Source organism: Lactobacillus isalae, assembly GCF_947539375.1.
GTDB classification, from domain to species: Bacteria; Bacillota; Bacilli; order Lactobacillales; family Lactobacillaceae; genus Lactobacillus; species Lactobacillus isalae.
In genome coordinates this window covers 1,326,054-1,441,396 of the sequence record NZ_OX443569.1, presented here as the reverse complement: position 1 = coordinate 1,441,396, position 115,343 = coordinate 1,326,054, and the positions used below count along the sequence as shown (strand labels likewise).

The 115,343-nt window shown below is 36.9% G+C and carries 85 protein-coding genes, 49 tRNA genes, 9 rRNA genes and 2 pseudogenes (2 of these 145 cut by a window edge); 123 read left to right on the top strand and 22 right to left on the bottom strand.

Annotation, left to right across the window (positions count from 1 at the left end; translation table 11 throughout):
- The 5 genes in view from QM512_RS07150 to QM512_RS07130 are tightly spaced (at most 43 nt apart) and all read left to right on the top strand, a layout consistent with a single transcriptional unit that may run on beyond the window.
- On the top strand, positions 1-10 hold the final stretch of the coding sequence (locus tag QM512_RS07150; RefSeq protein WP_282805038.1) for an ABC transporter ATP-binding protein. Its footprint begins 1,076 nt before the window's first position; the window shows 10 of its 1,086 coding nt (coding positions 1,077-1,086); the start codon falls outside the window, past its left edge; the stop codon is at positions 8-10.
- Positions 10-873 (top strand): carbohydrate ABC transporter permease, encoded by an 864-nt coding sequence (locus QM512_RS07145; RefSeq protein WP_282805037.1) that lies wholly within the window; start codon positions 10-12, stop codon positions 871-873. Before QM512_RS07150 ends, QM512_RS07145 begins: the two co-directional genes overlap by 1 nt.
- Position 874: 1 nt before the next feature.
- Positions 875-1,705 (top strand): carbohydrate ABC transporter permease, encoded by an 831-nt coding sequence (locus QM512_RS07140; protein ID WP_282805036.1) that lies wholly within the window; start codon positions 875-877, stop codon positions 1,703-1,705.
- Positions 1,689-2,990: an MBL fold metallo-hydrolase gene (locus QM512_RS07135; protein ID WP_282805035.1), complete on the top strand. Its 1,302-nt coding sequence runs from the start codon at positions 1,689-1,691 to the stop codon at positions 2,988-2,990. The genes QM512_RS07140 and QM512_RS07135 overlap by 17 nt, the downstream gene beginning before the upstream one ends.
- A gap of 43 nt (positions 2,991-3,033) precedes the next feature.
- Positions 3,034-4,338 carry an extracellular solute-binding protein gene (locus QM512_RS07130; protein ID WP_282805034.1) on the top strand — a complete coding sequence of 435 codons (1,305 nt, stop codon included), beginning with the start codon at positions 3,034-3,036 and terminating at the stop codon, positions 4,336-4,338.
- Between the two features lie 65 nt (positions 4,339-4,403).
- On the opposite strand, the gene QM512_RS07125 is transcribed toward QM512_RS07130, so the two are convergent.
- Positions 4,404-4,772, bottom strand: a complete 369-nt coding sequence (locus QM512_RS07125) for a DUF1304 domain-containing protein (RefSeq protein ID WP_282805033.1) — start codon at positions 4,770-4,772, stop codon at positions 4,404-4,406.
- Between the two features lie 156 nt (positions 4,773-4,928).
- Between QM512_RS07125 and QM512_RS07120 the strand changes: the two genes are divergently transcribed.
- The 3 genes from QM512_RS07120 to QM512_RS07110 are packed head-to-tail and all read left to right on the top strand — an operon-like array spanning position 4,929 to position 6,362.
- Positions 4,929-5,396 (top strand): MarR family winged helix-turn-helix transcriptional regulator, encoded by a 468-nt coding sequence (locus QM512_RS07120; RefSeq protein WP_282806457.1) that lies wholly within the window; start codon positions 4,929-4,931, stop codon positions 5,394-5,396.
- 1 nt (position 5,397) lies between these two features.
- A complete protein-coding gene (locus QM512_RS07115) occupies positions 5,398-5,922 on the top strand; it encodes a GNAT family N-acetyltransferase (protein ID WP_394358293.1) in 525 nt (174 codons plus the stop codon).
- Positions 5,922-6,362, top strand: coding sequence for a GNAT family N-acetyltransferase (locus tag QM512_RS07110; protein WP_282805031.1), 441 nt, complete (start codon positions 5,922-5,924; stop codon positions 6,360-6,362). The genes QM512_RS07115 and QM512_RS07110 overlap by 1 nt, the downstream gene beginning before the upstream one ends.
- A gap of 50 nt (positions 6,363-6,412) precedes the next feature.
- Here the strand turns inward: QM512_RS07110 and QM512_RS07105 are convergent, their stop codons facing one another.
- Entirely contained in the window at positions 6,413-7,336 is a 924-nt protein-coding gene (locus QM512_RS07105; protein WP_282805030.1) for a BadF/BadG/BcrA/BcrD ATPase family protein, read from the bottom strand.
- A gap of 188 nt (positions 7,337-7,524) precedes the next feature.
- On the opposite strand from QM512_RS07105, the gene QM512_RS07100 reads away from it, so the two are divergent.
- The 3 genes from QM512_RS07100 (at position 7,525) to QM512_RS07090 (ending at position 12,811) form a co-directional block, all read left to right on the top strand.
- Positions 7,525-8,472: a serine hydrolase gene (locus QM512_RS07100; protein ID WP_282805029.1), complete on the top strand. Its 948-nt coding sequence runs from the start codon at positions 7,525-7,527 to the stop codon at positions 8,470-8,472.
- A 132-nt stretch (positions 8,473-8,604) separates the two neighbouring features.
- A complete protein-coding gene (locus QM512_RS07095; RefSeq protein WP_282805028.1) occupies positions 8,605-9,168 on the top strand; it encodes a TetR/AcrR family transcriptional regulator in 564 nt (187 codons plus the stop codon).
- A 19-nt stretch (positions 9,169-9,187) separates the two neighbouring features.
- Positions 9,188-12,811 (top strand): MMPL family transporter, encoded by a 3,624-nt coding sequence (locus QM512_RS07090; RefSeq protein WP_282805027.1) that lies wholly within the window; start codon positions 9,188-9,190, stop codon positions 12,809-12,811.
- 84 nt (positions 12,812-12,895) lie between these two features.
- On the opposite strand, the gene QM512_RS07085 is transcribed toward QM512_RS07090, so the two are convergent.
- Positions 12,896-13,699, bottom strand: a complete 804-nt coding sequence (locus QM512_RS07085) for a Cof-type HAD-IIB family hydrolase (RefSeq protein WP_282805026.1) — start codon at positions 13,697-13,699, stop codon at positions 12,896-12,898.
- A gap of 150 nt (positions 13,700-13,849) precedes the next feature.
- Between QM512_RS07085 and QM512_RS07080 the strand changes: the two genes are divergently transcribed.
- Both QM512_RS07080 and QM512_RS07075 read left to right on the top strand, forming a co-directional pair.
- Positions 13,850-14,533 (top strand): TVP38/TMEM64 family protein, encoded by a 684-nt coding sequence (locus tag QM512_RS07080; protein WP_282805025.1) that lies wholly within the window; start codon positions 13,850-13,852, stop codon positions 14,531-14,533.
- A gap of 71 nt (positions 14,534-14,604) precedes the next feature.
- Positions 14,605-15,624: a zinc ribbon domain-containing protein gene (locus tag QM512_RS07075; protein ID WP_282805024.1), complete on the top strand. Its 1,020-nt coding sequence runs from the start codon at positions 14,605-14,607 to the stop codon at positions 15,622-15,624.
- A gap of 54 nt (positions 15,625-15,678) precedes the next feature.
- On the opposite strand, the gene QM512_RS07070 is transcribed toward QM512_RS07075, so the two are convergent.
- From QM512_RS07070 to QM512_RS07060, 3 genes are all read right to left on the bottom strand, one after another.
- The gene (locus QM512_RS07070) at positions 15,679-17,052 is read right to left on the bottom strand and encodes an NAD-dependent succinate-semialdehyde dehydrogenase (RefSeq protein ID WP_282805023.1); all 1,374 of its coding nucleotides are present in this window, start codon (positions 17,050-17,052) and stop codon (positions 15,679-15,681) included.
- Positions 17,053-17,155: 103 nt separating this feature from the next.
- Positions 17,156-17,998 carry a helix-turn-helix domain-containing protein gene (locus QM512_RS07065; RefSeq protein WP_282805022.1) on the bottom strand — a complete coding sequence of 281 codons (843 nt, stop codon included), beginning with the start codon at positions 17,996-17,998 and terminating at the stop codon, positions 17,156-17,158.
- Positions 17,991-18,827 (bottom strand): alpha/beta hydrolase, encoded by an 837-nt coding sequence (locus QM512_RS07060; protein WP_282805021.1) that lies wholly within the window; start codon positions 18,825-18,827, stop codon positions 17,991-17,993. The genes QM512_RS07065 and QM512_RS07060 overlap by 8 nt, the downstream gene beginning before the upstream one ends.
- A 129-nt stretch (positions 18,828-18,956) precedes the next feature.
- Between QM512_RS07060 and QM512_RS07055 the strand changes: the two genes are divergently transcribed.
- From QM512_RS07055 to QM512_RS06950, 22 genes are all read left to right on the top strand, one after another.
- Positions 18,957-19,556 (top strand): TVP38/TMEM64 family protein, encoded by a 600-nt coding sequence (locus tag QM512_RS07055; RefSeq protein WP_282805020.1) that lies wholly within the window; start codon positions 18,957-18,959, stop codon positions 19,554-19,556.
- Positions 19,556-20,116: a GNAT family N-acetyltransferase gene (locus QM512_RS07050; RefSeq protein WP_282805019.1), complete on the top strand. Its 561-nt coding sequence runs from the start codon at positions 19,556-19,558 to the stop codon at positions 20,114-20,116. Before QM512_RS07055 ends, QM512_RS07050 begins: the two co-directional genes overlap by 1 nt.
- 207 nt (positions 20,117-20,323) lie before the next feature.
- Positions 20,324-21,634, top strand: a complete 1,311-nt coding sequence (serS, locus tag QM512_RS07045; protein WP_282805018.1) for a serine--tRNA ligase — start codon at positions 20,324-20,326, stop codon at positions 21,632-21,634.
- Positions 21,635-22,135: 501 nt separating this feature from the next.
- A 16S ribosomal RNA gene (locus QM512_RS07040) occupies positions 22,136-23,708 on the top strand.
- 222 nt (positions 23,709-23,930) lie between these two features.
- Positions 23,931-26,833: ribosomal RNA gene (locus QM512_RS07035) — 23S ribosomal RNA — on the top strand.
- Between the two features lie 62 nt (positions 26,834-26,895).
- A 5S ribosomal RNA gene (gene rrf, locus QM512_RS07030) occupies positions 26,896-27,012 on the top strand.
- The 16S, 23S and 5S rRNA genes sit together here with 16 tRNA genes alongside, the layout of an rRNA operon.
- Before the next feature lie 4 nt (positions 27,013-27,016).
- A tRNA-Val gene (locus tag QM512_RS07025) sits at positions 27,017-27,089 on the top strand.
- Between the two features lie 2 nt (positions 27,090-27,091).
- Positions 27,092-27,164: transfer RNA gene (locus QM512_RS07020), tRNA-Lys, on the top strand.
- 19 nt (positions 27,165-27,183) lie between these two features.
- Positions 27,184-27,268, top strand: a tRNA-Leu gene (locus QM512_RS07015).
- A gap of 1 nt (position 27,269) precedes the next feature.
- A tRNA-Thr gene (locus QM512_RS07010) sits at positions 27,270-27,342 on the top strand.
- Positions 27,343-27,361: 19 nt separating this feature from the next.
- A tRNA-Gly gene (locus QM512_RS07005) sits at positions 27,362-27,433 on the top strand.
- 12 nt (positions 27,434-27,445) lie between these two features.
- Positions 27,446-27,531, top strand: a tRNA-Leu gene (locus QM512_RS07000).
- Positions 27,532-27,540: 9 nt separating this feature from the next.
- Positions 27,541-27,614: transfer RNA gene (locus tag QM512_RS06995), tRNA-Arg, on the top strand.
- 5 nt (positions 27,615-27,619) lie between these two features.
- Positions 27,620-27,693, top strand: a tRNA-Pro gene (locus QM512_RS06990).
- A gap of 31 nt (positions 27,694-27,724) precedes the next feature.
- Positions 27,725-27,798, top strand: a tRNA-Met gene (locus tag QM512_RS06985).
- A 13-nt stretch (positions 27,799-27,811) separates the two neighbouring features.
- Positions 27,812-27,885, top strand: a tRNA-Ile gene (locus QM512_RS06980).
- A gap of 31 nt (positions 27,886-27,916) precedes the next feature.
- Positions 27,917-27,990, top strand: a tRNA-Met gene (locus QM512_RS06975).
- A gap of 3 nt (positions 27,991-27,993) precedes the next feature.
- Positions 27,994-28,066, top strand: a tRNA-Asp gene (locus tag QM512_RS06970).
- 4 nt (positions 28,067-28,070) lie between these two features.
- Positions 28,071-28,143 (top strand) — tRNA-Phe (locus tag QM512_RS06965).
- A 19-nt stretch (positions 28,144-28,162) separates the two neighbouring features.
- A tRNA-Gly gene (locus QM512_RS06960) sits at positions 28,163-28,233 on the top strand.
- Between the two features lie 12 nt (positions 28,234-28,245).
- Positions 28,246-28,319 (top strand) — tRNA-Ile (locus QM512_RS06955).
- A gap of 2 nt (positions 28,320-28,321) precedes the next feature.
- Positions 28,322-28,411 (top strand) — tRNA-Ser (locus tag QM512_RS06950).
- Between the two features lie 797 nt (positions 28,412-29,208).
- Here QM512_RS06950 and QM512_RS06940 read toward each other — a convergent pair.
- Positions 29,209-29,568, bottom strand: a complete 360-nt coding sequence (locus QM512_RS06940; protein WP_282805017.1) for a hypothetical protein — start codon at positions 29,566-29,568, stop codon at positions 29,209-29,211.
- Positions 29,569-29,801: 233 nt separating this feature from the next.
- Here QM512_RS06940 and QM512_RS06935 point away from each other — a divergent pair.
- The 38 genes from QM512_RS06935 (at position 29,802) to QM512_RS06750 (ending at position 48,413) form a co-directional block, all read left to right on the top strand.
- Positions 29,802-29,873: transfer RNA gene (locus QM512_RS06935), tRNA-Glu, on the top strand.
- Between the two features lie 25 nt (positions 29,874-29,898).
- Positions 29,899-29,989 (top strand) — tRNA-Ser (locus QM512_RS06930).
- Positions 29,990-29,996: 7 nt separating this feature from the next.
- Positions 29,997-30,070: transfer RNA gene (locus tag QM512_RS06925), tRNA-Met, on the top strand.
- A gap of 3 nt (positions 30,071-30,073) precedes the next feature.
- Positions 30,074-30,146, top strand: a tRNA-Asp gene (locus QM512_RS06920).
- A 5-nt stretch (positions 30,147-30,151) separates the two neighbouring features.
- Positions 30,152-30,224, top strand: a tRNA-Phe gene (locus QM512_RS06915).
- Positions 30,225-30,228: 4 nt separating this feature from the next.
- Positions 30,229-30,310, top strand: a tRNA-Tyr gene (locus tag QM512_RS06910).
- Positions 30,311-30,317: 7 nt separating this feature from the next.
- Positions 30,318-30,388: transfer RNA gene (locus QM512_RS06905), tRNA-Trp, on the top strand.
- A 14-nt stretch (positions 30,389-30,402) separates the two neighbouring features.
- A tRNA-His gene (locus tag QM512_RS06900) sits at positions 30,403-30,475 on the top strand.
- A 7-nt stretch (positions 30,476-30,482) separates the two neighbouring features.
- A tRNA-Gln gene (locus QM512_RS06895) sits at positions 30,483-30,554 on the top strand.
- Between the two features lie 20 nt (positions 30,555-30,574).
- Positions 30,575-30,645 (top strand) — tRNA-Cys (locus QM512_RS06890).
- 31 nt (positions 30,646-30,676) lie between these two features.
- Positions 30,677-30,760 (top strand) — tRNA-Leu (locus QM512_RS06885).
- Between the two features lie 114 nt (positions 30,761-30,874).
- Positions 30,875-32,041, top strand: coding sequence for a glycosyltransferase family 4 protein (locus QM512_RS06880; RefSeq protein ID WP_282805016.1), 1,167 nt, complete (start codon positions 30,875-30,877; stop codon positions 32,039-32,041).
- Positions 32,034-33,077, top strand: coding sequence for a glycosyltransferase family 4 protein (locus tag QM512_RS06875; protein ID WP_282805015.1), 1,044 nt, complete (start codon positions 32,034-32,036; stop codon positions 33,075-33,077). The genes QM512_RS06880 and QM512_RS06875 overlap by 8 nt, the downstream gene beginning before the upstream one ends.
- The gene (locus tag QM512_RS06870) at positions 33,077-34,093 is read left to right on the top strand and encodes a lysylphosphatidylglycerol synthase transmembrane domain-containing protein (RefSeq protein WP_282805014.1); all 1,017 of its coding nucleotides are present in this window, start codon (positions 33,077-33,079) and stop codon (positions 34,091-34,093) included. Before QM512_RS06875 ends, QM512_RS06870 begins: the two co-directional genes overlap by 1 nt.
- Before the next feature lie 84 nt (positions 34,094-34,177).
- Positions 34,178-36,247, top strand: a complete 2,070-nt coding sequence (locus QM512_RS06865; protein WP_282805013.1) for an LTA synthase family protein — start codon at positions 34,178-34,180, stop codon at positions 36,245-36,247.
- Between the two features lie 525 nt (positions 36,248-36,772).
- Positions 36,773-38,345, top strand: a 16S ribosomal RNA gene (locus tag QM512_RS06860).
- 222 nt (positions 38,346-38,567) lie between these two features.
- Positions 38,568-41,470, top strand: a 23S ribosomal RNA gene (locus QM512_RS06855).
- Between the two features lie 62 nt (positions 41,471-41,532).
- Positions 41,533-41,649 (top strand): 5S ribosomal RNA (gene rrf / locus QM512_RS06850).
- 4 nt (positions 41,650-41,653) lie between these two features.
- A tRNA-Val gene (locus QM512_RS06845) sits at positions 41,654-41,726 on the top strand.
- Between the two features lie 2 nt (positions 41,727-41,728).
- Positions 41,729-41,801 (top strand) — tRNA-Lys (locus QM512_RS06840).
- Positions 41,802-41,820: 19 nt separating this feature from the next.
- Positions 41,821-41,905: transfer RNA gene (locus QM512_RS06835), tRNA-Leu, on the top strand.
- A gap of 1 nt (position 41,906) precedes the next feature.
- Positions 41,907-41,979, top strand: a tRNA-Thr gene (locus QM512_RS06830).
- A 19-nt stretch (positions 41,980-41,998) separates the two neighbouring features.
- Positions 41,999-42,070, top strand: a tRNA-Gly gene (locus QM512_RS06825).
- A gap of 12 nt (positions 42,071-42,082) precedes the next feature.
- Positions 42,083-42,168: transfer RNA gene (locus QM512_RS06820), tRNA-Leu, on the top strand.
- Between the two features lie 9 nt (positions 42,169-42,177).
- Positions 42,178-42,251: transfer RNA gene (locus QM512_RS06815), tRNA-Arg, on the top strand.
- A 5-nt stretch (positions 42,252-42,256) separates the two neighbouring features.
- Positions 42,257-42,330: transfer RNA gene (locus QM512_RS06810), tRNA-Pro, on the top strand.
- 31 nt (positions 42,331-42,361) lie between these two features.
- A tRNA-Met gene (locus QM512_RS06805) sits at positions 42,362-42,435 on the top strand.
- Between the two features lie 13 nt (positions 42,436-42,448).
- Positions 42,449-42,522: transfer RNA gene (locus tag QM512_RS06800), tRNA-Ile, on the top strand.
- Between the two features lie 31 nt (positions 42,523-42,553).
- Positions 42,554-42,627, top strand: a tRNA-Met gene (locus tag QM512_RS06795).
- Positions 42,628-42,630: 3 nt separating this feature from the next.
- Positions 42,631-42,703 (top strand) — tRNA-Asp (locus QM512_RS06790).
- 4 nt (positions 42,704-42,707) lie between these two features.
- A tRNA-Phe gene (locus QM512_RS06785) sits at positions 42,708-42,780 on the top strand.
- Between the two features lie 19 nt (positions 42,781-42,799).
- Positions 42,800-42,870 (top strand) — tRNA-Gly (locus QM512_RS06780).
- A 12-nt stretch (positions 42,871-42,882) separates the two neighbouring features.
- Positions 42,883-42,956: transfer RNA gene (locus tag QM512_RS06775), tRNA-Ile, on the top strand.
- Between the two features lie 2 nt (positions 42,957-42,958).
- Positions 42,959-43,048, top strand: a tRNA-Ser gene (locus QM512_RS06770).
- Between the two features lie 402 nt (positions 43,049-43,450).
- Positions 43,451-45,023, top strand: a 16S ribosomal RNA gene (locus QM512_RS06765).
- A gap of 222 nt (positions 45,024-45,245) precedes the next feature.
- Positions 45,246-48,148, top strand: a 23S ribosomal RNA gene (locus QM512_RS06760).
- 62 nt (positions 48,149-48,210) lie between these two features.
- Positions 48,211-48,327, top strand: a 5S ribosomal RNA gene (gene rrf, locus QM512_RS06755).
- Positions 48,328-48,340: 13 nt separating this feature from the next.
- Positions 48,341-48,413: transfer RNA gene (locus QM512_RS06750), tRNA-Asn, on the top strand.
- Positions 48,414-48,543: 130 nt separating this feature from the next.
- On the opposite strand, the gene QM512_RS06745 is transcribed toward QM512_RS06750, so the two are convergent.
- Positions 48,544-49,914 carry an amino acid permease gene (locus QM512_RS06745; protein ID WP_282805012.1) on the bottom strand — a complete coding sequence of 457 codons (1,371 nt, stop codon included), beginning with the start codon at positions 49,912-49,914 and terminating at the stop codon, positions 48,544-48,546.
- A gap of 357 nt (positions 49,915-50,271) precedes the next feature.
- Here QM512_RS06745 and adhE point away from each other — a divergent pair, with 357 nt between their 5' ends.
- Complete coding sequence (adhE, locus tag QM512_RS06740; RefSeq protein ID WP_282805011.1) at positions 50,272-52,827, top strand: bifunctional acetaldehyde-CoA/alcohol dehydrogenase; 2,556 nt, start codon at positions 50,272-50,274, stop codon at positions 52,825-52,827.
- A 121-nt stretch (positions 52,828-52,948) separates the two neighbouring features.
- On the opposite strand, the gene QM512_RS06735 is transcribed toward adhE, so the two are convergent.
- Positions 52,949-53,374 carry a hypothetical protein gene (locus QM512_RS06735; protein WP_282805010.1) on the bottom strand — a complete coding sequence of 142 codons (426 nt, stop codon included), beginning with the start codon at positions 53,372-53,374 and terminating at the stop codon, positions 52,949-52,951.
- Between the two features lie 292 nt (positions 53,375-53,666).
- On the opposite strand from QM512_RS06735, the gene QM512_RS06730 reads away from it, so the two are divergent.
- The 4 genes from QM512_RS06730 (at position 53,667) to QM512_RS06715 (ending at position 59,961) form a co-directional block, all read left to right on the top strand.
- Positions 53,667-54,374, top strand: coding sequence for a carboxymuconolactone decarboxylase family protein (locus QM512_RS06730; protein ID WP_282805009.1), 708 nt, complete (start codon positions 53,667-53,669; stop codon positions 54,372-54,374).
- 118 nt (positions 54,375-54,492) lie between these two features.
- Positions 54,493-56,394: a TerB N- and C- terminal domain-containing protein gene (locus QM512_RS06725; protein WP_282805008.1), complete on the top strand. Its 1,902-nt coding sequence runs from the start codon at positions 54,493-54,495 to the stop codon at positions 56,392-56,394.
- A gap of 2 nt (positions 56,395-56,396) precedes the next feature.
- Positions 56,397-57,731: an ATP-binding protein gene (locus QM512_RS06720; protein ID WP_282805007.1), complete on the top strand. Its 1,335-nt coding sequence runs from the start codon at positions 56,397-56,399 to the stop codon at positions 57,729-57,731.
- A gap of 7 nt (positions 57,732-57,738) precedes the next feature.
- On the top strand, positions 57,739-59,961 hold the full coding sequence (locus QM512_RS06715) for a DEAD/DEAH box helicase (protein ID WP_282805006.1): 2,223 nt from the start codon (positions 57,739-57,741) through the stop codon (positions 59,959-59,961).
- Positions 59,962-60,014: 53 nt separating this feature from the next.
- Here QM512_RS06715 and galE read toward each other — a convergent pair whose 3' ends face one another.
- Positions 60,015-61,007: a UDP-glucose 4-epimerase GalE gene (galE, locus tag QM512_RS06710; RefSeq protein WP_282805005.1), complete on the bottom strand. Its 993-nt coding sequence runs from the start codon at positions 61,005-61,007 to the stop codon at positions 60,015-60,017.
- A gap of 203 nt (positions 61,008-61,210) precedes the next feature.
- Here galE and QM512_RS06705 point away from each other — a divergent pair, with 203 nt between their 5' ends.
- From QM512_RS06705 to QM512_RS06690, 4 genes are all read left to right on the top strand, one after another.
- Positions 61,211-62,542 (top strand): FAD-dependent oxidoreductase, encoded by a 1,332-nt coding sequence (locus tag QM512_RS06705; protein WP_282805004.1) that lies wholly within the window; start codon positions 61,211-61,213, stop codon positions 62,540-62,542.
- A gap of 78 nt (positions 62,543-62,620) precedes the next feature.
- Positions 62,621-63,478: an aldo/keto reductase gene (locus tag QM512_RS06700; protein ID WP_282805003.1), complete on the top strand. Its 858-nt coding sequence runs from the start codon at positions 62,621-62,623 to the stop codon at positions 63,476-63,478.
- A 99-nt stretch (positions 63,479-63,577) separates the two neighbouring features.
- Positions 63,578-63,650: transfer RNA gene (locus QM512_RS06695), tRNA-Thr, on the top strand.
- 274 nt (positions 63,651-63,924) lie between these two features.
- Complete coding sequence (locus QM512_RS06690) at positions 63,925-64,446, top strand: GNAT family N-acetyltransferase (protein WP_282805002.1); 522 nt, start codon at positions 63,925-63,927, stop codon at positions 64,444-64,446.
- Here QM512_RS06690 and psiE read toward each other — a convergent pair.
- On the bottom strand, positions 64,441-64,845 hold the full coding sequence (psiE, locus tag QM512_RS06685) for a phosphate-starvation-inducible protein PsiE (protein WP_282805001.1): 405 nt from the start codon (positions 64,843-64,845) through the stop codon (positions 64,441-64,443). The two genes, QM512_RS06690 and psiE, sit on opposite strands and share 6 nt — an antisense overlap.
- A gap of 147 nt (positions 64,846-64,992) precedes the next feature.
- On the opposite strand from psiE, the gene QM512_RS06680 reads away from it, so the two are divergent.
- The 4 genes from QM512_RS06680 (at position 64,993) to QM512_RS06665 (ending at position 68,158) form a co-directional block, all read left to right on the top strand.
- Complete coding sequence (locus QM512_RS06680) at positions 64,993-65,715, top strand: putative ABC transporter permease (RefSeq protein WP_282805000.1); 723 nt, start codon at positions 64,993-64,995, stop codon at positions 65,713-65,715.
- Positions 65,716-65,943: 228 nt separating this feature from the next.
- On the top strand, positions 65,944-66,723 hold the full coding sequence (gene apf, locus QM512_RS06675; protein WP_282806456.1) for an aggregation-promoting factor: 780 nt from the start codon (positions 65,944-65,946) through the stop codon (positions 66,721-66,723).
- Positions 66,724-66,948: 225 nt separating this feature from the next.
- Positions 66,949-67,899, top strand: a complete 951-nt coding sequence (gene apf / locus QM512_RS06670; protein ID WP_282804999.1) for an aggregation-promoting factor — start codon at positions 66,949-66,951, stop codon at positions 67,897-67,899.
- A 187-nt stretch (positions 67,900-68,086) separates the two neighbouring features.
- Positions 68,087-68,158 (top strand) — tRNA-Gln (locus QM512_RS06665).
- 1,768 nt (positions 68,159-69,926) lie between these two features.
- On the opposite strand, the gene QM512_RS06660 is transcribed toward QM512_RS06665, so the two are convergent.
- The 8 genes from QM512_RS06660 to QM512_RS06625 all read right to left on the bottom strand — a co-directional run bounded on the left by QM512_RS06660 (position 69,927) and on the right by QM512_RS06625 (position 73,423).
- Complete coding sequence (locus QM512_RS06660; protein WP_282804998.1) at positions 69,927-70,253, bottom strand: hypothetical protein; 327 nt, start codon at positions 70,251-70,253, stop codon at positions 69,927-69,929.
- A 12-nt stretch (positions 70,254-70,265) separates the two neighbouring features.
- Entirely contained in the window at positions 70,266-71,246 is a 981-nt protein-coding gene (locus tag QM512_RS06655; RefSeq protein ID WP_282804997.1) for a hypothetical protein, read from the bottom strand.
- A gap of 249 nt (positions 71,247-71,495) precedes the next feature.
- Entirely contained in the window at positions 71,496-71,729 is a 234-nt protein-coding gene (locus QM512_RS06650; protein WP_282804996.1) for a DNA-packaging protein, read from the bottom strand.
- Positions 71,726-72,004, bottom strand: coding sequence for a hypothetical protein (locus tag QM512_RS06645; protein ID WP_257585317.1), 279 nt, complete (start codon positions 72,002-72,004; stop codon positions 71,726-71,728). The genes QM512_RS06650 and QM512_RS06645 overlap by 4 nt, the downstream gene beginning before the upstream one ends.
- Positions 71,997-72,440, bottom strand: coding sequence for a hypothetical protein (locus tag QM512_RS06640; protein ID WP_282804995.1), 444 nt, complete (start codon positions 72,438-72,440; stop codon positions 71,997-71,999). The genes QM512_RS06645 and QM512_RS06640 overlap by 8 nt, the downstream gene beginning before the upstream one ends.
- 174 nt (positions 72,441-72,614) lie before the next feature.
- The gene (locus QM512_RS06635) at positions 72,615-72,872 is read right to left on the bottom strand and encodes a hypothetical protein (RefSeq protein WP_282804994.1); all 258 of its coding nucleotides are present in this window, start codon (positions 72,870-72,872) and stop codon (positions 72,615-72,617) included.
- Positions 72,869-73,198, bottom strand: coding sequence for a hypothetical protein (locus QM512_RS06630; protein ID WP_270253264.1), 330 nt, complete (start codon positions 73,196-73,198; stop codon positions 72,869-72,871). Before QM512_RS06630 ends, QM512_RS06635 begins: the two co-directional genes overlap by 4 nt.
- 87 nt (positions 73,199-73,285) lie before the next feature.
- On the bottom strand, positions 73,286-73,423 hold the full coding sequence (locus tag QM512_RS06625) for a hypothetical protein (RefSeq protein ID WP_317133737.1): 138 nt from the start codon (positions 73,421-73,423) through the stop codon (positions 73,286-73,288).
- A gap of 193 nt (positions 73,424-73,616) precedes the next feature.
- Between QM512_RS06625 and QM512_RS06620 the strand changes: the two genes are divergently transcribed.
- From QM512_RS06620 to QM512_RS06610, 3 genes are all read left to right on the top strand, one after another.
- A complete protein-coding gene (locus QM512_RS06620) occupies positions 73,617-74,237 on the top strand; it encodes a helix-turn-helix domain-containing protein (RefSeq protein WP_192006267.1) in 621 nt (206 codons plus the stop codon).
- Between the two features lie 506 nt (positions 74,238-74,743).
- Positions 74,744-75,919 carry a site-specific integrase gene (locus QM512_RS06615; protein WP_282804992.1) on the top strand — a complete coding sequence of 392 codons (1,176 nt, stop codon included), beginning with the start codon at positions 74,744-74,746 and terminating at the stop codon, positions 75,917-75,919.
- Positions 75,920-76,148: 229 nt separating this feature from the next.
- On the top strand, positions 76,149-76,469 hold the full coding sequence (locus QM512_RS06610) for a DUF898 family protein (protein WP_282804991.1): 321 nt from the start codon (positions 76,149-76,151) through the stop codon (positions 76,467-76,469).
- A 51-nt stretch (positions 76,470-76,520) separates the two neighbouring features.
- On the opposite strand, the pseudogene QM512_RS06605 reads toward QM512_RS06610, so the two are convergent.
- Positions 76,521-77,306 (bottom strand): annotated as a pseudogene (locus tag QM512_RS06605) (Gfo/Idh/MocA family protein); the annotation flags it as partial.
- Between the two features lie 16 nt (positions 77,307-77,322).
- Between QM512_RS06605 and QM512_RS06600 the strand changes: the two are divergent.
- From QM512_RS06600 to QM512_RS06585, 4 genes and pseudogenes are all read left to right on the top strand, one after another.
- Positions 77,323-77,964 (top strand): annotated as a pseudogene (locus tag QM512_RS06600) (MurR/RpiR family transcriptional regulator); the annotation flags it as partial.
- 72 nt (positions 77,965-78,036) lie between these two features.
- On the top strand, positions 78,037-78,945 hold the full coding sequence (locus QM512_RS06595) for an L-lactate dehydrogenase (protein ID WP_282804990.1): 909 nt from the start codon (positions 78,037-78,039) through the stop codon (positions 78,943-78,945).
- A gap of 100 nt (positions 78,946-79,045) precedes the next feature.
- Positions 79,046-79,127 (top strand) — tRNA-Tyr (locus QM512_RS06590).
- 55 nt (positions 79,128-79,182) lie between these two features.
- Positions 79,183-79,254, top strand: a tRNA-Gln gene (locus QM512_RS06585).
- A 68-nt stretch (positions 79,255-79,322) separates the two neighbouring features.
- On the opposite strand, the gene QM512_RS06580 is transcribed toward QM512_RS06585, so the two are convergent.
- Positions 79,323-79,625 carry a rhodanese-like domain-containing protein gene (locus QM512_RS06580; protein ID WP_282804989.1) on the bottom strand — a complete coding sequence of 101 codons (303 nt, stop codon included), beginning with the start codon at positions 79,623-79,625 and terminating at the stop codon, positions 79,323-79,325.
- A gap of 94 nt (positions 79,626-79,719) precedes the next feature.
- On the opposite strand from QM512_RS06580, the gene QM512_RS06575 reads away from it, so the two are divergent.
- Both QM512_RS06575 and QM512_RS06570 read left to right on the top strand, forming a co-directional pair.
- Positions 79,720-80,841: a hypothetical protein gene (locus QM512_RS06575; protein ID WP_282804988.1), complete on the top strand. Its 1,122-nt coding sequence runs from the start codon at positions 79,720-79,722 to the stop codon at positions 80,839-80,841.
- A gap of 54 nt (positions 80,842-80,895) precedes the next feature.
- Positions 80,896-81,597 (top strand): GntR family transcriptional regulator, encoded by a 702-nt coding sequence (locus tag QM512_RS06570; RefSeq protein ID WP_282804987.1) that lies wholly within the window; start codon positions 80,896-80,898, stop codon positions 81,595-81,597.
- A gap of 48 nt (positions 81,598-81,645) precedes the next feature.
- Here the strand turns inward: QM512_RS06570 and tagD are convergent, their stop codons facing one another.
- Positions 81,646-82,032, bottom strand: coding sequence for a glycerol-3-phosphate cytidylyltransferase (gene tagD / locus QM512_RS06565; RefSeq protein WP_282804986.1), 387 nt, complete (start codon positions 82,030-82,032; stop codon positions 81,646-81,648).
- Positions 82,033-82,175: 143 nt separating this feature from the next.
- On the opposite strand from tagD, the gene QM512_RS06560 reads away from it, so the two are divergent.
- The 28 genes from QM512_RS06560 to gtfA form a co-directional block, all read left to right on the top strand.
- Positions 82,176-82,907: a WecB/TagA/CpsF family glycosyltransferase gene (locus tag QM512_RS06560; RefSeq protein ID WP_282804985.1), complete on the top strand. Its 732-nt coding sequence runs from the start codon at positions 82,176-82,178 to the stop codon at positions 82,905-82,907.
- A gap of 14 nt (positions 82,908-82,921) precedes the next feature.
- Complete coding sequence (locus QM512_RS06555; RefSeq protein WP_282804984.1) at positions 82,922-84,022, top strand: glycosyltransferase; 1,101 nt, start codon at positions 82,922-82,924, stop codon at positions 84,020-84,022.
- Positions 84,022-86,004, top strand: coding sequence for a glycosyltransferase family 2 protein (locus QM512_RS06550; protein ID WP_282804983.1), 1,983 nt, complete (start codon positions 84,022-84,024; stop codon positions 86,002-86,004). The genes QM512_RS06555 and QM512_RS06550 overlap by 1 nt, the downstream gene beginning before the upstream one ends.
- Positions 86,005-86,117: 113 nt before the next feature.
- A complete protein-coding gene (locus QM512_RS06545; protein WP_282804982.1) occupies positions 86,118-87,590 on the top strand; it encodes a nicotinate phosphoribosyltransferase in 1,473 nt (490 codons plus the stop codon).
- Position 87,591: 1 nt separating this feature from the next.
- Complete coding sequence (gene nadE / locus QM512_RS06540; RefSeq protein ID WP_282804981.1) at positions 87,592-88,425, top strand: ammonia-dependent NAD(+) synthetase; 834 nt, start codon at positions 87,592-87,594, stop codon at positions 88,423-88,425.
- Positions 88,426-88,596: 171 nt separating this feature from the next.
- A complete protein-coding gene (locus QM512_RS06535) occupies positions 88,597-91,272 on the top strand; it encodes a calcium-translocating P-type ATPase, PMCA-type (RefSeq protein ID WP_282804980.1) in 2,676 nt (891 codons plus the stop codon).
- Between the two features lie 137 nt (positions 91,273-91,409).
- Positions 91,410-92,558 carry a CDP-glycerol glycerophosphotransferase family protein gene (locus QM512_RS06530; RefSeq protein ID WP_282804979.1) on the top strand — a complete coding sequence of 383 codons (1,149 nt, stop codon included), beginning with the start codon at positions 91,410-91,412 and terminating at the stop codon, positions 92,556-92,558.
- Positions 92,559-92,569: 11 nt separating this feature from the next.
- Complete coding sequence (locus QM512_RS06525; RefSeq protein WP_282804978.1) at positions 92,570-94,006, top strand: oligosaccharide flippase family protein; 1,437 nt, start codon at positions 92,570-92,572, stop codon at positions 94,004-94,006.
- Positions 94,003-94,704 (top strand): glycosyltransferase family 32 protein, encoded by a 702-nt coding sequence (locus QM512_RS06520; protein WP_282804977.1) that lies wholly within the window; start codon positions 94,003-94,005, stop codon positions 94,702-94,704. Before QM512_RS06525 ends, QM512_RS06520 begins: the two co-directional genes overlap by 4 nt.
- The gene (locus tag QM512_RS06515) at positions 94,701-95,159 is read left to right on the top strand and encodes a SprT family protein (protein WP_282804976.1); all 459 of its coding nucleotides are present in this window, start codon (positions 94,701-94,703) and stop codon (positions 95,157-95,159) included. The genes QM512_RS06520 and QM512_RS06515 overlap by 4 nt, the downstream gene beginning before the upstream one ends.
- 57 nt (positions 95,160-95,216) lie before the next feature.
- Positions 95,217-95,305 (top strand) — tRNA-Leu (locus tag QM512_RS06510).
- 70 nt (positions 95,306-95,375) lie between these two features.
- Positions 95,376-95,993 (top strand): ECF transporter S component, encoded by a 618-nt coding sequence (locus tag QM512_RS06505; protein WP_282804975.1) that lies wholly within the window; start codon positions 95,376-95,378, stop codon positions 95,991-95,993.
- Between the two features lies 1 nt (position 95,994).
- On the top strand, positions 95,995-96,621 hold the full coding sequence (locus QM512_RS06500) for a glycoside hydrolase family 73 protein (protein ID WP_282804974.1): 627 nt from the start codon (positions 95,995-95,997) through the stop codon (positions 96,619-96,621).
- A 98-nt stretch (positions 96,622-96,719) separates the two neighbouring features.
- Positions 96,720-98,963, top strand: coding sequence for a DNA helicase PcrA (pcrA, locus tag QM512_RS06495; protein ID WP_282804973.1), 2,244 nt, complete (start codon positions 96,720-96,722; stop codon positions 98,961-98,963).
- A 33-nt stretch (positions 98,964-98,996) separates the two neighbouring features.
- Positions 98,997-101,003 carry an NAD-dependent DNA ligase LigA gene (gene ligA / locus QM512_RS06490; RefSeq protein ID WP_282804972.1) on the top strand — a complete coding sequence of 669 codons (2,007 nt, stop codon included), beginning with the start codon at positions 98,997-98,999 and terminating at the stop codon, positions 101,001-101,003.
- Between the two features lie 22 nt (positions 101,004-101,025).
- A complete protein-coding gene (locus QM512_RS06485; RefSeq protein ID WP_282804971.1) occupies positions 101,026-102,165 on the top strand; it encodes a CamS family sex pheromone protein in 1,140 nt (379 codons plus the stop codon).
- 10 nt (positions 102,166-102,175) lie between these two features.
- A complete protein-coding gene (gene gatC / locus QM512_RS06480) occupies positions 102,176-102,478 on the top strand; it encodes an Asp-tRNA(Asn)/Glu-tRNA(Gln) amidotransferase subunit GatC (protein ID WP_003646851.1) in 303 nt (100 codons plus the stop codon).
- Positions 102,478-103,917: an Asp-tRNA(Asn)/Glu-tRNA(Gln) amidotransferase subunit GatA gene (gene gatA / locus QM512_RS06475; RefSeq protein WP_282804970.1), complete on the top strand. Its 1,440-nt coding sequence runs from the start codon at positions 102,478-102,480 to the stop codon at positions 103,915-103,917. Before gatC ends, gatA begins: the two co-directional genes overlap by 1 nt.
- A 3-nt stretch (positions 103,918-103,920) precedes the next feature.
- Positions 103,921-105,351, top strand: coding sequence for an Asp-tRNA(Asn)/Glu-tRNA(Gln) amidotransferase subunit GatB (gatB, locus tag QM512_RS06470; protein ID WP_282804969.1), 1,431 nt, complete (start codon positions 103,921-103,923; stop codon positions 105,349-105,351).
- Between the two features lie 23 nt (positions 105,352-105,374).
- A complete protein-coding gene (locus tag QM512_RS06465) occupies positions 105,375-106,283 on the top strand; it encodes a diacylglycerol kinase family lipid kinase (protein ID WP_282804968.1) in 909 nt (302 codons plus the stop codon).
- 53 nt (positions 106,284-106,336) lie between these two features.
- The gene (locus QM512_RS06460; protein ID WP_282804967.1) at positions 106,337-106,546 is read left to right on the top strand and encodes a hypothetical protein; all 210 of its coding nucleotides are present in this window, start codon (positions 106,337-106,339) and stop codon (positions 106,544-106,546) included.
- Between the two features lie 8 nt (positions 106,547-106,554).
- A complete protein-coding gene (locus QM512_RS06455; RefSeq protein WP_282804966.1) occupies positions 106,555-107,370 on the top strand; it encodes a Cof-type HAD-IIB family hydrolase in 816 nt (271 codons plus the stop codon).
- Between the two features lie 158 nt (positions 107,371-107,528).
- Complete coding sequence (gene secY2 / locus QM512_RS06450) at positions 107,529-108,719, top strand: accessory Sec system protein translocase subunit SecY2 (RefSeq protein ID WP_282804965.1); 1,191 nt, start codon at positions 107,529-107,531, stop codon at positions 108,717-108,719.
- A gap of 1 nt (position 108,720) precedes the next feature.
- Positions 108,721-110,232 (top strand): accessory Sec system protein Asp1, encoded by a 1,512-nt coding sequence (gene asp1 / locus QM512_RS06445; protein ID WP_282804964.1) that lies wholly within the window; start codon positions 108,721-108,723, stop codon positions 110,230-110,232.
- A complete protein-coding gene (asp2, locus tag QM512_RS06440) occupies positions 110,229-111,776 on the top strand; it encodes an accessory Sec system protein Asp2 (RefSeq protein WP_282804963.1) in 1,548 nt (515 codons plus the stop codon). Before asp1 ends, asp2 begins: the two co-directional genes overlap by 4 nt.
- On the top strand, positions 111,776-112,630 hold the full coding sequence (gene asp3, locus QM512_RS06435; protein WP_282804962.1) for an accessory Sec system protein Asp3: 855 nt from the start codon (positions 111,776-111,778) through the stop codon (positions 112,628-112,630). Before asp2 ends, asp3 begins: the two co-directional genes overlap by 1 nt.
- Positions 112,631-112,636: 6 nt before the next feature.
- The gene (secA2, locus tag QM512_RS06430; protein WP_282804961.1) at positions 112,637-115,003 is read left to right on the top strand and encodes an accessory Sec system translocase SecA2; all 2,367 of its coding nucleotides are present in this window, start codon (positions 112,637-112,639) and stop codon (positions 115,001-115,003) included.
- A 12-nt stretch (positions 115,004-115,015) separates the two neighbouring features.
- A protein-coding gene (gene gtfA, locus QM512_RS06425) for an accessory Sec system glycosyltransferase GtfA (protein WP_282804960.1) crosses the window boundary here: on the top strand, positions 115,016-115,343 show its 5' end (the start). It continues 1,202 nt past the right edge of the window; 328 of the gene's 1,530 nt are visible here — the first part of the coding sequence; it begins with the start codon at positions 115,016-115,018; its stop codon lies off the right edge, out of view.

Below are 115,343 nucleotides of genomic sequence, written 5' to 3'. Positions count from 1 at the left end.
AATCTATTAATGAAAGATAATCAGAAAAAAGCTTGGTTATTCTTAGCACCAGCGATTGTCTGCGTTACAGTATTTAGTATTTGGCCAATTGTACGTGCTTTTACGATGAGTTTTCAGGGTGGCCCATTAATTGATTTACATTTTAATGGCTTCTCAAACTATCAATATATTTTTAGCGATCCAGAATTTTGGCGTGCAATTATGAATACTGCTATATATTCTTTCTTAGCTGTACCAATTGCATTAATAATTTCTGTAGCACTTGCATGGTTCATTTTTTCAAAGATTAAGCATACTGCCTTCTTTGAAACAATGTTCTTTATGCCATATGTAACTAGTACCATCGCAATCGGAATTGTTTTCCGCTATATCTTTAATGGTGAGTACGGTTTATTGAATTTCTTGTTAAAGCTTGTTCACTTACCACAACCTGATTGGATAGATAATCCTAGTTTAAGTTTGGTTTCGCTAATTATTTTTGGTGTTTGGTCATCTTTAGCCTTTAATATCGTTATTTTGATGGGGGCTTTAAGAAATATTGAACCAAATTACTACGTTTTAGCTGATATGTATGGTGCAACCAGCAGAGAAAAATTCTGGCGTATTACGGTACCACAGTTAGTGCCGACTTTAGCCTTTCTTTTAACAGTTAACTTAATCGGTGCATTTAAGATTTATACTCAAGTTTATGCATTATTCAATGGACAAGCCGGAGTAGGAAATTCAGCAATGACAGCAGTTTACTACATTTATAATAAATTCCAAATTGTCGGAACACCTGGTGTGGCTATGGCTGCTACTGTAGTCTTATTCCTATTTATTTTGTTCGTAACTTTCTTACAAAGAAAATTGATGAAAAAGGTGAACAGTTAAAATGAAGAAGAAAAAATTACGCTGGGGAATGATTTTTGTCTATCTATTCATTGGAATTTTTGGCATTATAACTGTTTTCCCTTTTATATATATGATTTTAGGTGGTTTAATGTCTTATCAAGAGACTACAACTATTCCGCCAACTTTAATTCCGAAAGCCTTTCGGTGGAGTAACTATCAAAAAGTATTTGAGCAAGCACCATTTGCTAGATATTTCTTGAACACCTTTATTACTGCTGCCACTACAACAGTTGTCACTTTGTTTACTTCAATTCTTGGCGCTTTTGCAATGACAAATCTTAAATTTAAGGGAAAAGGATTAATTCAATTAATCTTTCTGTCATTATTAATGGTTCCGGGAGAAGCAATTATTTTTACGAACTATAACACAATTGCTCACTTAGGCTTATTAAACACATATCTAGGATTGGTTTTACCTTTCTTAACTTCTATCTTCTATATGTACTACTTACAAAGCTACTTCACAGCAATTTCGCCAACAATTTATAAGGCAGCAATGATTGATGGAGCTTCTGATTGGGAATATATTTGGAAGATTCTAGTTCCAATGTCTAAAGGTGGGTTAATTACCGTAGCTTTACTTAGCTTTATTTCTGGCTGGAACTCATTCTTATGGCCATTATTAGTTACAAATGAAGATAATATGCGTTTACTAAACAATGGTTTAGCTGCCTTTGCGTCCGATGCAGGAGCTCAAACTCAATTGCAATTAGCAGCAGCAACCTTGACAGTTGTACCTGTTTTAATTGTTTACTTCATTTTTAGAAAACAAATTATTCGAGGAGTAGTACGTAATGACCTCAAAGCCTAAAACAACGGTAACTTTTTATAATGGGCTAACTACCATTGGTGGACCAATGATTGAAGTGGCCTATGATAAGTCGCATGTATTATTTGATCTAGGAGAAGTGTATCGTCCAGAATTAGGGCTAAAGATGGAAGATGAAGATTTTGATACACTTCTTAAGTATCAATTAATTGGCGATGTACCTAATTTCTATGATCCTAAAGTTACAGGAAAAGAAATTGATCATGAACGTTGGGAACATAGTGCAGCATATATTTCTCACCTTCACTTAGATCACAGCAAGGCGATGAATTTGTTAGCTCCAGAAATCCCCTTATATGCGGGACCACTAACAGCAGCTTTATTGCCTGTGTTAAATCGTGATGGAGAATTTTTGCTTCCAGCAGCTGATAAGCCTAAGAACTATACTCGTCCAATAATTGCTGCTAAGTTAAATGAACCAATTCAAGTTGGTGATATAACTTTAACAGTTGTACCAAGTGACCACGATGCTTATGGGGCAACAGGGTTAATTGTAAAGACGCCAGATAAGACAATCGTTCATACCGGTGATATACGGCTACATGGCTATCATCCTGACTGGGTGCGTAAATTTATGGCAGCTGGTAAGGGATGTGATATGCTAATCATCGAGGGTACTGGTGTTTCATGGCCAGAGCGTAGTGAGGATGATAGTGAAGAGTTTAAAGGTGTTAAGAATGAAGTTGAATTAACACAAAGAATAGTTCAATATCAAAAAGATAATCCGAAACGTCAACTGACTTTTAATACCTATCCTACAAATGTAGAGAGAATTTTGAGAATTATTTCGGATTCGCCTCGAAAAGTAGTCCTTCATGCTAAACGTGCTGAACTATTAAAGTTAGCATTAAAGCAAGATGTTCCTTATTATTACTTGCCAGAAGATGAAAAAATTGATGCGCTCGATCCTGATCTTGAAATTAGTTATCAAGATCTTTTAAAGGATGATCATCAATATTTCTGGCAGGTAGTTGGTCATTATGATCAACTACAAGAAGGAGGTTTATACATTCATAGTAATGCTGAGCCTCTGGGGGATTTTGATCCAGCTTATGCTCCGTTTATTGAAAATATTGAAAAGCGTGGAATTGAACTGATAACTTTACGTTGCTCAGGACATGCGGATGTAGCTGAATTAAAAGAAATAATTGCGGGTTTTGAGCCAAAGATCCTGGCTCCGGTGCACACATTGCATCCTGAATTAGAAGAAAACCCATTTGGAGAACGGATTTTACCTAAGCGCGGAGAAGTTTTTACGCTTAGTTAAAATTAAATTTTATTTTGTTGTTTGTTTTTATTGGGAGGAACATATGAAGTTCACTAAAAAATTTGCAGCAGTTGCAGTTGCTGCTTTAGCCCTTGTAGGCACTACTGCTTGCTCAAATTCTAAGAGTAATGATAGTTCAAGCAGTAAGTCTGCTGATATTCCAACTAAGATTACTAAGAAGACCACTGTTGTTTTCTGGCACGGTATGACTGGAACTCAGGAAAAGACTTTACAAAGCTTAACTAAGGATTTTGAAAAGAAGAATCCTAACATTACTATTAAGCTTGAAAACCAAGGTAAGTACAATGATTTGCAAGCAAAGATTAACTCAACTTTGCAATCACCAAACAACTTACCAACAATTACACAAGCTTATCCTGGTTGGCTTTTGAACGCAGCTAACAGCAAACGCTTAGTTGATATGACACCTTACATTAACAATACTAAGATTGGTTGGGGTTCAGCTAAGAAGAGTGATATCCGTGAAGAATTATTAAAGGGTGCTCAAATTAAGGGTACTCAATACGGTATTCCATTTAATAAATCTGTTGAAATGCTAACTTACAACAAAGATTTATTAGATAAATACGGTGTTAAAGTACCAAAGACTATGTCTGAATTAAAGGCAGCTTCTAAGAAAATTTACGAAAAGAGTAACCACAAAGTTGTTGGTGCTGGATTTGATTCACTTTCAAACTACTACGTTTTAGGTATGAAAGATGAAGGCGTAAACTTCTCTAAGAACATTAACTTTACTGGTTCTAAGTCTAAGAAAGTAATTAATTACTATGCTGATGGTATTAAGGATGGTTACTTCAAGACTGCTGGTTCAGCTGGCTACCTTTCAGGTGACTTTTCTAACCAAAAGATTGCTATGTTTGTAGGTACTAGTGCTGGTGAAGGATTTGTTAAGATGGGTGTTGGCAACAAGTTCCAATACGGGGTTGCACCTCGTCCTTCTAAGTACAACATGCAACAAGGTACTGATATTTACATGTTTAACAAGGGTACTGCTCAACAAAAGGCAGCTGCCTTCATGTACATTAAGTACTTGTTAGGTAAGGACCAACAATTAACTTGGGCTGATAAGACTGGATACATTCCTGTAACTAACAATGTAATTAATTCTAGTGCTTACAAGGATTCAACTAAGACTAAAGTTCCTGCTCAATTAGATAAGGCAATGAAGCACTTATACAGCGTTCCTGTAGTGAAGAACAGTAATGCAGCATATACTGACTTGAATTCAATTATGCAAAATATCTTTGCTAAAGCAAAGAAGGGTCAAAATTGGAATTCACAGGTTGATGCTGGTAAAACTAAGTTCCAAAGTGCTTGGAATCAATAAAAACAGAATATTAAATAAAAAATAAGGATTGTCATAACGACAATCCTTATTTTTATGGATAATTTTTAAAAGAAAAGTAGAATAAATGCAATTAATGCTGGTAACATTTGAACAACAAAAATCTTTTTACTTGCTGTAAAGCCGCCGAAAATGGCGACTACGATGACAAATGCAAGTAAAAGTTGCCATACTGTAATTAAAGTTGGTATTTTAAAGAAGAAAAATACGATTAGAATTAATAGTCCCAGCATCCCATTATAGATACCTTGGTTAGCTAATGCTGTCTTGGCAGCAGGTTGTTTAACAAAATTTATATCCATGTCAAACGACTTAGCTTGTAGTTCAGGCTTGCCAAAGATTTCTAACCACATAATTCCGATATGTTCTATTCCAACAAGGATAGTTAGAATAACTCCAATATTTCTTAAAATCATTTTATTCTCTCCCTTACTTATACTATTTATATAGATTTTACTTATTGTTAGTATGTAAAGCAACAGGATTAAAGTAGTATTAGATAAGTTTATTAAATATTGTTGCATTTGCAACAAAGGTAAAATATAATAGATAAAAATAAAAAGGAGAGATTAATAACGACAACGGTAAAAGAAGACATTTTGAGACAAATTGGTTCAATCTCACGAGCCTTAGATTCAATTGCTAATATTGAATTTAAGGATTTGAAATTAAATCGTGGTCAGTACTTGTACCTAACTCGTATTTTTGAACATCCAGGAATTATTTCTGATCGTTTAGCTACATTATTAAATGTAGATCGTACAACTACGGCCCGTGGAGTTAGAAAACTAGAACAGGTAGGTCTTATTTTAAAAAAAGACGATAAATCAAATAAGAAAATTAAACATTTGTATGTTACAGATTCAGGCGAAAAATTAGCTAAAGAAATAGAAAAAGAAAATGTCTACTCAAATGAATTGGTAACAAAAGGATTAAGTAAATCAGAACAAGCCGAATTGCAAAAATATTTAAGTATTATCGAAAAAAACGCTAGTGAAAATTGGAGTTTTGTAAAAAATGGTGGAAAGAGGGAATATTAAAATGGCTCAATCATATAACATAAAAGAAGTGACGGTCGCTGATGTCAAAGAGCTCCAAGCTGTTTCAAGACAGACTTTCTTAGAAACATTTGGCTCTCAGAATAGTGCGGAAAATATGAAAGAGTTTTTAAATGAAGCTTATGCAGCAGAAAAGTTAAAAGATGAAATTGAAAATCCTAATAGTAGTTTTTATTTTTTAACTGTTGCTGATCAAGTAGCGGGCTATTTAAAAGTGAATGAAAAAGATGCACAAACTGAGCAGGTAGTGTCTAATGCATTAGAAGTAGAGAGGATATATTTAAAACAATCTTTTCAGCATCAGGGATTAGGGTTAGTTTTAATTAAACTAGCTGAAAAAATAGCCGAAGAAAAGAATAAGAGCAATATATGGCTCGGTGTTTGGGAGAAAAATTACCAGGCGCAAGCTTTTTATAAAAAAGATGGCTTTGAAAGAATAAGTCAGCACACCTTTGTAGTTGGAGAAGATCCACAGACAGATTTTATTTTAGTTAAAAGGATAAAGTAATGAAATTCTCTTTTAAGAAAATTGACGAAATGACAGGGCGTGAGGCTTTTTGTATTGAAAGACTAAGAAGTGAAGTTTTTGTTAGTGAACAAAAAATCACATTACCTGAAATAGATAATGAAGATTTCAGTGCTATTCATGTTTTTATGTTGAATGAAAATAAGGATAACGCTTTAGCTACTTGTCGAATTTTTAAAGAACAAAATGGAGATTGGTATTTAGGTCGTGTAGTAGTTTCAAAAGAAGCGCGTAGAATGCATTTAGGAAGCAAGATGCTGGAAGAAGTTCATCATTATTTAAAAGAAAATGGTGTTGATAGATTATATTGTCATGCGCAAATGACAGCGAAACCTTTTTATGATTACCTTGCCTATCAGGTAAAGGGCGATACCTTTGATGAAGGTGGTATTGAGCACGTTTTAATGTATAAAGATTTATAGATAGAAAAAGACCTCGGAAAATTGACTTCCGAGGCCTTTTTAATTTTCAATTATTCATCATCGTTATGGTTAGTGAAGTAACGGTAATCCTTACTCTTGTCAAAGATTACACCACGTGCGTTTTCACCATTTGAAACGCTGAATACTGCATCTGGGTATTTTTCTTTAACTTCAGCTTCCATGTAAGAACGCATCATAGCGTTATTTGAAAGAACTGAACCGGTTAAAGCAACGCGCATTGGCTTAGGATCTTCATAACGATCTAAACACATAATAATGTCACGTGCTAGAAGATGTGCTTGATCAGCGATGATCTTACGAGCATATTCATCACCGCTGTCTGCTAACTTAGCAACCTTAACAGCCTTTGAAGCAACTTCTGGACTAGTTAAGTTGTAGAATTTAGCGGGAACTTCGCCCATGTTGTCAACATCAAATTCTTTAACGAATAAATCAATTAATGAGTTCTTTTCGCGCTTGTCCCAGCTGAGAAGAGCTGATTGAAGGGCAGCCTTAGTAATAGCGTAGCCACTACCTTCGTCACCAAGTAAGGAACCGTAGCCACCAACAGCGATTAAAGAGCCATTTTGGCGACCATTAACAACTGATCCAGTACCAGCAATAACTAAAGCACCATCTGCTCCTTCAAGACCATTGTAAAGAGCAAGAAGTGAGTCAGTAATAGCACGAGTTGGAATATTACCAACCATTGAAGAAATAGTTGCTGCAACTTCAGGTGCATTACCAACAACTGATAAACCAGCGATTCCGGCTAAAACTTTAATACAGTCGCCGTCAATCTTATCGCGTAATTCATTAACTGCTTGCGCAATATTCTTAATACCTAATTCGTAGTCATTGTTAATTTGACCTGGGCCAGATTCTGCACGACCTAATTCTTTACCATTTTCGTCATAAGCGATTGCCGTAGAGTGTGTACCACCTGCGTCAATACCAATCATATATTTCAACATAAGTAATAATCCCTCACTGTAAATATTAATACTGGAATTATTGTACTAAAAAAAATAGCATTTGTGAACGCATTCAACTAATAGCACTTAAATAAAAAGATCTTTAAAAGTTACAATAATCCTTATCTTTAAAGCATTTTTACCAAATGACATGATAAAATAAAAATATGTAATTAAGGAGAATTTTAATGAAAAATAAAATCTTTTTAGGAGCAATTCTGTCATCCTTTTGTGCTTTAGCTTTTTATATGACAAGTATTAATCATATGAAAGTACAGACGTTAGAGATTTATGGAAACTCGACGGCAAAAGTAGCTCAAAAAAGTAAGATGAAAGAGGGCAGTAAACAAACTCGTTTAAATACGAATGGAGAAAGCGAGATTGGTGAAGCTGCTGTTTCAAAAAATAGTAATAAAAGTCTAGCTAAGGAAATAGTTAAGTCTAGTTCAAGCGTTCAAGGTAACTATCAAGTAAGCGTGAAAGACCTAAACAATACTAAGGTATTTGTTGACTTAACTAATACTAGTCAAGATAGTTTAAATGCAGGAAATGTTTTGAAGCTATACGTTTTACTCGCTTACTACAAGGCAGTACAAGATAAAAGCTTGAATTCCGCTACTCCATACAAGGTAAAAGCAAGTGATTTGAATGGTGGCGATAAGGTATTAAAGGCTGATATGTCGTATTCTTATACTTATTTACTTGATCTAATGATGAGACAGCAAAATAATAATGCGGCTAATATTATCTTAAATAAAATTGGAAAAAATAAGGTAAATCAGACTGCAAAATCCTTTGGTGCAAATAAGACTGAGATTACGGACAATTTTGGTAAAGATTTTGCTGGTAAAACTAGTAGCGGTGACTTAGTTACTATTATGCAGAAGCTTTATCAAGGAAAAGTTTTAGGAACAGATATTGATAACCAAATTTTGGGTCAATTAGCTAATTTCCCTGAAAAAGGATTAGCGAAAAATATTAATGGCGTAGTTTATCGAATAGCTGATAAAAAACAAGGTGCAGCCCTAATTCAAGAAAATGGAAAAACTTATGCTATGGCGATGGTTAGTGAAGAAGATGCTGATTTAGCCAAGATTGGGGATGCAATTAATAATTGGATGATTAAGCAAAAATAATTATAAAAAGGAGAGTTTATTGACTCTCTTTTTTATTTTTTCAAAAAGTAGATAATTTTCTACACATTGTAGATTGTTTTCTACAGGTTGTCGTGTTAAAGTATATGAGTACATAAAAAGAAGGTGATTATCTTGGCTAAAAAAAGAGCTTTAGATCGCTCAAAAGTAATTGAGCAAGCAATAGCAATTATTAGTGAAAAAGGATTAAGCGAATTAACAATGCCAGCTTTGGCAAAAGATTTGGGAATCAGATCTCAATCTTTGTACCACTACGTTGCTAATCGGAATGATTTATTAATTTTAGTCTGTGTGAATAGGCTGCAAGTTTTGCGGCAGCATTTAACAAAGAAAATAATAGGTCATTCTGGCTTAGATGCTTTGTTTAGATTTGCAGATGAAATTCGTGATTTTTTATTACACGATAAGGCTATTTCTAGTATTTATTATGGTTTGAATGAATATGTTCAAAATGAGCAAATTCGTGAAGAAGTTCTAAAAATAGTAGATTTAGGGGAAAAGTTAGATGTAGATAATAAGAATGTCGTTTCATTGCATAGCTTACTTGGAGCTGTCTTAGGGTATGTTTTCTTAGATCGGTATGTTATCGATGAAACAGAAAAAGAAGCTGATGATAATTACCATGAGATGCTTTTACGACTTGTGGCACCAAAACTTCAAGTTGAAAGCAAAAAATGAGGGGAAAGGAAAGTAGTACATGAAATTACTGAAAAACCATCTTGGTGCTTTGGTAGCATGGATTGCAATTTTGTTGATTGCAGTCTTTTCATTGCCAGATGTAGATGCTTTAACGCGTCAACATTCGGAAATTTCACTTCCTGAAGATGTTCAAAGTTCTATTGCCACGAACATTGAAAGTAAGTGGGGGCATGGGCAAGATAATACCTATGTTGTAGGGGTTGTTTTTAATAAAAAACATGGAAAGCTAACCTCAAGTGATAAGGAGAAAATAGACGATACCATTCGCTTTTTAAAGGATAACAAGAAAAAGCTTGGTATTAAGTCCATGATGACTCCGAATGATAACTATGCTACAAAAGCACAATTGATTTCAAAAGATAAGACGACTGAAATTGTGCAATTAAATATTGCAAATGATCATTCAACTGTGTCTAACGTTAACAAGGCCTTAACTAAAGCAGTTAAAACGCCTGGGGTTAGAACTTATGTAACTGGGGTTAGAATTCTTGAAGATGATTTCTCTGCTTCAGTTCAGGAAGGTATTAAAAAGACTGAATTAATTACTATCTTCTTTATTTTCATCGTTTTAGTAATTGTATTTAAGTCGCCAATTGTGCCAATAATTTCATTATTGACAGTTGGAGTTTCATTTATTACTTCATTCTCAATTGTTACTAATTTAGTAGAGAAATTTAACTTTCCATTTTCAAACTTTACTCAAGTCTTCATGGTTATTGTTTTGTTTGGTATTGGTACTGACTACAATATCCTGCTGTATGACAAGTTTAAAGAAAACTTGAGTAAGGGGATGTCGAATCAGGATGCGACAAATGATGCATTGCGTAAAGCTGGTAAGACAATTCTTTATTCTGGATCTTCAATTTTAATTGGATTTAGTGCTTTAGGATTAGCTAAGTTCTCAATTTACCAATCAGCTGTTGGTGTTGCTGTTGGTGTTGCTGTGTTATTAGTTGTACTTTTGACTTTGAACCCATTCTTTATGGCCGTTTTAGGTAAGAAACTATTCTGGCCAGTTAAGAACTTTGAAGGCGAAAGTAATTCTAAGTTATGGCACGCTCTTTCTAAGGGAAGTTTAGCTCATCCAATTGTTTACTTAGTTGTGATGGCGGTTGTAGTTTTACCATTCTGCTTGTTCTACTCAAATAACTTGAACTATAACGATGCAGATGAAATTTCTGACTCTACTCCTTCCAAGGCTGGTCTACTTTTATTGCAAGATCATTTCTCTGAAGGTACGCCAGAATATTCAACCTTATATATTCAAAGTGGTCATAAGCTCGATAACGAAAAGAGCTTGAAAGAAATTGATCAGATTGTTAAGAAAATTCAAGCTGATCCAGATGTAAAATTTGCTTCATCAGTAACTGAACCAAATGGTAAATCTATTAAACGTCTTTACGTTGATAATCAGTTAGGAACTGTTAATTCAGGTGTTAATACAGCCAGAAATGGTTTAGGCACTTTGAGTAACGGTAGCAAGCAAATAACCAATGGTGCTGTTCAATTACAGAACGGTGCAAATCAACTTTCTAATGGTACTGGTCGTCTGCAAACTGGTGCAAATCAATTGTTAAGTGGTACTACACGTCTACAAAATGGTGCTGAAACACTTAGAGCTGGTACTATACAATTAGCAACTGGTGCTGGTCGTTTAGAGAGTGGTACTTTGAACTTACAACAAGGTGCGGTACAACTTGAAAATGGTACGATTAAGTTAGCTAATGGTGCTGCAAGTTTACAAACTGGCACTGCAAACTTGAAAGACGGTACTGGCCAACTTGCAAATGGCTTGAATCAATTAAATTCACAATTGAATCAAAAGATTCCTGATTCTAGCAAAAAAATAGAGAGGATGAAGGGATCTTTAGAACTACTTCAGAGTAAATTATCTGACCTAAATAACGTTGTCCAAGGAATTACTTTACCAAGTTCAAATACTATTGCTGAAAGTAAGCAGGCTGCCAATGATTTAGATAGTAGTTTAAACCATGCAGTATCAACCATGTCTCAATTATCTGGGCAATCGGCACAAGCTGGTAATTTAAATGTTGATACAAGCACATACTTAGCTGCTTTGAAAGCACAAGGACTTAGTGATGAGGATGCTCAAAAAGCATTAAAGACAATATTGCCTCTTGTTGAAAAACAAGCTCAAGAGCAAGTGCAAACACAAGTTAAGCAACAAAAAGATGCAATTACAAGCATTGCTGGCGATTTGCACAATGCGGCAGTAGCTGGTGGTAAAATTAAGGCAGCAAGTAAAGCTTTAGACGATATTGAACAAATGCAAGGCTTACTCGTAGAGTTGAAGTCAGCCACTTCTGGACTGAGTGGTGCTTCAGCACAGATGTCACAAAGTACAAATAGTCAAATTGATGAACTAACTTCCCAATTGAATCAAATTCAAACTGCTGTTTCAGCAAGTGCAAATGGTGCAAGCCAAATCAATTCAGGCGCAGCTCGCTTAAACAGTGGAGCAGGCCAACTTGCAAGTGGTCTGCAAGCAGGTGTAGCTGGTTCTAGTCAACTTGCAAATGGTGCAGGTCAATTAGCAAGCGGTGCAGGTCAATTAAACACTGGCTTACAAGCTGGATTAAGCGGAACTAATCAATTAGCAAATGGTATTGGTCAACTTAACGGCGGTGCAGGTCAATTAGCAAATGGTATTGGTCAACTTAATGGCGGTGCAAGCCAATTAGCAAATGGTGCAGGTCAAATTGCATCGAATAATCCGAAGATTACTGCTGGAATTGATAAAGTAAATAGCGGATTAGGTGCTGGTCAAGAATACTTAACTGGCTTAGCAGATTCAGCTGCAGGTAAGACTTTCTACATCCCGGCTAAGATGATTCATTCATCAACTTTCAAACCAGCTCTTGATAACTACATGAGTTCTGACTTGAAGTCTACTAAGATTATCATTATTTTGAAATTAAACCCTGCTTCAACTGAAGGGGCAAAGAAGGCTCATGAGCTCAGCAACATGGTTAAGAAGTCAGTTAAAGGAACTAGTCTAGCTGGTTCAACTATTGCTATGGGTGGACAATCTGAAAAGATTTACGATACTCAAGAAACTGCAAGTAGTGACTTCTTAAGAACTGCAATCATCATGTTAGTAGGTATTGGAATTGCTTTGATCTTTGTTACTAGATCAGTATTGCAACCACTATTTATCTTAGGTACTTTAGTAATTGCCTACTTAACTTCTCTATCTATTAACCAATGGTTAGTTCACGCTTTATTAGGTAGATCATTATTGGCTTGGAATACTCCATTCTTCAGCTTCATCATGATTGTTGCCTTAGGTGTTGACTACTCAATCTTCTTGATGATGCGTTATCGTGAATTGGGAGAAGTAAATCCAAGTTGGACTACAAGTGAGAAGATGCTTCAAGCTTGTGACATAATCGGAACTGTCGTAATTTCAGCTGCTATTATCCTTGGTGGTACTTTCGCAGCCTTAATCCCATCTGGTGTACCAACTTTAATTGAAGTTGCATTATGTGTGGATATTGGATTATTACTCTTGGTATTCTTACTTCCAATCAATATGTCTGCGGCAATGAAGATTACATACGAAGGCTTAGGTAGAAAAAAGAATAAAAAAGATGCTGAATAAAATTTAGCATTCAAAAAATAAAAGATTGAAGTTACTCCTTTATGATTAAGGATTAAACTTCAATCTTTTTTCTTTATAATTAAGTTAATTAGATATTTTATTTAAAACAGCTGCAATTCCATCATGGTCATTATCTAAGGTAATGGGGAAATTAACTTTATTTTTAAAATCCTCAGGTGCATTCTCCATTAAAAAAGGATGACCTACTGCTCTTAGCATTGCCTCGTCATTATAATTATCACCAAAAGCCCAGGCATTACTTTTATCGACAGCAAAACTATCAAGAACAATTTCAACTGCCTTTCCTTTATTGACTCCTTTAGGAATAATTTCTAAAAGATGAGGAGCAGATTTGACAAAAGATAAATCTGAAAACTTTTGTTGGAGAGTAGGTAGAAGTTCATTGAGAGTGTCGGGATCTCCAATAATTAACATTTTGTGAACTCCTTTTAAATCTTTTATTTGATCTATCGAAACAGGAAGAGATTTAACGCCAACTATTTTTTCTTCTTTTTCTACCAAAGGGCTTTTCTCAAGTGATGAAAACCAATTATAGCCACTATAGACATTCCAAGCGAGATCTGAATTTTTAATAGATTTTACTTCATTGATTAACTTAACTGCTTTTGCAGCATCAAAATATTGTGAATTAAGAGGGCGCCCCATTTCATCTAAGACTAAGGCCCCATTATAAGCGATGATTGGACAAAAATTAGTGATTTTATCTACAACATTCATAATTCCTTTTGGCATGCGAGCAGAGACAGGAATGAAGAGGTTGCCAGCTATAATTTGTTTTCGAATTGCGTTGATAGTAGCAGGTGAAACATCGTCGTCAGACGTAATTAGTGTTCCATCGATATCGCTAAAAATAAGTTTGGCTGTCATAAAAATTTTCTCCTTTAAATAGCTTTATTTATCTTATTATAATACGATAAAGATAGGATTTGATGAGTACTAATCGCTTTTGCTTATTGAATTAAATAGTGAAAAAATATAAATGACGACTACTAATAATTGAAATAGATGAGTGAAATTATGACAAAAAAATTGAGAAAAGTAATATTGATTTTTTGCGGAATTTTAGTAGCAGGGATTTTACTCTACTTACTTTACCGTGACTATCGCCCCGAGATTGATGTTCTTATGCATCCAGACAGTCATACAAAGACAAAACTACTTTATCTAATTCGGCAACATGAGGTGAGGGATAGTTTATTTTTATTAGGACTAATAACTGTTCTAAACGCCATTCCTGGCATGTCAAATTCTGTTTTCTGTATTTTAGCGGGACTTTGTTACGGACCTTGGATTGGCTTAGCTATTAATTGGTGTGGTAATATTATTGGAAATTGTATTGTGGCAAGTTTAATTAAGAGAGTCAGTTTTTCGCATAATTTTAAGAAAAATAAACTTCTTAATTGGTTGATGAATCAGAAGCATCCAAGTTTAGGGATGACTTTAGGATTTATGGTTCCTGTTATTCCAAGTGTGTTAGTAGATTATACCGCGGTCAGATTAGGTACACCTGTTAATAGATTTTTGTTAATGGTAATTGTAGGGATGTTTCCTACTTCATTTATTTATGCATTTGGTGGGGATGCAATTTTTAATGGCGATTTTAAAAAATTAGCAGGTGCCTTAATTGGAGTAGCGATTTTATTTATTATGGCTTGGTGGTTAGTCAGTATGGCATCTAAAAAGAGAGAAAGGGCGGAATAGCTCTTTCTCTCTTTTTTGTTTAATTAATTTAAATGATATAATAGGCTAAAAAAGTTGATGAGGGAATAATTATGAAGTGTCCAAATTGTGGAGAAGATGTAAAATCTACAGATAAAAAGTGCCCTAATTGTAACTTTGATTTAGAAAAATTTAGAAAAGAATTTTTTACGGGACAAGAACAGAAAGCAACACGTAATGAAGAAAATGATGGTAATCAATTAAATAGGGGAAGTAGATCAACTAAAAAAATTGAGCCAAAAAAACAAAATTCTACCATTGCGACAATGATTAATTGGATTCAAGTAAATTCAATGATTGTTTTTATTGTTGGAATTATTCTTTTGATTTTGACAAGTTTTTCTCCATCTTTAGGATGGTCCTGCTTCTTTGTTTTATTGATCTGGCTTTTCATTGTCTGCGATAAAAATAAGGGAAAGACTACAGAACAATATACAGTTGACCAGCGACTAACTGAACATGTTAATAAGGTTGGTTCAGATGTAGTTAATTCTTTTGAAGAAGGGGAAAGTAAAGTAAAAGCACGTCGCCAAAAGATAGACAGTAAATTGGGTCGTGATCCTGATGCTATAAAAAAGGTTGTTAAACAAAAGAGAACTGCAACTCAATTAGGAGTAGTTTTAATTGCTGTTTTAAATCTATTGCTAGTTTTTAGTGGTCCATTTTCATCTGGAATGATGCAGGGCTATCAAGCCTTATCTATTTCTAAGGCGTTGCTTTCAATTGGCAGATTTAACGGTAAATATATCTTTATTGGATATGGGATGTGGCTTCTTTTAGTTGGAGTGCCTATTGCAATTATCATTTTAACGATAAAGAACGGCAGAAATAATAAGAGGATTGTCTTTTTCCTATCTTTAATTGAATCGATTGTTTTAGTAGTTTGTGCTGTGGAACTAATCTTTATGAATGCTGGATCTTCCTTAGGTATTACAAATAATGCAGCCGCAAATAGTGTTGAAATTCAGAGAATTGTTGCAAATGCAATTTCCTTTGGTGTTTCTACATACTTATTGTTTGTGTCAAGCATTCTTTTAACTGTAGTTGCTTTCCGCAGTATGAGACAAAATTAAAAAAGAATTGGGTCATATAGCCCAATTCTTTTTTTGTATATTTAGAGTCTAAGTTTATTTTGAAACGTCAATAACTAAATGTTCATTTACAAATGACATCAAGCCAAGTTCGCTTAATTCACGGCCATAGCCGGATTTCTTAACACCACCAAATGGTAATTCTGGAGCTGTGATCCAGCGACCGTTAATAACTGTCATACCAGTTTCAATTTCACTAGCAACTTCTTGTGCATGTACCTTATTTTCAGAAATAACGCTTGAGCCTAGGCCAAAACTTGAATTGTTTGCTAAGGCAATGGCTTCTTCTTCATCTTTTACTTTAAAGACTTCAGCCACTGGTCCAAATAGTTCTTCATCAAATAATGGATTGTGTTGATCAATATTGGTTAAGATCATTGGGCGGAAGAAGGCACCAGTACTGTGAATTTCTGGATATTGGTAAGCAACTTCTGCTCCGTGCTCAATTCCTTTTTTGACTTGTGCGGCTAATTTATCAGCAGCCTTTTGGGAATTCATTGGTGCAAGACTTGTGTTTTCATCCAATGGATTACCTGGTTTAAGGTTAGAAAAAGTATGGTGTAGAAACTTCATTACTTCATCATAGCGTGATTCGACAACAATAATTCGTTTAGAAGAAGTGCAGACTTGACCACAGTTGTAAGTTCTAGCGTCACTTAATACATTCTTTAATACCATAGAATCAGCATCTGCTAAAACAATAAAGGGATCATTTCCGCCTAATTCCATTGTTGATTTTTTAATATTTTTACCGGCTGCTTCGGCAACGCTGCTTCCACCACGTTCTGAACCAGTAACGGCAACCCCTTGAACACGTTTATCAGCAATTACATCCCCAATTTGGTCATAAGATAAAAATAAGTTTTGCAAACTTGCTTTTGGAGCTCCAGCTTCTGTGATAATTTTTTCAGTTAATTGTGCTGAAGCAGGTACATTATGGGCATGTTTAAGAATAATTGGATTTCCAACCATGAAGTTAGGTGCGAAGACTCTGATTACTTGATAGAGTGGAAAGTTCCAAGGCTCGCAAGCCATAATAATTCCTGTGGATTGCTTTAAATAATAAGCCGTGCCTAAATTGGTTTCTAAAGGTGTAGGTTCGAGCAGTTTAGGAGCTTTTTCGGCATAGTAGTTACAAATATTTATGCATAAATCTACTTCTTCGAGCGATTCTCGATATAATTTTCCCATTTCTAAAGTCATCGTTTTTGCCATTTCTTCACGATGCTTTTTAAAATTGTCAGCTATCTTATGGAGCAGTTCACTTCTCGTTGCAGGTAATTGTGAATGCCATGTTAGGTATAGTTTTTCACCAGCAGTCAAAGCCTGCTCAATTTCTTCGTGAGTAGCATTAGGGTAACTTTTAATTAATTGGTTTGTATATGGATTAATTGATTCGTATTTAGACATAAAATTCCCTCTTTTCAATATATTTATATTATAAAGCGCTTTCCTTTTTACTGCATATAAAAACCACTTCTTTTTTGTAAGATATAGGAAGAAGTGGTTTAATTTATGCTAGTTTGCTAATTTTTTCAAGTAGGACATGGTCATTATTAAGTCGAGCAAAAGCAGCAGAATCGTTTAAATACTGAGTAGTTTCTTGGTCTGTCCCATTTTCTGCAATATTATTTTGAGCTAATTGATAAAGGATGCGACCGGCAAAATAAATAACATGACGCTTTTTACATAGATCATATCCCATTTTTAATAGTTTATCAGATTGTTTATAGTCCTTGCTGCGACCATAAAATTCACCACTATTACAAAGAATAGAGAGAAATTGTAATAAAGAGTCCTCATTTTCTAGTTGAATAGGGGCGATTGAAGATATAATGAGGTCATAATAGTGGCGAGCCTTATGTAAGTCATGTTGTAAATCATAAACTTGACTGCATCCTTTAAGTGCAAGCAGATGATAAATTTTATGTTGTTTTGATAACTTTGTATCTAGAATAGAATTGAAGTAGTACAAAGCATCAGTTTCAGCATGATCTAGATTTAAGGCTAATAATCCTCGCAAGTAATAATAGTGAAGAATATCTTCCTGCCGCATTAATTCATCTTTATTAACGCTACTTAAAATCTGAGCAACTTTCGGAAAGTCGAGTTGAATAACTGCAAAATCTGCCTCAAATAATTTGTGGAATGTTTTTTTATTGGAATCCACATCCATAATATCTGCTACGTTAATATTCATTCGGTCGCAAAGATTATTCAAAATTTTTAGAGAAGGAATACGACCATTATTTTCAAATTTACTTAATGTAGATTGTGTACAAATACCATTACATAATTCAGTCTGAGATAAACCTAATTTTTTGCGAACAGAAATAAATTTGTTAATATTAATCATTCTTTCTCTCCTTAATAGTCTGAAATAGAAAATCTAAAGATTCGTCAATATAATCTTTGGCATAATCCATTGCATGACGATGTCCTTTAATGACTAATAATTCAACCTCATGATCGTTGTTAGCTAAAAAGTCGACAAATTTTAAGACGCCAGATAATGGGACTAATTCGTGAGCAGAGTTAATCATTTTTAATCTGCCTAAATGATTAAGGTCATAACTTTCAGCATCCATTTGTCTTAAGATAGATTGGTTGTCTTTTCCAGCGTAAGTTAACACAAAAAACTTATAAAATGATTCAAAAATATCATGTAAATTAGTTAATTTTAACTCATTTGCACCATATCTGGATGGAACTACATTTTGATGAGTTTGCATCCAGCTTGAGAAATCTACAGAAGCTGACCAAGTTACAGTTGGAAATCCATATAACCCAGCAGTATATAAGGCTAAAGTTCCTCCAACACTAGCACCAATTTGGACAATGTTTTGCTGATCATCATCATCGGTATAATTAGAATCTAAGAGCCATTCTACAAACTTTTTGCTATCTTGATGAGCAGCGGGATAGGTAAAGGCAGGTGCCAAACGATAATCAGGAATTAGGGTCATAAAGCCGGCATTTGCTAATTTTACGCCTAGATCTTTTACATCATTTTTTGAGCCAGCGAACCAACCGCCACCATGCCAAAAAATCAAAATTTTCGTCTGCGAATTTGTGTCATTTGGAAAATAAATATCTGTTTTTAAATTGTTATTTTCATCGTAAATTATATCTTTTTTATAACAACCATAATTAAGCCTCTTAGTTATTTTATAACATACTAACATTATAGAATAAATTCAAATGATAAGTCATATCTTAATTTGTTCTATATTTAAGTTTATTTCATAGGTTAAGGCGCCTATTTTGCCTTGTTTTTGTTATCATTAATTTAACATACCAAGGAGGGCAGAAAAATGTCTACTAAAACGAGTCGTAAACTAATCAATATTTTGACCATTGTCACTACAATTATCTTGATTTTGCTGAGCATTTATTGGTATAGGCTAGGTATTTTTACAAGTCAGGAAAAGATGAAGGCTTACTTAGCAAACAAGCAAATTATCGGTCCCCTAATTTTTACATTGATTCAGATAATTCAGGTTGTAATTCCGATCATTCCGGGTGGAGTTTCACTGCTAGGTGGCGTAATCTTTTTTGGACCAATTTGGGGCTTTATTTATAACTATGTTGGGATTTGTCTGGGATCAATTATTTTGTTCTTTTTGGCAAGACATTATGGAAGACCATTCATCTTGCATTTAGTTTCTGAAAAAACGTATGAAAAATATATGAAGTGGACGGCAAATCAGAAGAAATTCAATTGGTTCTTTGCCCTGTGTATTATTGCCCCGATGGCTCCTGACGATATTTTATGTATGATTGCCGGATTAACTGAGATGAAATTTTCAACCTATGTATGGATAATTTTGTTAGGTAAACCTTGGACAATTGCAGCTTATAGTTTAGGCTTAGTCTATGGTGCAAAATGGTTAGTAAAGTTAGTGGGCAAGTAATGCTAGAAACTAAAAGGATTATTTTAAGAAAAATTGAATCAAAAGACGCACCTATTCTGCTTAGGTGGGGCCAAGATAGTGTGTATCATAAGAGCGCAGGCTATCAATATTTAGAAGATTTGGCTGCTGCTCAAAGAAGCGTTCTTCAGTATCAAAGAAGACCATATAGTTATGGGATAGAATTAAAAGAGAATAATCGTTTAGTGGGCTTAGTAGAATTATATGAACGCGGTTTAGATCAATATAATGGACTTTTGATGACAAAAGATTTAGGTTTTTTATTAGATAAAGATTATTGGCATCAAGGATTAATGACAGAAGCTTTGACTCTAGTAATTAATTTTGCTTTTGAAAAATTACATCAAAATCAAATTTGGGCGGGGACTTTTGTTTCTAATAAAAATTCGCAGAAATTATTGAAAAAGCTAGGATTTAGGTATGTCTATACAACCGATTACTCAATGGTTTCTTCACTTTTTAATTATCAAGAAAAATATTATTTGTTAACACCGCAGGATTGGCATGATATAATGCAAATAAACATGAAATCCCAAGACTAATTTCAGAGAGCTCATGGTTGGTGTGAATGAGTAAAAAAGTCGTTTCCAGATTTCGAATGTGGGTAGGTAATTCTACACGGCTAGCACCGTTATCGCTTTTTTGAGTGTGGTATTTTTAACCAAATGTGGGTGGTACCGCGAACCGTGTAAGTCGATTCGTCCCAGTAATAGGGATGAATCGACTTTTTTTATTTTTAAGGAGGAAATATGTTAGACATAAAGGTAATTCGAGAGAATTTAGATTGGTCAAAGAAAAAGTTAGCTACACGTGGTATTAAGCCAGAAGAATTAGATGAATTAGTAGCTATTGATAAGCAAAGACGTGAAGCTTTAACTAAGAGTGAACAATTAAAGCAAAAGCGTAATGAAGTGTCTGATCAAATTGCACAAGCTAAGCGCAATAAAGAAGATGCAAGTGATGCAATTAAAGCAATGCGTGAAGTAGGTAAAGAAATTAAGGAATTAGATAAAGAAGTAGAAGAACTCACTCAAAAACAAAATTATATTTTGCTTCGTTTACCTAACTTCCCAGCTGATTCAGATCCAATTGGACCAGATGAAAGCTACAATGAAGAAGTTCGCAAGTGGAACGAACCAACAAAATTTGATTTTGAGCCAAAACCTCACTGGGAAATTGGTACTGAATTAAATATTTTAGACTGGGATACTGCTGCTAAAGTTTCTGGCGCTCGTTTTGTTTACTATAAAGGTGCTGGTGCACTGCTTGAACGTGCAGTTTCAAACTTCTTCTTAGATGAAAATACTAAGGATGGCTACACTGAAGTGATTCCACCATACTTAGTAAATGACGCTTCTATGCAAGGAACTGGTCAATTCCCTAAATTTACTGAAGATGTTTATACAATTGTTGATAACGACGATCCTGATAAGCCACGTGATTTAACTTTAATTCCAACTGCAGAAGTTCCATTAGTTAACTACTTCCGTGGTAAGATCTTAGATGCAAAGCAATTACCAATTAACGTTACTGCATTTTCTCCAGCATTTAGAAGTGAAGCTGGTTCTGCTGGACGTGATACTCGTGGATTAATCAGAATGCACGAATTTAGAAAAGTTGAAATGGTAAAAGTTGTTGATGAGGATAGTTCATGGGATGAATTAGAAAAATTAACTCATAATGCTGAACATTTACTTCAAAAACTTGGCTTGCCATATCATGTTGTTGCACTTTCAACTGGGGATGCAAGTTTTACTAGTGCCAAGACTTACGATCTCGAAGTATGGATGCCAGCACAAGATAAGTATCGTGAAATTTCAAGTTGTTCAAACTGTACTGACTTCCAAGCTCGTCGTAGCTTAATCCGCTACCGTGATGAAAACGGTAAACTTCACCTAGCACATACTTTGAATGGTTCAGGTTTGGCTGTTGGTAGAACTGTTGCTGCTATTTTAGAAAATTATCAAAACGAAGATGGAACTGTGAATGTTCCAGAAGCATTACAACCATATATGCATGGGATGAAGGTAATTACTAAAGAGCCAAAATTTGGTGAATAGAATTTAATCAATAAAAATACCGGTGTTCTAATCTCTGAGAGACGAGAGAATACCGGTATTTTTATTGTCTACTATATAAGTATAAAGTTGATTTATTAGCACTCTAAAAAAATAATGCTAAATTTTAACAGAAAAGGGTTGACGAAAAGGAAAAAAGTCTGTAAAGTAATACATGCTGTTTGAGGCAAGAGCAAAAAGAGCCAATAAAAAGGTTAAAAAAGATCTTGTCAAAGCAGGGAAAAGATGATAATATTATAAAGCTGTCATTTGAGAGAGATGAGAAAGATTAAAAAGTTCTTGTCAAAGATCAAAAGACATGATATAATATAAAAGTTGTCACATGACAACGGTAGTACCTTGAAAACTGAACAAAGTTTCGCTGAAAGTGTGCGGGATAAATAAAAATCCCAAACAAAAGCGAAGTCAATTCGCAAGCAATAAATTTGAGATAACTCAAAGAAAGTTTTAGAGCTAAACGATAAAAAGCTCATTTTCAAAAAGGAAAATGAGAGTTTGATCCTGGCTCAGGACGAACGCTGGCGGCGTGCCTAATACATGCAAGTCGAGCGAGCTTGCCTAGATGATTTTAGTGCTTGCACTAAATGAAACTAGATACAAGCGAGCGGCGGACGGGTGAGTAACACGTGGGTAACCTGCCCAAGAGACTGGGATAACACCTGGAAACAGATGCTAATACCGGATAACAACACTAGACGCATGTCTAGAGTTTGAAAGATGGTTCTGCTATCACTCTTGGATGGACCTGCGGTGCATTAGCTAGTTGGTAAGGTAACGGCTTACCAAGGCAATGATGCATAGCCGAGTTGAGAGACTGATCGGCCACATTGGGACTGAGACACGGCCCAAACTCCTACGGGAGGCAGCAGTAGGGAATCTTCCACAATGGACGCAAGTCTGATGGAGCAACGCCGCGTGAGTGAAGAAGGGTTTCGGCTCGTAAAGCTCTGTTGGTAGTGAAGAAAGATAGAGGTAGTAACTGGCCTTTATTTGACGGTAATTACTTAGAAAGTCACGGCTAACTACGTGCCAGCAGCCGCGGTAATACGTAGGTGGCAAGCGTTGTCCGGATTTATTGGGCGTAAAGCGAGTGCAGGCGGTTCAATAAGTCTGATGTGAAAGCCTTCGGCTCAACCGGAGAATTGCATCAGAAACTGTTGAACTTGAGTGCAGAAGAGGAGAGTGGAACTCCATGTGTAGCGGTGGAATGCGTAGATATATGGAAGAACACCAGTGGCGAAGGCGGCTCTCTGGTCTGCAACTGACGCTGAGGCTCGAAAGCATGGGTAGCGAACAGGATTAGATACCCTGGTAGTCCATGCCGTAAACGATGAGTGCTAAGTGTTGGGAGGTTTCCGCCTCTCAGTGCTGCAGCTAACGCATTAAGCACTCCGCCTGGGGAGTACGACCGCAAGGTTGAAACTCAAAGGAATTGACGGGGGCCCGCACAAGCGGTGGAGCATGTGGTTTAATTCGAAGCAACGCGAAGAACCTTACCAGGTCTTGACATCCAGTGCAAACCTAAGAGATTAGGTGTTCCCTTCGGGGACGCTGAGACAGGTGGTGCATGGCTGTCGTCAGCTCGTGTCGTGAGATGTTGGGTTAAGTCCCGCAACGAGCGCAACCCTTGTCATTAGTTGCCATCATTAAGTTGGGCACTCTAATGAGACTGCCGGTGACAAACCGGAGGAAGGTGGGGATGACGTCAAGTCATCATGCCCCTTATGACCTGGGCTACACACGTGCTACAATGGACGGTACAACGAGAAGCGAACCTGCGAAGGCAAGCGGATCTCTTAAAGCCGTTCTCAGTTCGGACTGTAGGCTGCAACTCGCCTACACGAAGCTGGAATCGCTAGTAATCGCGGATCAGCACGCCGCGGTGAATACGTTCCCGGGCCTTGTACACACCGCCCGTCACACCATGAGAGTCTGTAACACCCAAAGCCGGTGGGATAACCTTTATAGGAGTCAGCCGTCTAAGGTAGGACAGATGATTAGGGTGAAGTCGTAACAAGGTAGCCGTAGGAGAACCTGCGGCTGGATCACCTCCTTTCTAAGGAAGGCGAAAGATGATGGAGAGTGCGAGAGCACTAAAGAGAAGTCATCGAGAAAGCCAAGCGGAAGCACACTGAGAAACTTTGTTTAGTTTTGAGGGTAATACCTCAAGAGTTAGTACATTGAAAACTGAATATAATCGAAAGCAAAAAAACCGAGACAATCGAAAAGAACAGATTGAAGAGCGACCGAGAAGAGAGAGAAACTCAACTTGAAAATAGGTCAAGTAGAAAAGGGCGCATGGTGAATGCCTAGGCACTAGAAGCCGATGAAGGACGTGACGAACCACGAAAGGCTTCGGGGAGCAGTAAGTAAGCAATGATCCGGAGATATCCGAATGGGGGAACCCAATACCGCGAGGTATTATCATTAGCTGTTAAGGTTAATGAAGGAAGACGCAGTGAACTGAAACATCTAAGTAGCTGCAGGAAGAGAAAGAAAAATCGATTTCCCAAGTAGCGGCGAGCGAACAGGAAAGAGCCCAAACCAGCTGGCTTGCCAGTTGGGGTTGTAGGACTGCGATGTAGTACTTGAAGCGATAGCAGAATTATCTGGAAAGATAAGCCAGAGAGGGTGAGAGCCCCGTAAGCGAAATTGCGGAGAGACTTAGCAGGATCCTGAGTAGGTCGGGACACGAGGAATCCCGATTGAAACCGCGAGGACCATCTCGCAAGGCTAAATACTAACTAGTGACCGATAGTGAACCAGTACCGTGAGGGAAAGGTGAAAAGAACCCCGGAAGGGGAGTGAAAGAGAACCTGAAACCGTGTGCCTACAAGTAGTCAAAGCACATTAAAGTGTAATGGCGTGCCTTTTGTAGAATGAACCGGCGAGTTACGTTATGGTGCAAGGTTAAGTCAGAAAAGACGGAGCCGGAGCGAAAGCGAGTCTGAATAGGGCGAAAGAGTATCATGACGTAGACCCGAAACCAAGTGACCTACCCATGACCAGGTTGAAGGCGTGGTAAAACACGCTGGAGGACCGAACCCACGTGAGTTAAAAATCGCGGGGATGAGTTGTGGGTAGCGGTGAAATTCCAAACGAACTTGGAGATAGCTGGTTCTCTCCGAAATAGCTTTAGGGCTAGCCTCGTGTGAATGATAATGGAGGTAGAGCGCTGTTTGGACTAGGGGCCCGTCAGGGGTTACTGAATCCAGATAAACTCCGAATGCCAGATATCAATGCACGGGAGTCAGACTGCGAGTGATAAGATCCGTAGTCGAAAGGGAAACAGCCCAGATCACCAGTTAAGGTCCCCAAATCTATGCTAAGTGGAAAAGGATGTGGAGTTGCGTAGACAACTAGGATGTTGGCTTAGAAGCAGCCACCATTTAAAGAGTGCGTAATAGCTCACTAGTCGAGTGACGCTGCGCCGAAAATGTACCGGGGCTAAGCATAGTACCGAAACTGTGGATGCATATATTATATGCGTGGTAGGAGAGCGTTCTAAGTGCGGCGAAGTTAGATCGAGAGGACTAATGGAGCGCTTAGAAGTGAGAATGCCGGTATGAGTAGCGAAAGATAGGTGAGAATCCTATCCGCCGAAAGACTAAGGTTTCCTGGGGCAGGCTCGTCCGCCCAGGGTAAGTCGGGACCTAAGGTAAGGCCGAGAGGCGTAGCCGATGGACAACAGGTAGAGATTCCTGTACTGAAATTGTTCGATATGAGCAAAGGAGGGACGCAGGAGGCTAATGACGCATGTTGCTGGAAATACATGTGCAAGCAGTAAGAAAAAAGATGAGTCAAATGCTTGTCTTTAGATTTCAAGCTGTGACGCGGAGCGAAATAAAAGTAGCGAAGGTCATGATGTCACACTGCCAAGAAAAGCTTCTAGCCAGAGCAATTTTACCCGTACCGCAAACCGACACAGGTAGTCGAGTGGAGAACACTCAGGTGAGCGAGAGAACTCTCGTTAAGGAACTCGGCAAAATGACCCCGTAACTTCGGGAGAAGGGGTGCTGATAGTAAAATATCAGCCGCAGTGAATAGGCCCAAACAACTGTTTATCAAAAACACAGGTATCTGCAAAATCGTAAGATGACGTATAGGTGCTGACACCTGCCCGGTGCTGGAAGGTTAAGAGGAGAGCTTAGCGTAAGCGAAGGTTTGAATTGAAGCCCCAGTAAACGGCGGCCGTAACTATAACGGTCCTAAGGTAGCGAAATTCCTTGTCGGGTAAGTTCCGACCTGCACGAAAGGTGTAATGATTTGGGCACTGTCTCAACGAGAGACTCGGTGAAATTATAATACCCGTGAAGATGCGGGTTACCCGCGACAGGACGGAAAGACCCCATGGAGCTTTACTGTAGCTTGATATTGAGTATTTGTTAAACATGTACAGGATAGGTAGGAGCCAGAGAAAGTAGGACGCTAGTCTTACCGGAGGCAATGTTGGGATACTACCCTTGTTTGATGGATCCTCTAACTCGCAGAGCTGAGCGTTCTGGAGGACAGTGTCAGGTGGGCAGTTTGACTGGGGCGGTCGCCTCCTAAAATGTAACGGAGGCGCCCAAAGGTTCCCTCAGAATGGTTGGAAATCATTCGCAGAGTGTAAAGGTATAAGGGAGCTTGACTGCGAGAGGTACACCTCGAGCAGGGACGAAAGTCGGGCTTAGTGATCTGGTGGTACTGCATGGAAAGGCCATCACTCAACGGATAAAAGCTACCCTGGGGATAACAGGCTTATCTCCCCCAAGAGTTCACATCGACGGGGAGGTTTGGCACCTCGATGTCGGCTCGTCGCATCCTGGGGCTGAAGTCGGTCCCAAGGGTTGGGCTGTTCGCCCATTAAAGCGGCACGCGAGCTGGGTTCAGAACGTCGTGAGACAGTTCGGTCCCTATCCGTCGTGGGCGTAGGAAATTTGAGAGGAGCTGTCCTTAGTACGAGAGGACCGGGATGGACATACCGCTGGTGTACCAGTTGTCTTGCCAAAGGCATCGCTGGGTAGCTATGTATGGAAGGGATAAGCGCTGAAAGCATCTAAGTGCGAAGCCCCCCTCAAGATGAGATTTCCGATGCGCAAGCAGTAAGACACCTTAAAGACGATGAGGTAGATAGGCTAGGAGTGGAAGCATAGTGATATGTAGAGCGGACTAGTACTAATCAGTCGAGCACTTGACCAAAGCTCAAAGGTTTTTAAAGCAAGAGATTATATTCAGTTTTGAGTGTAAAAGCTCAGAAAGAGTACGGTGGCGATGGCAAGAAGGATACACCTGTTCCCATGCCGAACACAGAAGTTAAGCTTCTTAACGCCGAGAGTAGTTGGTGGGAAACTGCCTGCGAGGGTAGGCAGTCGCCGTGCTAATGGAGGATTAGCTCAGCTGGGAGAGCATCTGCCTTACAAGCAGGAGGTCACAGGTTCGAGCCCTGTATCCTCCATTGAGTCGTTAGCTCAGTTGGTAGAGCATCTGACTTTTAATCAGAGGGTCGGCAGTTCGAGCCTGCCACGACTCATTGGCCCAGAAAAACTCAAGCGGGTGTGGCGGAATTGGCAGACGCGCTAGATTTAGGTTCTAGTGTTTTCGGACGTGTGGGTTCAAGTCCCACCACCCGTACCATGCCGATTTAGCTCAGTTGGTAGAGCATCTGTCTTGTAAACAGGGGGTCGAAGGTTCGAGTCCTTTAATCGGCATTAAAATTGAATAAAAAATGCGGAAGTAGTTCAGTGGTAGAACATCACCTTGCCATGGTGGGGGTCGCGGGTTCGAATCCCGTCTTCCGCTTATCATTATCATGCCGGGGTGGCGGAACTGGCAGACGCACGGGACTTAAAATCCCGCGGTTGGTGACAACCGTACCGGTTCGATTCCGGTCCTCGGCATATAATGATGCACCCTTAGCGCAACTGGATAGAGTGTCTGACTACGAATCAGAAGGTTGAAGGTTCAAATCCTTCAGGGTGCACACTTCGGGAAGTGGCTCAGTTTGGTAGAGCACCTGGTTTGGGACCAGGGGGTCGCAGGTTCGAATCCTGTCTTCCCGATTGTAGCTTAATAAAAAGGAAGTTACAGGATGGCGGTGTAGCTCAGCTGGCTAGAGCGTCCGGTTCATACCCGGGAGGTCGAGGGTTCGATCCCCCCCGCCGCTATAGAGGTAAGCTTGGACCTTTAGCTCAGTTGGTTAGAGCAGACGGCTCATAACCGTCGGGTCGTAGGTTCGAGTCCTACAAGGTCCATAGGATCTTGGCTTTTTTTATATAAAAACATCGCGGGATGGAGCAGTCTGGTAGCTCGTCGGGCTCATAACCCGAAGGTCATAGGTTCAAATCCTGTTCCCGCAATATGGTCCCTTGGTGTAGGGGTTATCACGCCTCCCTGTCACGGAGGAGATCACCGGTCCGAATCCGGTAGGGACCGTAATGGCTCGATAGCTCAGTTGGTAGAGCAAAGGATTGAAGCTCCTTGTGTCGGCGGTTCGATTCCGTCTCGCGCCATTAAGGAAGCAAAAAAGTTGCGGGTATAGTTTAGTGGTAAAACGAAAGCCTTCCAAGCTTTAGTCGCGAGTCCGATTCTCGTTACCCGCTTCAAAGGAAAAGGGGCCTATAGCTCAGCTGGTTAGAGCGCACGCCTGATAAGCGTGAGGTCGATGGTTCAAGTCCATTTAGGCCCATTGGAGATTTACTCAAGTGGCTGAAGAGGCGCCCCTGCTAAGGGTGTAGGTCGGTTTATACCGGCGCGAGGGTTCGAATCTCTCAATCTCCGCTTTGAATGAAAGCACATTGGTGATATGCCAATGTGCTTTTTTTGTTCCATAGTTTGAATTCTTAATCTATTGCAAATGCTGATAAGCATTTGAGTAAGATGAAAAGGATCAATAAAAATCTGAACATTTGGAAAAACGATAGGATAGCAGATAAGTAGAATTCCTGGTGCATGCCCTTAAATTCATCGGAAACAAGTCTTTAGGAAGATAGTCATTTATCCTAGAACGATCTTCTATAGGACTTGACAATGCTTTGCGCTAAATACATTAGATATGTTGACTCTATTTATTAATATGGAATGAATGAGTCATAGATCTTTTAAGGCAGTTATTGCAAAGAATAAGCTTGATGGTAATAAGCTTATTAGCATCAGCAGTGATAAATTGCATGTTAGAAGTATAATGATAAGCAAGCTGAATAAGTTTAGCTAAGTAGGTCTTATAAAAATTGCCATTGATAAACTTTTTTGTTAAAAGAGGGCAATCCCCCCCCAATCCCAGTAAACTTGAAAGAATCTATTGAAGAAGGACTTTAAGGCTTGGCATCTTTATTTTCAAAATTAAAATGGCCTTTTATTGATCGTGAGTACCATATGCCAATACACTATTTTAGTTGTTGTAAAATCTACTAAATACGCGTCTAAATAGCTTTTTATGGCTCTACTGGGTATATCCCTTAACTAAAAATCAAAATAGGCTTATAGAGCATGAAAGAGATTATTTATAAAATAGCTATTTAACAAAAAAACATTCGCTTGAGTCAAAGCGAATGTTATAGATATAGAACGATAAACTACTAATTTTTAGCGTTAATTTTTTTAAGTAGATTAATAATTTCGTTATTTTGTTTGATTAAGATCCAATTTTGAATTTTTATTGTTTCATTTGGAGAAATATTTTCCATCAAATCACTTTCTGCTGCAGTATGAAGAAGTGGTTTATAAGATTTTTCTGTGTCTTTTAATCCATATTTTGACAAATGCTCATTGGTTACTTTTGCGATATAAGCATTAACCTGATTCGCATCCTTTTCAATCAGTTCCTCTTTTTGCCATGGGGTTAATTTAGCATGATTTTCACAAATTGATTTTCCATCGGCTAATTTTATAAGTTTTTGACTGTTTTTATTATCGATAATACATTTTTCTTTGGACATAAAAATACCTCCATATAGCATAGTTTAGCACCTTATAAGGGTAGAAAGATAAGAAAATGCAATAAAAGAAAAAAAGTTTAAATTAGGGGTTGCATCATCGGAATGTTTTTAGTAATATAGTTATTGCTGATGCGGAGAGTAACACAAAGCAAAGCGTCAAAAAAGTTTTTGAAAAAACTTCTTGACATCACTTTCCAAGTCAGGTATGATTAATAAGTACGTTAAAAACGTATGACCCGTTGGTCAAGTGGTTAAGACACCGCCCTTTCACGGCGGTAACATGAGTTCAAATCTCGTACGGGTCATTACCATATTTAAAGATGGTATATCGGAGGATTACCCAAGTCCGGCTGAAGGGAACGGTCTTGAAAACCGTCAGGCGGGTTCTGCCCGCGCGTGGGTCCGAATCCCACATCCTCCTTAATCATCGCGGGATGGAGCAGTCTGGTAGCTCGTCGGGCTCATAACCCGAAGGTCACAGGTTCAAATCCTGTTCCCGCAATATGGTCCCTTAGTGTAGTGGTTATCACGCCTCCCTGTCACGGAGGAGATCACCGGTCCGAATCCGGTAGGGACCGTAAATGGCTCGATAGCTCAGTTGGTAGAGCAAAGGATTGAAGCTCCTTGTGTCGGCGGTTCGATTCCGTCTCGCGCCATTCTGGAGGCCTAGCGAAGTGGCTAAACGCGGCGGTCTGTAAAACCGCTCTCTCTGAGTTCGGTGGTTCGAATCCACTGGCCTCCATTTAAATAGGGATATCGTATAAAGGTAGTACATCGGTCTCCAAAACCGCTAGTGTGGGTTCAATTCCTACTATCCCTGTTTTTAATATTATGGCGGAATTGGTGAAGTGGTTAACACACCGGTTTGTGGATCCGGCATGCGTGGGTTCGATCCCCACATTCCGCCCTAACATTGGGATATAGCCAAGCGGTAAGGCAATGGACTTTGACTTCATCATGCGTTGGTTCGAATCCAACTATCCCAATTTGTTAATGATCAGAGGTTGGCGGTGTAGCCAAGTGGTAAGGCACGGGTCTGCAAAACCCTAATCATCGGTTCAAATCCGATCACCGCCTTCGCCTGAATTTCCTGATTAATTTCATTTATGGCGGTGTGGCGGAATTGGCAGACGCGTCAGACTCAAAATCTGGTGTCCCCTGGGACGTATCGGTTCGACCCCGATCACCGCTATTTATTCAGACATTCTGGCAAAAAGACGTGAGTTAATTCTCACGTCTTTTTTTTATCCAAAATTGCAACTCCTTTCTACTAACTTTATAATGTTCTTTAATGGAGGTATTTTACATGAATATTGGGTTATTTACCGATACATATTTCCCTCAGCTTTCTGGGGTGGCCACTTCAATTCAAACTTTGAAGAATGCTCTTGAGAAAGACGGACATTCAGTTTTTATTTTTACTACGACTGATCCTCACTTAGGCAAGGGAACTATTGAGCCAAATATTTTTCGAGTTAGCAGCGTGCCTTTTGTTTCCTTTACTGATAGAAGAATTCCAGTTCGTGGGCTTTTTCAAGCAACCAAGATTGCTAAAGAAGTGAAACTAGATATTGTACATACTCAAACTGAATTTGGGATGGGCATGATAGGAAAATATGTTGCGCATTCGTTAGATATTCCCGCTATTCATACTTACCATACTATGTATGAAGACTATCTACATTATGTATTGAATGGCCATTTGTTAAAGCCGTATCATGTTAAACAAATTACTAAGGCTTATCTTCACAAAATGGATGGTGTCGTTGCCCCAAGTGAACGTGTTAAAGAAACATTAACACGTTATGGGGTTACAATTCCAATGAGAGTAATTCCGACTGGTGTTGATTTAACTGCTATTAATGAAAATCCGCGTCGTGATGTTCGGAAAGAATTAGGGCTTAGCTCAGAGGATAAAGTTATCCTTACCTTGAGTCGAGTTGCGGCCGAAAAAAAGATAGATCAGATTTTAGATGTATTACCTGAAATTTTAGAAAAAGAACCTAATGTGAAATTTGTTATTGCAGGTGACGGTCCAGATATGCAGCCATTAAAAGATCAGGTTGCAAGACTATCATTAGAAGACTGTGTAACTTTTGCAGGTAGTGTGGAGCATAGTGATGTAGGAAACTACTATCGAATGGCTGATTTATTTGTATCTGCAAGTGATACTGAAACACAAGGATTGACTTATATAGAAGCATTAGCTGCGGGAACAAAGAGTGTTGTATACAGTACCGACTATACGGAGCATGTTTTTGATAATAAAGAATTGGGGAGTACTTTCACTACTAAAAGTGAAATGAAAAATGAAATTATTGATTATTTAAATGAAAATCAATTTACTATCCCTGATGATATAAAGGAAAAGAAGCTAATTGATGTATCGGCTGCTACTTTTGCACATAAAATAGAAGATTTTTATCAAGATGCTATTAAAAATAAACAAAAAACTGAGGTAAATTATGATTAGAATTAATATGTTTTCCCAGGCTGATTCGGTTCAGGGACAAGGAGTGGGATCAGCGTATAAAGAGTTAGTTCGTTTACTTAGAACACGATTAGTAGATGATTTCTATGTAACTATTAATAAATATGGAACAAGTGATTTAACTCATTACCATACAATAAATCCCACTTACTTTGCTAATAGTTTTTTACCTAGTCGCGGTAGAAAAATTGGCTACGTTCATTTTTTACCAGAAACTTTAGAAGGTTCAGTTAAGTTACCTGAACCAGCAAAAAGTATCTTTTATAAATATGTGATTGATTTTTATAAGAGAATGGATCAGATAGTAGTAGTTAATCCTATTTTTATTGATAAATTGGTAAAGTATGGAATTAATAAGGATAAGGTAAAATATATTCCTAATTTTGTGGCTAAAAGCGAATTTTATGAGCAAAGTCAGGTGCAGAAAAACGCCTTTAGAAATAAGCTAAATATTCCTTTAGATAAATTTGTAATTGTCGGGGATGGACAAGTTCAAGAAAGAAAAGGTGTGGATGATTTTGCTAAATTAGCAAAAGCCAATCCAGATATTCAGTTTATTTGGGCCGGTGGTTTTTCATTTGGCAAAATGACTGATGGATATGCTCATTTTAAGAAACTGATTGATAATCCACCAAAAAATTTGAAATTTACTGGGATTGTTCCTCGTGAAGAGCTAGTTAGTTACTTAAATATTGCCGATTTGTTTTTACTACCATCTTTTGATGAGTTGTTCCCAATGTCTGTTTTAGAAGCTTTTTCATGCAATACACCTGTTTTATTGCGTGATTTAGAACTGTACCAGGCCATTATTGATGGATACTACATGAAAGGTAAAAATTTTGACGAGCTGAATTCTCAAATTAAATCTTTAGTATCAAATCCGGAAAAATTAAAAAAATACCGCAGTTTATCTGCTAAAGCTAGTCAAGAATATTCAGAAGATCATTTAGCTCAGATCTGGCATGATTTTTATATGGAACAGTACGAAATTGGTAGAAAGTTAGGACAAATTAAATAATGAACAAAAAACATTTTATAGGAATGCTGATTGTTCTTTTAATTAGTGGTTTTGTTATTTGGCAAGAACTAAAAAAGACACCGATTAAAGCCTTATGGGGGGCAAGTAAAAAGTTAAATATAAGCTTTTTGCTATTAGTTTTATTAGTGATGATTTTGTCTTATGTGTGTGAGGCCGCTATTATATGGATTTTAGAGCACAGAAAAGGGAAACCCCACCGCTCTGCATGGTCTTTTTTTAGAATTCCAATTATTCAAGCACTTTTTAATGCTATAACTCCCTTGTCTACTGGAGGACAACCCTCACAATTAGTAGCCATGATTCAAATGGGAATAGAAGGTGGCCGTGCTACGTCTATTTTGCTAATGAAATTTATAATTTATCAAATCTGTGTGTTGTTTGCCTATGTTTCAACAATTATTTTTGGCTTTCATATGGTAGTAACCAAATTTTCTGGCTTAGCGCTATTTATTCTAATTGGTTTTATACTTCATGTAAGTTCTATCATATTCCTCCTAGCAATTATGTTTGCCTATAATTGGACAAAAAATGCTACTAATTGGATCATGGATTTATTAGAAAAAATTATGAATAAAAACACTGTTGAAAAATGGCGTAAAAATACTATGGAAAAAATTGAAACCTTTTATGCAGAAGGCCAGAACTTAAAACGTGAAAAGAAAAAATTAATTGGTGCAAGTATTCTTACTATTGGTCAATTGCTGTGTTTCTATTCAATTCCATATTTGATTTTACTAGCTTTAAATCTAACTCCTTCTTGGTTGGAAGTTACGCAAATGAATATTATGATTATAATGTTTATGGCAATTGTTCCAATTCCAGGTGCATCTGGCGGTGCGGAATTTAGTTTTCAAACGCTATTTTCTACTTTTATCCATTCAAATATTCTATTAACATTAGGGATGTTTTTGTGGCGCTTTACCACTTACTTTTTTGGAATGATTCTAGGAATATTCGGTTGGCTATTTAAGCCTAAGAAAGTAAAAAGTCATTAAAATTCCTTAAATTTACTATTTTAATTTATCAAAACTATTTTTTAGTAGTAATATCATGAAAGAACAAAGTTGAGGAGGACTTAAATGGGACGCCTAAAAGCATCATATAATTGGTTAACTAAAACTAAGTTAGGCTTTTTCACTGTAGTTGTTGTATTTTTTTGGATAAAAACATACTTAACTTATATAACTAAGTTTAATTTGGGTGTAGTTGGATCCATGCAAAAGTTTTTGCTGTTGATCAATCCACTGCCCACAGCTATTTTATTAATTGGAATTGGATTATTTTTTAAAGGTAGGAAATCCTACTGGATTATGGTCATAATTGATTTTCTTTTATCTCTTTGGCTATTTTCCAATATTTTGTATTATCGAGAATTTTCTGATTTCTTATCTACCTCTATCATTAAAACATCAGGTTCTACTTCTGATAATTTAGGAAAAAGTATTGCTGGAATTACAAAAGGTACTGATTTCCTAGTATTTTTGGATGTAGTCATTATTGTGCTGCTAATAGCTTTTAAAGTCTTTAAAATTGATATTCGACGTCTAAAGCTGAAAGTATCGCTTTTAATTGAAGGTTTGGCAGTAGTACTAATTGGTACTAACTTGACTATGGCTCAAAAGGATCGCTCTGGCTTATTAACTAGAACTTTTGATAATAACTACATTGTTAAGTATTTAGGCTTGAATGCTTTTGCTGTATATGATGGCGTGAAGACAGCACAAAATAATGCAATCATGGCAAAAGCGAACCATAGTGATTTAAAGACTGTTCAGTCTTACATCAAGAAAAATTATATTGCTCCAAATCCTGAATATTATGGTGTAGCAAAAAATAAAAATGTATTGGTTATTCACCTAGAGAGTTTCCAACAATTTTTAATTGACTACAAGTGGCAAGGAAAAGAAGTTACTCCTAATTTAAATAAGTTGTATCACGCAAATGATACGATTAGTTTTGACAATTTCTTTAATCAAGTAGGTCAAGGTAAAACTTCAGATGCTGAGATGATGCTAGAAAACTCTATTTTTGGCTTGCAATCAGGTTCAGCAATGTCAAGTTATGGAACTTCTAATACATTTGAAAGTGCACCAGCTATTTTAGGGCAAAAGAGCGGTTATACTAGTGCAGTAATGCATGGTGGTGCAGGTTCATTCTGGAATCGCGATAATGCATATAAGTCTTTTGGCTATGATTATTTTATGCCTTTATCTTATTACCAAAATAAAAAGGGCTATTATTTAGGATACGGAATTAAAGATAAACTATTTTTTGATCAATCTATTAAATATATAGAACACTTACCGCAACCATTTTATTTAAAGATGATTACTGTAACTAATCACTACCCATATGATTTAGACAAGAAGAATCAATCAATAGATAAAACTGATACTGGCGATAAGACTGTAGACGGATATGTCCAGACTGCTCATTATCTTGATGAAGCAATTGGGGAATTGATGAGCTACTTAAAGAAATCTGGATTAGAGAAAAATACATTAATTATGCTTTACGGTGACCACTATGGAATTTCTGGGAACCACCATAAAGCATCCGCTCAGTTGCTAAACAAAGATAGTTTTAATAACTTTGATAATCTTCAATTTCAGCGTGTACCATTAATGTTCCATATGCCAGGCCTTAAGGGTGGTATTAATCATACATATGGTGGCGAAATTGATGTGCGACCAACTCTATTTAACCTTTTAGGAATTAATGATCAAAATATGATTCAGTTTGGACATAGCCTTTTATCTAAGAATGCGCCACAAATTGTTGCTCAAAGAAACGGAGACTTTATTACTCCTAAATATAGTAAGGTAGAAGGAAGCTATTACTATACTCAATCAGGGAAACGTATAACGCATCCAAGTAAAAAAGTAAAAAGCCAATTAGCGTCGATTTCTAATACGGTGACAACAGAACTGTCATTATCAGATCGTGTAATAACAGGGAATCTTCTGCGCTTCTATAAGCCAGATGGCTTTGAATACGTAAAGAGAAAGAATTACTCTTATAAGAAATCTGATTCGCTAAAGCGGTTAAGAAAAGCAGAAAAGAAGAGCAAGAATAGTGTCTGGTATCAGAATGGCAAGAAAACAACGCAAAATGATTTTAAGACTGATGCTCCGGAACTAAAGAAGTAGTTAGAAACTGTGTTAAGTGATTATGCTTAACACAGTTTTTTTAATATCCGAATTTTAGTTTTGAATCTTTCTTTCAAATTCAATAGCAAAATCATAGAAATCATACAATTGGATTAAAGATATAATTAATATTCGTGATTCACAATTTTGTTAAAAACCGTGTTGACGAAAAGGAAAAAAGTCTGTAAAGTAATACATGCTGTTTGAGGCAAGAGCAAAAAGAGCCAATAAAAAGGTTAAAAAAGATCTTGTCAAAGCAGGGAAAAGATGATAATATTATAAAGCTGTCATTTGAGAGAGATGAGAAAGATTAAAAAGTTCTTGTCAAAGATCAAAAGACATGATATAATATAAAAGTTGTCACATGACAACGGTAGTACCTTGAAAACTGAACAAAGTTTCGCTGAAAGTGTGCGGGATAAATAAAAATCCCAAACAAAAGCGAAGTCAATTCGCAAGCAATAAATTTGAGATAACTCAAAGAAAGTTTTAGAGCTAAACGATAAAAAGCTCATTTTCAAAAAGGAAAATGAGAGTTTGATCCTGGCTCAGGACGAACGCTGGCGGCGTGCCTAATACATGCAAGTCGAGCGAGCTTGCCTAGATGATTTTAGTGCTTGCACTAAATGAAACTAGATACAAGCGAGCGGCGGACGGGTGAGTAACACGTGGGTAACCTGCCCAAGAGACTGGGATAACACCTGGAAACAGATGCTAATACCGGATAACAACACTAGACGCATGTCTAGAGTTTGAAAGATGGTTCTGCTATCACTCTTGGATGGACCTGCGGTGCATTAGCTAGTTGGTAAGGTAACGGCTTACCAAGGCAATGATGCATAGCCGAGTTGAGAGACTGATCGGCCACATTGGGACTGAGACACGGCCCAAACTCCTACGGGAGGCAGCAGTAGGGAATCTTCCACAATGGACGCAAGTCTGATGGAGCAACGCCGCGTGAGTGAAGAAGGGTTTCGGCTCGTAAAGCTCTGTTGGTAGTGAAGAAAGATAGAGGTAGTAACTGGCCTTTATTTGACGGTAATTACTTAGAAAGTCACGGCTAACTACGTGCCAGCAGCCGCGGTAATACGTAGGTGGCAAGCGTTGTCCGGATTTATTGGGCGTAAAGCGAGTGCAGGCGGTTCAATAAGTCTGATGTGAAAGCCTTCGGCTCAACCGGAGAATTGCATCAGAAACTGTTGAACTTGAGTGCAGAAGAGGAGAGTGGAACTCCATGTGTAGCGGTGGAATGCGTAGATATATGGAAGAACACCAGTGGCGAAGGCGGCTCTCTGGTCTGCAACTGACGCTGAGGCTCGAAAGCATGGGTAGCGAACAGGATTAGATACCCTGGTAGTCCATGCCGTAAACGATGAGTGCTAAGTGTTGGGAGGTTTCCGCCTCTCAGTGCTGCAGCTAACGCATTAAGCACTCCGCCTGGGGAGTACGACCGCAAGGTTGAAACTCAAAGGAATTGACGGGGGCCCGCACAAGCGGTGGAGCATGTGGTTTAATTCGAAGCAACGCGAAGAACCTTACCAGGTCTTGACATCCAGTGCAAACCTAAGAGATTAGGTGTTCCCTTCGGGGACGCTGAGACAGGTGGTGCATGGCTGTCGTCAGCTCGTGTCGTGAGATGTTGGGTTAAGTCCCGCAACGAGCGCAACCCTTGTCATTAGTTGCCATCATTAAGTTGGGCACTCTAATGAGACTGCCGGTGACAAACCGGAGGAAGGTGGGGATGACGTCAAGTCATCATGCCCCTTATGACCTGGGCTACACACGTGCTACAATGGACGGTACAACGAGAAGCGAACCTGCGAAGGCAAGCGGATCTCTTAAAGCCGTTCTCAGTTCGGACTGTAGGCTGCAACTCGCCTACACGAAGCTGGAATCGCTAGTAATCGCGGATCAGCACGCCGCGGTGAATACGTTCCCGGGCCTTGTACACACCGCCCGTCACACCATGAGAGTCTGTAACACCCAAAGCCGGTGGGATAACCTTTATAGGAGTCAGCCGTCTAAGGTAGGACAGATGATTAGGGTGAAGTCGTAACAAGGTAGCCGTAGGAGAACCTGCGGCTGGATCACCTCCTTTCTAAGGAAGGCGAAAGATGATGGAGAGTGCGAGAGCACTAAAGAGAAGTCATCGAGAAAGCCAAGCGGAAGCACACTGAGAAACTTTGTTTAGTTTTGAGGGTAATACCTCAAGAGTTAGTACATTGAAAACTGAATATAATCGAAAGCAAAAAAACCGAGACAATCGAAAAGAACAGATTGAAGAGCGACCGAGAAGAGAGAGAAACTCAACTTGAAAATAGGTCAAGTAGAAAAGGGCGCATGGTGAATGCCTAGGCACTAGAAGCCGATGAAGGACGTGACGAACCACGAAAGGCTTCGGGGAGCAGTAAGTAAGCAATGATCCGGAGATATCCGAATGGGGGAACCCAATACCGCGAGGTATTATCATTAGCTGTTAAGGTTAATGAAGGAAGACGCAGTGAACTGAAACATCTAAGTAGCTGCAGGAAGAGAAAGAAAAATCGATTTCCCAAGTAGCGGCGAGCGAACAGGAAAGAGCCCAAACCAGCTGGCTTGCCAGTTGGGGTTGTAGGACTGCGATGTAGTACTTGAAGCGATAGCAGAATTATCTGGAAAGATAAGCCAGAGAGGGTGAGAGCCCCGTAAGCGAAATTGCGGAGAGACTTAGCAGGATCCTGAGTAGGTCGGGACACGAGGAATCCCGATTGAAACCGCGAGGACCATCTCGCAAGGCTAAATACTAACTAGTGACCGATAGTGAACCAGTACCGTGAGGGAAAGGTGAAAAGAACCCCGGAAGGGGAGTGAAAGAGAACCTGAAACCGTGTGCCTACAAGTAGTCAAAGCACATTAAAGTGTAATGGCGTGCCTTTTGTAGAATGAACCGGCGAGTTACGTTATGGTGCAAGGTTAAGTCAGAAAAGACGGAGCCGGAGCGAAAGCGAGTCTGAATAGGGCGAAAGAGTATCATGACGTAGACCCGAAACCAAGTGACCTACCCATGACCAGGTTGAAGGCGTGGTAAAACACGCTGGAGGACCGAACCCACGTGAGTTAAAAATCGCGGGGATGAGTTGTGGGTAGCGGTGAAATTCCAAACGAACTTGGAGATAGCTGGTTCTCTCCGAAATAGCTTTAGGGCTAGCCTCGTGTGAATGATAATGGAGGTAGAGCGCTGTTTGGACTAGGGGCCCGTCAGGGGTTACTGAATCCAGATAAACTCCGAATGCCAGATATCAATGCACGGGAGTCAGACTGCGAGTGATAAGATCCGTAGTCGAAAGGGAAACAGCCCAGATCACCAGTTAAGGTCCCCAAATCTATGCTAAGTGGAAAAGGATGTGGAGTTGCGTAGACAACTAGGATGTTGGCTTAGAAGCAGCCACCATTTAAAGAGTGCGTAATAGCTCACTAGTCGAGTGACGCTGCGCCGAAAATGTACCGGGGCTAAGCATAGTACCGAAACTGTGGATGCATATATTATATGCGTGGTAGGAGAGCGTTCTAAGTGCGGCGAAGTTAGATCGAGAGGACTAATGGAGCGCTTAGAAGTGAGAATGCCGGTATGAGTAGCGAAAGATAGGTGAGAATCCTATCCGCCGAAAGACTAAGGTTTCCTGGGGCAGGCTCGTCCGCCCAGGGTAAGTCGGGACCTAAGGTAAGGCCGAGAGGCGTAGCCGATGGACAACAGGTAGAGATTCCTGTACTGAAATTGTTCGATATGAGCAAAGGAGGGACGCAGGAGGCTAATGACGCATGTTGCTGGAAATACATGTGCAAGCAGTAAGAAAAAAGATGAGTCAAATGCTTGTCTTTAGATTTCAAGCTGTGACGCGGAGCGAAATAAAAGTAGCGAAGGTCATGATGTCACACTGCCAAGAAAAGCTTCTAGCCAGAGCAATTTTACCCGTACCGCAAACCGACACAGGTAGTCGAGTGGAGAACACTCAGGTGAGCGAGAGAACTCTCGTTAAGGAACTCGGCAAAATGACCCCGTAACTTCGGGAGAAGGGGTGCTGATAGTAAAATATCAGCCGCAGTGAATAGGCCCAAACAACTGTTTATCAAAAACACAGGTATCTGCAAAATCGTAAGATGACGTATAGGTGCTGACACCTGCCCGGTGCTGGAAGGTTAAGAGGAGAGCTTAGCGTAAGCGAAGGTTTGAATTGAAGCCCCAGTAAACGGCGGCCGTAACTATAACGGTCCTAAGGTAGCGAAATTCCTTGTCGGGTAAGTTCCGACCTGCACGAAAGGTGTAATGATTTGGGCACTGTCTCAACGAGAGACTCGGTGAAATTATAATACCCGTGAAGATGCGGGTTACCCGCGACAGGACGGAAAGACCCCATGGAGCTTTACTGTAGCTTGATATTGAGTATTTGTTAAACATGTACAGGATAGGTAGGAGCCAGAGAAAGTAGGACGCTAGTCTTACCGGAGGCAATGTTGGGATACTACCCTTGTTTGATGGATCCTCTAACTCGCAGAGCTGAGCGTTCTGGAGGACAGTGTCAGGTGGGCAGTTTGACTGGGGCGGTCGCCTCCTAAAATGTAACGGAGGCGCCCAAAGGTTCCCTCAGAATGGTTGGAAATCATTCGCAGAGTGTAAAGGTATAAGGGAGCTTGACTGCGAGAGGTACACCTCGAGCAGGGACGAAAGTCGGGCTTAGTGATCTGGTGGTACTGCATGGAAAGGCCATCACTCAACGGATAAAAGCTACCCTGGGGATAACAGGCTTATCTCCCCCAAGAGTTCACATCGACGGGGAGGTTTGGCACCTCGATGTCGGCTCGTCGCATCCTGGGGCTGAAGTCGGTCCCAAGGGTTGGGCTGTTCGCCCATTAAAGCGGCACGCGAGCTGGGTTCAGAACGTCGTGAGACAGTTCGGTCCCTATCCGTCGTGGGCGTAGGAAATTTGAGAGGAGCTGTCCTTAGTACGAGAGGACCGGGATGGACATACCGCTGGTGTACCAGTTGTCTTGCCAAAGGCATCGCTGGGTAGCTATGTATGGAAGGGATAAGCGCTGAAAGCATCTAAGTGCGAAGCCCCCCTCAAGATGAGATTTCCGATGCGCAAGCAGTAAGACACCTTAAAGACGATGAGGTAGATAGGCTAGGAGTGGAAGCATAGTGATATGTGGAGCGGACTAGTACTAATCAGTCGAGCACTTGACCAAAGCTCAAAGGTTTTTAAAGCAAGAGATTATATTCAGTTTTGAGTGTAAAAGCTCAGAAAGAGTACGGTGGCGATGGCAAGAAGGATACACCTGTTCCCATGCCGAACACAGAAGTTAAGCTTCTTAACGCCGAGAGTAGTTGGTGGGAAACTGCCTGCGAGGGTAGGCAGTCGCCGTGCTAATGGAGGATTAGCTCAGCTGGGAGAGCATCTGCCTTACAAGCAGGAGGTCACAGGTTCGAGCCCTGTATCCTCCATTGAGTCGTTAGCTCAGTTGGTAGAGCATCTGACTTTTAATCAGAGGGTCGGCAGTTCGAGCCTGCCACGACTCATTGGCCCAGAAAAACTCAAGCGGGTGTGGCGGAATTGGCAGACGCGCTAGATTTAGGTTCTAGTGTTTTCGGACGTGTGGGTTCAAGTCCCACCACCCGTACCATGCCGATTTAGCTCAGTTGGTAGAGCATCTGTCTTGTAAACAGGGGGTCGAAGGTTCGAGTCCTTTAATCGGCATTAAAATTGAATAAAAAATGCGGAAGTAGTTCAGTGGTAGAACATCACCTTGCCATGGTGGGGGTCGCGGGTTCGAATCCCGTCTTCCGCTTATCATTATCATGCCGGGGTGGCGGAACTGGCAGACGCACGGGACTTAAAATCCCGCGGTTGGTGACAACCGTACCGGTTCGATTCCGGTCCTCGGCATATAATGATGCACCCTTAGCGCAACTGGATAGAGTGTCTGACTACGAATCAGAAGGTTGAAGGTTCAAATCCTTCAGGGTGCACACTTCGGGAAGTGGCTCAGTTTGGTAGAGCACCTGGTTTGGGACCAGGGGGTCGCAGGTTCGAATCCTGTCTTCCCGATTGTAGCTTAATAAAAAGGAAGTTACAGGATGGCGGTGTAGCTCAGCTGGCTAGAGCGTCCGGTTCATACCCGGGAGGTCGAGGGTTCGATCCCCCCCGCCGCTATAGAGGTAAGCTTGGACCTTTAGCTCAGTTGGTTAGAGCAGACGGCTCATAACCGTCGGGTCGTAGGTTCGAGTCCTACAAGGTCCATAGGATCTTGGCTTTTTTTATATAAAAACATCGCGGGATGGAGCAGTCTGGTAGCTCGTCGGGCTCATAACCCGAAGGTCATAGGTTCAAATCCTGTTCCCGCAATATGGTCCCTTGGTGTAGGGGTTATCACGCCTCCCTGTCACGGAGGAGATCACCGGTCCGAATCCGGTAGGGACCGTAATGGCTCGATAGCTCAGTTGGTAGAGCAAAGGATTGAAGCTCCTTGTGTCGGCGGTTCGATTCCGTCTCGCGCCATTAAGGAAGCAAAAAAGTTGCGGGTATAGTTTAGTGGTAAAACGAAAGCCTTCCAAGCTTTAGTCGCGAGTCCGATTCTCGTTACCCGCTTCAAAGGAAAAGGGGCCTATAGCTCAGCTGGTTAGAGCGCACGCCTGATAAGCGTGAGGTCGATGGTTCAAGTCCATTTAGGCCCATTGGAGATTTACTCAAGTGGCTGAAGAGGCGCCCCTGCTAAGGGTGTAGGTCGGTTTATACCGGCGCGAGGGTTCGAATCTCTCAATCTCCGCTTTGCAGATGTGCTTCATTAAAATAATAATGAAGCATTTTATTTTCCTTTGATAAAGTCTGTAAAGTAATACATGCTGTTTGAGGCAAGAGCAAAAAGAGCCAATAAAAAGGTTAAAAAAGATCTTGTCAAAGCAGGGAAAAGATGATAATATTATAAAGCTGTCATTTGAGAGAGATGAGAAAGATTAAAAAGTTCTTGTCAAAGATCAAAAGACATGATATAATATAAAAGTTGTCACATGACAACGGTAGTACCTTGAAAACTGAACAAAGTTTCGCTGAAAGTGTGCGGGATAAATAAAAATCCCAAACAAAAGCGAAGTCAATTCGCAAGCAATAAATTTGAGATAACTCAAAGAAAGTTTTAGAGCTAAACGATAAAAAGCTCATTTTCAAAAAGGAAAATGAGAGTTTGATCCTGGCTCAGGACGAACGCTGGCGGCGTGCCTAATACATGCAAGTCGAGCGAGCTTGCCTAGATGATTTTAGTGCTTGCACTAAATGAAACTAGATACAAGCGAGCGGCGGACGGGTGAGTAACACGTGGGTAACCTGCCCAAGAGACTGGGATAACACCTGGAAACAGATGCTAATACCGGATAACAACACTAGACGCATGTCTAGAGTTTGAAAGATGGTTCTGCTATCACTCTTGGATGGACCTGCGGTGCATTAGCTAGTTGGTAAGGTAACGGCTTACCAAGGCAATGATGCATAGCCGAGTTGAGAGACTGATCGGCCACATTGGGACTGAGACACGGCCCAAACTCCTACGGGAGGCAGCAGTAGGGAATCTTCCACAATGGACGCAAGTCTGATGGAGCAACGCCGCGTGAGTGAAGAAGGGTTTCGGCTCGTAAAGCTCTGTTGGTAGTGAAGAAAGATAGAGGTAGTAACTGGCCTTTATTTGACGGTAATTACTTAGAAAGTCACGGCTAACTACGTGCCAGCAGCCGCGGTAATACGTAGGTGGCAAGCGTTGTCCGGATTTATTGGGCGTAAAGCGAGTGCAGGCGGTTCAATAAGTCTGATGTGAAAGCCTTCGGCTCAACCGGAGAATTGCATCAGAAACTGTTGAACTTGAGTGCAGAAGAGGAGAGTGGAACTCCATGTGTAGCGGTGGAATGCGTAGATATATGGAAGAACACCAGTGGCGAAGGCGGCTCTCTGGTCTGCAACTGACGCTGAGGCTCGAAAGCATGGGTAGCGAACAGGATTAGATACCCTGGTAGTCCATGCCGTAAACGATGAGTGCTAAGTGTTGGGAGGTTTCCGCCTCTCAGTGCTGCAGCTAACGCATTAAGCACTCCGCCTGGGGAGTACGACCGCAAGGTTGAAACTCAAAGGAATTGACGGGGGCCCGCACAAGCGGTGGAGCATGTGGTTTAATTCGAAGCAACGCGAAGAACCTTACCAGGTCTTGACATCCAGTGCAAACCTAAGAGATTAGGTGTTCCCTTCGGGGACGCTGAGACAGGTGGTGCATGGCTGTCGTCAGCTCGTGTCGTGAGATGTTGGGTTAAGTCCCGCAACGAGCGCAACCCTTGTCATTAGTTGCCATCATTAAGTTGGGCACTCTAATGAGACTGCCGGTGACAAACCGGAGGAAGGTGGGGATGACGTCAAGTCATCATGCCCCTTATGACCTGGGCTACACACGTGCTACAATGGACGGTACAACGAGAAGCGAACCTGCGAAGGCAAGCGGATCTCTTAAAGCCGTTCTCAGTTCGGACTGTAGGCTGCAACTCGCCTACACGAAGCTGGAATCGCTAGTAATCGCGGATCAGCACGCCGCGGTGAATACGTTCCCGGGCCTTGTACACACCGCCCGTCACACCATGAGAGTCTGTAACACCCAAAGCCGGTGGGATAACCTTTATAGGAGTCAGCCGTCTAAGGTAGGACAGATGATTAGGGTGAAGTCGTAACAAGGTAGCCGTAGGAGAACCTGCGGCTGGATCACCTCCTTTCTAAGGAAGGCGAAAGATGATGGAGAGTGCGAGAGCACTAAAGAGAAGTCATCGAGAAAGCCAAGCGGAAGCACACTGAGAAACTTTGTTTAGTTTTGAGGGTAATACCTCAAGAGTTAGTACATTGAAAACTGAATATAATCGAAAGCAAAAAAACCGAGACAATCGAAAAGAACAGATTGAAGAGCGACCGAGAAGAGAGAGAAACTCAACTTGAAAATAGGTCAAGTAGAAAAGGGCGCATGGTGAATGCCTAGGCACTAGAAGCCGATGAAGGACGTGACGAACCACGAAAGGCTTCGGGGAGCAGTAAGTAAGCAATGATCCGGAGATATCCGAATGGGGGAACCCAATACCGCGAGGTATTATCATTAGCTGTTAAGGTTAATGAAGGAAGACGCAGTGAACTGAAACATCTAAGTAGCTGCAGGAAGAGAAAGAAAAATCGATTTCCCAAGTAGCGGCGAGCGAACAGGAAAGAGCCCAAACCAGCTGGCTTGCCAGTTGGGGTTGTAGGACTGCGATGTAGTACTTGAAGCGATAGCAGAATTATCTGGAAAGATAAGCCAGAGAGGGTGAGAGCCCCGTAAGCGAAATTGCGGAGAGACTTAGCAGGATCCTGAGTAGGTCGGGACACGAGGAATCCCGATTGAAACCGCGAGGACCATCTCGCAAGGCTAAATACTAACTAGTGACCGATAGTGAACCAGTACCGTGAGGGAAAGGTGAAAAGAACCCCGGAAGGGGAGTGAAAGAGAACCTGAAACCGTGTGCCTACAAGTAGTCAAAGCACATTAAAGTGTAATGGCGTGCCTTTTGTAGAATGAACCGGCGAGTTACGTTATGGTGCAAGGTTAAGTCAGAAAAGACGGAGCCGGAGCGAAAGCGAGTCTGAATAGGGCGAAAGAGTATCATGACGTAGACCCGAAACCAAGTGACCTACCCATGACCAGGTTGAAGGCGTGGTAAAACACGCTGGAGGACCGAACCCACGTGAGTTAAAAATCGCGGGGATGAGTTGTGGGTAGCGGTGAAATTCCAAACGAACTTGGAGATAGCTGGTTCTCTCCGAAATAGCTTTAGGGCTAGCCTCGTGTGAATGATAATGGAGGTAGAGCGCTGTTTGGACTAGGGGCCCGTCAGGGGTTACTGAATCCAGATAAACTCCGAATGCCAGATATCAATGCACGGGAGTCAGACTGCGAGTGATAAGATCCGTAGTCGAAAGGGAAACAGCCCAGATCACCAGTTAAGGTCCCCAAATCTATGCTAAGTGGAAAAGGATGTGGAGTTGCGTAGACAACTAGGATGTTGGCTTAGAAGCAGCCACCATTTAAAGAGTGCGTAATAGCTCACTAGTCGAGTGACGCTGCGCCGAAAATGTACCGGGGCTAAGCATAGTACCGAAACTGTGGATGCATATATTATATGCGTGGTAGGAGAGCGTTCTAAGTGCGGCGAAGTTAGATCGAGAGGACTAATGGAGCGCTTAGAAGTGAGAATGCCGGTATGAGTAGCGAAAGATAGGTGAGAATCCTATCCGCCGAAAGACTAAGGTTTCCTGGGGCAGGCTCGTCCGCCCAGGGTAAGTCGGGACCTAAGGTAAGGCCGAGAGGCGTAGCCGATGGACAACAGGTAGAGATTCCTGTACTGAAATTGTTCGATATGAGCAAAGGAGGGACGCAGGAGGCTAATGACGCATGTTGCTGGAAATACATGTGCAAGCAGTAAGAAAAAAGATGAGTCAAATGCTTGTCTTTAGATTTCAAGCTGTGACGCGGAGCGAAATAAAAGTAGCGAAGGTCATGATGTCACACTGCCAAGAAAAGCTTCTAGCCAGAGCAATTTTACCCGTACCGCAAACCGACACAGGTAGTCGAGTGGAGAACACTCAGGTGAGCGAGAGAACTCTCGTTAAGGAACTCGGCAAAATGACCCCGTAACTTCGGGAGAAGGGGTGCTGATAGTAAAATATCAGCCGCAGTGAATAGGCCCAAACAACTGTTTATCAAAAACACAGGTATCTGCAAAATCGTAAGATGACGTATAGGTGCTGACACCTGCCCGGTGCTGGAAGGTTAAGAGGAGAGCTTAGCGTAAGCGAAGGTTTGAATTGAAGCCCCAGTAAACGGCGGCCGTAACTATAACGGTCCTAAGGTAGCGAAATTCCTTGTCGGGTAAGTTCCGACCTGCACGAAAGGTGTAATGATTTGGGCACTGTCTCAACGAGAGACTCGGTGAAATTATAATACCCGTGAAGATGCGGGTTACCCGCGACAGGACGGAAAGACCCCATGGAGCTTTACTGTAGCTTGATATTGAGTATTTGTTAAACATGTACAGGATAGGTAGGAGCCAGAGAAAGTAGGACGCTAGTCTTACCGGAGGCAATGTTGGGATACTACCCTTGTTTGATGGATCCTCTAACTCGCAGAGCTGAGCGTTCTGGAGGACAGTGTCAGGTGGGCAGTTTGACTGGGGCGGTCGCCTCCTAAAATGTAACGGAGGCGCCCAAAGGTTCCCTCAGAATGGTTGGAAATCATTCGCAGAGTGTAAAGGTATAAGGGAGCTTGACTGCGAGAGGTACACCTCGAGCAGGGACGAAAGTCGGGCTTAGTGATCTGGTGGTACTGCATGGAAAGGCCATCACTCAACGGATAAAAGCTACCCTGGGGATAACAGGCTTATCTCCCCCAAGAGTTCACATCGACGGGGAGGTTTGGCACCTCGATGTCGGCTCGTCGCATCCTGGGGCTGAAGTCGGTCCCAAGGGTTGGGCTGTTCGCCCATTAAAGCGGCACGCGAGCTGGGTTCAGAACGTCGTGAGACAGTTCGGTCCCTATCCGTCGTGGGCGTAGGAAATTTGAGAGGAGCTGTCCTTAGTACGAGAGGACCGGGATGGACATACCGCTGGTGTACCAGTTGTCTTGCCAAAGGCATCGCTGGGTAGCTATGTATGGAAGGGATAAGCGCTGAAAGCATCTAAGTGCGAAGCCCCCCTCAAGATGAGATTTCCGATGCGCAAGCAGTAAGACACCTTAAAGACGATGAGGTAGATAGGCTAGGAGTGGAAGCATAGTGATATGTGGAGCGGACTAGTACTAATCAGTCGAGCACTTGACCAAAGCTCAAAGGTTTTTAAAGCAAGAGATTATATTCAGTTTTGAGTGTAAAAGCTCAGAAAGAGTACGGTGGCGATGGCAAGAAGGATACACCTGTTCCCATGCCGAACACAGAAGTTAAGCTTCTTAACGCCGAGAGTAGTTGGTGGGAAACTGCCTGCGAGGGTAGGCAGTCGCCGTGCTCTTTTTTAATATTCCGGCTTAGCTCAGTTGGTAGAGCACCTGACTGTTAATCAGGTTGTCGTCAGTTCGAGTCTGACAGCCGGAGTAAAGAGGAAAGTTAAAGGGAAGAACGAAGGTCATACTTTGTTCTTCCTTTTTTATTTCTTCATAAGTCTCAAAAATATATATGAAATAAAAAAGTCTCTAGTTGTAATTAACTAGAGACTTTTTTATTTTTAATTCTTTTTTTGTATTAGGTGTGTTATACCTACTAGGATTATAAATATTATTCCTGCGCTAATCATTGGAATACGATAATTTGGGAATATTAATAATACAACTATCATAGCTATAAAGAACGTTAAAACTGCTACATCAGATAAAGGATAAAGTGGCATTTTAAATGAAGGTAATTCATCTTTAGGTGTCTTTTTACGATAAGTCATATGAGTAATAATCATTATTGACCAAATTAGTAAAAACATGCTCGTTGCGGTAGCAGAGATAAAGGTAAAAGCATCTTTTAAAAAGAAATTTAAGAGTGGTGCCAAAGCAATTAAAACTGTTGAAAAAATTAAAGCATTTTTAGGTAGCTGCCGATGATTCAGAGTTCCCAAATGTTTACTTAATTTGTTTTTTCCATTGTAATTTATTGAAAATAATAGACGTCCTGCACTATAGATAAAACTATTTGTTGATGAAATCGCAGCACTTATTACAACAAAATTAATTATTGAACCTGCATTCTTAATTCCTGTTGCGCCTAATGCTTGAACAAAAGGTGAACTAGAAGTTGTAACTTTATCCCAAGGGATAGCTAAAAGAATACTTAGAATAGCAAGAACATAAAATAGTATAATTCTGACTGGTAATTGGTCGATTGCACGAGTAATGGTTTTTTTAGGTTCTTTTGCTTCAGCAGCAGTTAAACCAATTAGTTCAACGCCAATGAAACTAAAGATTACCATTTGGAAACCTAATAAAAAGCCCTTAGGTCCCTTTGCAAAGATACCACCGTCAACCATCATATTGTTCCAACCAACGTGACCATATTTTGTGGAAGCATTCGTTATTAATAAATAAAAAACTAAAATAACAAATGCAATAATTGTTACTATTTTAATAATTGCAAAACTAAATTCTAAGTTTCCGAATACACGAGCGGAAATTAGATTGATTGCTAGTAAAACTATTAATGTAATTAATCCAGGAATCCAACTTTGTAGATGAGGCCACCAATATTGAAAATAAATTCCTAGAGCCGTGATTTCAGCCATCGCTAGTGTAAGCCAACTGAACCAATACAAATATCCTGTCGTGGTTCCAATGCTTTTTCCTAGGTATTCTGTAATAAAATCAATATATGTGTTCTTTTTAATATCTGAAAGTATCAATTCTCCCAGCGCCCTCATTAAAAGGAAAAGAAAGAAACCTACTAAGCAATATATAAAAATTACTGCTGGGCCAGCCAGTTCAATACTGTTGCCAACTCCCAGAAAAAGCCCAGTCCCAATGGTTCCTCCTAATGCAATTAGTTGAATATGGGCATTTGTTAAACTACGCTTCATAGTTTTAACCTCAGATGATTCTGAGCTATTTTTTGACATTAAAATATAAAACTCCTTTCATAGTTTATTAAAATTTTAACATAAAAATCTATGATAACCGATAAAACGTATAGGTTTTAATATTTTTTATAAGGTTGTTATATAAAATTCATTGTGAAATATTTTTCAATATTATCGAAAATGTAAACGATATCATTATTGAAAACAGGTATTTCTTACTTTTTATCATATTGTGAATTTGTAAAAAACTGCACAAAGTCATTTACAAACCTTAGATTAAGGCGCTATACTGTCATTGTTCACAAAAATATGCCTAGATTTCCGAGTAGGAGGCCCAAATTAAATGGTGCAAGATAAAAAGGCTACAAAAGAAGAAAAACAATTGATGTAAATAAAATGATTGATGGCTATGTTGAAAAAGCACATGTTGCTTTAGATGAGATGGCTGATTTCGATCAAGAACAAGTTGATAAAATTTGTGAAGCAATTGCAAGTGCAGGAGAACAAAATAGCTACTTACTTGCAAAGATGGCAGTTGAAGAAACTGGTCGTGGTGTAGTAGAAGACAAGACTATTAAAAATATGTTTGCTAGTGAAAATATTTGGAATAGTCTTCGTCATGAAAAAACTGTAGGTGTTATCGAAGAAGATAAAGAAAAGCAATTAGTTAAAATCGCAGAACCTAAAGGTGTAATCGCTGGTGTAACTCCAGTTACTAATCCAACCTCAACTGTAATCTTTAAAGCAATGCTTGCTTTAAAAACTAGAAATGCTATTATTTTTGGTTTCCACCCACAAGCACAAAAGAGTTGTGTAAAAACTGGTGAAATCATTCGTGAAGCTGCAGTTAAGGCAGGTGCTCCTAAAGATGCTATTCAATGGATTGAATATCCAAGCCTTGAAGCAACTAGTGCTTTAATGAATCATCCAAATGTTCAAACGATTTTGGCCACCGGTGGTCCTGGAATGGTTAAGGCAGCTTATTCATCTGGAAAACCTGCTATTGGTGTTGGTCCTGGTAATGGTCCTTCTTACATTGAAAAGACTGCTAATATTCCGGAATCTGTTTATGACATTGTTTTATCTAAAACTTTTGATAACGGAATGATTTGTTCATCTGAAAACTCTGTAGTAGTTGATGAAGAAATTTATAACAAAGTAAAAGATGAATTTAAGTCTTGGAATTGTTATTTCTTAAAACCAGACGAAATCAAGAAGTTTGAAGAAAAGTTTATTGATCCTAAGCGAGGCACAGTTGCTGGTCCTGTTGCTGGTCGTTCAGCTTATCAAATTGCCAAATTATGTGGTGTAGATGTTCCAGAAGATACTAAGGTAATCATTGCTGAATATAAAGGTGTAGGTAAAAAGTATCCTTTATCTGCTGAAAAACTTTCTCCAGTGTTTACTATGTATAAGGCTAAGGATCATGAAGATGCTTATAAGATTTGTACTGACCTTCTAAATTATGGTGGTCGTGGACATACTGCTGGTGTTCATTCTCAAGATGAAAAGGTAATTGATGACTTTTCAATGAAGATGGACGCATGTCGTATCTTAGTAAACTCTCCTGCCTCAGTTGGTGGTGTTGGTGATTTATACAACAACATGCTTCCTTCTCTTACTTTAGGAACAGGTTCATACGGTGCAAATACTTTCTCACACAATATTGGTGCTAGAGACTTGCTTAACATTAAAACAGTTGCAAAGCGTCGCGATAATATGCAATGGATTAAGGTACCAAAGAAAACATATTTTGAACACAATGCAGCTAACTATTTAAAGCATATGCCTGATGTTGAAAGATTCTTTATTGTGACTGATGAAGGTGTAGCAAGTAAGTATATTAATGAAATTACTGACATTATTAGTCAACGTCGTGGAAAGAAGAGTTATGAAGTCTTTCAAGCAGTAACTAAGGATCCAGACACTGATATAATTGCAGATGGTGTTCACAGAATGAATATCTTTAAGCCTGATGTAGTTATTGCAGTTGGTGGTGGGTCTGTAATGGATGCAGCTAAAGCAATGCGGTTGTTCTATGAAAATCCAGATATGAGTTTTGAAGATGCCTATTCAAAATTTTTGGATATTAGAAAAAGAACAGTAAGATTTCCAAAATATAATGCTATTCAATTAGTATGTATTCCAACTACTTCAGGTACTGGTTCAGAAGTATCCCCATTTTCAATTATTAAAGATGCTAAGACTGGAATTAAGCACACTCTTTGCGATTATTCTTTGAATCCAGATGTTGCAATTGTTGATGATCAATTTGTAGAAACTATGCCTAAAGAATTAATTGCTCGTTCTGGTTTTGAAGCTTTGGCTCATGCAGTAGAAAGCTATGTTTCTACAATGGCTACTGACTTTACTCGTGGTTGGTCAATGGAAGCTATTAAATTGATTTTTGAAAACTTGGAAAAATCATATAATGGCGACCAAAGCGCAAGAAGCAGAATGCATAATGCTGCTACCTTAGCTGGAATGGCATATGCGAATGCCTTCTTAGGAGTAGGACATGCAATTGCTCATACTGAATCATCTGAATTTGGTATTCCTAGTGGCTTGAGTGATGCTATTGCAATGCCATATGTAATTAGATTTAATTCTAAGAAGCCAAGAAAGCTTGCTATGCGTCCACATTATTCAACTTTCAGAGCTGATAAAGATTATGCTGAAATCGCTCGTAGCTTAGGATTGAAGGGTAATACTGATCAAGAATTAGTTGATGCCCTAATCAAGAAAGTTGTTGAACTTGGACATGGCGTAGGAATGAAATTGAGCCTTAAGGCTAATGGAGTTAGTGAAGCTGACTTTAATAATAAAGTTGAAGAGATGGCTGTAGAAGCTTATGGAGATCAAAATGTAGTAACTAATCCTTCTGCTTTGTTAATTAGCGAAATTAAGGATTTGATGAAAGAAACTTATACAGGAAAGGGCATAGAAGCCTAAAAATTCCATTTTCTATATCTCATTTAAATATCAATATGAATTCGCACAAAAAAGGAGAAGCAATTTTGCTTCTCCTTTTTATTGATGTGTATGTAAATTAAATCATTGATTAGAAATTAAATTAATTTAACTTACCGGCTTTCTTCAAGATGTCTTGAGCCTTTTCCAAGTAGTGGTGCTCAGTTCTAAAGGCATCAATATCGCCACCGTTGAAGTCGTTTAATTTAGCAAGCTTGTCATCTAATTCTTCAAAGTCTTTCTTTAAATCGTTGATAACAGGTTCTTCTTCTTGTTCATAGACGTAGTGATTTTCGGTTGAATCTTTAGGACCTTCACCCTTGAATTCTTCGATCTTGTCTTCGTCTTTGTCGACTTTTCTTGCGTGCTTAAGAATTGATTTAATATCCTTAATTGTTTCGTGTTGAGCGGTGCGATGTTTCTTATCATCAATACTATCTTCAATCTTTGTTAAGTGACCTTCTGCATCTGAAATCTTCTTAGCGATTCTATCTAATGCTTTGAGTTCTCTTTTTGCATAATCTGCCATAACAATATACCTCCTAAAATCATTCTATTAACTTAATCATCTTTACTATAAGATCTAATACATGTATTTTCAAGAATAAGATGTTATTTTATGAAACAATCGTATAGGCTTGAAATATCTAATATCACTATAAATTTAAGAATAACGACTTGCTTAAATCAAATTACTGATTTATATGCTTGTTATTTTTTATTCCATGCCTTAATTGTATATTTCTACATAGATATAAAGTAATTTTCATCTGATATAGGTGTATTTATAATATAGATTATAAGAAAGAAGCGTAAAAATAATGTTTAGAGAAGATGCAAAAAATATTCATGAGAAAATTTTAAAAGATAATGATCCTGAAGCTTGGGAAAGAATTAGTCATTTTACATTTGAAGAGGTACAAGATGATGTTGATTTGCCAAATAAAACCAAATTACTTTCTAATTTAGCATATTTGCTGGGGATGCAAGGTTTAGAAGAATATCGTTTAATGTTACCAGTTGCATTAGACAATGGCGTAAGTCCAGTTGAGGCAAAGGAAGTTGTTTATCAAGCAGTAGATTATCTTGGTTTAGGAAGAGTAATGCCGTTTTTTGAAGTAACCAATACAATTTTGCTTGATCGTGGTGAAAAATTACCTTTACCAAAACAAGCCACAACCACCATGGATGACAGACTTGAAAAAGGCGAAGAAACTCAAATGAGATTATTTGGACCTCAAATGAAAGATTTTGCCAAAAAGGGAATTATTAACAAGTGGTTAGTAGATAATTGTTTTGGAGATTATTACACAAGAAAAGGTCTTGATGACAAAGAACGAGAAATGATCACGTTTTGTTACTTAGCTGCTCAAGGTGGTTGTGAACCACAATTATTAGCTCATGCTAAGGCAAATGTTGGTTTAGGAAATGACCAGCAATTTTTGACAAAGGTGGTTTTAGCCAATGTACCATTTATCGGTTATCCACGTAGCTTAAATGCAATTAATGTAATTAATCAAGTAAAGTAAACAGATAATATTTTTTCAGACACTGAAATTATAATGATTTCAGTGTCTTTTTTATTGTATGGTTATAGATAGACGATAAAAAATATAGTAGAATATACGTTCGAAAGGAGCTGAAGCCATGAATAGCGATGAACTCTTAAGCTATGCTATAAGACATTTTGGAAAGAACAGTGTCACTGAAATTCAAAATCAGCCTAATTTAATAGCTTTTAGTTCACCAATTACTAAAAATTGGTTTGCTCTATTAGATTTGGCTCCAAAAAATAAAAAGTTAAATATTAATTGTGGTGAATTTTCATCTACTATTAAAGATTTACCAGGTTTTTCGCCGGCTTCCTTAATTAATGATGATAAGTGGGTTGAAGTGAGTTTGCTCTTAAGCGATCAAAAGATAAAAAAAGCGTTAGAGTATGCCTTCAAAGTAGTACTTATGTCAAGTAAAAGCCCCAATCCTGAAAAATTAATTTATATACCTGATACCGATAAAAATAATCAACAAAACGTTTATCATGAGCAGAAAATTGATTTTAACAATTGGAAAAGATCTAATAATGATAGAAATTCGAAGATAAAGACTAATTCTAACGAAGAAAAAATCGAGTTAAATTTTGAAAATACGGCTCCCGTTCCTAAGCAAATTCAGAAAATGGTTAAGTCATATCGCTATGATTTAGCTGGTTCAATTCGGAGAGAACAGAATTTTTATTTACAAGGTAAGTTAATGGCTGCTTATGAAGATAATTATCAAAAGAAGCAGTCATTTTTTCGCTATTATCCAACATACCATGATTTAACAGTTGGACAAGCAAGAGCATATTTTACTTGGCGTACTAAGATTAGAAATAATGCTTATGAAAAAGTATCTGATTCATATGCTTATATTTATTTGTATGAGTTACTAAATGGGATAGGTATACAGAATGCTCAAGAGGGCTTAGACAAGTTAATAGCTTTCAATAAAAATTATGCTCAAAAATATTCTCTAGAAATGACTGCCTATATTGATCGCTGGATTCGAGATTATATTATTTTTAATAATATAAATGAACAGGACAATGCTTTTTTTATTAAGGAGCGAGATAAAGATCAAAACTACGAATATTTACTATATCCAGAACAATTCTCTGATCATGATGTTGCAAATAGCTTGTTGAAGTTATCTAATTATAAGATTATAAATTGCCCGATGTATAAGAAGGACGTGGAAAAATTTGAGCATTTGTTAGTCTTAATTTGGAAAAAAGTTTTAGATTTGCGTCAGGATGGTTTTGACTTTTTTACTAGTTATATTGCCTATCAAAATCAAATGACGGTTCAACTATTTTCTGCAGCCGTATTTAATCATGCTCTTTCTCCTAAAACAACCAATTATGAAATTGATCAAATTAGAAGGTATTTTTATGATCAAGAAAAAGGCACCTGGTATTGTGAATCTTACTGGGGATTGGCTGGTAGAAAGAGTATTGTTGGAAATTTATTACACGAAATAGATCGTGAAATAAGATTGAGTTTTAATTTAGGACGAAATTTAAAACCTAGAAAAATCGAAAAACATTATCTTCAAGCTATAAAAGACGGAATTAAAGAATATCAACTTGAAGAGTACAAGCAAAAACAACCAAAAATTGAGATTAATTTAACTCATTTGTCTACTATTAGAGAAGATGCTGCGGGAACGAGAGATAGCTTACTAACTGAAGAAGAATTGCAGGCTGAACAAGAAGAAAAGAAACAGCTTGAGGCAGAAGAGATTTCTACGAAAAATAGTGATGAGGATTTTGAAGACTATGGTTTAAGTGCTGACGAAATAAAGACGGTAATTATGCTTTTAAAGGGAGAAAATCCAAATCAATACCTTAAGGACAAGCATTTAATGGCAGCAATTCTCATTGATAATATAAATGAAAAGCTTTTTGATGAAATTGGCGATAATGTGATTGAATTCATTGACGATACACCTACTATAGTTGAAGACTATCAGGAAGATTTGGAAGAGATGTTTTTGAAAGGAAAAGAATAAAGATGCCTATTAACAAAAATCGCAAAGTGCCTAAAAGAATAGCTCAAACTATTTTAAATTCCTTAAAAGGGGGAGTAGTTCCGAGAATTGGTTTGCCTTATGTTACAGTAGGAAGAAAGTCTGAAATTGAAGCTTTGTTACATGATGTAGAATTAATCGAAAATGGTGGAGCTTCTTTTAGATTTATTGTTGGGCGGTATGGTTCTGGAAAAAGTTTTTTGCTTCAAACTATTAGAAATTATGTGATGGATAAGAATTTTGTTGTAGTTGATGGAGATTTATCACCTGAAAGACGTCTGCAAGGTGGAAAAGGACAAGGATTAGCTACTTATCGTGAGTTGATTCAAAATCTTTCTACTAAGACTAGACCAGAGGGTGGAGCGTTAACTTTAATTCTTGATCGCTGGATTAATTCAATTCAAATGCAGGTTGCAACAGATACTAGCTTAAATGCGGACGACCCAGCTTTTGAAGAAGCAGTTAATAAAAGAATCTATGCTGTAATCTCTAGTCTTTCTGAATTAGTGCATGGTTTTGACTTTGCTAAATTATTGGAGATGTACTATCAAGCCTATATTAATGATGATGAAGAAACAAAAGCTAAGGTTATTAAATGGTTCAGGGGAGAATACGCAAATAAAAGTCAGGCTAAAAAAGAGCTGGGCGTAGATATCGTAATTTCAGATGATGATTGGTATGAATACTTAAAACTATTTGCATCCTTCTTCCGACAAGCAGGCTACGCCGGTTTAATGATCATGATTGATGAATTAGTTAATATTTATAAAATTCCTAATAGTATTAGTCGACAATATAACTATGAAAAGATATTAACGATGTACAATGACGCATTACAAGGAAAGTCAAAGTATCTTGGAATTATTATGTGTGGTACTCCTCAGGCTCTAGAAGATAAAAGGCGAGGAGTGTATTCATATGAGGCTTTGCGTTCACGTCTTGCTAGTGGAAAATTTTCTGAAACTGGCAACCGTGATATGTATGCTCCAGTTATCAAGCTTGATCCGCTTACTCCAGAAGAAATGATGGTATTAGCTGAAAAATTAGCCGATATGCATGCCAATTTATATGGATACGAAAAGACAATTACCGAAAGTGATTTAGAAAAGTTCATTAAAATTGAATACTCTCGAGTAGGTGCTTCTTCTAATATTACGCCACGTGAGATTATTCGTGATTTTATTGAATTATTAGATATTGTTTGGCAAAATCCGAAGACTGATATTGAACAGCTACTAAATTCTGATAAGTTTGCGTATACTGAATCAGAAGCTGTTTCGGATGAAACGGATAATAATTTTGCTGAATTTAGAATTTGAGTGAGAAATGGATATTTTTACACGTTTTGCGCCTTTTATTCAAGACTATATTTATGAACATGATTGGAAAAATTTACGTTCAATTCAGGTTGGAGCAGCAGAGACGATTTTTAATAGTCAAGATAATGTGTTATTAGCTGCTTCTACGGCTTCCGGTAAGACTGAGGCCGCATTTTTCCCTATTTTAACTGACTTATATGAAAATCCTCCGCAGTCAGTTGGAGTGCTTTATATTTCACCATTAAAAGCTTTAATTAATGACCAATATGAACGTTTAACGGATCTATGTCAAGATGTTGATATTCCAGTTTGGCGCTGGCATGGTGAAGTAGCACAAACTCAAAAAAGAAAACTATTGCGGCATCCTTCAGGAATTTTACAGATTACGCCAGAATCATTGGAATCATTGATGATTAATAAGCATATGGATATTCCAAATTTATTTCATGATTTAAGATATATAGTCATTGATGAATTGCATTCCTTTTTAAGATCAGATCGAGGAGGGCAGACTTTTTGTTTAATTGAAAGATTATCCAAAATGGCTGGAGTTGATCCCAGACGTGTTGGACTTTCTGCGACAATTGGTGATACCAAATCTGCTGCTAGATTTTTAGGAGCAGGGTCTAAGCATAAAACGGTAGTTCCTAAGGCAGAAGGCGGTGGTCAAGTTTGGCGACTATCAATGGAGCATTTTTATGATAATGGTCCACAAGCCGATAGTAATGGCTTTGATCCAGCTCAACCTGTTTTAGATGAAAAAAGTGATCAAGCTCCCCAAATGGCCGATCCGTCAATGGCATATATTTTTGAACATACGCGCGGAAAAAAGTGCTTAGTTTTTACTAACAGCCGAGAAGAATGTGAGGCAGTGTGTCAAGTTCTAAGACAGTATTGCGAGGTAAATCATGAGCCAGATCGCTTTTTAATTCATCATGGTAATTTATCAGCTGCATATCGGCAAACTGCGGAAGCAGAAATGAAAGATGTAGATTCTCTGATGACAACTTGTGCAACAGCAACACTTGAGTTAGGAATTGATATTGGAAAATTAGAACGTGCCTTTCAAATTGATGCACCTTTTACAGTATCGGGATTCTTACAGAGAATGGGGAGAACTGGTCGAAGAGGTAATCCGTCGGAAATGTGGTTTGTGATGCGGGAATCACACCCTGAGTCTCGTGCAATGCTCCCGGAAATTATCCCTTGGTCCTTGCTTCAAGGAATCGCCTTAGTTCAGCTTTACTTAGAAGAAAAATGGGTGGAGCTGCCTGAACTAAATAGGTTGCCATATAGCCTTTTATATCATCAAACAATGTCCACCTTAGCTTCAAATGGAGAAATGACACCGGCTGAACTAGCGTCCAGGGTATTAACGCTTCATTATTTTCATAATGTTAGTCAAGATGATTATCGAGTATTATTGCGACATTTGATCAAGGAAGATCATATTCAACAAACCGAAAATGGCGGATTGATTGTTGGATTAGCTGGAGAGCGCGTAGTAAATAACTTTAAGTTTTATGCTGTTTTTCAGGAAAATGAAGAATATTCTGTTAAATCTGAATCGGAAGAACTCGGAACAATTGTTAAGCCACCTCCAGTTGGAGATAAAATAGCTATTGCAGGCCGTGTTTGGGTAGTAGAAGATGTGGATCGAAAAAGACATCAGGTCTATTGCCATCCTGTTAAAGGACGAATTCCTGCTTATTTTGGGGATGTAGCAGGTGATATTCAACCTAAAATTTTGCAGAGAATGAAAAAGATTTTAGGCGAAAAGACAAAATATCCGTATTTAATGGAACATGCAATAGCACGCTTGAGAGAAGTACGAGATACAGCAAACACTTCCGGGATGCTAGAAAGTAATTTAATTAATCTTGGCGGAAAAATGTGGTGTCTTTTTCCGTGGACTGGAACGTATGCTTTCTTATCATTAGAAAGATTAATTAAAATTAAATGTGCTAAACGGATAGGTTTAAGAGGCTTCAATTCTAGCCGTCCATATTTTATGCAGTTTGCAATGGATGTAAGTAAGGATGAATTTCTAGAAATTTTAAGAGAAGAAGCAAATAAAGAGTTCGATCCTTTAGAGCTAGTCTATCCGAAAGAAGTTCCTGTTTTTGATAAGTATGATGAGTATTTACCAGATGAATTAGTAAGAAAGGAATTCGCACACAGTATCTTAGATGTCAGGGAAATGAAAAATTGTGTGAATAATTTAAGATAAAAAATAACCATTCAGCTAGCAACTAACTGAATGGTTATTTTTTGCTTTATTCTTTACTTATCTTCGTAGCCCTTTGGGTGGCTCTTGTGCCAGTTCCAAGCAGTTGCGATAACGTCATCAACATTTTCATGCTTTGGCTTCCAGCCTAGAACTTTACGCGCCTTACTTGAATCGGCAACTAATGAGTCAGGATCTCCGCCTCTTCTTGGTCCAATAGTGTAAGGGATGTCAATGCCAGTAACTTTCTTAGCAGCTTCAAGAATTTCTAAGTTTGAGTAACCTTGAGCAGTACCTAAGTTAAAGACATCAGACTTGTTAGTTTCCATTACCTGCTTAAGAGCTAAGATATGGGCGTCAATTAAGTCTTCAACTTGAACGTAGTCACGGACATTAGTACCGTCTTTAGTGTCATAGTCGTCACCAAAAATAGTAAAGTTGCCATCACCAGAAATAGCACTCTTTAAGATATTTGGAATTAGGTGAGTTTCAGGACCGTGATCTTCACCAATTGAGCCGTCGCTTGAGGCACCAGCAACATTAAAGTAGCGAAGAGCGATAGACTTAATGCCGTCAGCCTTGTCAGCCCAGTGCATAATCTTTTCCATCATCATCTTGGTTTCACCATAAGGATTGATTGGATCAAGTGGTGTATCTTCAGTAATCGGTAAAGTCTTTGGAATACCATAAGTAGCAGCGGATGAAGAAAATACTAAGTATTTAACTTTAGCGTCATCCATTGCTTGAAGAAGAGAAATCATACCAGAAACATTGTTGTCATAGTACTTCAAAGGCTTTTTAACAGATTCAGGAACTAAAGAGTAAGCGGCAAAGTGCATAACAGCATCAATGTTTTCATCACGTAAAATCTTGCTTACTAAGTTAGTATCTTCGATATCGCCTTGGTAAAATTTAGCTCTCTTGTCAACGGCCTTTCTATGGCCAGTGTAGAGAGAGTCAAGGACAACAACATCGTTTCCTTCTTCAATTAATTTTCTAACAGCATGAGAGCCGATATAACCGGCACCACCAATAACTAATACTCGCATTAACTAGTTACTCCTTTTTATTAAATAATAACCGAATCAAGTTAATTTTATCACAATAACTTATTTTTAAAATTCTGATTTAAAAATTTATACCTGTATATAGTGCGATTAAAAAATTATAGGCAAAAATAGTGCAAATTAATATTATATGTTTAAAATAATAAGTAAAGAATTGAACTTATAAAAAGTAAGAGGATAAAAATATGAAGACAATCAAAAATATTATTATTGGCTTTGGTAAAGGTGGAAAAACTCTCGCTAAATTTTTAGCTCAAAAGGGTGAGGAAGTATTAGTAATTGAAAAATCTAATAAGATGTACGGTGGTACATGCATTAATATCGCCTGCTTACCATCAAAAAGATTAATTATTGAAGCAGCAAATGGTGTCTCTTATGTAGATGCTGTAAGTGGAAAAAATGAGATGACAGCGCAATTGCGAGATAAAAATTACCATATGCTTGCAGATGAAAAGACTGTGACTGTATTAGATGGGGAAGCTCATTTTATTTCAGATCATGAAATTCAAGTAAATTTGCCTAATGGTGAAAAAGCACAATATAAAGGCGAACGTATTTTTATTAATACGGGGGCAGTTCCAGTAATGTTACCGATTCCGGGACTAAAGGAAAGTAAGTATATTCTTGATTCTACCCAAGCAATGGATGAAAAGAAGATGCCAGAGAACCTAACAATCATTGGAGCTGGCTACATTGGACTAGAATTTGCAAGTATGTTTGCAAAATATGGTAGTAAAGTAACTGTGCTGGACCATAGTAAGGAATTTTTAGGTCGAGAAGACGAGGATATTAGTCAGTTAGTAAAGAAAGATTTAGAAGATGCTGGTGTGCATTTTGAACTTGGTGCTGATATCATAAAAATTTCTGATGAAGAAAATGAAGCAAAAGTTTATTACCAATTAAATGGTCAAGAAAAAGAAATTAGTGCAAATCGTATTTTAGTTGCAATAGGAAGAAAGCCTAATATTGAAGAACTTGGTTTAGAAAATACTTCAATTGAAGTAACTGATCGAGGTGCAATTAAAGTAGATGACTTTTTGAGAACAACAGTTGATAATGTGTGGGCAATTGGAGATGTTAAGGGTGGTCTTCAATTTACTTATATTTCTTTAGATGATTTTAGGATTATTAAAGATCAATTATTTGGTACTGGCGCACGAATGATCAGCGATAGAAAAGTAGTTCCATATAGTGTCTTTATTTCACCAGCTTTGTCTCAAGTCGGCATAAATGAAAAGCAGGCTCAAAAACAAAATAAAACGTATAAATTATTTAAATTATCTGTTGCGGCTATTCCTAAAGCAAAAGTTGCTAAAGATAGCAGAGGATTATTTAAGGCTTTAGTTGATCCTGAAACTGAAGAAATTTTAGGTGCAACTTTATATGGAATTGAATCATATGAGTTAATTAATATGATTTCTTTAGCAATGAAGGCTCATCTTTCTTACACAGTTTTAAGAGATCAAATTTATACTCATCCTACTATGTCAGAAGCCTTTAATGAGTTATTTAAGTAGTGGGATAAAAAACGACCCTCATAAAGTCTTCATAACTTGCTTATATAATGTAAGCAAACTAAGAAATGAGGTAGCTATATGAATTTTAATTCATTCGAAGATACATATACATTAAATAATGGTGTAAAGATTCCAATTATTGGATTTGGAACTTGGAAAACACCTAACGGAGATATTGCAAAGCATGCAGTTGAAGCAGCACTTAAGTCAGGCTATCGGCATATTGATACGGCCGCCGCTTATGGTAATGAGGAAAGTGTTGGTCAAGCGATTAAAAATAGTGGAATAAATCGTCATGATTTGTTTATTACAACTAAGCTTTGGAATGCAGATCATAGTTATAAATCAGCTAAGGCAGCCATTGATAGGAGTTTACAAAATTTAAAGGTTGATTATTTAGACTTGTACTTAATTCACTGGCCTAATCCAGTTGCTATGCGTGATCACTGGGCTGAAGCAAATTCTGAAAGCTGGCGTGCTATGGAAGAAGCAGTAAAAGCTGGAAAAATTAGAGCGATTGGTGTATCTAACTTTAGGAAACATCACTTAGATGAACTCCTTAAAACAGCTGAAATAAAGCCTGCGGTTAATCAAATTATGCTTAATCCTAGCGGTCTTCAAGAGGATGTTGTTAAAGTTAATGATGAATTAGGTATGCTTAGCGAAGCATATAGTCCATTAGGTACTGGTGGGTTATTAGATAATGAAACTGTTAATGAAATAGCTAAGGAAGTAGGAAAATCTCCAGCTCAAGTTTTAATTCGTTGGTCTTTAGAACATGGATTTTTACCGCTACCTAAATCAGTTCATGACAAATACATTGCAGCTAATGTAGAAGTATTTGATTTTAACTTGCATTCTGAACAAATGAAAAAATTAGATAGCTTACATGGAGTTAGTGGATTAGCTACTGATCCAGATACAGCTAACTTTTAATCAAAAGTCGGAGTAGAATGCTACTTCGACTTTTTGTTTGTAAAATATCTTAGATCCTTTACATGAGAAGAAAATCTTTGTTATAATTCTAGTGTTAATGCTGAATTAGCTCAGTTGGTAGAGCGCTTCCCTCGTAAAGAAGAGGTCGCCAGTTCGATCCTGGCATTCAGCACTCAGGGTATTAACTAAAAGAAGTCCTTCAAAGAAGTTCAATGAAACTTTATTTGAAGGACTTTTTTCATAGTTTTAAATAATGAAAGATTTATAGAAATAGATAAATTGATTTTGTCTTTAAAAGAATTCGTGAAATGATAAATAAATCTTTCAACGATTAGAATAAGATTACGCTGATATTTTAAGTAGTTGAAGGAAAGTTATAAAAAGTAGAGCGCTTGTTCTGCCTTTTTTTAGGTATACTAGTAAAAAAATGAAAGTAGTGATGAGAAATGACCTTGATTTATACACGTTATGCTGACGATAATGACTTACCTGAAATTATGATGATCATTAATGAAGCAAAATTATTTTTAAAACAAAGTGGCAGTAGCCAGTGGCAAGGAAATTATCCTAATGAAAATACAATTCAAACTGATATTAAAAATATGAATGCATTAGTTTTAATGGTAGATAATCAAGTTGCTGGCTACGTAGCAAGTATAGTGGGTAAAGAAGCAACATATCAAAATATTGATGGTGCTTGGAAAAATAATAATGATAATTATGCAACTTTTCATCGACTAGCAATTAGTAGTAAATATCGTGGTATGCATCTGGCAAATTTTGTGTTTTCAGATTTAATTTCAATAATGGCTAGTCAGGAAATTAGAAATTTTAGAATTGATACTTCACGTAAAAATAAGATTATGCAACATTTGGTTGTAAAACATAATTTTATTGAACGTGGAATTATTCAAGTGGAAGAGGATCCAGCTGATCCTAGTCGAATAGCATATGAATTAAATTTATAGTTTTATATGCTTGTTCAAGATAACTATTCCGATGATTAATAATAAAATTGCAATTGCATGAATTAAAATTTGCATCGGTTCGCCATGTGCAGTGATTAAGTTTCGTAATAGGGCAGTAATACCTAAACTCATTAAAAAGTTTAGACTAGTATGTCCCATATGTTTAAGGGCGGCAATAATCATTGCTGAAAATTCAAAAAACAAGAAGAAGGTAACTATCTCATCTAGAATTTTAGTTGGTATGTTAATGAGACTGTTTTTAATCATTATTTGACCAATTGCAAATAGTTGCCCAAACATGAGAAAGATTAGTAGTGCTCCTAATATTCCCAATGCAACCATGATGAAGAAGCGGAGAAAATTGGCATATTTATTAGCTGTTTTATTTATTTTCTTCATTATAATATATCCCTTTCACAGATAGATAAGAATATTTTTACGCTTTTTAGTCAATTTTTCCAGAGCTGTTTTACGTCATAATTTATAGAAAACATGATATCTTTAAGATAGAAGAATTATCTAAAGATTATCTATGAGGTAGGAACAATGCCATTTACTCTTTCAGAAATTGTTGTTCTCTTTTTTACATATTCTGTAATTGGCTGGATATGGGAGACAATTTATTGTTCAATTAAAGACCATCATTATGATTATCGTGGCTTTTTGTTCGGTCCGTATTGTCCTGTTTATGGCTTTGCAGTAACCACAATTTTAATCTGCACATATCGAATTCAAGACAATCTCTTCCTATTGTATGTAGTGGGAGTGATAGTAGCGACTATTTTTGAGTATTGCGCTAGCGTGTTTTTACAGTATGTGTTTAATATGAAGTTGTGGGATTATTCTCATTTATGGGGAAATATTCAAGGAAGGGTTGCTCCAATTATTTCTTTATTTTGGGGATTAGGGGTTGTTTTCTTAGTAAAAATAGTTCAACCTTTTATTCAGAAAATTATTAATTGGGAAGAAGCAAAAACACATGGTTATTTGGCTTTAATGATACTTTTAGTCATGGGAACTGATTTTATTCTCACCATTATCAGTGTAGAGAAGCTTCATCTTAGTACTAAACATTGGGATGAACGGTTAAATGCACAGCTAAAAGTAGATGAGAACAAGCTTAATGATCGCTTTGATAAACTACTAGAATCATTTTCATGGAATCAAAAAAGGTTGTTAACTAGCTTTCCTCATCTTAAATTTACAGATGTAAGGCATTTTAATGAAGTTAAACATAGACTAATAAGCAGAAGAGAAAATAGGAGCTAAAAACTCTAGCTCCTATTTTTTTGCCTTTTTTGCTACAGAACGATTACATCGTTACATTATTGTAATTTAAGAGAGAAATATTACAGAAATGTAACAAGATGAAATATATCCTTAATTTTCTGGGAACTGTTCTGCAATATTGGGCATGTATTATATAACCTGTAAATTGAAATTGACAAAATAAATGATTCAAATCAAATTTATCAAGGAGAGAATTTAATTTTGGATATGCTTAATAAAAATTTGAAATCTACTTTAACTAAAACCGCTGCAGCCGCTGCTCTTACTTTAGCAGGTGTAGCAGTTGTAAATAATACTCAAAACACTGTAAAGGCCGCAGAAGTTACTGTTGGTCAACAAGAAAAAGTTGTTACAATTAACTATCTTCCACATAAGAGCATTGCTGTTTGGAATTCATACGGTCCTGATAAGCAAATGACTGGTCAATACTTACCACACGCAACTGCTTGGAAAGTTATCAGAGCTGCATACGATGATGCAGGTAACAAATGGTACGACCTTGGTGCAAACCAATGGGTAATGGCTAAGTACACTCGCTTAGGTAAAGATACTGTTGACCCTAATGTTGCTTCAGAATTGTTTACTTCACAAGCAAGCTCATACAATACTGCAGCACAAACTCAAACTACTCAAGGTTCATACTCAGCTCCTAAGACTTCAGTAGGTTCTTACTCATCAGTACAAAGTACTCAAACTCAACAAGCCCCAGTACAAAAAGCACAACCTGCACAATCACAATCAAGCTATACTTCAAACGTATCTGGTTCTGAAGCAGCAGCTAAAGCTTGGATTGCAGGACGTGAATCAGGTGGTTCATACTCAGCAAGAAATGGCCAATACATTGGTAAGTATCAATTATCAGCATCATACCTTGGTGGAGACTACTCAGCAGCAAACCAAGAACGTGTAGCAGATAACTATGTAAAATCACGTTACGGTTCATGGACTAATGCTCAAAGTTTCTGGCAATCAAACGGCTGGTACTAAAAAATAGCGAATAGGTGAAAAAAGAGATGTTTCAATGACATCTCTTTTTTTGTACCCGAATATTACAAGAAAGCGTGTGCAAATTACAAATATTACGCAAACTGTAACATAAGGCACTTTTATTTAATAATGTAGTAGCATTTATGTTATAGTTTTGACATTTTGAGATTGTATTATGTAACTTGTAAATTAAATGACTGACAAATATGAAAGGAAGAATTTCTCTTGAAATTTCAATCTATCTTAACTAAGTCACTTGCAGCAGCTGCTCTTACCGCAACTGGTTTGGTAGCTTTAAATTCACAAAATACTAATGACGCACAAGCTGCTACTATTGTTCAAAATGATACTAATGTTGTAACTATTAACAATGCAAATTCTACTGTTGCCGTTTGGGATGGTATTGAAAATGCCAACTTTACTGGTAAGGAATTAGTACACGGTACTACTTGGAAAGTTGTAAGAACTGCTTACGATGCTATGGGTAACAAGTGGTACGACCTTGGTGCAAACCAATGGATTATGGCTAAGTACACTGTAGAAGGTGGAAATGCTGCTACTGCTAAGGTTGCTACTACTGTAGCTCCTCAAGCACAAGCTTCTGTACAACAAGCTCAAACTCAAGTACAAGCTCCAGTTCAAAAACAACAAACTGCTCAAGTACAACAACCAGTACAAAAGCAAACTACTACTGTAGCTTCACAACAAGTTTCAGCACAAAATACTCAAGCTAAGACTGCAGCTCCTGCACAACAAGCACAAGCTCCAGCTCAACATCAAACTGTTGCACAAGCTCCTAAGACTAACTACAACTACAATGTACAACGTACTTACTCAGCACCTGTGCAACAACAAAGAACTTACAGCTACGCTCCAGCACAAAAGCAAACTACTCAAGTAGCACAAAATACTCAAACTCAAGCAACTACTAGCTACACTTCAAACGTATCTGGTTCTGAAGCAGCAGCTAAGGCTTGGATTGCAGGACGTGAATCAGGTGGTTCATACTCAGCAAGAAATGGTCAATACATTGGTAAATACCAATTATCAGCATCATACCTTGGTGGAGATTACTCAGCAGCAAACCAAGAACGTGTAGCAGATAACTACGTAAAATCACGTTACGGTTCATGGACTGGTGCTCAAAAGTTCTGGCAAACTAACGGCTGGTACTAATATCAACTGAATTAAAGATTAAAAGGTCGCCTTTTTGGCGATCTTTTTTTATGATTTTAAGTAAACAAAAAATAAAAATATTATTTAGAATAATTTTGTTGACAGAAGTCCGCATTTATAATATGATATTAATCGTTGAGTGATTAAGTTCATTCAAATAGAGCCAACAAGTAAAAGGCTTGAAGGATGGGTTATAGCCAAGTGGTAAGGCAATGGTTTTTGGTACCATCATGCGCTGGTTCGAATCCAGCTAACCCAATTAATTTAAAAAGTCTTAATCTCAATGCTTTAAAACGTTGATTTTAAGGCTTTTTTGTTTTCTTAGATTGTTTGTGATTTTTTCAGATTTAATAACTTGTAGCAATTTTTGTAGTAAAAAAATCCATCAAGTGAACCATTTTATAAATTGGTCTAATTGACCCGTGCCCGCCTTATGGAATTATAAAAATTTAATTTAGTAATAGCATAAACGGGTTATTTTAAAGCTTTTAGCTTTTTGAAATTTGAAGTAAAATAAAATTATTCCTTTATAGATTAATACTAAATCATCCTTTTACGGCTTAGCATTGTGCTAGGTCGTTTTTTGTTTGTTGTTTAAGGGATGAAAGGGTTAACAAGCCTATTTTTGGACTAGTTAATATTCAGATCGTTCAAAGAGATGTGTTTAGCTCTTACTTAAAGCAATGCGAAGTACCGAGATGGTAGCGCAGGCTATTAAGTGCATCCCACTAAGTTAATTGGTATATACCTATAATTAATGGTAAAATATAATTAAAGAAGCCAGTTAAGGAACGCAATGGTTTTCTTTTTCTTGAATTTAATAAACAGCTCTAAGCGATAAGAATTAATTTTCTTGTCGTTTTTATTTTGCTCTCTGTTCTTTTGCTCCAAACATACGTTTATTTTTAAAATTTAACTACTTCAAAGCGTTTTTAATTGCTTCTTGCGTAATCATACTTAACATAATTAAAACGGCTTAAAAAAGGCTAATTTCACCCCTGCACTTTTATATATAAATCATTGTTTAGTTAACTCCAATATAATGTGTTTGTTTAATTGCTATCATCCCTTTAATATCAAGGCTTATAGAAGTATGTGTGTGCGCCTAAATTTTTTAATATTATGGTGCTTCATGTATGCCTTAAATCGGCAACTTTTTTTAAAAATAAAGCGCATTTTTTGTGAAGTGTGGACCTGCACCGCTCCACTGCATTCAATACCAAAATATTTTTAGCCAGTAGGGGGGGATATATTGCAGGTATCAAGGCAAAATAATTTTAATCTCGTTCAATGTTTTATCTTTTATGCTGTTCTGGTTATGGTTGAGAACTATAACAACTGTACAAGGTTGCACACTTGTAAGCTAGGATATAACCATTAACAAGTTAATCAGTTACTAAAAAGCTATTTTAAAAGGTCAATTAAAAGGCTTTGATGCAATGCAGTTGCTTAATGTGATTGTGGTTTGCTATTTGGTTGTTGTTTATCTTGCAAAAGGTTTGGTTTTATCTATGCTGTTCGTCTGGTGTAGTACATGCTTGCATGCGTTAGCTTGCTTTTAGTAGTTAGGTTGGATATGGATACAGTAAGCAGGTAGGTAGATGGTTAGCTGTTGCATGGTCGTGCATCGTGGTTGGTCTGTCGTGCTATTGCTTGATGTTGTTTTGCTTTTGTTTCTTTGTTTGTTGTTAGTAAGATGATGTGATGCAACATGATACAGTAGCAGTGTTGCTGTGTGCTTGCTGTCGTGTGGTGTTAGTGTAGTCTGCTGGTAGTAGTGTGATGTGTGTTAGTGTTGGTTATGGTTAGGTATGCGATAAGGTAGCAATGTAATCAATAGGGTAAAGGCTTAGTTATACCCGTTAGGTGTTAGCATCCCTTAAGGATATAAGCTAGGTTGGTGTAGGTTTATCTCAACAAATTCTAACGTCACGAAACGTTACTTTATATAAGCTAGGTTGGTGTAGGTTTATCACTTCAATGAAACGTAATTGCTGAAATATCTAAATGCTTTTTATGTATCTAAGTTAAGCAATAGGATTAGGTAAGTTAATAAAGTAAATATCAACTAATGATTTATAAGTACACAAAATAAAAAGCTTAATACTTAGCTTTATTGTGCTAAATATCAAGCTAAAACTATTGATGTATAAGGATTTGTATAGTTTTTTATGGTAAGGATAAAGGCGTACTAACATGCGTTCATTAGTAATATATGTTCCTCGTGGGTCTTTACTAACTTCTGCTAGCTGTTGAAGTATCAGTAAGGTAAAACGTTCAGTTGGGTTTAAATCTCTCCAAGTACTTATTTGATGCTCATACCCTGTGAAATGTATTTCTTTTTCTTGTGTCATTTTCTTAACCTCTTAATCAATGCTGAATAGTTGCGTTATTAATCTACTATCAAAGTCTAGAAGTTCTTTGTTAAGTTCTGGGATACGCTTGTTAAGTTCATTTAGTGCCAGCTCTTGCAAGTCTGTATTAAAACCATTGTATTTTTTAATTAGTTTGCGATATTTTGAACGTGAACTTTTGCTTTTTAGTTCGTTTATTTCTTTTGGATGTTCAATAAGTCGGATTAGTATGAGTTTAGTTGTTCCTTTTAGTTGGCTATTGGTTTCAATGGTTGGCAACTTAAAACATTTCAACATCTTTGTAGCTTGTGTGATCCATTCATTAACCTTTTGACCTTTTAACCGTAATTCGATACGTTCCCACGTCTTATAGTCCTTAGGAATGCTAGCACGTTCTTTTTTACGTTCTTTCAATTTGTTATAATAGCAATAGCGGATGCTTGAATACTGCTTGCCAGTATATAGGGTTTCAAGTATGCCACGCCTATCTAAAAATAGCGCTTGTGATGTACCTGATTTATAAAATTTGTGCTTCATACCGCTGTGTTCACAATTAATAAAATCAAATGCTAAATCCAGTCTAGTTATATGTATGTTGTCTTGCATTAACTGGGCTGTTTTTGTTAGCTTTTCTTTATCTGATTTAGTTAGATGGTTAGATGTATCTAAACGCCATGAATTGCGCCCACGATGTTCATTTCTTATCAATACGGCTACTTCTTTTCTCTTTCTCATTAATTTAAATTGCTGGGCGTATCCATCAATATTATTTTTTTCTTTCCAGCCTAATTTTAATAACGTGGATCTATTCAATTCAGCTAATAGAGTTCCTGATAATGTAATTCTGTCCCACTTAACTAAGCAAATGTTCTTTTTTAACTCTCCATAGGGTCCAAAAAGTGTACCTTTAACTTGCTTATTAGAATAGTTAGTTTTTGCCTTATTTTGATGGTGGATATTTTTCACCGAATTTTGTTTTTTTATTCTCGTCATATTGTCATCCTTAATTTAAAAATCGTTAAAGTGGGTTAAATAAAAAAGCAAGCTGTTAGAGCCTGCTCTTTTAAAATTGATTTATTACGTTGTCTTTTCTCGTTCTAATAAATATCCTTATTTCTAAGCTAATAAAGGGAATAAAGTAAAATTAAAGTTTGGCGATTGAGAGATTTAAAAGCCCTAAAATAGCCCGTTTACGCTCATAAACTGCTATAATTGTGTTGTTGTTAATTTTATTAAGTGCCTTTATTCATTTATCACATGGATAGGGCGCTTTTTGTTTTGCTTAGTTTCTTCATGCCCATGCAACCATTTAAGGGCGCTCTTAGTACTAAACCTTTTTGTCTTGCTTAGTTGAATATACGGCATCCCTAAATTAACCCAGTCATCTATACTATTTGGGCTAACGTGAAAATATTCGGCTAGGCTTTTGCGGTTTAGTATCTGGTCTTGATTTTCATACCCGATTGCTTGGCTCATTCTTTCCACCATCTTTCTTCTTTTGGTTTATTATCCTTTTGGGATGCGTTGGCTTCTGCATCTTTTACTAATTGAGTAGCTAGTTTTTCGGCTTGGGCTAAGTAGTCTAAGCTAGTAGATGCGAGTGTGCTTGCTACTTGGATATCTTTTTCTTGGTCTTCTAATGGTGTTAATAGCCATGTTGTAGCTTGTGCTAGGTCGGCAATTCGTTCAATTAAAAAAGTTAATTCTCCAACCTTGTTGGCTTGATGCAATGTTTTTTCTTGATTAGTCATTATTCTGCTCCTGTCTTTTAATATCCTTTAATACTTTTTGCCACTTTATACGACCAGCACGGGACAAACTACCATCTTTTAACGCTGATTGAATAGCCCTTTTAAGCTCTTTACTATCCATTGCGTACTCGTCATTGTCATTTAAATAATTAAATGCGCTTTTTGGCATACGGCTAAAAACATTTTTAAGGTCTGCGTCTGCTTGGTCTTCAATTTCTTGTGGTTTGATTTGATTAAGCTTGCTTCTTGCTTCCTCGATCGTACTGGCTTCTGTAACTAGTCCATTATCAAGCGCCCACTTGGTCGGGTTGCCGTGCTGGTCAATCATATTAATCTCAATTAACTTTTTATAGATTTCTTGTTTAGATAAATTCTTATTAAGTTTCTTCATCATCTGATAAGCTTGTTCTACTAACGGTGGGTAAATGATTTCCATTCTTTTAAATCTCCTATCTGGTTAATGCCAGAAACAGCGCTAGTGTTCTGGTAAAGCTAACGATTGCAACAAGGGCAGACAAGGCAAGAATGCCGAATAGTAAAAGGTTAAACGGTTCAGCTTGTCGACCATCTGGCAAGTAAAGCCAGTCTTTAAATGTTTTATATAGTCGTCTCATTGTTCTATTTTCTCCTGTAAATGGGCAAGGATACGCCTTAGCCCGCTAGCATTTTCTTTAATGCTGTCTAAATTCCTAATAGTTGCTTTAATTGCGCTTATTGTGCGCTTACTGTCGCCTTTATCTGGTTCATAAATAAGATGCTCGTAAAGGTTTCCGACAGTGTTAAAGCTTCCTAACTCATAGCTCATAACCGCATTTAATTCGGCTTGCTGGTCGTTAAGTAACTGTAAGATGTTTTCTTGCTCGTTCATTTATTCATCTTCTTTCTGTCTTTCCATCCCTTTTTTAGGTTGTAAGCTGTTTGAAGTTGCTTGCGTGCGTTGGCTTCTATCTCTCTAACTGTTGAGTTAAGTTCTTCATCGTTAGTAATGATATAGTAGCCACCATCAACATTCGACCTGCTAGAACCAATAGAAAAATGTTTATTTCTTAATCCATTAGCGCAGGCGGTTAATGTTCTGGCACTCATCCCTGTTATTTGGGTTAGTCTTCTTGCTGGTATTGCGTTTTCGATACCCTTAGGGATGCTTAAATAAAATTTTCGTTCGGCTTTTGTTAAGCGGTTTAAGTTTTGCATGATTTAAATGTTCTCTTTCTTTTAAGTAAAGGAATGTATTAAGAGCTGTCATTTTTCTACCTCTTTCAGACTGCTTTTTTATTTTGTTTACTTGCTTTCTTGTGGCTTAGCAGTTGTTATATGCTTAGCCATAAAGTTATCAATATCAGTTTTACGAATCTTTTTAGATTTACCCACAATTACAACTGGCAAGCCTGCATCAATGTATTTTTTTAATGTTTTCATGGATTTAAATCCTAAATATTGGCTGGCATTTTTAAAATTCAAATATTGGTTAGTCATATTTTCATACTCTCTTTCTTAATACATTTGTATTTCTATGATTCAAATGTATCTCAATACAAAAGTATTATAAATACTTTTGTATTATAAACTGTCGTTTTATGGTATTATTACTTATAAAAAGGTGGTGATATGTATGAACCGATTGAAAAAAATGAGAGACAAGAAGCAATTAACTTTTAAAGATTTAAGTTCTGCAATTAAGGAACAGTGTAACGTTTCTATTTCCCCTGATGCGCTTTCAAAATATGAACGTGGTAAAAGAAACCCAAAAGCCTCTGTTTGGGAAGCATTAGCACGTTTTTATAATGTTTCTGTTCCATATTTACAAGGCACATCAAGCAAAAAAGATATTATTAAGCTTTTAAGTGATGGATACAATGAAGGCTTTACGTATCAGCATTCAAGGGAAAACGAAAACAATATTTTAGCTTCTATTGCTAAAAGTATAGGTAGTGAAACGATGCAAAATATGGTTGAGTTTCAGAAAGAATATGGAAACTTGAAAAAGGTTATTGATTTGTATGCCGAATTAATGAATTTAGAAGTCCCAAAAGATGAAAAAGAAAGAGTAAAATTTTTCACTGATAAAATGGGCTTTTTATTCGAAATGCCAGAAGGTCAAAGACTTTTACATGCTACTCATTCATATACTGATACAGAAGTAAAAGAGTCATTGCTTGACGCATTATTGAATTTTACTAATATGCTTTATCACAGTTCTAAATTCGATAAGAGCAACGAAAAGCACCAATAATTTTCTTGTATTTCTGTGAAATAGTTCTTTACCGTCGTGTTTTGCGACTGTATTGCATTGGTGCGCATATAAGTCCCTTTAAAGTCGTGAAAGGCGACTACCTTAAACTTGTGCCTTTTTAAAAGCTATGTAATTGATTTAGCTTGCTAGCATCCCTTATAAGATTTTCTAAGTGGCTTAGCTCCATTTAAAGGAATTGATGTAGTTAATGTGTTGTATTATTTCGTGGCTGAAAATTCAGCCGTGAGATGTCCCCAATTTTGGAGAGATGTTTTATTGTTGCTATATGTTCGTAGTTATAACTACGCTTGCAACCAAACTCTTATTTTCAGGGGATGAACTCCAAACAAAAAAGCATCATCGAGTTAAAACGACAATGCTTAAATATTTTTATGCTGATATCGAGCTTCTGTGCTTGTTTCGTACTATTTAACCATTAGTTAATCATGTTAAAAGCCTTAAAATAGCCCGTTTACGCTCAAAAGGAATAAAAAGGATGATTTAGCATGAAGACAAGAATGAAAGAGATAAAAGAATATCAAACTGCAAAGGGTAAGATACGATATAAGACTAATATATATCTGGGAAGAGATGAAAAGGGGAAACCGCTCCAATACAGAAAGAGTTTTAAGACCTATAAGGAAGCAGAAAAAGCATGTATCAAAGTGCTTGACCAGCTTGAAAACGGCACGTATTGGAATTTATCCCAGAATATTACGTTTAAAGAGATGTATGAAAAATGGTTGAAGATTTATCAATTAGGCACGATTAAAGAAAGCACGTTAGCAACTACCGAACGCATGATAGAAAAGCATGTTTTGCCTATATTGGGAGATATGGTTCTTAATAAAATTACTGTTGAACAGTGTCAAAATGCTGTATTTAAGTGGAAAAACGATGCGCCTAAAACCTTTGGTAAATATGCACGGTATACAAAAAAGATTTTTAATGAAGCTAAGAGATTAGACTATATAGAAAAAAGCCCAATGGATAAAGTAATAATCCCGCCAGTGGATTGTGAACCATTTAAAAGCTCTTTTTATGAAAGGGATGAACTTAAAAGATATTTAGAAGTTGCACGTATTTATAAAAAAGAAGCATATGCTTTCTTTTTCTTAGCAGGAACAACAGGGCTAAGATGTGGAGAGTTACGAGCCTTGAAGTGGTCTGATATTAATTTAGATCAAGGCTATTTATATGTTAATAGGACTTACACAGTCGGCTTGAACAATAGAAATTATATTGATAGCCCTAAAACCAAAAGCAGTGCAAGGATGGTAAGCTTGCCTTTTCAAACTGTTGAACTATTAAAAGAGTGGCGTGTTTTTCAGCAAAAAGAAACAAAAGTTTTTAGTTTAGTAGCTGATAGGCTAGTTTTTAACGGCTATAAAAATATGCGTCCCTCGTATGATGTGCCGATATCAACAACAACATTAGACAGGTGGAATGTTGAAATAGCTAAAAAGGCAGGCTTAGACCATATCAGGGTGCATGATTTTAGGGGCACTTATGCTTCTTTAATGGTTTCGTCTCGTGTTGATACAAACCACTTAAAAGAAGAGATGGGGCACGCCAATATTAAAACCACGATGGATAGGTATGCTAAAACTACTAATGATTTAAGAAAAGCAGATACAGAAAAGTTTGAGAGTTATTTACCTTTTGATGCTCAAAGCCTATAATTTTTGTAGCAATATTTTTAAGGGTGTAGCAAATTTTTTCCTGCTCTTGGTGGAAGTTTTAACTGTATTTTTTCTCTTGTAGCAAAATATGTAGCAATATTTAATAAAATAATTTTTTAAAGCCTGATATTATGCGCTTTTTGATAGAGTGGGTTGAACCCAGCTAACCCAATAGTTACGCCAGGTTGTTACCTGGCTTTTTTTGTACCTAGAAATGAGGCTAACTTTCATGGAAACTAGACATGGACGTAATTCGTTTTTTGATGGCGGTTTATTATCCTTTATTGGCTGGCATCTTTTAGGAACAATCATCACCGTTTGTACCTTAGGAATTTGTTATCCTTGGGCAGTTTGTATGATTTATGGTTGGGAAATTAATCATACTGTAATTGAAGGACACAGGATGAAGTTTGTTGGAAGTGCATTTGGCTTATTTGGTAATTGGATAAAGTGGCTTCTTTTGACAGTAATTACACTAGGCATTTATGGCTTCTGGGTTGGAATAAAAATTAGGGACTGGAAGGCAAAAAATACAATTTTTATTAGTTAGAAAAGAAAAACTAGAGATCATCAATTTGATCTCTAGTTTTTTTATGTATAATTACTTTTCATCAAATGGGTACTTCATTCCCCATGATGTACGGACACTGGTTAAAATATGAGCTACATCTCGTGAAATAGATAATTCACCATCATCGTGTCCTTGATCAACATAACGCTCCATATCTTGTACTTCATATTCTAATGCTTCAGAAGTTTTACCAGCGTTTAGCGTCTCGTGTTTTTCCTCATGGGCACTTGCTGTATAAGTAATTTGTGCTTCTGTTGCGCGTGGATAGTTTGAGATTTCTACATAACCTTTAGTTCCAGAAATTACCCCTCGCTTCGGCTGTTTTGCGCGCATTGAAAGGGCCATAACTGCCATCTCATCCTTATTGTTTTTCAAAATGATACCGGATTGCTCATCAACGCCAGTTTCAAAAAATTTAACTGTTGTTAGAATACTCTCTGGTTGTTTAGATAAAAACATTCTTGCAAATGCAGTTGCATACCCTCCGATATCAAGAAGCGCGCCGCCAGCCAAGTCTTTGTTGAAGAAACGGTTATTGGGATCATAGTCTTTTAAGCTACCAAAATTTACTTGTATCAGCTTAATTTGTCCCAATTTACCCTCACCGATCAGTTTTTTAACTTTTTGATAAATTGGCATGTAGTAGAGGGTAAAACCTTCAGAGAGGATTAAATGCTTTTCCTTAGCAAGCTTTTCTACCTCATCAAATTGATCTGCATTAACTGGAATAGCTTTTTCACAGAAAACATGCTTACCGGCATTTAAAGCTTTTTTGATGTAGTCATAGTGGAAAGTATGGGGAGTAGCGATATATATGTCGGCTTCAGATTAAAAAATAGCTAAGACTATTCTTAAAGCCCCAGAACAAATTATTAATATTACTATTTCTCAGTTAGCCAAAAAGGCAGAGGTAAGTGACGCATCTATAACTCGTTTTTGTAGAAATTTGTCATTGTCTGGTTTTCATGAACTGAAAATTTTACTGGCACAAAGCATCGGACAAAAGGAGAGTGAATCGTTAAAAGAATTACCCAAAGATGATATTCAAGCAGCTTTAGCGCAAATTGAAAAAAATAAAATTGGCGAAATTCAGGCTACCTTAGGCGAAATTCCAACAAATAAATTAGAAAAAATCCTCTCAATTATTGAAAATAGTAGAGTTATTCAAATAAGTGCCGAAGGAGATACTTATCCAGTAGCTGCAGATGCTGTTTATAAATTTAATCAGATTGGTTTACTGTCATTTGCTTCTGGTGGAAATGTTGAAACAGCTGATTCTCCAATAGCTATGGCTAGTGACTATCATTTAAAGACTGGGGTAAGACAAACAATTTTACAAAATCAATATTACTTTTCTCGGGTAGCAGCTTTTACTGTTATTGAGGCCCTCTTTTTATTACTTATTAAAAGAAATGAAAAGCGGATTGAGAAAATCAAGCAGCATGAAAAAATTGTTTCTAGCCAAAAAATATAAAATGAATTTAAAACTTGTCTCAAGTGGATTATCCTTAAGGTGTAAGAATTTTTATAGAAAGCAGGAATTACAATGAGAAATGTAGCTGTAATTGGTATGGGGCATGTTGGTGCAACAGTTGCTTTTACTTTGTTCACACATGGAATTGTTGATAATTTGTATTTATTAGATAAAAATCAAGCAAAAGCTGAAGCAGAATACAATGATTTGCGCGATACTTTAGCTAGAAATGATTACCATGTCAATGTCTTTTTAGGCGACTATAATGACTTAAAGAATGTGGATATTATTGTGACTTCTTTTGGTGATATTGCCGCAACAGTTAAGACCGGTGATAGATTTGGCGAATTTGAAATTAATGCTAAAAATGCCAAAGAAGTAGGAGCAAAGATTAAAGAATCTGGATTCAATGGGATTTTAATTAATATTTCAAATCCATGTGATGCAATCTCAACTATTTTACAAGAAACAACCGGTTTATCTAAAAAACAAGTTTTTGGAACCGGTACTTTCTTAGACACTGCTAGAATGCAGAGAATTGTGGGAGAAGAATTGGATGAAGATCCAAGAAATGTTGCTGGCTTTGTTCTAGGAGAACATGGGGCATCACAATTTACTGCTTGGTCAACAGTTTCTGTTAATGGTAAGTCTGCTAAAGAATTATTTACTGAAGAACAAGAAGAGAAGTTAAGTGCACAACCAAATAAAAACTCAATGAAAGTAGCTTTTGGTAAGGGCTATACTTCATATGCGATTGCTACTTGTGGAGTTCGCTTAATTCAGGCTGTCTTTAGTGATGCAAAGTTATTTGCCCCAACTTCTGTTTATTTAGATGAAGTAGAAACTTATATCGGTTATCCAGCAATTATTGGTAAAAATGGGGTAGAAAAAGTTATTCCATTGGAGTTAACTGCTGAAGAAGATGAAAAACTGAAGGAATCAGCAAATATTATCAAGAAACATATTGCTCAATTAAAATAGAAACATTGTAGAATAAAAAAAGTTGGATTTTTTTCAACTTTTTTTATTTTTTTGCTTGCTTTTTACTAGGTGGTCCGTTATTATAATTAAGTAACGTTTCGGAGGCCTAGCGAAGTGGCTAAACGCGGCGGTCTGTAAAACCGCTCTCTCTGAGTTCGGTGGTTCGAATCCACTGGCCTCCATTGCTGGATTTATTCCAGCTGGTTGCATTGAACAACAAGTAAAAGTTCAATCAAATGGGTTATAGCCAAGTGGTAAGGCAATGGTTTTTGGTACCATCATGCGCTGGTTCGAATCCAGCTAACCCAATAGTTCGAAAGAACACCCAACCCGAAAAAAGGTCATCATCTGATGACCTTTTTTGTTGTATTATATTTTTAATTTAAACTTTGAATTTGGCCTTTCCACTTAATGATGCCACCATTGACACTAATTAAATGTTTATAGCCTTTAGCTTTTAGAGTTTGGCAGACGTGATGAGAAAGATTGCCAGACCGACAGATAAAGTAGTAGGTCTCGTGCTTGGGATCATTGAAGTATTTTAATTCTTCAAAAGGAAGATTATGACTATCAGGAATGTGTCCTGATGCAAATTCAATTGGTGTTCGTAGATCGTATAAATTAATAGTCGAATCTTTTGCTAAGATTTCTGCTAATTGATTTGTAGTAATGTTAATCATAGTTACCTCCATTGATAATTATATTTAAGCAGAAAAAGTTGAAAATAAAGGGAATAATGTGTGAAATTTTTGTGTAGAGGGGATGTACTGATATATGACACGTCTTGTTAAGGTTAGTGGTCGCGGAGATGGGACTGATTGGAAGAGCGCATTAAAAAATTTACAACCTGATGATGTCTTACTCCTTGCTCCCGGTTTTTATGAATTAGATCAAGGTTTAGAAGTAAATAATGTTACTATCAAAGGAACAGGTAATAACCCGGAAGAGACAGTAATCAATGGCTTTTTTGTCTTAGAAAGTAATTGTAGCTTTTTTACCTTAGAAAATGTATGTTTGCAAACAAAATCTGATCATAATACCATTTATGTTGAAGAAGATGCAGATACATATTTAACTTTGCGTAATACTAATCTTTACGGTGATGAAAACGATATGGCCGCAATTGCGGTAAATGGCAAATGTACGCTTGAATTATTTTCGAGTAAGATCATGAATTCTAGTGTCTCTTTATTTTCTCAAGCTGATTTTCGTCTTACCATGACTGGTTCTCTAATTGATTACGATTCTGAAAACTATGCGGCCTTGGGTATCCAGGGAAAGGGAACTGCAATTATTTCTAATAGTGTAATTCATGGAAATTTAAGCACTTATCCTAATTCAAATGCAGAACTTGATCTAAATAATTCTTCTATTTCATATGGATTAATTCATGGTCAGACATGGGTAAATATGCTTAATACAACGGTTGAAAAAAATGAAGACTCGAGCTTTTATATTTCAGATGATTCTTGGGTAAATATTTTGCAGTCTGAGTTTAAAGGTGGTATTTTTCTTGATAAAAATACTCGTACTTTGATTCAAAATAGTAAGATAGATCGTCTAATTGCTTGTGATAATGCTAAAGTTACTCTAAACAATTCAAGTATTGTTAGTCATGCTGATTTTCAAGATAAGGCAAGTGCAGATGCAACACGAGTTGCTTTTTCTGGTAGGGATGACTTTGAATACTTTTTAGCTTTAAATGGTCACGCTAGTTTAGGTGGTAGAGACTTAATTATTAATCCTAATGGCAGCACTCTAGCTGTTCAAGACGATGCTAAGATTAAGCTGAATATTGTTTCAAGTAGTGGTAAGGATTTGAAAGTTGAATGCAGCAGTAGACCTAATGTTAATATTTTAGGAATGCGCTGGGAAGCAAAGAAGAACAATGACTAATTGACGACTTTAAGCTAAAATAAACTTGATAGGATAATGAAGTGAGGGGTTATCATGCAAGAACCGATGTATATTAAAATTCACAATCAAATAAAGCGTGATATTGAAAATAAAAAATATAAAGTTGGAGAGCGGATCCCTGCTGAGCGGCAATTAGCCTTAAAATTTAATGTTTCGAGAATGACTTTACGTCAAGCAATTAAAACATTAGAAGATGAAGGAATCTTAGAAAGACGCTTGGGAAGTGGGACTTACGTTTCTAGCCAAAAGGTTCAAGAAAAAATGTCCGGAATCATGAGTTTTACAGATATAACTCGTGCTAATGGTCAAGTTCCTTCTAGCAAATTATTATCATACCGTGTTACTAAGCCGTCTTTATCGGAAAAAGAAAAGCTAAAGATTCAGGATACAGATAATGTTTTAAGAATGGAACGAGTTCGTTTTGCGGATAATGTGCCAATTTGTTACGAAGTAGCTACAATTCCTTACAAACTAGTTTCTCGCTTTTCTAAGGATGAAATTTCAAGTAGCTTATACCAAACGCTTGAGAAAAACGGTGGCTATAAGATTGGTAGTGTGGTTGAAAATATTGGAGCGGCAGTCGCAAATGAAAATGAAGCTCGTTTATTGTCAGTTAAGAAGGGTGAACCACTAGTAACTAGACGTCAAGTTACAGAACTTAATGATCATTATCCTTTTGAATATGTTCGCGCATCTTATGTAGCAGAAAGATTTGAATTTACTTTTGAAAAATAAAATGCATAGTGCAGTTTCATGTAAAAGTTAACTGTACTATGCATTTTTTTATTTTAAGTCTTCTTTGATTTGAGTTGTAGAAATTCCAGGAGTTCTTTCAAGATATTCAACTTTACAATAAGGCTTGAGAAAGTCAAATTTTCCTTCCCAGTCATTACCCATTACAAAGGTATCAATATCATATTTTTGTACATCGCTAATTTTTTGATCCCAATTTTCTTCTGGAATAACTTGGTCAACATATCTGATTGCTTCAAGAATATATTTTCTTTCTGCGTAGCTGTTATAGGCTTGCTTGTGCTTGCTAAATTCGTTAAATTCGTCTGTTGATAACCCTACGATTAAATAGTCGCCTAAAGCACGCGCTCTTTTGAGCAAGCGAATATGCCCGTAATGTAGCAGATCAAAGGTTCCGTAGGTAATAATTTTCTTCATAATAAATACTCCCTTATAATAGTTACTATTCTAGCAGAAGTAGAAAAAAGTGAAACTTTTATGTTGAAAAAAGTTCTAGGTACTTTTTTGTTAAAATAGTAAGTAAAGATATTATTTCAATTAGAAATGGTTAAAAGCAGAGCATGAATAAAGTTAGTATTTTAGGAATAGAATTTGATAATTATTCTTTAGATGAATTTAAAGATAGATTAATTAACAGGTTGAACAACAAGTTATCGACGATGGTTGTGACTGCAAATCCAGAAATCGTGATGGCCGCCAACAAAAATCCTAAATTTATGGAACTAATAAAAAGGGATGCAGATTTAGTTACGGCTGATGGAATTGGAATCGTTCTAGGTGGAAAGATGCTGAAGACACCAGTAAAAGAGCGAGTAACCGGTTATGATCTCTTTACTTGGCTGCTTCAAGTGGGCAACTTGAGAAATTTACGTGTATATCTAATTGGTGCAACGCCTGCTGTAATGAAAACTACTAAAGAAAAAGTTGCAAAAGAATATCCTGGAATAGAATTAGTAGGTGCCGAAGATGGATATTTTAAGGATGATCTTCAAACTGTTGCTACTAGAATCGAAAGTGCAAAGCCTGATATGGTTTTTGTAGCGATTGGTTTTCCTAGACAGGAAGAATTGATTTCTTTATTGCGTCAAGCAGACGTGCCAGCAATCATGATGGGAGTTGGAGGAAGCTTTGATGTCTTTTCCGGTGCAGTTAAGCGTGCTCCAGAAGTATTCCAAAAGACTCATCTTGAATGGTTTTATCGCTTGATTACTAATCCAACTCGTTTTAAACGGATGCTAGCATTGCCAGAATTTGTAGTTGAAGTAGAAAAATCTAAGAAACAAAATAAATAGAAAGAAATAATTAAATGAAAGTTTTACATGTTAACGCTGGTTTAGAAAAGGGCGGGGGCCTGTCGCATATTGTTAATTTATTAATCGAAGCTAAAAAGCAAGATGCCGATTTTGAGTTGTTAACTTTAGCAGATGGTCCTGTGGCAATCGCTGCTAAAAAAGCAGGAATTAAGACAACGATTTTAGGAGCGAAAAGCCGTTATGACCTAACCGTTTTGAAAAGACTTACTAAATTCATCAATAATGGAAACTTTGATATAGTTCACACTCATGGTGCACGAGCTAATTTATTTGTTTCGATGATTAAAAAGCAAATTAAGGCAAAATGGATTATTACAGTTCATTCTGATCCTTTGAAAGATTTCGAAGGACGAGGAATGGTTGGAAATATTTTTACTAAATTAAATATCCTTGCTTTAAAAAAAGCTGATGGAATTTTCGCAATTACGCAAAATTTCTCTGATCTTTTAGTTGAAAAGATTGGTATTCCAAAGACTAAGATTTGTGTAATTTATAATGGAATCTTTTTCCATGAGAATGCAGAAATTCCTAAAAAATATGCTCATCCCTATTTCAATATTATTAATGTAGGCCGAACTGAGAAAGTTAAGGGACAAGATTTACTGTTAAAAGCAATTAAGAAAATCAATGATAAAAATGTTAGATTACATATTGCTGGTGACGGAAGTGAATTTAACAATTTAAGAGCCTTGGCACGTGACTTAGGAATTAGTGCGCAGGTAACTTTTCATGGCTTTTTGAATCATAAAGAAATTAGCAAATTATATCAAAAGATGGATTTGGCAGTTTTAACCTCATATTCAGAAAGTTTCCCTTTAGTCTTGCTTGAAGCTAGCGATAATTTAGTACCAATTATGTCAACTGATGTAGGTGATATTGAAAAAATGATCCCTAGTGAAAAATATGGCTTTGTTGCAAAAATCGGTAATTTGAATGATATTAGCGAAAAGCTAAGTCAAGCAATTTCAAGTAGTAAAGAAAATCTTGAAAAAATGGCTGAAAAAGAAAAAACATACTTGATGCATGCTTTCTCAATGAAGAATCAGTTGGTAGCTATTGAAAATTATTACAAACTCGTTTTGGGTGAAAAATAGTGGAAAATTATCATAAAAGTAGTCTTCTAGCAATTTTGATTGGAATCTTGCCCTTGATTTTTGAATTAAGCAGCAACATTTGGCAGGGTGACAATGGCTTTTTTATCGTTAGTGCAGCTTATGGCTTAATTCTGCTTTTACTTGTTTTATCAATTAACATTGAAGACTTAGATCAATGGTTTGCAGAAAAGGCACTAAGTTATTTATCTGTTTTTCTAACTTTAACGGCGATTTTGAATAAGGCAAGTATCTTGCCACTAACTGAAATTGGTGCTCTATATCGATTGGCAATCATTGCCTATATGGGAAACTTATATTTTTTAGACCGGCATTTTAATACCAAGAATTTAGTATTATTGTTACTGAATTTGAATGTTTTAGCTCAGCTACCAGTTAGGGCGGCTACAGTCATAATTTTGACTATCTCTGTTTTAACTTTTATTTTCTATTTAATTAGGGTGGCAGTTACTTTTAGCGAACAATTAAGACCGTTTTTACTATGTGTGTATTTAATTGTTTTACTTATATCGCTCGTTTGGTATACGCCTGAATTGCCTGATTTTGTACTAAAAAATCTTTCCTGGAGTATTGAAGTAATTTCTATCTTATTAGGAATAGTTGGGGCAATAATCGATTTAAGACTTAGAAGACATTTAAGCATAAACAGTCATTTGGTTTTAGGGATCCTGATCTTCTTAATTATTAATGAAGGTAGCGTGACTATTACTGAATCTAATGTGATTAACACTAGTTACTTAGTTTTAGTATTTATTTTAACTTTATGTATAGTTAATGTCTTCGGTAATATTGAATTAGATAGAAATAAGCGCAAAATTTCAGTTATAATTCCGGCTCATAATAGTGCTAATACAATTGTTGAGGCATTAGAATCTATTAAAAATCAAACATATCGAGATTGGGAGATAATCTTAATTAATGATGGTTCAAACGATGAAACCGAAACAATTGTTAAGCGCTATTTAGAAAATACCCCTTTATTAGTTAAGTATCATAAGCAAGATCAACATAATTATTTGAATGCGATTAAATATGGGATGAAGTTTGCTCAAGGATCAATAATTTTTGTTTTAGATGCAGACAAAATCTTATTTAATCAAAATGTTTTTTATCGGGCAGCTAGCACGCTTTATGGTGAAAAATGCGATGGGATGTTTGTTGGAATCCGTGCCATGTACCAGCGCTTGAAGGATGGAAAGTTACACTTGGTTAGACCATATTATCGCAATCGACTTAGCTTAGTAAAAACAGCGTTGGGATTTGGACAAAATATTTATACTAATTATGCTTTTTGGCGTAGAGAAGTATTTGAAACTAGTGTCCGTGAGAATTATTTAGTAAATGGGATGCCTTCTTGGTATAATGCTCAAACTAATCTTGGTTTAAGAGTGGTAAATGGAAACTTCGTTGGTTTAAAGTATCGAGTTACTAAAAAGAAGAAAATAGTAGATAAAATGCCTAGTGAAGATCCGATAAAAATATTATCTACTGAATTGAGAACCTTGCACCATATTGCAAGTAAAATCAAAATTCCTGCCTATCGCATACAAGCTGCTGTTTATTATGCATTTAATAAGCTCCATATCGCTTCGCTTTGTCCAATAATTTTTAAGCAAGGTAGGACTTCATTAAAAGAAATTACACCACTACTCGTTGAAATGAGATTTAATGATATTAAATATCCTTACTTACAAACAATTGTTGATTTTAGCAATAATTATAATTCTAAAAAGAAAGCTGAAATATTGATTCCAAAAGATCTTAAAATTTATCATGGAGCAGATATCGAAGAATTTAATCAAAAGCTTGAGCAAAATACGCTAACGCCTTTTTACTATGACTTAATGAAAATAATTAGTCAGGGGACAACTATTTATGAGGTAAATAAAAATGACAAAAAGAAACTGGCGGAAATTTTAGAATTTTTTACTATTCGGGATTATGTAAAAGTTGTGGATAAGTAGGGTGAAAAGTTTAAAGAGACATCGAAATTTGGTGTCTCTTTTTGATATCTGCGCTTCTTTGATTATAATAAAATACAAGAAAAAAATTATTTAGTTAGTAATGAGGGGACAAAATGTTTTACCCACAAATTGATCAAGATGATTCGTTAATTCTTCATACAGACTTGTATGAAATTAATATGATGTATACCTATTTTAAAAAGGGTGTAAGTGAAAGAAACTCCGTATTTGAAGTGTTCTTTAGAAAAGAACCTTTTGGCAATGGCTACGCAGTTAATGCTGGTTTAAGTCACGTTATTCAATATTTAAATAATCTTCGCTTTAAAGAAAGTGATCTAAAATATCTTAAAGAAACTTGCGACTACGATGATGACTTTATCGATTACCTACGTAATTTGAAATTGAAGTTAACTATTCGCAGTGCTAGAGAAGGTGAATTGGTTTTTGCCAATGAACCAATTATGCAAATCGAAGGACCATTAGCACAGGCTCAATTAGTTGAGACTGCAATTTTAAATATTATTAATTTCCAAACTTTAATTGCTACTAAAGCAGCAAGAATTAAGGTAGCAGTCGGCAATGATGGCTTGATGGAATTTGGTTCACGTCGTGCTCAAGAAACTGATGCAGCTATTTGGGGAACTCGTGCAGCTTACATTGGTGGTTTTGATGCTACAAGTAATGTTAGAGCAGGAAAGTTATTTGATATTCCTGTTGCTGGAACCCATGCTCACTCATTGGTTGAGGCTTTCAATAATGAATATGATGCCTTTAAGGCATATGCAGAAACACACAAGGATTGTGTATTCTTAGTTGATACTTATGATACCTTAAGAAGTGGTGTTCCGACTGCCATTAAGGTTGCTAAAGAAATGGGTGACAAGATCAACTTCCAAGGCGTTCGTATTGATTCAGGAGATATGGCATATATTTCTAAAAAGGTACGCAAGCAACTGGATGATGCTGGTTTTCCTGATGCAAAGATTTATGCTTCAAATGATTTGGATGAAAAGACCATTCAAAACCTTAAGATGCAAGGCGCAAAAATTGATGTTTGGGGAATTGGTACTAAATTAATTACTGCTTTTGACCAGCCTGCCTTAGGTGGTGTATACAAGTTAGTGGCCATTGAAGATAAGGATGGCAATATGCGTGATACTTTGAAGATTTCTTCAAATGCGGAAAAAGTATCTACTCCAGGTAAAAAGCAAGTTTGGAGAATCCAAGCTAACTCTGAAAAGAAAAATGAAGGTGACTGGGTTTCACGCTATGATGAAGATCCAAGAAAATTTGATGCACTTTTCATGTTCCACCCTCAATATACTTATATCAATAAGGTTGTTACTGACTATACAGCTCGTCCTTTGTTGCACGAAATTTTCCATAAAGGAAAATTAATTTATCAAGAACCTACTCTTAAGGAAACCAAAGAATTTGCTGCAGATAACTTGGATGGCTTATGGGATGAATATAAGCGTAGCTTGAATCCACAAGACTATCCAGTAGATTTATCGCAAAAGCTGTATGACAACAAGATGAACTTGATTAACAACATCCGCAATCGAATTGTGAAAAGAGGATATTAGAATGCGCCCATTACAAGAGAAAATTATTGCTTATGAACATGTATTACCGGAAATTGATCCTAAAGAAGAAATTCGTAAATCAATTAATTTTCTAAAAGACTATTTAAAAGAAAATCCATTTTTAAAGAGCTATGTTTTGGGAATTTCTGGTGGTCAAGATTCAACCTTAACTGGTAAGCTTTGCCAAATGGCAATTGAAGAAATGCGTAAAGAAACTGGTGACGATTCTTACCAATTTATCGCTGTTCGTCTTCCTTATGGCGTTCAAGCTGATGCAAGTGATGCAGCAGACGCAATTGCTTTTCAAAAGCCTGATCAAGATCTAATCGTGAATATTAAGGAGCCAGTTGACGCAATGGTTAAAGTAGTTGAAGCAACTGGTCAAAAGATTACTGACTTTAATAAGGGTAATATTAAGGCACGTCAAAGAATGGTTGTTCAATATGCAATTGCTGGTGCAAATAATGGAGCAGTTGTAGGAACTGATCATGCAGCTGAAAACTTTTCTGGATTTTATACTAAGTATGGTGATGGTGCAGCAGATCTTACTCCACTTTTCCGTCTAGACAAGCGTCAAGGAAAGGCAATGCTCAAGGAACTTGGTTGTCCTAAGCATTTATATGAAAAGGCGCCAACTGCTGACTTAGAAGAAGAAAAGCCAGATTTACCAGATGAAGTAGCTTTAGGCGTAACTTACAAAGAAGTTGATGACTACTTGGAAGGTAAAGAAGTAAGCGAAAAAGCTGCTGAACAAATTGAAAAGTTATGGAAGAAGAGTGAACACAAGCGTCACTTGCCAGTAACTATTTTTGATGATTTTTATAAAAAGAACTAAACTTGTATCGGACTTGATAGTTTAATATAATAAAACTGCATAAGAGAGTAACGGCAAGTTATTGCGATAAGTTCAACAACCGAGATAACATCTCTGGACTTATCTTAATTAGTGAGACTTATGACTGATAACTGGTCATAAGTCTTTTTTAGTTATTGGAGGGTTTTGACGGTGAAAGAGAAGTACTATGCTCAAGATATTTCTCAAATTGAGAAAGAGTTGAACACATCGTTAGATAATGGTTTGACTGATGATGAGGCTAAGAAGAGATTAGCAACTGAAGGTCCGAATTCTTTAGCGTCGAAGAAAAAACGTAGTATGTTCATGCGCTTTATCGATCAATTTAAGGATTTTATGATCATTGTCTTGATTGTAGCTGCAATTTTATCAGGAGTTGTGGCAAATGAGTGGACTGATGCGGCAATCATTATGATTGTTGTCTTGCTTAATGCAATTTTAGGTGTGATTCAAGAAGCAAGATCAGAAGCTGCAATTGATGCCTTAAAAGAAATGTCGACGCCGAATGCTCATGTAAGGCGCGGTGGCGCAATTTTAGAAATTCCAAGTACTGATATTGTGCCTGGTGATATTGTTTTGCTTGAAGCTGGTGATGTGGTTCCAGCTGATATGCGTTTAGCAAAGACAGCGAGTTTAAAGGTTGAAGAGTCCGCATTGACTGGAGAATCTGTCCCAGTTGAAAAAGATAGCGAGGTCTTAAAAGCTGATGATGTGGCATTAGGTGACAGAGTTAATATGGCGTATGCCAATACTAATGTTACTTATGGACGAGCAGAAGGTATCGTAGTTGGAACTGGAATGAAGACTGAAGTCGGTAAAATTGCGACAATGTTAAACAATGCCGATGAAACAGCTACTCCATTAAAGGAAAACTTAAATCAGCTTGGTAAGACTTTGACAATCATGATTTTAGCAATTTGTGTGATTGTCTTTATCGTGGGGATGTTTACCAAGCAAGGAAGCGAGCCAACTAACAAGCTAATTATTGATATGTTTTTAGTTGCTGTTTCTTTAGCCGTAGCTGCAATTCCAGAAGGCTTGCCAGCAATTGTAACAATCATTTTAGCTCTTGGTACGCAAACAATGGCTAAGCACAAGGCAATTGTTAGAAAGTTGCCAGCTGTTGAAACTCTAGGTGCAACGGACATTATTTGTTCTGATAAAACTGGTACTTTAACGCAAAATCAAATGACTGTTGAAAAAGTTTATTATGATAATGAACTTCACAATGATGAAGAGACAATTAAAGCAGATAATCCAGCTATGATGGCCATGATTTTGGCTAATGATACTAAGATTGAAGATGGCGGAAGACTATTAGGAGATCCAACTGAAACAGCTTTAATTCAATATGCTTTTGATCAAAACATTAAAGTTGAAGAGTTACTCAAGAAAGATAGCCGTGTTCAAGAAGTTCCTTTTGATTCAGAAAGAAAGTTAATGTCGACAGTTAACCATTATGGCGATAAATTCTTTGTTGCTGTAAAGGGTGCACCTGATGAACTATTGAAACGCGTAACTAAGATTGAAATTAATGGGCAAGTTGCGCCAATTTCCGATAGTGAAAAAAAAACTATCTTAGCTTCAAACAAGAATATGGCTGAACAAGCTTTGCGTGTTTTGGGACTTGCTTACAAGGTTGTAGATAAGGCATACGATGATCCAACCACGAATAATGTTGAGCAAGATTTGATTTTTGCCGGTTTAGTCGGAATGATTGACCCAGAAAGACCTGAAGCTAAAGCTGCTGTTGCAGAAGCCAAGAGTGCTGGAATCAGAACAGTCATGATTACTGGTGACCATCAAATTACTGCTGCTGCGATTGCTTCTCGTTTAGGTATTTTAGAAGAAAGTCCAGACAAGGATAAAGCCGTAATTACAGGCGCTGAACTTGATAAGTTGTCGGATGACTACTTTAACAAGCACGTTCAGGACTATAGCGTTTATGCACGTGTATCGCCTGAAAACAAGGTTAGAATTGTTAAAGCATGGCAAGCAAATAATAAGATTGTTGCTATGACTGGTGACGGTGTAAATGACGCTCCTAGTTTAAAGCAAGCTGATATTGGTATTGGTATGGGGATTACTGGTACTGAAGTATCAAAAGGTGCTGCTGATATGGTGTTAGCTGATGATAACTTTGCGACAATAGTTGAGGCAATCAAGCAGGGCCGTAAGGTATTTGCCAATATTCAAAAGGCAATTCTTTATCTGATGAGTTGTAACGTTGGTGAAGTCTTAACAGTCTTCATGATGACCATGCTTGGCTGGGATATCTTAATGCCAGTGCAATTGTTGTGGATTAACTTAGTTACTGATACATTACCAGCAATTGCCTTAGGTGTTGAACCAGTTGAACCAGGAATTATGAAGAAGAAGCCACGTGGTAGAAAGTCCAACTTCTTTAGTGGTGGTGTTGCAAGTTCAATTATTTATCAAGGTATTTTAGAAGGTATCTTAGTTTTAGGTGCATATCAATTTGGCTTGCATGTTGGTCCTCATGTTGGAAACGCAGCTATGCAGCATGCGGATGCCTTAACAATGGCCTTTCTTACTTTAGGATTAATTCAATTGTTTCATGCCTTTAACTCTAAATTTATTCACAAGTCAATCTTTAGAGCACAGACATTTGAAAATAAGTGGTTCAACGGAGCAATTCTTATTTCAGCCTTAGTTATGGCTGCAGTAGAAATTCCATTTTTAACTAAGATTTTTGATGTGACCGAATTAGATGGGATGCAATGGTTAGTAGTTATTGTTGCAGGACTTTTAATGATTATCATTGTTGAAATTGTTAAGTTCTTTGAAAGACGCACTGCTAGAAAATAAAGTTTTATCAAATAATTAAAAAAAGCTTGAGTTTACTCAAGCTTTTTTTATACCCTTAATAATATAAAGATAGCATAAAAATAATAGTGCTAACGGATTTGTACTATGATGAATAATTTTTATTAAGGAACATCTAAATGAAAAGTTTATTTTTTCGCTTGTACTTATGGGGAATAAGCTTCCTTGCAAGTCTTCGTCCAATTAAAGAAAAGAATATTGTAGTCTTGAATGGCTCAGGTAGATCTGGTTCAAATGGCTATTTATTTTATAAATACATTAGAGCCAAGCATCCCGACTACAACATTACTTTAGTTGAGCCTTGGCCATCTTCTCATTTATCATGGGAAACTTGGAAAAAAATTGGCGCTGCTAAGTATGTGATTACTACTCACCAGCCTTTTAAAGTACGACGAGATCAAGTTAATATTCAATTTTGGCATGGTGTACCTTTAAAACGTATGGGATTTATGGCTCATAATACGCGCTACCGAGACAATAAGCGTAATCAAAAGCTATGGCATAAAAATGCAGACATGGTAACGTCAAGCTCCGACCTCTATGAAAGTTTAATGAGTGCCTGTATGGCAATTGAAGGTAAAAAATATCAAAAGCTTGGTTTCCCTAGAATTGATTACATTAATCATCCAGCAATCTCTAAAGAAAAATTACTAGCAGATTTGTTTAAAACTAGGGATGATCAAGCTCAAATAGGAATCTATATGCCAACTTTCCGCTATGAATTAGAAGATCAGTTTGTTATGAAAAAAATAAAGCAGGGTAACTACTTTGCATTTATAGATTTTGATCCATATAAGTTAAATGATGCTTTAAAGGTAAATCATCGATATTTAATTGTGAAGCTTCATCCTTATGAAATGCGAATGTTTGAGAATTTTAACAGTCAGTTTTCAAATATTGCCTTCTTAAATAATGATTATTTATTTGAAAATGATCTCGATTTATACGAACTATTAGGAAATACTGACTTCCTAATTACTGATTTTTCGTCAATTTATTTTGACTACTTGTACTTAGACAAGCCAATCATTTTCATTACCAATTATCTAAAGCAATACGAAAAGGTCCGTGGCTTATTATTAAGCCCGTATGAAGATGTTACACCTGGGCCTTGTGTTAACTCACAAAAAGAACTTCTGCAAGTTTTGAAGTATCTTGACGATGATCAATACAAAGAACAACGTTTTTATTGGCGGAGTTTAATTGATGAAACTGATGATATTGGTTCTTGTGAGCCTATCTTTAATTACATGACAAAGAAATTTTAGAGGAAAAAGTAGTGAAACGAACTTTTCTTAATATTCTATATAATGCGGTCTATCAAATCTTTTTAGTTTTAGTGCCGCTAATTACAGTTCCATATCTATCTCGAGTTTTAGGACCTAAGACTTATGGTATTTATGGCAGTGTAAATAATACTGTGCAGTTTCTGATGGTATTTTGTACCTTGTCAGTTTCTTACATTGGAATTCGAACAGTTTCTCGAACTAGAACTTATGGTACCCCGCAAGAGTTAACTGAAGCCTTCTGGGGCTTATGGTACTTTCAGGCAATTGCTGGTTTAGTGACCATTCTAATTACATTACTGATTACTAATATTTTTCATATTCAGTATTGGAATTATTTGATCTTAATGGTTCCGTATTTAATCTCGGCTCAAGTTGATATTTCTTGGTTCTTTCAAGGCTTAGCTGACTTTGGCCGAGTAGTGTTAAAAAATACTGCCGTTAAATTAGCTAGTGTGGTTTTGATTTTACTATTAATTAAATCGCCAGCTGATCTTTGGAAGTACTTTTTAATTATGTCAGTTTCGACAATGCTGGGATCTTTTGTCTTTTGGCTTGATATACATAGGTATGTAGGAAAGCCAGTAGGTCATTTTTATAAATACAAGACAACTATTGTCTCAATCGTTACATTAATGATTCCCCAGATAGCAACGCAGATTTATACATCGCTAGATAAACCAATCCTAGGCTTTTTTAGCAATTCTACCCAAGTTGCTTTTTATGATAATTCGCAACGAATTTCTAATATGATCTTAGGAGTAATTACTAGTATTTCTTTAGTTATCATGCCGAAAATGGCTAGCGAAGAAAAGGAGACGCAGAAAGTTGTCTTAAAGAAGTCACTTGAAGCAACCACAATGCTTGGAACCTTATTTGCAGTCATTGTTATGGCTAATACCAAGCAATTCGTGCCATTCTTCTTTGGTAAGAAGTTTATCCCCATGACGCCTTTGATGTTCTTCTTTGCATTAACAATCATTATGATTCCGATGGGTGGGGTATTTGCTAACCAATTTGCGCTAGCTAATCGGAGAGACAAGGAATATGCGATTCCAGTAGTTATTGGAGCAATTATTGAGGTTGTTTTAGCAGCCTTGCTTGATCGGCCATATGGAGCTAGCGGGGCAACCGTGGCAATTTTGATTACAGAGTTTGTAGTCTTAATTTTACGACTTTGGATTGTAAGAGATGACTATAATTTTAAAGATGCATTTAGCGACGTACCAAAATATTTCTTGATTGGAATGATTACGTTGATTGCAGGGATGCTCATGCCTAACCTAATTAGTTCAAGTTTTTTGAACATGACAGTTAAATCAATTTTGATGTTAATTATTTATGCTGGAATTATGTTTATGATGAAGTTAGACTTTAATCAAGATATTATGGACTTTATGACACGATTTTTTAGAAAGGTAAAAAGATGATCCCTAAAAAAATTCATTACGTCTGGGTAGGGCATAATCCTAAGTCGCCATTAATTGAGGAATGTCTTGCAACTTGGAAAAAGAAATTGCCTGACTATGAAATTATTGAGTGGAATGAAGATAACTTTGATATGCATGAGAATTGTTATCTTGAAGAAGCGTACCAGGCTAAAAAATGGGCTTTTGTGTCTGATTATATCCGGGCTCGTGCGATTTATGAGCAAGGCGGAATTTACTTAGATACAGACGTTAGAGTTCTTAAAAAATTAGATCCACTTTTAAGTAATCAAGCTTTTATCGGCTTTGAAAACAACGACTACTTATCAGCTGCTATTTTTGGTGCAGAAGTACATCATCCCTTTATCAAAGACATTCTCGATTACTACCAGGATAGAGAGTTTACTTTTGACAAAAATAATCAAATGGCTGGCGTAAACAGTTTGTCTGTAACTGATATCTTAAAAGAAAAATACGACTTAAAAACAGGCAATAGAGAGCAACTTTTAAAAGACGGAGTTCATGTTTATCCAGATGGCTTTTTATGTAATCCAAGTAAAGACTCGTATTCAATTCATTTATTTACTGGTACTTGGATAGATGGACAGCAGACAGTAAAGCAAAAAATTGTAACAGGTCTAAAGAGAAGAATATCTTCTCCAAGGCAGGCTAGTTTATATCAAAAATTAATTCGAAAATGAATCAAACAGACTTACAAAAATTAGTAGAAGAAATTTCTTTAAAATATTTCCATGCTCCATTTAGACATGAAGTTAAGATTAATAATCGAATGACAACAACTGGAGGAAGATATTTTCTAAATGACCATCATATTGATATTAATGGTCATTTTTTAGATGAAAAATATCGCGCAGATTTAATAGGAATAATTAAACATGAGTTGACGCATTATCATTTACACTTAGCAGGGCGAGGTTATCAGCATCGCAAGCGTGATTTTAAAAATTTACTTGCCTATGTTGGAGGCAGTAGGTATACGCCTGATATTGGTTTAAGGCGTCGGCAGACTCGCAATTATCTTTATGAATGCGAAAATTGCCATTTTCGGTATCCGCGTGTTCGCAGAGTAAATACCAGAAAATATCGTTGCGGACGGTGCGGAGGAAGATTAAAATTAATTCGAAAAAATAAATAAAAAATTTGAATTTCCATTTGCTAAAAGAAAAATTATTTGGTATATTAGTTAAGTACCGCGGGCGTGGCGGAATGGCAGACGCGCAAGACTAAGGATCTTGTGATCGCTTTTAGATCGTGGAAGTTCGAGTCTTCTCGCCCGCACCACTAAGAAAAGGAAGTCGCACATGCGGCTTCCTTTTTTGTTAAAGTTATAATTAATAAAGTAGGAAAGACTATGATTAATAAAAAGACTTTTAGAATTGCCATTAGTGCTATTTTTGTTGCAATTATTTTGGTTCAGACTTTTGTTCCTTATATTGGCTATATTCGGATTTTACCGGGCTTGCCTTCAATTACAACGATACCTTTAACAGTTGCTTTAGCAGGTTGTTTAATGGGGCCAGGCTTTGGTGCATCAATTGGTTTATTTTGGGGTTTATTAAGTTTATTTGTTGCTTATACGCAACCTGGCGATATTGTCAGCATGCTTTTGTTCCGAAATATTTTTATTGCATTAGTTCCACGTACAGCTGCCGGTTTTATTGCTGGTATGATTGGTCAAGCCGCAAAAGATGAATCAAGGCTTCAAAAGACAGTTGTTTATACAATTGCCGGCTTATGTACTTCGCTTGCTAATACCTTACTGGTAATTAGCATCACTAGCTTGTGGTTCATGAATAATCCAGCTACTTTACTGCAAAGTTTAGGTCAAACTCAAAATTCTGCTCCTTTAATTGCAATTTTATTAAGTGTTTTAGGCGTTAATGGTGTTGTAGAAGCAATCTTTACTGCTGTTCTTACTCCAGCAATTGCAATGCCTTTAAAGCAAGTAATGAAAAGGAAGATGAGTTAAGATGCCACGTAGACGCCGTCAAAAAAATATTCAATACGTAATTGCAAGAGCATTTGCTATTTGCTTTACTTTAGTAATCATCTTATCAGGCTTTTTGTACTGGCGTCATGAAATTGTAGTTAATGAACAGTTGAGGCAGGCGCAACTAGAAAAAGAACGCGCTCTTCAAAGTAAAGAAAAGTTTATTAAAGTAGTAGCTCCAATTGCTCAAAGGGCAGATAAGCCCTATGGTTTATTTCCTAGCGTAACAATTGCTCAGGCATGTTTGGAGAGTAACTTTGGTCAAAGTGAACTTTCTAGAAAGTATAATAATTTATTTGGCGTCAAGGGAACTGATCCCAATACTAGTCGAGAATTAACAACTTCTGAATATGTTAATGATCATTGGGAGACTGTGACGGGCCGGTTTCAAGTTTATAATTCTTATGAAGAATCAATTCAAGCCCATACCCGTTTATTCGTAAATGGTACTACTTGGAACAGAAATCAATATCAGCATGTTTTAGCTGCTAAGGATTATGCTAGTCAAGCGCAAGCTCTAGAGACAGATGGCTATGCGACTGATCCAGGTTATGCTAAAAAGCTAATTGATTTAATTAAAGAGTTTAATTTAACGCAATATGATTAATTCCAAAACGATGATAGTTAGGTTAAAAGCTATCGTCGTTTTTTGTTATAATAGACAAGTCTATTTTAGTGTTTAAGTTATCAGAAAAGGGAGAAGCAATGAGCGAAGAAACAATTCTTGCAGGATTAAATCCTCAGCAGAAAAAAGCTGTGCAGTGTACTGAAGGTCCACTTTTAGTAGTTGCCGGAGCTGGTAGTGGAAAAACATCAGTTTTAACACGTCGAATTGCCTATTTAATTGAAGAAAAGGGCGTTGCCCCATGGAATGTCTTAGCCATTACTTTTACTAATAAGGCTGCAACTGAAATGAAAGAGCGTGTTCAAAAGCTTTTAGGACCAGCTGCTGATAGCGTTTGGATGTCAACTTTTCATGCTTTATGCGTGAGAATTTTACGCCGTGATGCGGAAAAGATCGGTTACTCTAACAATTTTTCGATTGCAGATTCTGCAGAGCAATTAACTTTAATTAAGCGAATTGAAAAAGATCTTAATATTAATCCTAAAATGTATGATCCAAAAGCAATTTTAGGTGCGATTTCTAATGGTAAAAATGACCTGCTTACGCCAAAAGACTTTAAAGAACAAGCTGCTAGTCCTTTTGAAAAGGTAACAGCGCAAGTTTATGCCGAATATCAACATCGTTTAAAGCGTGATCAAATTATGGATTTTGATGATTTGATTATGCAAACTTTGGTCTTGTTTAAAAAAGATAAAGAGACTCTTCATTACTATCAAAATAAGTTTCGCTATATTTTGGTTGATGAATATCAGGATACAAACGAAGCACAATATCAGCTTTGTGTTGCACTAGCTGCGCAATATAAGAATATTTGTGTAGTTGGGGATGCAGATCAGTCAATATATGGCTGGCGTGGAGCTAACATGGAAAATATTCTTAATTTTGAGCATGACTATCAAGATGATGAAGTTAATACGATCAAACTTGAACAAAATTATCGTTCAACTGGTCATATCTTAGATGCAGCTAACTCGGTTATTAAGAATAATCAAAACCGCAAACCTAAAAAGCTTTGGACTGATAAGGGTGATGGCGATAAAATCAATTACTATCGTGCTCAAAGCGGAAATGATGAGGCACTCTTCATCGTTTCAAAGATCAATGAAGAAATAAAAGAACACAAGCGAGACTACAAAGATTTTGCTGTTCTTTATCGAACAAATGCCCAATCCCGTAACGTCGAAGAAGCTCTAGTTAAATCAAACATCCCTTACCGAATTGTTGGTGGACATAAATTCTACGATCGAAAAGAAATCAAAGATATTTTGGCCTACTTAAAGGTGGTAGCAAATCCTGCTGATTCGATGAGTTTTAATCGAATTATCAATGTGCCAAAACGTGGATTAGGACCAACCACGATGGCTAAATTTAACGGTTTTGCTAATGATAATGATTTTACAATTGAAGAGACTTTTAAGAACTTGAGTTTAGCGCCAATTACAGGTCGTCCAGCTAAAACTTTGGCTACTTTTGGTACTGCCTTAAAGGATGCAATTGAATATAGTAAGACGCACAGTGTAACTGGCTTGACTGAAAAATTATTAGCTGACTTTGGCTATAAAGAAGCCTTAGAAAACGAACATACAATTGAAGCTGACACCAGATTGGAAAACTTGAATGAATTCTTAACTGTTACCAAACGTTTTGATGATAATTATGAGCCAGAAGATGAGGATTCAACTGCCTTGGGAGATTTTCTTTCAGAAATCTCACTTTTAAGTGATCAAGATGACTTAGAAAATCAAGATAATCAAGTAGCTTTAATGACCCTTCATGCAGCTAAAGGCTTAGAGTTCCCTGTTGTTTTCTTAGTTGGTATGGAAGAAGGCTTGTTCCCACTTTCAAGAGCAGCAGGCGATCCGAATGAGCTTGAAGAAGAGCGACGTTTAGCCTATGTAGGCATTACGCGTGCTGAAAAGAAACTCTACATCACTAATGCTTTTTCTAGAACGATGTATGGTCGCCCGCAAAACAATCAACCATCTCGTTTTATTGATGAAATTGAAGATAAGGATCTGGAATTTGTTAATCCAGTTCAATCTAGTTCTTCAATGTCGATTCCTTTTGCTAAAAGTAGAGAGCGTGCAACTTCTCAAGTTTACCGTCCAAAGGTTAGAATTGAGACAGCTAAGAAAGCCAGTGGTGCAGTTGGTGCAGACAAGAAGTCTTGGAACGTTGGCGATCAAGTTTCTCATAAGGCTTGGGGTAAGGGCGTTGTTGTTAAAGTTAATGGCAGCGGCGAAGATATGGAATTAGATATTGCTTTTGCCAGTCAAGGAGTGAAGCGTCTTTTAGCTGCCTTTGCACCAATTAAAAAGATATAATGAAGTAGTTTGGTTTAGATAAGGACTGAGATAATGGCAGTTTTAACTCACAATCAGGCTTCTCAGAAAGTCGATGAATTAAGAAAAAAACTCAATGAATGGGCAGACGACTATTACGCAAAAGATGCTCCAGTAGTTGAAGATGTGGTTTATGACAAGGCTTATCAAGAACTAGTAGAGTTAGAAAATCAGTTTCCTGATTTGGTAACAGCCGACTCAATTACGCAGCGAGTTGGTGGCGAAATCAAGAGTGATCTTTCTAAAGTTGAGCATCCTATTCCAATGCTTTCAATGGGGGATGTTTTCTCAAAAGATGAGCTTAAAGAATTCGATGAAAGAATTACGAAGTTAGTTGGGCATCCAGTAGCTTATAATGTCGAGCTAAAAATTGATGGCTTATCTTTGTCGCTAGAATATACCGATGGTAAATTAACTCGCGCTTCCACTAGAGGAAACGGCCGTGTTGGTGAAGATGTAACAGCTAACGCCAAGTTTATAAAGGATATCCCGCAAACTCTGCCAGAACCTTTGACAACTGAAGTTCGCGGTGAATGCTATATGGAAAAGACAGCATTTGCCAAATTGAATGCGGAACGTGATGAAAAAGGTGAGCAGGTATTTGCTAATCCTAGAAATGCAGCGGCTGGGTCTTTGAGGCAACTAGATGCGCGCATTACTAAAAAGAGAAATTTAAGTACTTTTATCTACACTTGGGTTAATCCACCAAGGAATATTACTAGTCAGCATCAAGCAATTGATGAAATGAATCGCTTAGGTTTTCATACTAATCAAACTGGTCAGCGCTTTGAATCAATGGACGAAGTATTTAAGTTTATTGATGAATATACGGCTAAGCGGAATGATTTAAGCTATGGAATTGACGGAATTGTTTTAAAAGTCGACGACTTAAGTCTACAAAATGATCTAGGTAATACCGTTAAAGTACCACGCTGGGAAATTGCTTATAAGTTTCCTCCAGAAGAACAAGAAACGGTAGTTAGAGAGATCGAATGGACAGTTGGTCGTACTGGAGTAGTAACACCGACTGCAGTAATGGATCCAGTTCAACTTGCAGGAACCATTGTGTCGCGAGCTTCGCTACATAATCCCGATTATTTAAGAGAAAAGGGAGTGCGGATTGGCGATACGGTTAAGTTGCACAAAGCTGGAGATATTATTCCAGAAATCTCTAGCGTTGTTTTAAGTAAAAGACCTAAGGATAGTCAGCCCTATGAAATTCCTAATGTATGTCCATCTTGTGGACAAACTTTAGTTCACTTGCAGGATGAAGTTGCTCTTCGCTGCATTAATCCGATGTGTCCAGCCCAAGTTGAAGAAGGAATTATTCACTTTGCTTCACGGGGAGCAATGAATATTATGGGACTTGGCCCTAGAATTGTTAAACAATTAATTGATAAAGGATTTGTAAATGATGTAGCTGATTTATATCATTTAACTAGTGATCAATTAAGCCAGTTAGATCATTTTAAGGATAAGTCGATTACTAATTTGCTAACTTCAATTGAAAATAGTAAACGAAATTCCGCTGAATTATTGTTATATGGTTTGGGAATTGATCATGTTGGTGCTAAAGCTGCAAGACTGATTTTAGAAAAATATAAAAATTTGGAAAAGGTTAGTCAATTAACAGTGCCAGAATTAACAAGTATCGATACAATAGGAGAGACGATTGCGGAATCGTTAACAACATATTTTGATCAACCAAGTGCACAGAAACTCTTACAGGAGTTACGTGACAGTGGATTGAATATGGAATATTTAGGAACAGTTGAAGAACAGGCACCAGATAACTTCTTTAAGGAAAAGACAGTGGTTTTAACTGGAAAATTATCCGACTTTACTCGAAGTGAGTTTACTAAGAAACTTCAAGATCTTGGTGCTAAAGTTACCGGATCAGTTTCTAAGAAGACAGATTATCTGATCTATGGTGCAGATGCCGGTTCGAAAAAAGATAAGGCTGAAAAACTTCAAGTTCCAATGTTAACTGAACAAGAAGCAATTGCAAAAATTGAAAAATAAAGAAATAAGAAGGAAAAATAAATTGAAAAGATTTTTGCAAATAGCACTGCTAGTAGCTACTGGATTAAGTTTAAGTGCGTGTGGTAATTTAAAAAATTCAGATCTTGCTAATAATCCTACAACTTCAACAACTAAGAAAAAAAGTTATCAAACAACTAGTACAAGTAAAAATGGCTACAATGTTCTTTTAAAAGATGGCGAGTATGTAACTAGTCCAATTGAGGGAACAACTGAAAATACTAGCGATAATAATGTTGATGGTCGTGCCTTAGAGTCTGGCTTAATTGACTTATCGCACAACACTTTTTCAAGTAGTAAGTATGTTTTCCAAGAAGGACAAAAAATTTCAGTTGCAGATGCGACTGATTGGCTAGGAAGAAAGTCAAAGAGTAACTCTCAAGGCTTAAATGCTGAAAAAAGTACTAAGAAAGATTCTTATAATCCAATTATTTTAGATCAAATTTTGGAACAAGATTTTTTGACTAAATCTAATTCTAGTTACAAAATGGGTGGTATGAGTGTGGGCTTAGCCCTTAACTCAGTTGATTACTATCAAAAAACTAAAGACGGTGCCCAATATCATAAAGATATTTCTCGTGCAGAGCAGGAAACTTTTGGTAAGGAAGCAGCTAACAAGTTAGTTTCTTACTTACGTAAAAAGAAGGGATTAAAGGATATCCCAATTCTGGTTGGACTTTTTAGTAAGACCAGTAAAGATTCTCTTGTAGGTGGAAATTACTTTGCATATGGAATTGCTAATGCAAATAGTAGTAAAATAAATGATTGGAAAACAGTCAATAATCGTAGTCAGGTTCTACCGACTGTTGGAAGTGAAAAAGCAATTAATTCTACTGATGCAGCTTCATTTAGTGATTTTAAGGCCGCTATTCAGGGATATTTCCCTAATATTAGTGGGGTAACGGCAACTGTTCATTATCAAAATAAGACTTTGACACAGATGAACATTACTGTAACAACTCAGTTCTTTGGTTATGCACAGATTGAAAGTTTTTCAAGACTTGTGCTTTCAGCAGCTAAGAAGTATCTACCTAAGGATGCACCAATAGAAATTAAGATTAATTCTGTCAATGATACGCAAGCATTAATCGCTAAGAATTCCGCAGACGATAGCTACTATGTCCACGTCTTTGGCGGTGAATAGGAGGCAAATGGTGAAAATTACAAAAGATGAAATCAATCACGTTGCAACACTATCTCGACTAGAGTTTGGTGAAGACGAAATTGATAAGTTTACTGAACAAATGGGTGACATTATCAATATGGCACATCAATTAGCCGAAGTTGATACTGAAGGAGTTCCTGAAACTGTTCAAGTTGTTGATCGAGAGACTGACTTTAGAGAAGACAAGCCTGAACATTGGGAAAGTCGTGCAGAATTAATGAAGAATGTTCCTGAAAAAGCTGATGGCTTCATTAAGGTGCCAGTAATTATTGATAAGGATGATAATGAATAATGAATTACTTAAATGAAAACATTGACTCATTAAATAAAAAATTACAAGATGGCGAAATAACAGCTGAAGACCTAGCTAAGGAAACAGTTAAAAACATTAAAGAAACAGACAAGAAGATTAATGCTTGGATTACTGTTGATGATGAAGCAAAGCCAGCAGAAGATTTAGATTTTGCTAAAAACAAATTAGCTGGTATCCCAATCGCAATCAAGGATAATATCATCACTAATGGTATGAAGACTACTGCAGCTAGTCATATTCTTTACAACTACATGCCAGTTTATGATGCAACTGTAATTAGTAAGTTAAAGAAGGCTCAAGCAACTTTTGTTGGTAAGACCAACATGGATGAATTTGCAATGGGTTCATCTACTGAACATTCTTACTATGGTGCAACTCATAATCCGTGGGACTTAGAAAAAGTTCCTGGTGGTTCATCTGGTGGTTCTGCAGCAGCTGTAGCTAGCGGTGAAATTGTTGCAGCCCTTGGTTCTGATACTGGTGGTTCTATTCGTCAACCAGCAGCCTTCAATGGTATTTTTGGTATTAAGCCAACTTATGGTCGAGTATCACGTTGGGGACTTATTGCATTTGGTTCTTCATTAGACCAAATCGGTGTAATGAGTAAGCGTGTTAAGGATTCAGCTGAAGTGTTAAACGTAATTGCTGGTCCTGACGAACATGACGCAACTGTTTCAGAAAAAGAAGTACCTGACTTTACTAGTTTCTTAGGTCAAGATGTTAAAGGCTTACGCGTAGCTGTTCCTAAGGAATACATGGATGCTGTTGACGGCGAAATGCATGATGTTATCCAAAAACAAATTGATGTTTTAAAGGATGCTGGTGCAATTATTAACGAAGTTTCATTGCCACATACTAAGTATGTTGTTCCTACTTACTACATTGTTGCCTCTAGTGAAGCTTCTTCAAACCTTCAAAGATATGATGGTATTCGCTATGGCTACCGTGCAAAGGATACTAAGAACTTATTAGATGTTTATGTAAAATCTAGAAGTGAAGGTTTCGGCGACGAAGTTAAGCGTCGTATTATGCTTGGTTCATTTGCTTTATCAGCAGGTGCATATGACGAATTCTTCAAGAAGGCTGCTCAAGTTAGAACCTTAATTTGCCGCGACTTTGAAAAGATTTTTGAAGAAAATGACGTTATTGTTGGACCAACTACTACTGAACCAGCATTTGGTATTGGTGAAGAAATTTCAGACCCAATCAAGATGTACAACAACGATATCTTAACTATTTCAGCTAACTTAGCTGGTATTCCAGCAGCTAGTGTACCTGCAGGTTTAGTTGATGGTATGCCTGCTGGTCTTCAAATTATGGCTAAGCGTTTTGATGAAGGTAACGTATTTAAGGTTGCTGACTTCATTGAACGTAATAACAAATTCTACGAAAAAACACCTACAGGAATGGAGGATTAATTAATGAATTTTAAATCGACTATTGGTCTAGAAGTCCACTTCGAATTAAAAACAAAGAGTAAGATTTTTTCTCCATCACCAGTTACTTATGGTGCTGAAGCAAACACTGAAACAAATGTTATCGACTGGGCTATGCCTGGTGTCTTACCTCGTTTAAATAAAGATGTTTACCGTCTTGGTATTATGGTTGCTTTAGCAACTCATTCACATATCTTGCCTGTAACTCACTTTGACCGTAAGAACTACTTCTACCCAGATAACCCTAAGGCTTACCAGATTACTCAATTCTTCCAACCACTTGCTCGCGATGGTTACATCGAAGTTGAAGTTCGCGGAAAGAAGAAGCGCATTGGTATTCACGAAATGCACATCGAAGAAGATGCTGGTAAGAACACTCACGGTGCTAACGGTTATTCATACGTTGACTTAAACCGTCAGGGTGTTCCACTTCTTGAAGTTGTTTCTGAACCTGATATGGAAGATCCAGAAGAAGCTTACGCATACTTAACTAAATTACGTCAAATTGTTCAATTTACTGGCGCATCTGACGTTAAGATGGAAGAAGGTTCAATGCGTGTTGATACCAACATTTCTATCCGTCCTGCTGGTCAAGAAAAGCTCGGTACTAAGGTTGAAATGAAGAACTTGAACTCATTTGACCACGTTCGTCGCTCTCTTGCTTATGAAGAAAAGCGTCAACAACAAGTACTTCTTTCTGGTGGTAGAGTTCAACTTTCTACTCGTCGTTTTGATGAAGCTACTGGTAAGACTGTCTTAGAGCGTGTTAAGGAAGGTGACGCAGACTACCGTTACTTCCCAGAACCAGATATTGCTCCTTATCACATTAAGCAAAGTTGGATTGATGAAATTGCAGAAAGCCTACCTGAATCACCATTTGAACGTCGCAAGCGCTACGTTGAAGAATATGGTATTAAGGAATACGATGCAGATGTTATTTTGCAAACTAAGGAATCAAGTGATTTCTACGACGCTGCAGTAGTTGCTGGTGCCGATCCAACTTTAGCTGCTAACTGGTTGAACACTCAAGTTAATGGTTACTTGAATGAAAACCAAGTTGGTATTGCAGACATTAAGTTAACCCCAGAACACTTAGCTGAAATGATCAAGATGATCAAAGATGGTACTATTTCATCCAAGATTGCTAAGAAGGTCTTCAAGGAATCTATTGAAAATGGAACTGATCCTAAGAAGTACGTTGAAGACAAGGGTATGGTTCAATTATCAGATGTTTCTGTTCTTGGGCCTATGGTAACTAAGGTTGTTGATGATAATCCACAATCTGTTGAAGACTTCAAGAATGGTAAAGACCGTGCAATTGGATTCTTAGTTGGTCAAATCATGAAACAAACTCGTGGTAAGGCTAACCCTAAGGTTGTTAACCAATTGCTTAATAAGGAACTTCAAAGTCGTTAATCATTTTAGGGAGGCGAGAGGCGATGACGAAAAAAGCAAGATTAATTTATAATCCTGTATCAGGTCACGAGCAAATGCTTCAAAATGTTGCAGATATTTTAAACGTATTAGAACAGGCTGGGTTTGAAGCTAGTGCCTTTAGAACTACGCCAGAACCTTTGTCTGCTCAAAATGAAGCCAAAAGATGTGCCTTAGCTGGTTTTGACTTGCTGGTAGGCGCTGGTGGCGATGGGACGATTAACGAAGTAGTTAATGGTGTAGCTCCACTAGAAAAAAGACCTAGATTAGCTGTTATTCCAGCAGGGACAACTAATGATTTTGCTCGAGCATTGAAAATTCCAAGAGATAATTTAGTTGATGCAGCTAAGGTAATTCTGGCAGGTAAAACTCAAAAGATGGATATTGGGCGTGCCGGTAAGCAATATTTTATGAATATTGCAGCTAGTGGTTCATTAACTGAATTGACTTATGGTGTTCCTTCAGAAGTAAAGTCTGTTCTTGGCTATAGTGCATATCTACTTAAAGGTGCAGAAATGTTGCCAAAAATAAGCAGCAATAAAATGCGTTTGACTTATGATGATGGCGTCTATGAAGGAGACTTATCAATGTTTCTTTTAGGGATGACTAATTCAATCGGTGGGTTTGAGCGTATTATGCCTGATGCACAGTTGTCTGACGGCTTGTTCCAATTAATTGTAGTTAAAACTGCAAATCCAGTAGATGTATTACGATTAATGGCGATGGCCTTGAATGGAAATCATGTTAATGATCCTCAAATTATCTATACTAAGACTAGATACTTAAAAGTAGAGCTGCTAGGCGATAGTAAAGATAAGGAACCAATTCCAGTTAACCTAGATGGTGAAATTGGTGGTCATTTACCAATTGATTTTGAAAATCTAAAGCAGCATATTGAATTTTATGTTGGTTAATATAAAATAGAGACTAATAATTTGTTAGTCTCTATTTTTTATAAGGAGAAAAAATGAAAAATCTTGTACATCATTTAAGCACAAGCATTAATGGGATTGCTGAATGGGCTGTAATTTTTTATGTTGTTTTTCCTTTATTTGGCTTTATTGCTAGTTTGGTGTATTTAGTAAAGAAAGAAAAAATCAAAGCAGAGGCAACAGCTTGCTATGCACTGCTAGGTTTGTTAGTAAATATAATTTTCTATATGATGTTTGGAAGATAGGGGTATGTATGGCAATTAAATTAATTGCAGTAGACTTAGACGGCACTTTGCTCAATAGCGGAAACGCAATTTCACCTGAAACCTTGAGAACCTTGCAAGTAGCACATGGCATGGGAATTAAAGTCGTACTTGCTTCAGGTCGTCCTCTTTCGGGTGTGATGCCATTTGAGACTCAATTGGGACTAGAAGGACCAGAAGAATACGCAGTTGTCTTTAATGGAGCTGTGGTTCAAGATTTATCGGGAAAAGTTTTAATGAGTCAAGAGATGGATTACCGTGATTTTGAAGTAATGCTTCGTTTGCAACGGCTTGCCCATGTGAACCTGCACTTTGAAACGACTGAACGCTTTTGGACTTTAGATCGTGATCTTTCAGTGCAAATGCAAATTAATGCAGCCTTAACTGATAACGAGATTAGAGTCCGTGAGCGTAAAGAAATTCCGCAAGACTTTACTTTCAATAAGGTTGGTTTTACTTGTGCAAAAGGTAGCGACCAGATTGAAAAACTGTGGAATTCTATCCCATATTGGGCCTTTGAATCTTATGATATCGTTCGCAGCTTAGATAACTGTATTGAGTTAAACGGTATCGGTGCTTCAAAAGGTAATGCCTTAATGGATTTAGCTCAACGGTTAAAAATTAATCCAGAAGATGTTATGGTCTTTGGTGATCAAGGTAATGATGTTTCGATGTTTGAAAATCCAAGCTTTAAGAAAATTGCAATGGGAAATGCGATTGAAACTATTAAAGAAAAAGCTGACTTTGTAACAGATGACAATGACCATAATGGAATAGCAAAAGCACTTAAAAAATTTGTAATTTAATTTAAGTACTCCTGTCGCAGTAGACAGGAGTATTTTTGTAAAAAAATATTATAATATATCAAAAACAAAACAGTTGTAATGTTAACTCGAAAAAATGATAGACTATAATTGTATAATAAATAAGTTAAGAATTAAGGCATGATGACGGGGTAATAGTTTTGATCAAAAGTAAAAACCTATTGAATGTTATTAAAAAAGTTAGTTTTAGCTTAATGATTGTCTTTATTTACGTAATGGGGACTTATATTCCACTACCATTTGCTGAAATTACAAAGGAATATGCACAGACCATTAATCATACTCCGATTACCTTATTAGGCATATTTAGTGGAGCCAATTATGCTCGAATATCAATTTTTTCTGTGGGACTTAATCCACTTATGTTTTCAATGCTGATCTTGCAGCTGTTAATGATGACGAAACTTTTTGGCTTTGATGCCTTATCTCAACCGCAAATCGAATTTTTTATGCAGGTGATTACACTTGCGTTGACAATTTTACAAGCAGTTCTTTTAGTCTTCGGTATGACACCACAAAGAGATTTCCGGCGAGACTTTGAGATGATAGTAATTTTAATTGCTGGTTCTTGCCTAGTTGTCTGGCTTTGCTATCGGAATATTAAATATGGAGTTGGTGCGAGCGCCCCGATTATTTTGACTAGTATTATGACGGGGGCTATTCCAAATATTTTTAGTAATATTAAAATGTTACTAAAGTTTAAGCATGCTTGGATTTGGATTACTTTATTGTTTGTATTTATTTTACTATTTATTCTTTTTTGGATGGCCTTTAATAAAGCTTACTATCCATTAAGAGTTATTAATCCGAGTTTACCGTCTAAAAGTAAAGCTATGCTTGTCCCAATCGGATTAAACATGTCAGCAATGATGATGTACATGGTGGGGATGGCCATTTTAACTTTACCTGTAATGATTGCACCATATTTTAGGTCTAATAAAGTGCTCAATAGTTGGCAGTTTTCAGTCACTTTCTCAGCCGTAATGGCCATTTTACTATTTTATTTTTTCATGTTTGTGGCCTTTAACCCTAAAGATCAAGCAAAGTCAATGCGAAATAATCATAATTATATCTTAGGTATCGAGCCAGGTAGACCCACTCAAAAATATCTTCGAAAATTGATTTGGATACTCGGGTTTCCTGGAGCTATATTGAATGCTGCTCAATTGGTATTAGGATTATATGGATCGCACTTTATGGGAAGATATGCTGGTTTTGCAGTTATTCCGATGAATGTTGTAATGATAGTTATGTTTATGAGCGGAATTCGTGATCAAGTGGCAACTCTCATGTTTCCATATAAGTATGACCGCTTAGAAAGAGAAAATTAAAATGGAATATTTTATCCCGGCTTGGCATGAAGATAATAGTGATTGGTCTGTTGCAATTCCATCGATTACTATTTTAGACGCAACAAGTCACATGCGTATTTTGCAAAATAATGGTCATGAAGTGGGTGTTATTATTACTAATTATGAACCTGGATTAATGACGCAGTTAAATCAATTGAATTATTATCCTGATCATCTGTTTTCAATTTATGATTATTTACAAGGCATCCACAATTTAGAAAGTAGAGTCGTTGAAATAAATGATTTTGCTTGGCCAAAGAATGCAATTTTTGACTATACTCCATTTAGAACGATAATAGCAAATAAAGATAAATTCATTGCCAAAGTCTTTTATGATTTTGCGGGAAAAGTTATTCGTATTGAGCACCATGGAGATACGTCGTCTGAAAACTATACATTGATCATGGATAGTCGAGGCTTTATTTCTTCTAAAAATACAGAACATGAAGTTACTTTTTATGATCCGTACGGCAATTGGCGTTTTAAGCAAGATAGAGCGTCTGGAAAGATAACAATTAACCCTAATTTTAATTTTTATCAAAAAACGACCTATTCTAATATTAAAGATTTAATTAATGAAGTTTTACAGCAATACTTAGAAAAGAACTTAAAAAATTCCGATCATTTGATTGTGACCCTCGATAATGATAGTTTGGTAAATTTAAAACAACTTAAGCATTCAAATGTAATTTTTATGATTAATCCAAAGCAATTTTATCAAGAAAAGCTATCAAATTTGAATCAAGGAAATTTACTAGTTAGCAAAATAGACTTGGCTGATAAATTAGAGCAGCAATATCCTGAACGATTTAACGTTAATGTAATCCCCGCTTATAATTCTGAATTTAGACTAGGCCACAGTTCTAGAGAGCGAGTACAAAGGATTGCTTTCTTTGCAGAAAATGCAAATCAAGAAGATATTGAAAAAATTATTAAGCATTTGTGCGAATATGTAAGTCATGATTTTAAGAATAAAAGTATTCAAATTTTCACTTATAGCCTTGATAAGGATAACTGGGTAAATCAGGTAATTGACAAAATTAAGAAAGACAATAAAGGAAAGTGGATTATTAGTAGTGGCGATGAAAAAGAAAATGTTGAAAATATTGAAATTACTGGCTTAAGTAAAACTAAAGTATTGCCACAGATTAAAATAAAAGAATTACGATTAACTAATATTTCTCAGTTGCTTAAAGCATTAGATAAGACTCGTGTGCTGATAAGTTGGGGTAGCGGGGATGAATTAATGCAAATGGTAGCTGTAAGTGTTGGAATTCCACAAATTCAAAATTTTGCTTCAAAGACAGTGATTCATCAAAAAAATGGGTACATTTGCCAATCATCTGAAGAAATTGATATGCCACTTAATGATTATTTAAACAATTTAACAGCTTGGAACAATGCAATTGTATATAACGTTAAAATGCTAAATCGTTATTCGGAAGAAAACATTATGAAACGTTGGGAAGAATTACTAGGTGATGCAAAATGAGAGTCTTACAATTAGGATCGATCGACTGGTCTAAAAAGTATGAGTTAACCAAAAACTTAGAGTGGCATTTCAATGATTTCCCTCCTGTTGAAAAAGTTGATAAAAAAGATCCTAAGAAAAAAAAGATTGAAATAAAAAATTATGATGTAATTTTAATTACAGGTCCAACCAATTTAACTAAAAAGAATTGGGCTGATTTAAAAGGTATGGTTCCACCGTATCAGGTTCTTTATTTACCTAAGATTCTAGAAACTGCTGATAAAAATGAAGAGTATTTTTTGAAAAGTATTGCTGCTCAAGAAATTACTGAAGATCCCCAATATCTAATTAGTAAATTAGAAGAGCGATATTTTGAAGGCCAAACAGGGAGTCGTGTTGCAGCTGTTGATTTTAAGCTTAATGATCGACAAATACACAGCTTTGAATATTTAGGTCATGGTGAATTGAAGCTGAATTTAGATACCAATAACCAATGGATCAATCTGGGAGTCTATAAAACAGGGATTTATGTCGACCCGAGTAAGCGGATGAACTTTTGGTTGACGATGAAAAATAATAACTTCAAAGTTCGAATGAGAATATTTATTCAAAATCCTGGTTCAGATGGGGATGTTAAGGATCAAGTTGTCATTGATTTAACTAAGTTTCAAAATGATGAATATTTTTCTCAACTTGAAGTACATGATTATTATCGAACCGCGACTATTAGTTTAGAGGCTAAGGGAAGTGGCGAGTTGATTATCGGTACACTTCATGCACGGTGGGGACGTGATGGAGCTGGTTACTTTATCAGTGGTGGAAAACGTATTGTTGATCCGACAACTCGTGAAGATATTGCTTATTACTTTATGCCTGGTGATTTGAAGCCCCCATTAAATGTTTACTTCTCAGGTGCACGTAGTCGAGAGGGCTTCGAAGGCTATTTTTTAATGAAACGATTAAATGCTCCAATGCTTTTATTTACAGATATGCGATTGGAGGTAGGAGGATTCTATGATGATGCAAATGGTTACTTTGGTAAAGAAATTATTAAAGTAATTAGGCAAACTTTAAAGAAATTAGGATTTGATTCATCTCAATTAGTAATGACTGGTATTTCTATGGGGACTTATCCAGCAATAAAATATGGTGCAAAATTAAAACCATATGCAATTAATGTGGCTAAGCCCTTATTGAACTTAGGTTATATAGCACGTCGAGCTGCTTTAGAGAGACCGGGCGGCTTTGACACCATTTTTGATGTTGACGGGCTAATTAACCGATCCTTATCTTTTGAAAAGCTAACAGAATTAGATAAAAAAACTATGCATGATTTTGATCAAAGTGACTTATCTCAAACTAGACTTTTTGTAGCTTATATGAAAAATGATGATTATGATGATCATGCAGTAACTGAACTAAAAAAATCACCAGCTGTAAGAAAGGCTATTCAGTTTTCAATTAAAGGTTTTGATGGTCGACATAATGATGATCCAGCTGTTAACTATTGGTTTATTTATCGTTTGTATGAAATTATGGGGAATTTTGGACGAAAGTATGAATAATGAAAATTATTAATCAAATATATTGGGATCGAATTAATGAGACCTACATGTATGGAACAAAATTAAGTAAGAAAATAGATGAAAAAGTATTCTTCCAAAATAATTTAATGGCGCCAGGTGAAAAAATTATGCGTTGGTCATCTAGTCTTAATTACCAGGCATACAAAGAAGTTCCGCGTTTGCCAATTTTACTAAGTGGTAAAAAATATCGTATAAAAATAAATATGAAAGTAACTCCTGCAGATACTGCAATTTTTTGTTTACGTTTTTTTGATATACAAACCGATGAAATTAGTAAAGTTGTATTTTCATCGATGGAAAAGGAATTTATCTATCCTAGTCAAGCTGTATCATATACTTTCGAAATTGTTAATGGTGGATGCAGTGAAATTAGTTTTGCTAAAGTTCAACTTGGAAGAGCTGATTTACCTTTAAATGTTTTTGATGGATTCTTTGTAATGCCACTAAATCAACCTAAAGAAGTAAAGAAAGTAGCCTTGATTTTAGTAGCAGATAATAAAAGAGCCAGAGAACTTCCAGAAGACTTAAAAACGACTATTAAAGATACGCAAGTCTTTATGGGTTATATTAGTTGGCAAGAATTATTTAATCCTATTTTGAAATTAGAATCTTGGTTAGAAAAACAGAAGGACCAGACAGTAATTATTTTTAGTAGTGATAAACAAATTGATCAAATTTTAGAAAATTCATTGGCAAGAAAATATGATTTTGAATTTATAACTTCGAATTATACTTTGGAAAATCAAGGGCAACAGCCGTGGTTTCTGCCAGAGATGGTTAAGCTTGATCAACATCAGGTTCTCAATAATGTAGAACGATATTTGAGGAAGTGATAAAGCGTGTTGACAGATGAACTTAGGTTAAGAAAGCCAAAAAAGATTCTCAAAAAAATAAATAAATTAGCGCCTCAAATGAGAAAAATGAGCGATGCACAATTACAAAATCAAACCAAGATTTTTAGGGAGCTTCTTAGAAAAGGAAAAACGCTAGAGGATATTTTACCCGAAGCTTTCGCGACTGTTAGAGAAGCGGATTATCGAGTATTGGGCCTTTATCCTTATGATGTTCAAGTTCTAGGAGCCATTATGCTGAGCCAAGGTTCGATTGCAGAAATGAAAACTGGTGAAGGAAAAACTTTAGTAGCGACGATGCCTCTTTATTTAAATGGGCTAACTGGAAAGGGAGCTATGTTAGTGACGCCTAATGGCTATTTAGCTGCTCGGGATGAAAAAGATTTAGCGCCAGTTTATGAATTTCTGGGTTTAACAGTTAGTTTAGCCTTTTTGAGTGCTGATGATGAGGGAAAAAAGGCAACACCACAAATGAAGCGTAAATGGTATGGAAGCGATATCACTTATACTACTGCTTCATCTTTAGCTTTTGATTATTTGTTTAACAATTTAAGTAGTACAAAAGATAGACAATATTTAAGACCATTTAATTTTGTCATTATTGATGAGGTAGACCAGGTTTTACTTGATGAAGCTGAATCGCCATTTGTGGTGTCATCTAAACCAAGTGTTCAATCAAACTTATACGGTTTAGCTGATAAATTTGTTAATTTATTAGATAGTGAAAATGATTATGAATTCCGCAAAGATGATGGTATCTTTTGGTTAACTGCTCATGGAATTGAAAAGGCAGAACGCTTTTTTAAATTGAAAGACTTATTCGATGAGCAAAGTAGGCCAGTTTATCGGCATATTGTTTTAGCAATGACTGCTCATCTAATTATGCGGAAGGGTCATGATTATTTAGTCGTTAAAGGGAAAGTGATCCTACTAGATGAGGATAGTGGGCGTTTAAAGCGTGGCGTTCAAGTAAGTACTGGGTTACATCAAGCTATTGAAGCTAAAGAAAAAGTTGAATTAACAAATATTCAAAAAACTGCTGCATCAATTACTTTCCCAGCCTTGTTTGGTTTGTTTAATAAGGTAAGTGGTATGAGTGGTACTGCTAAAGTCAATGAAGAAGAATTTTTGGATATTTATAATTTAAAGGTTACTCGCATCCCAACTAATCGTCCTGTTATCAGAAAAGATAAAAAGCCTATTTTATTTTTAACAACTCGAGATAAATTAATGGCTGCAATTGATTATGTCGTAAAACTTCATCAGACAGGTAGGCCGGTTTTGCTAGTTGCAGGGTCAGTAGAAAATTCGGAAATTATTTCTGAGCTATTACTAAATATGGGAATACCCCATAATGTTTTAAACGCCTATAGTGTTGCTTATGAAGCTCAAATTGTTAAACGTGCTGGACAAAAGGGCGAAGTTACGATTGCAACAAATATGGCTGGTCGTGGTACAGATATTAAGTTAGGAAAAGGTGTAAAAGAACTAGGTGGTTTAGCAGTAATTGGTACTGAAATGCTTCCTAAAAGAGTTGAATTGCAGCTAGCTGGTAGAGCGGGAAGACAGGGAGATCCGGGTTCAAGTCAGTTTTTTATTTCACTGGAAGATGATTTTATTTCTAGTAACAACACTAATAGACAGAAAAAATATTATCGTCGGTTAATGAAAAAAAAGCAAAGAGGTAAGGATTTAGTAACGCTAAAGTCACCAATTACAAAATTTAGCTTACGTATGTTGCGTGATCGAGTAGCAGCAATGAGTGCCCTGCAGCGAACTGTAACGAATAAAGGAGAAATAATTTTATCTCTGCAGCGAAAAAATTATTATGATATGCGTGACCGGGTAATGGCAAAGAAGGATTTACAGGCAGACATTGATCAGGTAATTGTGCAAGGTATAGATCTCTATTTTAAAAAAGAAAAAATTAAAAATAAAAACGACTTGAAGTACTTTATTAATGAACATGTAACCTATAATAAAGTTATGCTTCCAAAAAATTTAGAAAATATCCAAGATTATAAAAAATATTTGAATAAAATTATTAATAAAGTTATTGATCAAAAAAAGGGAACTTTAATAAACAAGAAACAACTTAATAATTTCTATCGTCAAATAATTATTGCTGCAATGGATGGTTGCTGGATTGATGAAGTGGATAAAATTTCAAAATTGAAAATTGAGGCACAGGGTTGGACAAATTCAGGTCGTCCACAAGATTTGTTACAACACCAAGCAGCATTTAAAATGTATTTACAGTTTTGGGATAAGATTACCCTAGCAATTTTTGACAATTTGCTTTTGAGTCAAATTAATATAAATGAAAAGGGTCAATTGGTTGTTATATTTAATTAGTTGAGGCAAATAATGACAGTATACAATGTGAATTTAGGAATAGGTTGGGCCAGCTCTGGTGTTGAATATGCACAGAAGTATCGTGATCAAAGTTTTAGAAAAGCTGGAATTGATGCTAAGTTTATTTTTTCAGACTTGATTTTAGATAATAATATTGGTGATCTGACTGCTAATATGGGCTTTAAAAATCAAAGTGTTATTTGGCTATATAACTTTTTTACAGATATTAAGATTGCTAAGACATCGTATACCTTAACGAAGTTTGAAGCTAGCCTGAAATTTAAAAACTTCACTAAAGAAGTTAATAATAATGGAAAAGAAGTTGTTTATAAATTAAAAG

Coding starts and splice junctions, on each gene's coding strand:
- QM512_RS06575 (WP_282804988.1), top strand. CDS start 79,720: ATGACACGTCTTGTTAAGGTTAGTGGTCGCGGAGATGGGACTGATTGG.
- QM512_RS07055 (WP_282805020.1), top strand. CDS start 18,957: ATGTCTACTAAAACGAGTCGTAAACTAATCAATATTTTGACCATTGTC.
- QM512_RS06715 (WP_282805006.1), top strand. CDS start 57,739: ATGGATATTTTTACACGTTTTGCGCCTTTTATTCAAGACTATATTTAT.
- QM512_RS06700 (WP_282805003.1), top strand. CDS start 62,621: ATGAATTTTAATTCATTCGAAGATACATATACATTAAATAATGGTGTA.
- QM512_RS06865 (WP_282805013.1), top strand. CDS start 34,178: ATGGGACGCCTAAAAGCATCATATAATTGGTTAACTAAAACTAAGTTA.
- QM512_RS06880 (WP_282805016.1), top strand. CDS start 30,875: ATGAATATTGGGTTATTTACCGATACATATTTCCCTCAGCTTTCTGGG.
- QM512_RS06630 (WP_270253264.1), bottom strand. CDS start 73,198: ATGCAAAACTTAAACCGCTTAACAAAAGCCGAACGAAAATTTTATTTA.
- QM512_RS07110 (WP_282805031.1), top strand. CDS start 5,922: ATGAAATTCTCTTTTAAGAAAATTGACGAAATGACAGGGCGTGAGGCT.
- QM512_RS06455 (WP_282804966.1), top strand. CDS start 106,555: ATGGCAATTAAATTAATTGCAGTAGACTTAGACGGCACTTTGCTCAAT.
- tagD (WP_282804986.1), bottom strand. CDS start 82,032: ATGAAGAAAATTATTACCTACGGAACCTTTGATCTGCTACATTACGGG.
- QM512_RS07080 (WP_282805025.1), top strand. CDS start 13,850: ATGACAAAAAAATTGAGAAAAGTAATATTGATTTTTTGCGGAATTTTA.
- QM512_RS06680 (WP_282805000.1), top strand. CDS start 64,993: ATGCCATTTACTCTTTCAGAAATTGTTGTTCTCTTTTTTACATATTCT.
- QM512_RS06660 (WP_282804998.1), bottom strand. CDS start 70,253: ATGACACAAGAAAAAGAAATACATTTCACAGGGTATGAGCATCAAATA.
- QM512_RS07115 (WP_394358293.1), top strand. CDS start 5,398: ATGGCTCAATCATATAACATAAAAGAAGTGACGGTCGCTGATGTCAAA.
- QM512_RS07090 (WP_282805027.1), top strand. CDS start 9,188: ATGAAATTACTGAAAAACCATCTTGGTGCTTTGGTAGCATGGATTGCA.
- QM512_RS06640 (WP_282804995.1), bottom strand. CDS start 72,440: ATGGAAATCATTTACCCACCGTTAGTAGAACAAGCTTATCAGATGATG.
- QM512_RS06615 (WP_282804992.1), top strand. CDS start 74,744: ATGAAGACAAGAATGAAAGAGATAAAAGAATATCAAACTGCAAAGGGT.
- QM512_RS06735 (WP_282805010.1), bottom strand. CDS start 53,374: ATGGCAGATTATGCAAAAAGAGAACTCAAAGCATTAGATAGAATCGCT.
- apf (WP_282806456.1), top strand. CDS start 65,944: ATGCTTAATAAAAATTTGAAATCTACTTTAACTAAAACCGCTGCAGCC.
- QM512_RS07065 (WP_282805022.1), bottom strand. CDS start 17,998: ATGATTAATATTAACAAATTTATTTCTGTTCGCAAAAAATTAGGTTTA.
- QM512_RS06580 (WP_282804989.1), bottom strand. CDS start 79,625: ATGATTAACATTACTACAAATCAATTAGCAGAAATCTTAGCAAAAGAT.
- QM512_RS07085 (WP_282805026.1), bottom strand. CDS start 13,699: ATGACAGCCAAACTTATTTTTAGCGATATCGATGGAACACTAATTACG.
- QM512_RS06595 (WP_282804990.1), top strand. CDS start 78,037: ATGAGAAATGTAGCTGTAATTGGTATGGGGCATGTTGGTGCAACAGTT.
- QM512_RS06610 (WP_282804991.1), top strand. CDS start 76,149: ATGGAAACTAGACATGGACGTAATTCGTTTTTTGATGGCGGTTTATTA.
- psiE (WP_282805001.1), bottom strand. CDS start 64,845: ATGAAGAAAATAAATAAAACAGCTAATAAATATGCCAATTTTCTCCGC.
- QM512_RS07075 (WP_282805024.1), top strand. CDS start 14,605: ATGAAGTGTCCAAATTGTGGAGAAGATGTAAAATCTACAGATAAAAAG.
- asp2 (WP_282804963.1), top strand. CDS start 110,229: ATGAGAGTCTTACAATTAGGATCGATCGACTGGTCTAAAAAGTATGAG.
- QM512_RS06560 (WP_282804985.1), top strand. CDS start 82,176: ATGAATAAAGTTAGTATTTTAGGAATAGAATTTGATAATTATTCTTTA.
- QM512_RS06690 (WP_282805002.1), top strand. CDS start 63,925: ATGACCTTGATTTATACACGTTATGCTGACGATAATGACTTACCTGAA.
- QM512_RS06465 (WP_282804968.1), top strand. CDS start 105,375: ATGACGAAAAAAGCAAGATTAATTTATAATCCTGTATCAGGTCACGAG.
- QM512_RS07135 (WP_282805035.1), top strand. CDS start 1,689: ATGACCTCAAAGCCTAAAACAACGGTAACTTTTTATAATGGGCTAACT.
- QM512_RS06520 (WP_282804977.1), top strand. CDS start 94,003: ATGATCCCTAAAAAAATTCATTACGTCTGGGTAGGGCATAATCCTAAG.
- gatB (WP_282804969.1), top strand. CDS start 103,921: ATGAATTTTAAATCGACTATTGGTCTAGAAGTCCACTTCGAATTAAAA.
- serS (WP_282805018.1), top strand. CDS start 20,324: ATGTTAGACATAAAGGTAATTCGAGAGAATTTAGATTGGTCAAAGAAA.
- QM512_RS06745 (WP_282805012.1), bottom strand. CDS start 49,914: ATGTCAAAAAATAGCTCAGAATCATCTGAGGTTAAAACTATGAAGCGT.
- QM512_RS07105 (WP_282805030.1), bottom strand. CDS start 7,336: ATGTTGAAATATATGATTGGTATTGACGCAGGTGGTACACACTCTACG.
- QM512_RS06570 (WP_282804987.1), top strand. CDS start 80,896: ATGCAAGAACCGATGTATATTAAAATTCACAATCAAATAAAGCGTGAT.
- QM512_RS07070 (WP_282805023.1), bottom strand. CDS start 17,052: ATGTCTAAATACGAATCAATTAATCCATATACAAACCAATTAATTAAA.
- adhE (WP_282805011.1), top strand. CDS start 50,272: ATGATTGATGGCTATGTTGAAAAAGCACATGTTGCTTTAGATGAGATG.
- QM512_RS07050 (WP_282805019.1), top strand. CDS start 19,556: ATGCTAGAAACTAAAAGGATTATTTTAAGAAAAATTGAATCAAAAGAC.
- QM512_RS06505 (WP_282804975.1), top strand. CDS start 95,376: ATGATTAATAAAAAGACTTTTAGAATTGCCATTAGTGCTATTTTTGTT.
- asp1 (WP_282804964.1), top strand. CDS start 108,721: ATGGAATATTTTATCCCGGCTTGGCATGAAGATAATAGTGATTGGTCT.
- QM512_RS06555 (WP_282804984.1), top strand. CDS start 82,922: ATGAAAGTTTTACATGTTAACGCTGGTTTAGAAAAGGGCGGGGGCCTG.
- QM512_RS07140 (WP_282805036.1), top strand. CDS start 875: ATGAAGAAGAAAAAATTACGCTGGGGAATGATTTTTGTCTATCTATTC.
- asp3 (WP_282804962.1), top strand. CDS start 111,776: ATGAAAATTATTAATCAAATATATTGGGATCGAATTAATGAGACCTAC.
- QM512_RS06515 (WP_282804976.1), top strand. CDS start 94,701: ATGAATCAAACAGACTTACAAAAATTAGTAGAAGAAATTTCTTTAAAA.
- QM512_RS06730 (WP_282805009.1), top strand. CDS start 53,667: ATGTTTAGAGAAGATGCAAAAAATATTCATGAGAAAATTTTAAAAGAT.
- pcrA (WP_282804973.1), top strand. CDS start 96,720: ATGAGCGAAGAAACAATTCTTGCAGGATTAAATCCTCAGCAGAAAAAA.
- QM512_RS06720 (WP_282805007.1), top strand. CDS start 56,397: ATGCCTATTAACAAAAATCGCAAAGTGCCTAAAAGAATAGCTCAAACT.
- QM512_RS06725 (WP_282805008.1), top strand. CDS start 54,493: ATGAATAGCGATGAACTCTTAAGCTATGCTATAAGACATTTTGGAAAG.
- ligA (WP_282804972.1), top strand. CDS start 98,997: ATGGCAGTTTTAACTCACAATCAGGCTTCTCAGAAAGTCGATGAATTA.
- QM512_RS07100 (WP_282805029.1), top strand. CDS start 7,525: ATGAAAAATAAAATCTTTTTAGGAGCAATTCTGTCATCCTTTTGTGCT.
- QM512_RS06620 (WP_192006267.1), top strand. CDS start 73,617: ATGAACCGATTGAAAAAAATGAGAGACAAGAAGCAATTAACTTTTAAA.
- QM512_RS07145 (WP_282805037.1), top strand. CDS start 10: ATGAAAGATAATCAGAAAAAAGCTTGGTTATTCTTAGCACCAGCGATT.
- galE (WP_282805005.1), bottom strand. CDS start 61,007: ATGCGAGTATTAGTTATTGGTGGTGCCGGTTATATCGGCTCTCATGCT.
- nadE (WP_282804981.1), top strand. CDS start 87,592: ATGCGCCCATTACAAGAGAAAATTATTGCTTATGAACATGTATTACCG.
- QM512_RS07130 (WP_282805034.1), top strand. CDS start 3,034: ATGAAGTTCACTAAAAAATTTGCAGCAGTTGCAGTTGCTGCTTTAGCC.
- QM512_RS07060 (WP_282805021.1), bottom strand. CDS start 18,827: ATGTTAGTATGTTATAAAATAACTAAGAGGCTTAATTATGGTTGTTAT.
- QM512_RS06460 (WP_282804967.1), top strand. CDS start 106,337: ATGAAAAATCTTGTACATCATTTAAGCACAAGCATTAATGGGATTGCT.
- QM512_RS06870 (WP_282805014.1), top strand. CDS start 33,077: ATGAACAAAAAACATTTTATAGGAATGCTGATTGTTCTTTTAATTAGT.
- QM512_RS06545 (WP_282804982.1), top strand. CDS start 86,118: ATGTTTTACCCACAAATTGATCAAGATGATTCGTTAATTCTTCATACA.
- QM512_RS06635 (WP_282804994.1), bottom strand. CDS start 72,872: ATGAACGAGCAAGAAAACATCTTACAGTTACTTAACGACCAGCAAGCC.
- QM512_RS06530 (WP_282804979.1), top strand. CDS start 91,410: ATGAAAAGTTTATTTTTTCGCTTGTACTTATGGGGAATAAGCTTCCTT.
- QM512_RS06645 (WP_257585317.1), bottom strand. CDS start 72,004: ATGACTAATCAAGAAAAAACATTGCATCAAGCCAACAAGGTTGGAGAA.
- QM512_RS06500 (WP_282804974.1), top strand. CDS start 95,995: ATGCCACGTAGACGCCGTCAAAAAAATATTCAATACGTAATTGCAAGA.
- gatA (WP_282804970.1), top strand. CDS start 102,478: ATGAATTACTTAAATGAAAACATTGACTCATTAAATAAAAAATTACAA.
- QM512_RS06705 (WP_282805004.1), top strand. CDS start 61,211: ATGAAGACAATCAAAAATATTATTATTGGCTTTGGTAAAGGTGGAAAA.
- QM512_RS06625 (WP_317133737.1), bottom strand. CDS start 73,423: ATGAAAACATTAAAAAAATACATTGATGCAGGCTTGCCAGTTGTAATT.
- QM512_RS06655 (WP_282804997.1), bottom strand. CDS start 71,246: ATGACGAGAATAAAAAAACAAAATTCGGTGAAAAATATCCACCATCAA.
- QM512_RS06875 (WP_282805015.1), top strand. CDS start 32,034: ATGATTAGAATTAATATGTTTTCCCAGGCTGATTCGGTTCAGGGACAA.
- QM512_RS06940 (WP_282805017.1), bottom strand. CDS start 29,568: ATGTCCAAAGAAAAATGTATTATCGATAATAAAAACAGTCAAAAACTT.
- QM512_RS06650 (WP_282804996.1), bottom strand. CDS start 71,729: ATGAGCCAAGCAATCGGGTATGAAAATCAAGACCAGATACTAAACCGC.
- QM512_RS07125 (WP_282805033.1), bottom strand. CDS start 4,772: ATGATTTTAAGAAATATTGGAGTTATTCTAACTATCCTTGTTGGAATA.